This window comes from Pseudomonas delhiensis (genome assembly GCF_900187975.1).
GTDB classification, from domain to species: domain Bacteria; phylum Pseudomonadota; class Gammaproteobacteria; order Pseudomonadales; family Pseudomonadaceae; genus Pseudomonas; species Pseudomonas delhiensis.
Genome location: NZ_FZPC01000027.1, coordinates 1 through 104,530, shown reverse-complemented (window position 1 = coordinate 104,530; position 104,530 = coordinate 1). Strand labels below are relative to the sequence as shown.

Annotated in this window: 90 protein-coding genes and 1 pseudogene; 51 read left to right on the top strand and 40 right to left on the bottom strand. The window is 70.4% G+C overall.

Translation table 11 applies throughout. The features are described from left to right. Positions 1 to 175, top strand: a 175-nt coding sequence (locus CHC02_RS30015; protein ID WP_141137696.1) for a methyl-accepting chemotaxis protein, incomplete at its 5' end; no start/stop codon positions are given. A 289-nt stretch (positions 176 to 464) separates the two neighbouring features. Here the strand turns inward: CHC02_RS30015 and CHC02_RS23095 are convergent. Then, positions 465 to 1,169: a glutathione binding-like protein gene (locus tag CHC02_RS23095; RefSeq protein ID WP_089393747.1), complete on the bottom strand. Its 705-nt coding sequence runs from the start codon at positions 1,167 to 1,169 to the stop codon at positions 465 to 467. 95 nt (positions 1,170 to 1,264) lie between these two features. Beyond that, the gene (locus CHC02_RS23090) at positions 1,265 to 2,650 is read right to left on the bottom strand and encodes an NAD-dependent succinate-semialdehyde dehydrogenase (protein WP_089393746.1); all 1,386 of its coding nucleotides are present in this window, start codon (positions 2,648 to 2,650) and stop codon (positions 1,265 to 1,267) included. Between the two features lie 158 nt (positions 2,651 to 2,808). On the opposite strand from CHC02_RS23090, the gene ptrR reads away from it, so the two are divergent. Next, entirely contained in the window at positions 2,809 to 3,681 is an 873-nt protein-coding gene (gene ptrR / locus CHC02_RS23085; protein WP_089393745.1) for a putrescine utilization regulator PtrR, read from the top strand. Positions 3,682 to 4,083: 402 nt separating this feature from the next. On the opposite strand, the gene CHC02_RS23080 is transcribed toward ptrR, so the two are convergent. The 8 genes from CHC02_RS23080 to CHC02_RS23045 all read right to left on the bottom strand — a co-directional run bounded on the left by CHC02_RS23080 (position 4,084) and on the right by CHC02_RS23045 (position 12,276). After that, on the bottom strand, positions 4,084 to 5,613 hold the full coding sequence (locus tag CHC02_RS23080; protein ID WP_089393744.1) for a nucleobase:cation symporter-2 family protein: 1,530 nt from the start codon (positions 5,611 to 5,613) through the stop codon (positions 4,084 to 4,086). A 414-nt stretch (positions 5,614 to 6,027) separates the two neighbouring features. Continuing rightward, positions 6,028 to 6,975 carry a phospholipase D family protein gene (locus tag CHC02_RS23075; RefSeq protein WP_089393743.1) on the bottom strand — a complete coding sequence of 316 codons (948 nt, stop codon included), beginning with the start codon at positions 6,973 to 6,975 and terminating at the stop codon, positions 6,028 to 6,030. A 198-nt stretch (positions 6,976 to 7,173) separates the two neighbouring features. Continuing rightward, a complete protein-coding gene (locus CHC02_RS23070) occupies positions 7,174 to 7,698 on the bottom strand; it encodes a cytochrome c family protein (protein ID WP_089393742.1) in 525 nt (174 codons plus the stop codon). Between the two features lie 15 nt (positions 7,699 to 7,713). Beyond that, on the bottom strand, positions 7,714 to 8,235 hold the full coding sequence (locus tag CHC02_RS23065) for a methylamine dehydrogenase light chain (RefSeq protein ID WP_089393741.1): 522 nt from the start codon (positions 8,233 to 8,235) through the stop codon (positions 7,714 to 7,716). A gap of 19 nt (positions 8,236 to 8,254) precedes the next feature. Beyond that, on the bottom strand, positions 8,255 to 8,893 hold the full coding sequence (mauD, locus tag CHC02_RS23060; RefSeq protein ID WP_089393740.1) for a methylamine dehydrogenase accessory protein MauD: 639 nt from the start codon (positions 8,891 to 8,893) through the stop codon (positions 8,255 to 8,257). 3 nt (positions 8,894 to 8,896) lie between these two features. After that, the gene (locus CHC02_RS23055; protein ID WP_089393751.1) at positions 8,897 to 9,436 is read right to left on the bottom strand and encodes a MauE/DoxX family redox-associated membrane protein; all 540 of its coding nucleotides are present in this window, start codon (positions 9,434 to 9,436) and stop codon (positions 8,897 to 8,899) included. A gap of 13 nt (positions 9,437 to 9,449) precedes the next feature. Beyond that, on the bottom strand, positions 9,450 to 10,598 hold the full coding sequence (locus tag CHC02_RS23050; RefSeq protein ID WP_089393739.1) for an amine dehydrogenase large subunit: 1,149 nt from the start codon (positions 10,596 to 10,598) through the stop codon (positions 9,450 to 9,452). A 187-nt stretch (positions 10,599 to 10,785) separates the two neighbouring features. Next, a complete protein-coding gene (locus tag CHC02_RS23045) occupies positions 10,786 to 12,276 on the bottom strand; it encodes an ATP-binding protein (protein WP_089393738.1) in 1,491 nt (496 codons plus the stop codon). Positions 12,277 to 12,506: 230 nt separating this feature from the next. Between CHC02_RS23045 and CHC02_RS23040 the strand changes: the two genes are divergently transcribed. From CHC02_RS23040 to CHC02_RS23005, 8 genes are all read left to right on the top strand, one after another. After that, a complete protein-coding gene (locus tag CHC02_RS23040; RefSeq protein ID WP_089393737.1) occupies positions 12,507 to 13,661 on the top strand; it encodes an acyl-CoA dehydrogenase family protein in 1,155 nt (384 codons plus the stop codon). 22 nt (positions 13,662 to 13,683) lie between these two features. Then, the gene (locus CHC02_RS23035) at positions 13,684 to 14,055 is read left to right on the top strand and encodes a hypothetical protein (RefSeq protein ID WP_089393736.1); all 372 of its coding nucleotides are present in this window, start codon (positions 13,684 to 13,686) and stop codon (positions 14,053 to 14,055) included. 3 nt (positions 14,056 to 14,058) lie between these two features. After that, the gene (locus CHC02_RS23030; protein WP_089393735.1) at positions 14,059 to 14,565 is read left to right on the top strand and encodes a nuclear transport factor 2 family protein; all 507 of its coding nucleotides are present in this window, start codon (positions 14,059 to 14,061) and stop codon (positions 14,563 to 14,565) included. Then, the gene (locus CHC02_RS23025; protein WP_089393734.1) at positions 14,562 to 15,707 is read left to right on the top strand and encodes an amidase; all 1,146 of its coding nucleotides are present in this window, start codon (positions 14,562 to 14,564) and stop codon (positions 15,705 to 15,707) included. Before CHC02_RS23030 ends, CHC02_RS23025 begins: the two co-directional genes overlap by 4 nt. Positions 15,708 to 15,717: 10 nt before the next feature. Continuing rightward, complete coding sequence (locus CHC02_RS23020; RefSeq protein WP_089393733.1) at positions 15,718 to 17,001, top strand: aromatic ring-hydroxylating oxygenase subunit alpha; 1,284 nt, start codon at positions 15,718 to 15,720, stop codon at positions 16,999 to 17,001. Beyond that, positions 16,998 to 17,495, top strand: coding sequence for an aromatic-ring-hydroxylating dioxygenase subunit beta (locus CHC02_RS23015; RefSeq protein WP_089393732.1), 498 nt, complete (start codon positions 16,998 to 17,000; stop codon positions 17,493 to 17,495). The genes CHC02_RS23020 and CHC02_RS23015 overlap by 4 nt, the downstream gene beginning before the upstream one ends. Before the next feature lie 10 nt (positions 17,496 to 17,505). After that, on the top strand, positions 17,506 to 18,246 hold the full coding sequence (locus CHC02_RS23010) for an SDR family NAD(P)-dependent oxidoreductase (protein WP_089393731.1): 741 nt from the start codon (positions 17,506 to 17,508) through the stop codon (positions 18,244 to 18,246). 168 nt (positions 18,247 to 18,414) lie between these two features. Further along, on the top strand, positions 18,415 to 19,368 hold the full coding sequence (locus CHC02_RS23005; protein WP_089393730.1) for a PDR/VanB family oxidoreductase: 954 nt from the start codon (positions 18,415 to 18,417) through the stop codon (positions 19,366 to 19,368). A gap of 424 nt (positions 19,369 to 19,792) precedes the next feature. Here the strand turns inward: CHC02_RS23005 and CHC02_RS23000 are convergent, their stop codons facing one another. Further along, a complete protein-coding gene (locus CHC02_RS23000) occupies positions 19,793 to 20,407 on the bottom strand; it encodes a response regulator transcription factor (protein WP_089393729.1) in 615 nt (204 codons plus the stop codon). A gap of 238 nt (positions 20,408 to 20,645) precedes the next feature. On the opposite strand from CHC02_RS23000, the gene hpaC reads away from it, so the two are divergent. The 6 genes from hpaC to CHC02_RS22970 all read left to right on the top strand — a co-directional run bounded on the left by hpaC (position 20,646) and on the right by CHC02_RS22970 (position 27,343). Further along, positions 20,646 to 21,158: a 4-hydroxyphenylacetate 3-monooxygenase, reductase component gene (gene hpaC, locus CHC02_RS22995; protein WP_089393728.1), complete on the top strand. Its 513-nt coding sequence runs from the start codon at positions 20,646 to 20,648 to the stop codon at positions 21,156 to 21,158. A 141-nt stretch (positions 21,159 to 21,299) separates the two neighbouring features. Next, a complete protein-coding gene (locus tag CHC02_RS22990; protein ID WP_089393727.1) occupies positions 21,300 to 22,298 on the top strand; it encodes an LLM class flavin-dependent oxidoreductase in 999 nt (332 codons plus the stop codon). Positions 22,299 to 22,563: 265 nt separating this feature from the next. Then, positions 22,564 to 24,225, top strand: coding sequence for an acyl-CoA synthetase (locus CHC02_RS22985; RefSeq protein WP_089393726.1), 1,662 nt, complete (start codon positions 22,564 to 22,566; stop codon positions 24,223 to 24,225). Between the two features lie 14 nt (positions 24,226 to 24,239). Continuing rightward, positions 24,240 to 25,010: a 3-hydroxyacyl-CoA dehydrogenase gene (locus CHC02_RS22980; RefSeq protein ID WP_089393725.1), complete on the top strand. Its 771-nt coding sequence runs from the start codon at positions 24,240 to 24,242 to the stop codon at positions 25,008 to 25,010. A gap of 13 nt (positions 25,011 to 25,023) precedes the next feature. Then, positions 25,024 to 26,205 (top strand): acetyl-CoA C-acyltransferase, encoded by a 1,182-nt coding sequence (locus CHC02_RS22975; protein ID WP_089393724.1) that lies wholly within the window; start codon positions 25,024 to 25,026, stop codon positions 26,203 to 26,205. A 10-nt stretch (positions 26,206 to 26,215) separates the two neighbouring features. Further along, entirely contained in the window at positions 26,216 to 27,343 is a 1,128-nt protein-coding gene (locus CHC02_RS22970) for an acyl-CoA dehydrogenase family protein (protein ID WP_089393723.1), read from the top strand. 311 nt (positions 27,344 to 27,654) lie between these two features. Here the strand turns inward: CHC02_RS22970 and CHC02_RS22965 are convergent, their stop codons facing one another. After that, positions 27,655 to 28,617 (bottom strand): GlxA family transcriptional regulator, encoded by a 963-nt coding sequence (locus CHC02_RS22965; protein WP_089393722.1) that lies wholly within the window; start codon positions 28,615 to 28,617, stop codon positions 27,655 to 27,657. Between the two features lie 273 nt (positions 28,618 to 28,890). Here CHC02_RS22965 and CHC02_RS22960 point away from each other — a divergent pair, with 273 nt between their 5' ends. Continuing rightward, the gene (locus CHC02_RS22960; RefSeq protein ID WP_089393721.1) at positions 28,891 to 29,139 is read left to right on the top strand and encodes a DUF2790 domain-containing protein; all 249 of its coding nucleotides are present in this window, start codon (positions 28,891 to 28,893) and stop codon (positions 29,137 to 29,139) included. Between the two features lie 54 nt (positions 29,140 to 29,193). On the opposite strand, the gene CHC02_RS22955 is transcribed toward CHC02_RS22960, so the two are convergent. Further along, a complete protein-coding gene (locus CHC02_RS22955; RefSeq protein ID WP_089393720.1) occupies positions 29,194 to 30,120 on the bottom strand; it encodes a LysR family transcriptional regulator in 927 nt (308 codons plus the stop codon). A 125-nt stretch (positions 30,121 to 30,245) separates the two neighbouring features. On the opposite strand from CHC02_RS22955, the gene CHC02_RS22950 reads away from it, so the two are divergent. From CHC02_RS22950 to CHC02_RS22935, 4 genes are all read left to right on the top strand, one after another. Further along, entirely contained in the window at positions 30,246 to 30,944 is a 699-nt protein-coding gene (locus CHC02_RS22950; protein ID WP_089393719.1) for a CoA transferase subunit A, read from the top strand. A gap of 26 nt (positions 30,945 to 30,970) precedes the next feature. Then, positions 30,971 to 31,627: a CoA transferase subunit B gene (locus CHC02_RS22945; RefSeq protein WP_089393718.1), complete on the top strand. Its 657-nt coding sequence runs from the start codon at positions 30,971 to 30,973 to the stop codon at positions 31,625 to 31,627. A gap of 80 nt (positions 31,628 to 31,707) precedes the next feature. Continuing rightward, a complete protein-coding gene (locus CHC02_RS22940; RefSeq protein ID WP_089393717.1) occupies positions 31,708 to 32,889 on the top strand; it encodes an acetyl-CoA C-acetyltransferase in 1,182 nt (393 codons plus the stop codon). A gap of 97 nt (positions 32,890 to 32,986) precedes the next feature. Further along, positions 32,987 to 34,411, top strand: coding sequence for a short-chain fatty acid transporter (locus CHC02_RS22935; RefSeq protein ID WP_089393716.1), 1,425 nt, complete (start codon positions 32,987 to 32,989; stop codon positions 34,409 to 34,411). A gap of 58 nt (positions 34,412 to 34,469) precedes the next feature. Here CHC02_RS22935 and CHC02_RS22930 read toward each other — a convergent pair whose 3' ends face one another. Next, the gene (locus CHC02_RS22930) at positions 34,470 to 34,910 is read right to left on the bottom strand and encodes a type VI secretion system amidase immunity protein Tai4 (RefSeq protein WP_089393715.1); all 441 of its coding nucleotides are present in this window, start codon (positions 34,908 to 34,910) and stop codon (positions 34,470 to 34,472) included. Positions 34,911 to 35,684: 774 nt separating this feature from the next. Beyond that, positions 35,685 to 36,893 carry an NAD(P)/FAD-dependent oxidoreductase gene (locus CHC02_RS22920; protein ID WP_089393714.1) on the bottom strand — a complete coding sequence of 403 codons (1,209 nt, stop codon included), beginning with the start codon at positions 36,891 to 36,893 and terminating at the stop codon, positions 35,685 to 35,687. A gap of 254 nt (positions 36,894 to 37,147) precedes the next feature. On the opposite strand from CHC02_RS22920, the gene CHC02_RS22915 reads away from it, so the two are divergent. Beyond that, positions 37,148 to 37,936, top strand: coding sequence for an SDR family NAD(P)-dependent oxidoreductase (locus CHC02_RS22915; RefSeq protein ID WP_089393713.1), 789 nt, complete (start codon positions 37,148 to 37,150; stop codon positions 37,934 to 37,936). Between the two features lie 19 nt (positions 37,937 to 37,955). Here the strand turns inward: CHC02_RS22915 and pdxR are convergent, their stop codons facing one another. Beyond that, entirely contained in the window at positions 37,956 to 39,389 is a 1,434-nt protein-coding gene (gene pdxR / locus CHC02_RS22910; protein WP_089393712.1) for a MocR-like pyridoxine biosynthesis transcription factor PdxR, read from the bottom strand. 153 nt (positions 39,390 to 39,542) lie between these two features. Here pdxR and CHC02_RS22905 point away from each other — a divergent pair, with 153 nt between their 5' ends. Next, complete coding sequence (locus tag CHC02_RS22905) at positions 39,543 to 39,983, top strand: carboxymuconolactone decarboxylase family protein (protein ID WP_089393711.1); 441 nt, start codon at positions 39,543 to 39,545, stop codon at positions 39,981 to 39,983. Here the strand turns inward: CHC02_RS22905 and CHC02_RS30270 are convergent. Then, on the bottom strand, positions 39,980 to 40,147 hold the full coding sequence (locus tag CHC02_RS30270; RefSeq protein ID WP_167364771.1) for a hypothetical protein: 168 nt from the start codon (positions 40,145 to 40,147) through the stop codon (positions 39,980 to 39,982). The genes CHC02_RS22905 and CHC02_RS30270 overlap by 4 nt on opposite strands. A 199-nt stretch (positions 40,148 to 40,346) precedes the next feature. Further along, positions 40,347 to 40,775 carry an organic hydroperoxide resistance protein gene (locus CHC02_RS22900; protein ID WP_089393710.1) on the bottom strand — a complete coding sequence of 143 codons (429 nt, stop codon included), beginning with the start codon at positions 40,773 to 40,775 and terminating at the stop codon, positions 40,347 to 40,349. Between the two features lie 138 nt (positions 40,776 to 40,913). Between CHC02_RS22900 and CHC02_RS22895 the strand changes: the two genes are divergently transcribed. Beyond that, on the top strand, positions 40,914 to 41,501 hold the full coding sequence (locus CHC02_RS22895; RefSeq protein ID WP_089393709.1) for a CGNR zinc finger domain-containing protein: 588 nt from the start codon (positions 40,914 to 40,916) through the stop codon (positions 41,499 to 41,501). 3 nt (positions 41,502 to 41,504) lie between these two features. On the opposite strand, the gene CHC02_RS22890 is transcribed toward CHC02_RS22895, so the two are convergent. Next, entirely contained in the window at positions 41,505 to 42,653 is a 1,149-nt protein-coding gene (locus tag CHC02_RS22890) for a YbfB/YjiJ family MFS transporter (protein ID WP_089393708.1), read from the bottom strand. Next, positions 42,650 to 43,528, bottom strand: coding sequence for a LysR family transcriptional regulator (locus CHC02_RS22885; RefSeq protein WP_089393707.1), 879 nt, complete (start codon positions 43,526 to 43,528; stop codon positions 42,650 to 42,652). Before CHC02_RS22885 ends, CHC02_RS22890 begins: the two co-directional genes overlap by 4 nt. Before the next feature lie 89 nt (positions 43,529 to 43,617). Here CHC02_RS22885 and CHC02_RS22880 point away from each other — a divergent pair, with 89 nt between their 5' ends. Then, entirely contained in the window at positions 43,618 to 44,667 is a 1,050-nt protein-coding gene (locus CHC02_RS22880; RefSeq protein ID WP_089393706.1) for an NAD(P)H-dependent flavin oxidoreductase, read from the top strand. 154 nt (positions 44,668 to 44,821) lie between these two features. On the opposite strand, the gene CHC02_RS22875 is transcribed toward CHC02_RS22880, so the two are convergent. Continuing rightward, a complete protein-coding gene (locus CHC02_RS22875; RefSeq protein WP_089393705.1) occupies positions 44,822 to 45,721 on the bottom strand; it encodes a DMT family transporter in 900 nt (299 codons plus the stop codon). A 94-nt stretch (positions 45,722 to 45,815) separates the two neighbouring features. Here CHC02_RS22875 and CHC02_RS22870 point away from each other — a divergent pair, with 94 nt between their 5' ends. After that, entirely contained in the window at positions 45,816 to 46,607 is a 792-nt protein-coding gene (locus CHC02_RS22870; RefSeq protein ID WP_089393704.1) for an AraC family transcriptional regulator, read from the top strand. A gap of 157 nt (positions 46,608 to 46,764) precedes the next feature. Here the strand turns inward: CHC02_RS22870 and CHC02_RS22865 are convergent, their stop codons facing one another. Beyond that, a complete protein-coding gene (locus CHC02_RS22865) occupies positions 46,765 to 48,111 on the bottom strand; it encodes an aryl-sulfate sulfotransferase (RefSeq protein ID WP_089393703.1) in 1,347 nt (448 codons plus the stop codon). A 17-nt stretch (positions 48,112 to 48,128) separates the two neighbouring features. Then, positions 48,129 to 50,483 (bottom strand): TonB-dependent receptor, encoded by a 2,355-nt coding sequence (locus tag CHC02_RS22860; protein ID WP_089393702.1) that lies wholly within the window; start codon positions 50,481 to 50,483, stop codon positions 48,129 to 48,131. Between the two features lie 180 nt (positions 50,484 to 50,663). On the opposite strand from CHC02_RS22860, the gene CHC02_RS22855 reads away from it, so the two are divergent. Both CHC02_RS22855 and CHC02_RS22850 read left to right on the top strand, forming a co-directional pair. Next, a complete protein-coding gene (locus tag CHC02_RS22855) occupies positions 50,664 to 51,569 on the top strand; it encodes a LysR family transcriptional regulator (RefSeq protein WP_089393701.1) in 906 nt (301 codons plus the stop codon). A 256-nt stretch (positions 51,570 to 51,825) separates the two neighbouring features. Then, on the top strand, positions 51,826 to 53,442 hold the full coding sequence (locus tag CHC02_RS22850; RefSeq protein WP_089393700.1) for an alkaline phosphatase family protein: 1,617 nt from the start codon (positions 51,826 to 51,828) through the stop codon (positions 53,440 to 53,442). A 4-nt stretch (positions 53,443 to 53,446) separates the two neighbouring features. Here CHC02_RS22850 and CHC02_RS22845 read toward each other — a convergent pair whose 3' ends face one another. The 8 genes from CHC02_RS22845 to CHC02_RS22810 form a co-directional block, all read right to left on the bottom strand. Beyond that, positions 53,447 to 53,725: a gamma-butyrobetaine hydroxylase-like domain-containing protein gene (locus CHC02_RS22845; RefSeq protein WP_089393699.1), complete on the bottom strand. Its 279-nt coding sequence runs from the start codon at positions 53,723 to 53,725 to the stop codon at positions 53,447 to 53,449. Beyond that, entirely contained in the window at positions 53,722 to 54,687 is a 966-nt protein-coding gene (locus CHC02_RS22840) for a HEAT repeat domain-containing protein (protein ID WP_089393698.1), read from the bottom strand. The genes CHC02_RS22845 and CHC02_RS22840 overlap by 4 nt, the downstream gene beginning before the upstream one ends. After that, positions 54,684 to 55,544, bottom strand: coding sequence for an ABC transporter ATP-binding protein (locus CHC02_RS22835; RefSeq protein ID WP_089393697.1), 861 nt, complete (start codon positions 55,542 to 55,544; stop codon positions 54,684 to 54,686). Before CHC02_RS22835 ends, CHC02_RS22840 begins: the two co-directional genes overlap by 4 nt. Next, positions 55,541 to 56,329: an ABC transporter permease gene (locus tag CHC02_RS22830; RefSeq protein WP_089393696.1), complete on the bottom strand. Its 789-nt coding sequence runs from the start codon at positions 56,327 to 56,329 to the stop codon at positions 55,541 to 55,543. The genes CHC02_RS22835 and CHC02_RS22830 overlap by 4 nt, the downstream gene beginning before the upstream one ends. Positions 56,330 to 56,377: 48 nt before the next feature. After that, positions 56,378 to 57,784, bottom strand: coding sequence for an ABC transporter substrate-binding protein (locus tag CHC02_RS22825; protein WP_089393695.1), 1,407 nt, complete (start codon positions 57,782 to 57,784; stop codon positions 56,378 to 56,380). 273 nt (positions 57,785 to 58,057) lie between these two features. Next, positions 58,058 to 58,303: a 4Fe-4S dicluster domain-containing protein gene (locus tag CHC02_RS22820; RefSeq protein ID WP_089393694.1), complete on the bottom strand. Its 246-nt coding sequence runs from the start codon at positions 58,301 to 58,303 to the stop codon at positions 58,058 to 58,060. Positions 58,304 to 58,454: 151 nt separating this feature from the next. Continuing rightward, complete coding sequence (locus CHC02_RS22815) at positions 58,455 to 60,197, bottom strand: fumarate reductase/succinate dehydrogenase flavoprotein subunit (RefSeq protein ID WP_089393693.1); 1,743 nt, start codon at positions 60,195 to 60,197, stop codon at positions 58,455 to 58,457. Further along, complete coding sequence (locus CHC02_RS22810) at positions 60,194 to 60,943, bottom strand: GntR family transcriptional regulator (protein ID WP_089393692.1); 750 nt, start codon at positions 60,941 to 60,943, stop codon at positions 60,194 to 60,196. The genes CHC02_RS22815 and CHC02_RS22810 overlap by 4 nt, the downstream gene beginning before the upstream one ends. A gap of 1,012 nt (positions 60,944 to 61,955) precedes the next feature. Here CHC02_RS22810 and CHC02_RS22805 point away from each other — a divergent pair. Then, the gene (locus CHC02_RS22805; protein WP_089393691.1) at positions 61,956 to 62,915 is read left to right on the top strand and encodes an alpha/beta fold hydrolase; all 960 of its coding nucleotides are present in this window, start codon (positions 61,956 to 61,958) and stop codon (positions 62,913 to 62,915) included. Here the strand turns inward: CHC02_RS22805 and CHC02_RS22800 are convergent, their stop codons facing one another. The 7 genes from CHC02_RS22800 to CHC02_RS22770 all read right to left on the bottom strand — a co-directional run bounded on the left by CHC02_RS22800 (position 62,916) and on the right by CHC02_RS22770 (position 71,283). Beyond that, complete coding sequence (locus tag CHC02_RS22800; protein WP_089393690.1) at positions 62,916 to 64,130, bottom strand: MFS transporter; 1,215 nt, start codon at positions 64,128 to 64,130, stop codon at positions 62,916 to 62,918. A 28-nt stretch (positions 64,131 to 64,158) separates the two neighbouring features. Then, entirely contained in the window at positions 64,159 to 64,923 is a 765-nt protein-coding gene (locus CHC02_RS22795; RefSeq protein ID WP_089393750.1) for an ABC transporter ATP-binding protein, read from the bottom strand. 26 nt (positions 64,924 to 64,949) lie between these two features. Next, a complete protein-coding gene (locus CHC02_RS22790; protein WP_089393689.1) occupies positions 64,950 to 66,008 on the bottom strand; it encodes a FecCD family ABC transporter permease in 1,059 nt (352 codons plus the stop codon). Next, on the bottom strand, positions 66,005 to 67,123 hold the full coding sequence (locus CHC02_RS22785; RefSeq protein WP_089393688.1) for an ABC transporter substrate-binding protein: 1,119 nt from the start codon (positions 67,121 to 67,123) through the stop codon (positions 66,005 to 66,007). The genes CHC02_RS22790 and CHC02_RS22785 overlap by 4 nt, the downstream gene beginning before the upstream one ends. Next, positions 67,116 to 68,009 carry a PepSY-associated TM helix domain-containing protein gene (locus CHC02_RS22780; RefSeq protein WP_089393687.1) on the bottom strand — a complete coding sequence of 298 codons (894 nt, stop codon included), beginning with the start codon at positions 68,007 to 68,009 and terminating at the stop codon, positions 67,116 to 67,118. The genes CHC02_RS22785 and CHC02_RS22780 overlap by 8 nt, the downstream gene beginning before the upstream one ends. A 7-nt stretch (positions 68,010 to 68,016) precedes the next feature. Then, on the bottom strand, positions 68,017 to 70,239 hold the full coding sequence (locus tag CHC02_RS22775) for a TonB-dependent siderophore receptor (RefSeq protein WP_244160872.1): 2,223 nt from the start codon (positions 70,237 to 70,239) through the stop codon (positions 68,017 to 68,019). A 144-nt stretch (positions 70,240 to 70,383) separates the two neighbouring features. Next, positions 70,384 to 71,283 (bottom strand): helix-turn-helix domain-containing protein, encoded by a 900-nt coding sequence (locus CHC02_RS22770; RefSeq protein WP_089393685.1) that lies wholly within the window; start codon positions 71,281 to 71,283, stop codon positions 70,384 to 70,386. A gap of 385 nt (positions 71,284 to 71,668) precedes the next feature. On the opposite strand from CHC02_RS22770, the gene CHC02_RS22765 reads away from it, so the two are divergent. Genes CHC02_RS22765 through CHC02_RS22725 form a run of 9 tightly spaced genes read left to right on the top strand, consistent with a single transcriptional unit; the run spans position 71,669 to position 89,322 of the window. Continuing rightward, positions 71,669 to 73,312 (top strand): (2,3-dihydroxybenzoyl)adenylate synthase, encoded by a 1,644-nt coding sequence (locus tag CHC02_RS22765; protein ID WP_089393684.1) that lies wholly within the window; start codon positions 71,669 to 71,671, stop codon positions 73,310 to 73,312. Beyond that, positions 73,305 to 75,035: an ABC transporter ATP-binding protein gene (locus tag CHC02_RS22760; protein WP_089393683.1), complete on the top strand. Its 1,731-nt coding sequence runs from the start codon at positions 73,305 to 73,307 to the stop codon at positions 75,033 to 75,035. Before CHC02_RS22765 ends, CHC02_RS22760 begins: the two co-directional genes overlap by 8 nt. Beyond that, positions 75,032 to 76,792 carry an ATP-binding cassette domain-containing protein gene (locus CHC02_RS22755; RefSeq protein ID WP_089393682.1) on the top strand — a complete coding sequence of 587 codons (1,761 nt, stop codon included), beginning with the start codon at positions 75,032 to 75,034 and terminating at the stop codon, positions 76,790 to 76,792. Before CHC02_RS22760 ends, CHC02_RS22755 begins: the two co-directional genes overlap by 4 nt. Continuing rightward, complete coding sequence (locus CHC02_RS22750) at positions 76,782 to 80,273, top strand: non-ribosomal peptide synthetase (RefSeq protein WP_089393681.1); 3,492 nt, start codon at positions 76,782 to 76,784, stop codon at positions 80,271 to 80,273. Before CHC02_RS22755 ends, CHC02_RS22750 begins: the two co-directional genes overlap by 11 nt. Beyond that, positions 80,270 to 85,684 (top strand): non-ribosomal peptide synthetase, encoded by a 5,415-nt coding sequence (locus tag CHC02_RS22745; RefSeq protein ID WP_089393680.1) that lies wholly within the window; start codon positions 80,270 to 80,272, stop codon positions 85,682 to 85,684. The genes CHC02_RS22750 and CHC02_RS22745 overlap by 4 nt, the downstream gene beginning before the upstream one ends. After that, positions 85,681 to 86,796: a saccharopine dehydrogenase NADP-binding domain-containing protein gene (locus CHC02_RS22740; protein ID WP_244160873.1), complete on the top strand. Its 1,116-nt coding sequence runs from the start codon at positions 85,681 to 85,683 to the stop codon at positions 86,794 to 86,796. Before CHC02_RS22745 ends, CHC02_RS22740 begins: the two co-directional genes overlap by 4 nt. Continuing rightward, positions 86,793 to 87,566: a thioesterase II family protein gene (locus tag CHC02_RS22735; RefSeq protein WP_089393679.1), complete on the top strand. Its 774-nt coding sequence runs from the start codon at positions 86,793 to 86,795 to the stop codon at positions 87,564 to 87,566. The genes CHC02_RS22740 and CHC02_RS22735 overlap by 4 nt, the downstream gene beginning before the upstream one ends. 23 nt (positions 87,567 to 87,589) lie before the next feature. Beyond that, a complete protein-coding gene (locus tag CHC02_RS22730; protein WP_089393678.1) occupies positions 87,590 to 87,910 on the top strand; it encodes an isochorismate lyase in 321 nt (106 codons plus the stop codon). Beyond that, entirely contained in the window at positions 87,907 to 89,322 is a 1,416-nt protein-coding gene (locus tag CHC02_RS22725; protein WP_089393677.1) for an isochorismate synthase, read from the top strand. The genes CHC02_RS22730 and CHC02_RS22725 overlap by 4 nt, the downstream gene beginning before the upstream one ends. Here the strand turns inward: CHC02_RS22725 and CHC02_RS22720 are convergent. Further along, positions 89,304 to 90,221: an AraC family transcriptional regulator gene (locus tag CHC02_RS22720; protein ID WP_089393676.1), complete on the bottom strand. Its 918-nt coding sequence runs from the start codon at positions 90,219 to 90,221 to the stop codon at positions 89,304 to 89,306. The two genes, CHC02_RS22725 and CHC02_RS22720, sit on opposite strands and share 19 nt — an antisense overlap. 105 nt (positions 90,222 to 90,326) lie before the next feature. On the opposite strand from CHC02_RS22720, the gene CHC02_RS22715 reads away from it, so the two are divergent. The 7 genes from CHC02_RS22715 to CHC02_RS22685 all read left to right on the top strand — a co-directional run bounded on the left by CHC02_RS22715 (position 90,327) and on the right by CHC02_RS22685 (position 97,126). Continuing rightward, positions 90,327 to 90,881 carry a carboxymuconolactone decarboxylase family protein gene (locus CHC02_RS22715; protein WP_089393675.1) on the top strand — a complete coding sequence of 185 codons (555 nt, stop codon included), beginning with the start codon at positions 90,327 to 90,329 and terminating at the stop codon, positions 90,879 to 90,881. 54 nt (positions 90,882 to 90,935) lie between these two features. Further along, a complete protein-coding gene (locus CHC02_RS22710; protein WP_089393674.1) occupies positions 90,936 to 92,000 on the top strand; it encodes an acyl-CoA dehydrogenase family protein in 1,065 nt (354 codons plus the stop codon). Further along, complete coding sequence (locus tag CHC02_RS22705; RefSeq protein WP_089393673.1) at positions 91,997 to 92,833, top strand: ABC transporter ATP-binding protein; 837 nt, start codon at positions 91,997 to 91,999, stop codon at positions 92,831 to 92,833. Before CHC02_RS22710 ends, CHC02_RS22705 begins: the two co-directional genes overlap by 4 nt. Beyond that, positions 92,799 to 93,998 (top strand): ABC transporter substrate-binding protein, encoded by a 1,200-nt coding sequence (locus CHC02_RS22700; RefSeq protein WP_089393672.1) that lies wholly within the window; start codon positions 92,799 to 92,801, stop codon positions 93,996 to 93,998. The genes CHC02_RS22705 and CHC02_RS22700 overlap by 35 nt, the downstream gene beginning before the upstream one ends. Positions 93,999 to 94,009: 11 nt before the next feature. Further along, complete coding sequence (locus CHC02_RS22695; protein WP_089393748.1) at positions 94,010 to 94,756, top strand: ABC transporter permease; 747 nt, start codon at positions 94,010 to 94,012, stop codon at positions 94,754 to 94,756. Between the two features lie 81 nt (positions 94,757 to 94,837). After that, positions 94,838 to 95,755, top strand: coding sequence for a ketopantoate reductase family protein (locus tag CHC02_RS22690; RefSeq protein ID WP_089393671.1), 918 nt, complete (start codon positions 94,838 to 94,840; stop codon positions 95,753 to 95,755). A gap of 240 nt (positions 95,756 to 95,995) precedes the next feature. After that, on the top strand, positions 95,996 to 97,126 hold the full coding sequence (locus CHC02_RS22685) for an MFS transporter (protein ID WP_089393670.1): 1,131 nt from the start codon (positions 95,996 to 95,998) through the stop codon (positions 97,124 to 97,126). Positions 97,127 to 97,446: 320 nt separating this feature from the next. Here the strand turns inward: CHC02_RS22685 and CHC02_RS22680 are convergent, their stop codons facing one another. Continuing rightward, positions 97,447 to 98,250, bottom strand: coding sequence for a DNA-binding transcriptional regulator (locus CHC02_RS22680; protein WP_089393669.1), 804 nt, complete (start codon positions 98,248 to 98,250; stop codon positions 97,447 to 97,449). Positions 98,251 to 98,634: 384 nt separating this feature from the next. On the opposite strand from CHC02_RS22680, the gene CHC02_RS22675 reads away from it, so the two are divergent. The 6 genes and pseudogenes from CHC02_RS22675 to mhpE all read left to right on the top strand — a co-directional run. Continuing rightward, a complete protein-coding gene (locus CHC02_RS22675) occupies positions 98,635 to 100,299 on the top strand; it encodes a bifunctional 3-(3-hydroxy-phenyl)propionate/3-hydroxycinnamic acid hydroxylase (RefSeq protein WP_089393668.1) in 1,665 nt (554 codons plus the stop codon). A 1-nt stretch (position 100,300) separates the two neighbouring features. Continuing rightward, complete coding sequence (gene mhpB / locus CHC02_RS22670; RefSeq protein WP_089393667.1) at positions 100,301 to 101,245, top strand: 3-carboxyethylcatechol 2,3-dioxygenase; 945 nt, start codon at positions 100,301 to 100,303, stop codon at positions 101,243 to 101,245. Positions 101,246 to 101,261: 16 nt separating this feature from the next. Continuing rightward, entirely contained in the window at positions 101,262 to 102,122 is an 861-nt protein-coding gene (locus tag CHC02_RS22665; RefSeq protein WP_089393666.1) for an alpha/beta fold hydrolase, read from the top strand. 14 nt (positions 102,123 to 102,136) lie between these two features. After that, positions 102,137 to 102,931 carry a 2-keto-4-pentenoate hydratase gene (gene mhpD, locus CHC02_RS22660; protein ID WP_089393665.1) on the top strand — a complete coding sequence of 265 codons (795 nt, stop codon included), beginning with the start codon at positions 102,137 to 102,139 and terminating at the stop codon, positions 102,929 to 102,931. 14 nt (positions 102,932 to 102,945) lie between these two features. Continuing rightward, entirely contained in the window at positions 102,946 to 103,875 is a 930-nt protein-coding gene (locus CHC02_RS22655) for an acetaldehyde dehydrogenase (acetylating) (RefSeq protein ID WP_089393664.1), read from the top strand. Beyond that, a pseudogene (gene mhpE / locus CHC02_RS22650) lies at positions 103,872 to 104,530 on the top strand (4-hydroxy-2-oxovalerate aldolase); the annotation flags it as partial. The gene CHC02_RS22655 and the pseudogene mhpE, both read left to right, overlap by 4 nt.

Sequence of the window (104,530 nt, the reverse complement as noted above, 5' to 3'; positions counted from 1 at the left end):
CAGCGCCGCCGAGGAACAGAGCGCGGTGGCCGAGGAGATCAACCGCAACGTGGCGGGCATCCGCGACGTGACCGAGTCGCTGTCCGGCCAGGCCCGGGAATCGGCGCAGATCAGCCAGTCGCTGAACGACCTGGCGAATCACCAGCAGGGGTTGATGGGGCAGTTCCGCGTGTAACCGTAGAAGGCGCTTCCCTGTAGGAGCGAGCCCGATTCACAGTGGCCCGCGCCACCAGCGTGGCCGATGACAATCGCGGACGGAGTCCGCTCCTACGACCGTGCATCCCTGGAAACGTAGGAGCAACTGTCTTCTGGGCTCCCTCGTTCGCGGGGGTGACTGGATCAAAATTCGCGTCTCCCATGTCGCCCCATTGTAGGAGCGGGCCCTGCCCGCGATTCGCGCGTAGGGCGCGCTCCTACAGGGGAATGGCATGGCTCGGCCCGCGTAGGAGCGACTCTGTCCGCGATCAGCCCTTGCTCACACTGGCGGCGGTCTGCCCGAAGAGGATCTTCTTGCTTTCCTCGGTCACCGACGGCCGCGAGGAGAACGGCTGGCCTTTCTCATACGCGCGCACCGTCGCCGGTCGGGCGGCTATGCCTTCGAACCAGCGCTTGAGGTGCGGGAACTCGTCCAGGTCCTGCTGCTGGCGCTGCCACGGCACCACCCAGGGGTAGCTGGCCATGTCGGCGATGCTGTATTCCTCACCGCCCAGGTAGGGCACCTTCGCCAGGCGCTTGTCCATCACGCCGTACAGGCGGTTGGTCTCGTTGATGTAGCGCTGCATGGCGTAGGGCAGCTTTTCCGGCGCGTATTGCACGAAGTGGTGGTTCTGCCCGGCCATCGGGCCCAGGCCGCCGACCTGCCAGAACAGCCATTCCAGCACCGTCTTGCGCCCGCGCACGTCGCCGGGCATGAAGCGGCCGGTCTTCTCGGCGAGGTAGACGAGGATGGCGCCGGACTCGAACACGCTGATCGGCTCGCCGCCGTCCGCCGGGGCGGTGTCGATGATGGCGGGCATGCGGTTGTTCGGCGAGAAGGCGAGGAACTCCGGCTTGAACTGGTCGCCGGCGCTGATATCGACGGGGTGGATGCGGTAGTCGAGCCCCGTTTCTTCGAGGAACAGGGTGATCTTGTGGCCGTTGGGGGTGGGCCAGTAGTACAGCTCGATCATGGGACCTCCTGAAGTGGGACGCCCCGGCACGGTGCCGGGGCGTACAACGCCCGCGCCCAGGAGAGCGGCGCGGGCCAAAGGCCAAGACTATAGCTTTACTTGCGGTCGATCCAGACGGTCTGCGGGTTGAGGAACTCGCGCAGGCCGAAGTGCGACAGCTCGCGGCCGAAACCGCTCTTCTTCACGCCGCCGATCGGCACGCGCGGGTCGGAGGCGGAGAAGCCGTTGATGAACACGCCGCCGCTGACCAGGCGCCGGGCCATCTGCTGGGCCTTGGCCTTGTCGGCGCTCCAGATGGCGCCGGACAGGCCGAACTCGCTGTCGTTGGCCAGTTCCAGGGCGTGCTCGGCATCGCGGGCGACTATCACCGAGGCCACCGGGCCGAAGATTTCCTTGACGAAGGCGGTGTTGCCCGGCTTCACGTCGGCCAGCACGGTGGGCGCGTAGTAGTTGCCTTCGCCTTCCAGCTTGTGGCCGCCCAGCAGCAGGCTGGCGCCGTCGGCGATGGCCTGCTGCACCTGGCCGTCCAGTTCGTCGCGCAGGTCGAAGCGGGCCATGGGGCCGACGAAGGTGTCGTCCGCCAGCGGGTCGCCGATCTTCAGCGCCTTGACCGCGGCCAGCAGCTTCTCGGTGAAGGCCGGGGCGACGGATTCCTCGACGATCATGCGCTTGGCGGCGATGCACACCTGGCCGCAGTTGCCGAAGCGGCTGGCCACGGCGGCCTTCACCGCGGCGTCCAGGTCGGCGTCGGCCAGCACGATGAAGGCGTCGGAACCGCCCAGCTCCAGCACGCACTTCTTCAGCGCGGCGCCGGCCTGGGAGGCGATGGCCGCGCCGGCGCCGACGCTGCCGGTCACGGCGATGGAGGCGATACGCTCGTCGGCGATGGCCTTGGAGACCAGCGGCGGCTCGACGTTCAGCACCTCGAACACGCCTTCCGGCAGGCCGGCATCACGCCAGGCCTTCTGCAACTGGTAGGCGCAGCCCATGACGTTCGGCGCGTGCTTGAGCACGTAGGTGTTGCCGCCGAGGATGATGCTCACCGCGCCACGCATGACCTGCCAGGTGGGGAAGTTCCACGGCATCACGGCCAGCACCGGGCCCAGCGGCAGGTAGGAGATGTACGCGCCCTCGATGCTGGTCTTCTCGTCTTCCAGCATGGCCGGGCCGTGTTCGGCGTACCAGTCGCAGAGGTTGGCGCACTTGTTGATCTCGCCACGCGCCTGGGTGACCGGCATGCCCATTTCCCGGGCTTCCATGCGGGCCATGGGCTCGACGTTGGCGCGCAGCACCTCGGCCATCCTGCGCAGCACGGCGACGCGCTCGGCCACCGGGGTATCGCGCCACTGGCGGAAGGCGGCGTCGGTGCGGGCCAGCGCGGTTTCCAGCTGGGCGGCGTCCTCGAAGGGGTAGCGGGCCAGTTCCTGGCCGGTGGCGGGGCTGCGCGAGATGGCAGCGGGGATGGCGGCGATCTGGTTCATGGAAGGTCCTTGCACGGCAGGTGGGGCTTGCCGCCGTTGGTCGGCGGCGTGGGTCGTTGGGCCGGCGCCACTGGCGCCGGCATGGCGGAGAAATTAAGGTGGCGTACCTTTCATGACAAATGAATAATTCAGAAAGAACCATTCTTTCGGAGAGAAACATGGACCTGACCCAGCTGGAGTTCTTCCGCGCCGTCGCCCAGGACGGCAGCATCACCGCCGCCGCGGGCCGCCTGCACCGTGTGCCGTCGAACCTGACCACGCGCATCAAGCAGCTGGAAGGCGAGCTGGGCGCCGAACTGTTCATCCGCGAGAAGTCGCGCCTGCGCCTGTCGCCCACCGGGCGCAGCTTCCTCGACTACGCCGAGCGCATCCTCGACCTGGTGGAAGAAGCCCGCCAGGTGGCCAGCGGCGCCGAGCCCCACGGCAGCTTCTCCCTGGGCTCCATGGAAAGCACCGCGGCGGTGCGCATCCCCGAGCTGCTGGCGCGCTACCACCAGCGCTACCCCAAGGTGCAGCTGGACCTTTCCACCGGCCCTTCGGGGGAGATGATCGACGGCGTGCTGGCCGGCCGCTTCATCGCCGCCTTCGCCGACGGCCCGGCCAACCACCCGCAGCTGGACGGCCGCCCGGTGTTCCAGGAGGAACTGGTGCTGATGAGCGCCCAGGGCCACCCGCCGGTGCGCGACGCCCGCGACGTGGCGGGGGAGACGGTGTTCGCCTTCCGCGACAGCTGCTCCTACCGCAAGCGCCTGGAAGGCTGGTTCGCCGAGCAGCGGGTGGTGCCGGGCAAGATCATGGAGATGGAGTCCTACCACGGCATGCTCGCCTGCATAGCCGCGGGGGGCGGGGTGGCGATCATCCCCAGGGCGATGTTCGACAGCCTGGCGGGTGGGCGCAACGTGACCATCCACCGCCTGGCCCCCGGCCACGCCGAAGCCACCACCTGGCTGTTCTGGCGCCGCGGCACCGACACCCCGGCGCTGCGGGCCTTCATCGGCTTGCTGGAGCCGGAAAGGCGGGATGCGGCGTAGGGGTATAACCCAGAAAACAACGTAGGAGCAACTGTCTTACAGGCTCTACCGAAGTGCTCTTCGTAGGAGCGAGCTTGCTCGCGAACCGCATGGCACCGCGTTTGTTCGCGAGCAAGCTCGCTCCTACGAGAAGCCATGCTCGCCTGCAACGTAGGAGGACCTTGTCCGCGATAGCCGGAACCACCGGCGCGATTCGCGGATGAGATCCGCTCCTACGCCGCCCCACCCACGCCATTCCCCTGTAGGAGCGCGCCCTGCGCGCGAAATCGCAGGCAGGGCCTGCTCCTACAGGAGGTTGCCGATGGGCACGGCATATATCCCGTAGGAGTGGATTTCATCCGCGATAGGCGTAAAACGCCAGCCCCCTAATGAAAACGGCCCCTCGCGGGGCCGTTCTGGTCGTCAGTGGACCACAGCCTTCACCGTCCTCGGCGGCGCGTGCTCGGCGTGTTCGTTCTCCTCGTCGATCACCGGCACCTCGTTGCCGTCCTTGTCGAACAGCTTGCCGTCGAGGAAGTAGTCGCCCTCGTTCAGCGCCGCGATGTCGCGGTAGCGCAGGGTGCGTTCCTCGGCGGCGACGAACACCGACTGCTGGTCGGAGTTGCCGGTCTTGAAGTGGTTGAACAGCAGGTTCAGCGCGATGGCCATGATGGCCGAGGAGCTGATGCCGGAGTGGAAGATGGTTTCCACCCAGCCCGGGAAGTTGTGGTAGAAGTTCGGCGCCGCGATCGGCAGCATGCCGAAGCCCAGGGCGGTGGCGACTATCACCAGGTTCATGTTGTTGTGGTAGTCCACCTTCGACAGGGTGCGGATGCCGCTGGCCGCCACGGTGCCGAACAGCACCAGGCCGGCGCCGCCGAGCACCGCCGGGGGCACCGCGGCCACCACCCGGCCGACCACCGGCAGCAGGCCGAGGGTCACCAGGATCAGCCCGCCGGTGGCCACCACGTAGCGGCTCTTCACGCCGGTCACCGCCACCAGGCCGACGTTCTGGGCGAAGGCGCTCTGGGTGAAGGAGCCGAAGATCGGCGCCAGGATGCTCGACAGCATGTCGGCGCGCAGGCCGTTGCCCAGGCGCTTGGAGTCCACCCTGGTGCCGATGATCTCGCCCACGGCGAGGATGTCCGCCGAGGTTTCCACCAGGGTCACCAGGATCACGATGCACATGGAGATGATCGCCGCCACGTGGAAGGTCGGCATGCCGAAGTGGAAGATTTCCGGCATGGCCAGCATCGGGCCTTCGGCCACCCTGGAGAAGTCGGTCATGCCCGCGGCGTAGGCGATGCCGGTACCGATCACCATGGCCAGCAGGATCGACAGGCGCGAGATGGCGGCGCTGCCCAGCTTGCTCAGCAGCAGCACTATCACCAGGGTCACGGCGGCCAGGCCGATGTTGGCGGTGCTGCCGAACTCGGCGGCCTTGGGGTTGCCGCCCATGGCCCAGCGCGCGGCCACCGGCATCAGCGTCAGGCCGATGGTGGTGATGACCACGCCGGTGACCAGCGGCGGGAAGAACTTGGTGATGCGCGAGAACACCGGGGTGATCAGCAGGCCGATGGCCGAGGCCGCCATCACCGCCCCCAGCACGGCCGGGATGCCGCCGCCCTCGTAGCCGGTGGTGAGGATGGCGAGCATGGTCGCCACCCCGGCGAAGGACACGCCCTGCACCAGCGGCAGCTGGCTGCCGAAGAAGGGCAGGCCGAGGGTCTGCAGCAAGGTGGCCAGGCCGCCGGCGAACAGCGACGCGGCGATCAGGGTGCCGATCTCGGCGGGCGACAGGCCGGCGGCCTGGCCGAGGATCAGCGGCACGGCGACGATGCCGCCATACATGGTCAGAACGTGTTGCAGGCCGTACGCCAGGTTGGCGCCGACACCGAGGTTCTCGTCTTCCGGGCGGGTGCTGGAAGACGCTACAGCTGAACGGTCATTCATGGCTGGAGGACTCGCTTGTTTTTGTTGTGCCGAGCAATGTAGACACGGTTGTGCGTGTTTGGCTACTACCTTGTATACAAAATCTTGCTCGACGCTCTGAACTATTTGATTCGAAAGAAAAAATAATCTTCCGTGAAATGCGCAGGCGGCTGCCTGCACGCCGCCCGGAGCGAAGCAAGAACCTGGCCATGTCGTCAGGAATTTTGGATGCAAGGGTGTCGCTGGTCGGCACGGCCCGCGTGGCGCTAGGGCCCGACCATCGGGGCGGCCATGGAGCGAAGTGGCCAGAGGGAGGAAGTGCACGGAAGTCGGGCGCCGCGGCCTCAAGATGGTGCTGTCCAGCGGGCGCCCAAATGAAAAACGCCGCGACGGGGAACCGTTCGCGGCGTTTTCGCAGTGGCCGGGGGAGGGGCTTCAGATCATGAAGCGCAGGATGTCCGCCCGGTTCATCTCGGTGCGGCCTTCCTCGTACCAGCGCGGGATGACGTCCTTCAGGCCTTCCTTGGTGTCGTCCAGGTTGAACGGCGCCGGGTAGCGCTTCTTGCGGTAGGAATAGATGTAGTAGGTGCCGTCGCGGTAGAGGATGCGGTCGAAGGTGTAGAAGGCGATGTGCGAGCCGTTGCAGCGCGCGGTCAGCACCACGTCGCCTTCCTCGTAGGGCAGGGCGCCCTCGGCGCATTCGTAGGTGAAGAACTCGCGTACGTCGTCCCAGTCCACGCCGCTGCTGGCGCGCAGGAAGCCCTCGGCGGTGGTCTCGGAGTCCTCGGAGTGGTCGCTGTACCAGATGAACAGCGGGATGCTCTGGTTGGACTCCTCGCCCAGCCAGCTCTCGCCGTCCAGGTACTGCGCGGTGCGCGCCAGGCCCGCCTGCATGCGGCGGTGGTTCCAGCGGTAGGTTTCCAGGGCCTCGTCGAAGGCCTCGCTGTCGCTGGCCGGCAGCACGCCCTCGGTGGCCTTCAGCGCCTCGACGCGGGCCAGGTGCTGCTGGTAGAGCGCGGCGTCCTGGATGACCACGGCGTTGTCGCGGGACAGGCCGACGCCCAGTTCGGTGAAGTTGGCGCTGCCGAGGATGACCACGTCCGGTTCAATCAGGTAGAGCTTCCAGTGGATGCTCTTCTGGTAGCGGAAGTCGACGGACAGCGCCAGGTCGTCGCCGCCCTCGCCGATGCAGTACTCGATGAAGTCCGGGGAGGTGAAGGAGTTGATGGTCCCGACCACTATGTCCAGACGGTTGCCGTTGGCGCGCAGGCTTTCCACCAGGGGTTCGGTGCCGGCGGCGAAGGCGGTGACGACCGTGATCTTCTTGTCGCGCTGTTGGCCGAGGTAGCCCGCGAGGTCGTTCCGATTATCGAGGATCTGCATAGGTTCTCCAGCAGCATGGGTTCCGCAAATGTAGGCATTGTCGCACGCCGGTGGGGGAGGTTTCACGCTTGGCGCGAAAAGGCTTGCGGTAGAGCAGGGGGCTTGGTTTTTCGTAGGAGCGAGCTTGCTCGCTCCTACGAAAAACCAACCAAAAAAAGCCCGCCATACGGCGGGCCGAAGCGGAACCAAAGGCGTCTTTCAGTCGCCCATGCCGTCGTCGATGGCGATGCCCTGCCTGCGCATCGCGGCGATCAGCTGGGCGCGGGTTCCCGGGAGGTTGAGCATGGTTTCGTGGCGAATCCCCGCTACTTCCTCCGCGGTGTACGGCTTGTAGTCCGCCGGCATGCTCTTGCCGGCCATGCCGTCCTCGCGCAGCAGCCAGTTGAGCATGTCCGCCAGTTGCGCATCGCTCAGCGCCGACATGGACATGCCCGGCACCCGCACCAGGAACTGGCGGCCGCCGTCCACCTTGAGGAAGTTGCCGACGAAGCCGAGCATCCTCGGCACGTCGTTGGACTTCGAGCCGGCGCCGTCGGACAGGTGGCAGCCGGCGCACTGCAACTGGTAGTTGGTGGCGTTGCTGTAGCCGGCCTGGGCGATCGGCGTCTGCTCCGCCTCGTTGCCCGGCGCGTGCTTCTGGTGCGGGTCGGGAATGCTGCGTGCCTGGGCCATGGGCATGGCCAGCAGGCACGACAGCCCGAGGGTCAGCAGCGAGCGTTTCATGGCTGACCCCGAGCCCTACACGGCCACGCCGCGGATGACCGAGACGGTGCAGTGGTAGATGTGCGACTTGGCCGCCAGGCACCAGTTCACGTCGTTGTTGTTGAACGGACGGTAGGCCGGTTCCTCGCTGTCGTTGCGGGTGCAGGCGCACTGGTTGCAGCTGTGCTTACCGCAGCAGTCGTTATAGGAAATGATGTAGTTCTTGCCGTCGGCCGGGTTGTGGCAGGTGCCGACCCAGGCCACCTGGGACACCTCGGTGCCCGGCGGGCAGCTGGACACGGTGCCGCCGCAGCAGGAGCAGAGGAAGCCGTCGATGGAGCAGTAGCGCCAGTAGTCGCAGCTGTTGGGGTCGCCAGGGTCGCCGGCCATCGGCTTGTCGGCGGCCAGGGCCTTGCCGGTGCGGTCGATGGGCAGCAGCACCGGCAGCGCGGCGCCGGCCACCAGCAGCGAACCCATGCGCGAGAGCAGCTTGCGCCGCGAGGTGGTGTCGGCGACGCGGCGGGAGGAGCGCTCGAAGAGCTGGTCGAGGAATTTCATCGGTTATCCCTTTTTATTGTCAGTGGGCGCTGTGCGAGTGCGCATGGCCAGGCTCGTGGCTGTGAACCTGAGGCTGCTGCGCCTGCAGGTACTGCTGCAGGGTGGCGCTGCCCAGGTGCTCGGCCTCGAACAGGCTGTCCAGGTGCTCGCGGGAGTTGACCAGGCCCTTGGCGCGCAGGATGCCGGCCTTGTCGATCAGCGCCGCGTAGGGCAGCTTGCCGATCTGGTAGGTCATGCCCACTTCCGGGCCGACCACGTAGGTGGCGCCTTCGAGCTTGTGCTCGGCGATCAGCGCCTGCTGCGCGGCGGGCTCGCCGTCGCTGACGTAGACCACGTCCAGGCGGTGCGCCTGTTCCTTGGCGATGGACTTGATCGCCGGCAGCAGCGACTTGCAGATCGGGCAGGTGGGCGAGAGGAAGAACAGCAGCTGGGCCTTCTCGCCGGCGTAGCCGAAGTTCACCGGGCGGCCGTGGCGGTCGGCGGCGGTGACCTGCGGGGCCGGTTCATTCACGGCGACGCCCTTGTCGACCATCAGCGCGCCGGCCGGGGCGATGCGCCCGTGCAGCACGCCGATCTGGCGCACCAGGCCCATGACGACGAAGGCCAGTGCCAGCAGCAGGCACCAGAGCAGGATGTTGGAAACGATCATGGCTTCCATGGTTCACCTTCCAATGAGTTTGAGCAGACGGGGGCCGTTGGCCAGCAGGCCGTCGGCGGCGACGTAGAGGAGCAGGGCGACGGCGCTGGCGGCCAGCGTCACGAAGCCGTCGAACAGGCCCAGGTCGCGGGCCTGCGGGTGCAGGCTGGCGAGCAGGGCCAGGGCGATGAGCACGGCGTTGCGCGCCAGCAGCACCGGGCGCAGCGGCTGGGCCTGGTCGGGCCCGGCGCAGCCGCAGTCGATGTCGCGGCGGCCGCGCCACAGGTTGATGCCGATGGCCGCGGCGTACAGCGCCAGCAGCGCGGCGGCGGCCAGGGCCGCCAGCGAACGGCTGGCCGGCACCAGCAGGGCGAAGGCGACGCCGCCCTCGACCAGCGGCAGCGCGCGGGCGGCGGGCTTGAGCAGGGCCTGCGGCAGCAGCCGGTAGTCCTCCAGCTGCCGGGTGAAGCGCCCCGGCGCGCGCCACTTGTGGCTGGCGGCGCTGGCCAGGATCACCGCCACCGAGACGGCGGCGGCGATCACGTAGATGGGATCGGGTTGCATGGTCATGCCTCTGTCAGTGGGTCAGGACCTGGGTGGCGGTCTTGGCGATCTTCTCCACGGTGCCGGTGTGCTTGCCGGCCTTCAGGTCGAAGATCTCCAGGCCGCCCTCGACGTTGGCGCCGTACAGCAGCGGGGCGTCGTCGCTGGTGGCGGTCATGCTCCAGACCGGGGCTGGGGCGTTGAGGGTGCCGATCTTCTTCTGCGTCTTCAGATCGTAGACCCAGATGTCGGTGCTCGGGTCTTCCCACTTCATCGGTTCGTGCTTGTCGTGCATCAGCACGTACAGGCGGTTCAGCTTCGGCGCCAGGGCCAGTTCCTGCCAGCCGCCGGGGGCCCAGCCGGCCTTGCGCTCGGCGTCGGTGACCAGCGACCAGGTCGGCAGCACCCTGGGCTGCTTGCCCGAGAAGTCGATGGTGTGGATCACGCCTTCGGTGGTGGTGAAGTAGTAGGTCTCGCCATCGTTGATGGCGCGTTCCACCAGCTTCTCCTTGTTCGGGTCGAAGAACGGGGTGCGGCTGCGCGCGGTTTCCTTGCCGTCCTCGCCGAGGGTCACCAGCTGCACGCTGCCGTCGCCGCACAGCGAGGCGAAGGCGCGCTTGCCCACCGGGTAGTTGAGCACGCAGCCGGGGATGGCGATCTCGGCGGTCACCGCCTTGGCCTGGGTGTCGACCACGGTCACCGAGGTGGACGGGGTGAAGTTGTAGACGTAGGCGAAGCGGTCGTCGCCGCTGACCGCCAGGCCGTAGCGCTGGGTCAGGGATTCGGAGCGCTTGCTGGGGATCACCACTTCCCAGGTGGGGGCCAGGGTGGAGGTGTCCCAGGCGGTCAGCACGTCGGTGCGGGTGCCGCGGGTGCCGCGCGAATAGTACAGGTCGGCGGTGTACAGGGTGCGCTGGTCGTGGCTGAGGGTCGAAGGCGCGGCGAAGCCGGTGCTGACCATGCCGAGCATCTTCTTCTGCGCCGGGTCCACCACGGTCACGCGGCCGGTCACGAAGCTGTCGAATTCCACGTCGACGACGTAGGCGCGGTGCGGATCCGGCGGGAACGGCAGGGTCGTCTGGCCGACGGTCTCCGGCGGCAGGTCGGCGAATGCGCCGCCGACGGCGGCCAGCGAGACGCCTAGCGCCAGCGTGGTACGAGCAAGGATCCTGGTTATTCGCATGGGGGGTGGCTCCCTCGATTTTATTGGATGGTCGGCCCGCGGATCGGTGTGGGCAGAAGACTGCAGCCCTAGTCTGCCCCGCGCTGCCCGGTGCTGCCTTGTTCTGCGTGCCAAGCCCTTGTGTGTCCCTGACAGGGCTTGCGCCGGCGTGCCAGGGCAAGGATCGACGCGGTTCGGGCGCCGCGCCTCACCGTTGGTCGGCGGGCGCGGCCAGTGGCAGCGAGACGCAGAACATGGCCCCGCTGGGCTCGACGTTCTGCGCCCAGATGTCGCCGCGGTGGCGCGAGACGATGTTCCTGCACAGCGCCAGGCCGATGCCGTTGCCGCTGACCTTGGAGCTGAAGAAGCCGTCGAACAGCCGCTCCCGGGCGCCGGCGTCGATGCCGCGGCCGCGGTCCTCGACGCAGAGCAGGGCGCTGCCGCCCTGGCGCCGGGTATGGATGCGCAGCACGCGGCGCTCGGCGGGTAGCTCGGCCATCTCCTCGATGGCGTTGAAGGCCAGGTTGAGGATCACCTGGCCGATCAGCACCTTCTCGCAGCTCACCGGCAGCGCCTCGGCGCAGGGCGCCAGTTCCAGGCGCACGCCGGCCGGCTGGCCCTTGAGGTCGATGAAGTAGCGGGCGTCGGCCAGCAGCTCGTTGAGGTCGACGCACTGCTCGGCCTGCTCCAGGCGCACCACGTACTCGCGCACGCTCTTGATGATCTCCGAGGCGTGCTCGATCTGCCGCACCGCGCTGTCCAGGCCCCAGGCCACGTTCGGCTCGACCTCGCCCTGCTGGCCCAGGCGGATCACCGAGCCCTCGATGAAGTTGCGCGTGGCCGCCAGCGGCTGGCTCAGCTCGTGGGCGATGGCCACGGCCATCTCGCCCATGGCGTTGTAGCGCGCCAGGTACTCCAGCTTCTGCTCGCTCTGCCGCCGGGCTTCCTCGGCGCGCACCTGTTCGCTGACGTCGCGGAACAGCAGCAGGTGGCCGCAGAGGTCGTCCTCGATCTCGATGTAGCGGCAGGTGGCGTGGTGCCAGCGCCAGTCGCCGTCGCCGCGGCGCAGGTGGTAGGCGACGCTGTAGGGCTCGCGGCTGGGCGGCGTGCGGCCCAGGTGCTGGAGCAGGCGCTGGCGGGACTTCTCGTCGCAGGCGTCGAGGAAGTTGCGCGCCAGGCTCCGGCGGTCCGCGGCGCCGAGCAGGGCCAGGGCGGAATCGCTGATGAAGCGGATGTCGCCGTCCGGGCCGAGCACCGCCACGCCTTCGGCCAGGTCCTGCATGAAGGCCTTGAGGCGGCTCTCGGTGCGCTTGAGGTCGCGCCTGACCTTCTCCTCCTTGGAGATGTCGCGGAACTGCACCATCAGCACGTCGCGCTCGGCCAGGTGGACCAGGGTGGCAGTCGCCTCGGAGAGGATGTCCACGCCCTGCTTGGAGCGGTAGCACCACTCGATGGCGCGCTGCCCGGTGCGCGCCGCGCCTTCCAGCCAGCGCAGGCCGATGGCGCGGCGGTACTTGGGCGCCGGGTTGGTCATGTCCGGGGCCTTCAGCGGCACCAGTTCCTCCAGGCTGAAGCCCAGGGCCCGCAGCGCGGCGCTGTTGGCCCAGAGGATCTCCTTGGTCTGGGCGTCGTGCAGCAGGATGCACAGCGGCATGGCCTCGATGAGGGCGTGGAAGTCGGTTTCGGCGGGCTGGAACATGGCGGCGGCTCTTCAGGGGCGCGTCCCCGGACGCGGGGCACGGCTTTTTATAGCGCGCAGCCTAGCGCGTCGGCGCTAGGAAACAACCCGGCGGGCACTAGGGGATTCCTTTAGTTCGCGGGCGGCACGCCCCAATAGAGGCCCGCTCGGCGCGCTCCCTACACTGGGCCCCATCGACGGCCGCCGGCTCCCACCGGACGGCCGGCCCACAAGAACACAGGGAGACGCCCATGCCGCGTTCAGCCGCCGCCGCCACAGATTCGCCCCTCGCCAGCCGTGCCGACCTGTTCGAGCAGGTGCTCGGCGAGGTCCGCCAGCGCCGCGACGAGTTCGATGCCCGTTCCCACGTGCCGCGCGACATGATCGAGCGCTTCATCGAGGCCGGCATCTACCGCTCCGCCACCCCGCGCTGCTTCGGCGGCGACGCCCTGCCGCCGGCCGACTTCCTGCGCCTGATCGAGCGCATCGCCGAGGCCGACGGCTCCGCCGGCTGGGTGGCCAGCTTCGGCAGCGCCAGCACCTACCTCGCCGCCTTGCCCCGCGAGACACTCGCCGAGCTATACGCCGACGGCCCGGACCTGGTGTTCGCCGGCGGCCTGTTCCCCATCCAGCCGGCCGAGCAGGTGGCGGGCGGCTGGCGCGTCAGCGGCACCTGGAAGTTCGCCAGCGGCTGCAAGGGCGCCGACGTGCTCGGCGTCGGCATCGGCCTCGGCGGCCCCGGCGGCAAGCCGCGCACTGCGCTGCTGCGGGCCCGCGACGTGGAGATCGTGGAGAACTGGGAAGTCGTCGGCCTGAAGGGCACCGGCAGCCACGACCTGCGCCTGGACAAGGTCTTCGTGCCCGACGCCTGGACCTTCATCCGCGGCGGCCAGAGCAGCATCGACGAGCCGCTGTACCGCTACCCGACCATCGCCTACGCCGCCCAGGTGCTGGCAGTGGTCAACCTGGGCCTGGCCCGCGCCGCCCTCGACGAGATCGCCCGCATGGCCTCCGGCAGCGGCGTGACCGGCGCGCCGAAGCTGGCCGACCGCGCCTACGTGCGCATCGAGCTGGGCAAGGCCGAGGCGCAGCTGCACGCCGCGCGGGGCTTCTTCTACGACGCCACCGGGCAGGTGTGGGAGTCCATCCTCGCCGGCAACCCGGTGACCCCGGAGCAGGTCAGCCTGCTGCGCCTGTCCGCCGTGCACGTCTCCCGCGCCGGCGCCGAGGTGGTGCAGCGCGCCTACGCCCTGGCCGGCACCACCGCCATCTACCTGCGCCACCCGCTGCAGCGCTACCTGCGCGACGCCATGGTAGTGACCCAGCACGCTTTCCTCAGCGACGGCATGTACGACGGCGCAGGCTCCGTGCTGCTCGATGTGCCGCCGTTCCCCGGCTACCTCTGATCGACCACAAGGACAAGAAACCATGACCCGACCCACCGCCGAACCCATGCGCGTGCTGTTCTGCATCGGCATCACGCAGAACTTCTTCGACCTGCCCACCGGCGAAGGCATCAGCGTCTGGAAGGGCTTCAGCCAGATGCTGGGCGAACTGGGCGCGCTGCCGGGGATGAACGTCCTCGGCGTGCTCGACGACGACCGCCTGATGGTCGGCGCCTCCAGCACCGCGCCCTGGACCGTGTACATCATGGCCGACGTCGACTGCCACCAGACCGTGGTCGACGCCTGCAACCTGTTCCGCACCGTGCAGGTCGGCCAGTACAGCCTGTGGAAGTACGCCCGGATCGAGGCCCGCGTCGGCCGCCCGCTGACCATTCCCGAAGCGGCGCGGAGCTGAGCCATGGGCCAGGCCCTGGAGCTGTTGCAAGCGCGCCTGGAACGCCTCGAAGGCGAAGCCGCGGTGCGTCGCCTGATGGCCCGCTACATGGACCTCTGCGACGTGCCGCGCGGCAGCCTGGCGTTGCAGCATGAGCTGGCCGAGCTGTTCAGCGAGGACGCCGTCTGGGAAGGCCTGGGCGCGCGCGCCGAGCAGAGCTTCGGCCGCCATGAGGGTCGCGCGGCGGTGGCGGCGTTCGTCGCCGGCTACCTGCCGCCGGCCGAGCACTTCGCACTCAACCTGCACTTCCTCGGCAGTGAGTCGATCGAGGTCGGGGAGGGCGGCGAGACCGCGCGCGGCCAGTGGCTGATGCAGCAGCTGTCGACCTACGTCGACGGCCGCAGCGAGCTGTTCGGCACCCGCCTGCAGCTGGACTTCCGCCGCCTCGGCGACACCTGGCAGATCACCCATTTCCGCACCCGGCGGCTGCTGGCCATGCCGCTGGGCGCGCTCGCGGAGGGCGAGGCATGAGCATCTTCGTCAGCGAATTCCAACTGGGCAGCGCCGGCAAGCGCGTCGCCATCAAGGACACCATCGACATCGCCGGCCATCCGACGCGTTGCGGCAGCCGCGCATTGGCCGACAGCGCGCCCGCGCAGCGCCACGCCGAAGTGGTGCAGCGGGTGCTGGACGCCGGCTGGCGCATCGTCGGCAAGACCAACCTGCACGAGCTGGCCTTCGGCGTCACCGGGATCAACGACTGGAGCGGCACGCCGCTCAACCCGCAGGCGCCGGACCGCGTGCCCGGCGGCTCGTCCAGCGGCTCGGCCGCCGCCGTCGGCGCGGGGCTGGCGGACATCGCACTGGGTACCGACACCGGCGGCTCGGTGCGGGTGCCGGCGGCCTGCTGCGGCGTGGCCGGGCTCAAGCCCAGCTTCGGCCGCGTCAGCCGCGCCGGCGTGCACCCGGAGCACAGCAGCCTGGATTGCGTGGGCCCCTTCGCCGCGAACATGGCCGAGCTGGTCGCCGCCATGCAGGTGATCTGCCCCGGCTTCGGCGCCGTGAACCCGCCGGGCGCCAACGCCCGCGTGGCCTTCCTCGAAGTGCCGGCCGACCCACACATCCAGGCCTGCCTGGGCGCCGCCGCCGACCGCGCCGGCTGGCGCCGGGCGAGCCTGTACCTGGGCGAGTTCGAGGCGGCCTTCGAGGCAGGCCTTATGGTCATCAACCACGAGAACTGGGCCGCTCTCGGCCAGCTCACCGGCAAGGGCCTGCTGGGCGCCGACGTCGAGCAGCGCCTGCTCGCCGCCGGGCGCACCAGCGCCGCGCAACTGGCCGAGGCCGAAGGCGTGCGTACGAGTTTCACGCGCGCCATCGACGCCGCCCTGGACGACTACGAAGTGCTGCTGCTGCCGACCCTGGCCAGCCTGCCGCCGCTGCTGTCCGAGGCGCGCAGCGGCAGGAGCGTGGCCGCGCTGACCGCCCTGGTCCGCCCGTTCAACCTCAGCGGCCACCCGGCGCTGAGCGTGCCGGTGGAGCTGGAGCACGGCGGGCTCAAGGTCGGCTTGCAGGTCATCGGCCGCAAGGGCGACGACGAACGCGTCTGCGCCTTCGGCGCGCAGCTGGAACAGGCATTGGCCGCCGAGCGGCCGACGAACAAGAAAATCGCATGAGGAGACACCCATGAGCGCCCCCGAACACCGGCTGATCGCCAAGACGGGCAGCCCCGAGCAACTGGTCCAGAGCGACCGCGTCGACGTTTCGCTGTACCACGACCCGGCGCTGTTCGAGGCCGAGCTGGAAAAGATCTTCTACCGCACCTGGGTGTGGGTCGCCCACGTCAGCGAAGTGCGCAACCCCGGCGACTTCAAGACCACCATGATCGGCCGCCGGCCGGTGATCGTGGTGCGCGACAAGAAGGGCGCGATCAACGTCCTGGAGAACCGCTGCCGCCACCGCGGCGCCACGGTCTGCGAGAAGCACAAGGGCAACGCCACCGGCTTCACCTGCCCGTACCACAGCTGGTCCTACGGCCTGGACGGCAAGCTGCGCGCGCTGCCGTACCCGGACGGCTACGAGGACATCCTCGACAAGGCCGAGCTGCCGCTGACCAGCCTGCGGGTGGAAAGCTACGCCGGCATGATCTTCGCCAGCTACGACGCCGACATCGAGCCGCTGGAAGACTTCCTCGGCGGGGCGAAGCACTGGATGGACCTGTTCATGAAGCAGGGCGCGGGCTTCCCGATCAAGGTCCAGGGCGAACACAAGTTCACCTTCAGGGGCAACTGGAAGATCCAGCTGGAGAACACCACCGACGGCTACCACTTCCCCATCGTGCACAAGTCGTGGATGTCCTCGGTGGACGACGAGACCAGCGAGATGCTCTCGTTCATGACCGACCCGCAGGCGGTGACCCACGCCCTGGGCAACGGCCACAGCGTGATGGTGATGGTGCCCGAGCACGTCGACCTCGACCACGACGACGGCACCGAGCAGCTGCAGGAACGCTTCGCCCACGTCACCGAGGAGCTGTCCAGGACCATGGAGCCTGCACAGGTGCGCCGCATCGTCCGCTCGCTGCACGGCGCCGGCTTCAACCTCAACCTGTTCCCCAACGTGGCCATGTCCATGTCGTTCTTCCGCGTGCTGCGCCCGGTGTCGGTCACCGAGACGGAAATCCGTCACGTCGCCCTGGGCATGGACGGCGGCCCGGAGATCGCCAACCGCGAACGCCTGCGCATCCACGAGCACTTCCAGGGCCCGTTCGGCTTCGGCAGCCCGGACGACGCGGAAGCCTGGGACCGCGTGCAGCGCGGCTCCTACGCCGGCCCCGAGGCGCCGATCCTGGTCAACCGCGGGCTGAACCGCGAGGTGTTGGCCGAGAACGGCGACAAGGTTTCCCACGCCACCGACGAAGGCGGCATGCGCGAGGCCTACCAAATGTGGAAGAGGATGATGAGCCAATGAGCAACGACACCCTGAACGGCTTCTCCGGCCCGCTGGCCAAGGCCATCGAATTCATCTGGCGCGAGGCCGAGCTGCTCGACCGCAAGGACTACGCGCAGTGGAGCGCGCTGTGGAGCGAGGAGGGCATCTACGTGGTGCCCATCGACGCCGAGGGCGACGACTTCGCCGCCAGCCTCAACTACGCCTTCGACGACGCGCGCATGCGCGCCCTGCGCATCGAGCGCCTGAGCGCCGGCTTCTCGCCCTCGGCGGTGGATGCGGCCAGGACGGTGCGCACGGTGTCGCGCTTCCGCCTGGTGGAAGCGGCCGGCGACCTCGTCGAAGTGCATTCGGCGCAGATCCTCTACGCCTACAAGCGCGGCGTGCACACCCCCTTCGTCGCCGACCTGGAGCACCGCATCCGCTTCGCCGCCGAAGGCCCGCGCCTGGAGCGTAAGGTGGTGCGCCTGATCAACGCCCAGGACGCCCTGGGCGCCATCGGCTTCCTGCTCTGAGGACCCCGCCATGACCCGTACCGCACTCGTCACCGGGGCCTCCCGCGGCCTCGGCGAATGCATCGCCCGGCGCCTGCACGGCGCCGGCTACCGCGTGGCCCTGGCCGACGTGCGCCTGGGCGACGCCCAGCGCCTGGCCGATGAGCTCGACCCCAGTGGCGCAAGCGCCCTGGCGGTGGAGCTGGACGTGCGCGAGAAAGCCGACTTCGAACGCGCCCGCGACCTGCTGCAGGCCAAGTGGGGCGGCTGCGACATCCTGGTGAACAACGCCGGGGTGTCCAGGGTCGCCGCGCTGATGGAGATCACCCCGGAGGAGTTCGACGCCTCCCTGGCGGTGAACCTGCGCGGCACCTTCGTCGCCTGCCAGGTGTTCGGCGCGCACTTCGCCGGCCGCGGCTTCGGCCGCATCGTCAACATCGCCTCGCTGGCCGGGCAGAACGGCGGCACCGCCACCGGTGGGCACTACGCCGCGGCCAAGGGCGGGGTGGCGACTCTGACCAAGGTCTTCGCCCGCGAACTGGCGCCGGCCGGCGTCACCGTCAACAGCATCTCCCCCGGCCCGCTGGACCTGCCGGTGGTGCGCGAGACGGTGGCCCCGGAGCGCCTGGAACAGATCCTCAAGACCATCCCGGTGGGCCGCCTGGGCGACCCGGACTACGTGGCCGACAGCGTGCTGCTGCTGGTAGCCGACAACGCCGCCTCGGTGACCGGCGCCTGCTGGGACATCAACGGCGGCCTGTTCATGCGTTGAGAAAGACGGCGGATAACGCGGAGCGTTATTCGCCCTACGCAGGAGTTCCAACACGCACCGTACAACCTCCTCTCCCTTCAGGGAGAGGGCTGGGGAGAGGGAGCCGAGGTACGAGTGAGCACCTCGGCCTACCCCACACCCCGAATCCACGCCTTGCAGGTAACAACAATGATGAAGGTAAGAATCGAAAGGATCGTCGACGAAGCCCTGGACATCCGTTCCTTCCGCCTCGTGCGCGCCGACGGCCAGCCGTTCGACGCCTACGAGCCGGGCGCCCACGTCGACGTCACCGGCCCCACCGGGGTGACCCGCCAGTATTCCCTGTGCAGCCCGCCGGAAGACCGCGCCGCCTACCTGGTGGCGGTGAAGAAGGAAGCCGCCTCCCGCGGCGGCTCCGCGGCATTGCACGAGCAGGTGGAAGAGGGCATGGAGCTGGAGATGGGCGCCCCGCGCAACCTGTTCCGCCTGGCCGCCGAAGCCCGCGAGCACGTGATGTTCGCCGCCGGCATCGGCGTGACGCCGCTGCTGAGCATGGCCTACAAGCTCAACGCCAGGGGCGAACCCTACGTGCTGCACTATTTCGCCCGCTCGCCGGAGCATGCGGCGTTCGTCGAACTGCTGTCCGGCCCTGTGTTCGCCGGCAAGGTGGAATTCCACTACGGCGTGGAGCCGGCCGACCTCGAAGCCGAACTGGCCGCCTGCCTGGCACGCGCGCCGGCGGCGGCCCACGTCTATACCTGCGGCCCGGCGCCGTTCATGAACAAGGTGGTGGAGGTCGCCAGGCACAGCCGCGGCGAAGACGCCATCCACCTGGAGCACTTTCAGGCCGACCCGGCCGCCAACGCGGCCCCGGCCGGCAGCTTCGAGGTGGAGCTGGCCAGCAGCGGCGTGGTCCTGCAGGTGCCGGCCGACGCCAGCCTGGTGGACGTGCTCCAGGCCCACGGCTGCGACATCGACACCGAATGCCGCGAAGGCATCTGCGGCACCTGCATCGTGGAAGTGCTGGAAGGCGAGCCGGAGCATCGGGACAACTGCCTGTCGAGCAAGGAGAAGGCCTCGAACAGGCAGATTTGCGCCTGCGTCTCGCGGGCCAGGTCGGCGCGGTTGGTGCTGGACCTCTGAACCAGACGGCGGATAACGCTTCGCGTTATTCGCCCTACGCCGAGCCCGGCCGTTGCGTAGGGCGTATGACCGTTCGCGGTTATACGCCGATACACCCAGGCGCCACGTCACTTCGTGGCCAACCCCGAAGCGCTCTTTGGCCAAGGCCAAGCGGCGGATAACGCTTCGCGTTATTCGCCCTACGCCGAGCCCGGCCGTTGCGTAGGGCGTATAACCGTTCGCGGTTATACGCCGATACACCCAGGCGTCACGCCACTTCGTGGCCAACCCCGAAGCGCTCTTTGGCCAAGGCCAAGCGGCGGATAACGCTTCGCGTTATTCGCCCTACGCCGAGCCCGGCCGTTGCGTAGGGCGTATAACCGTTCGCGGTTATACGCCGATACACCAGGCGCCACGCCACCTCGTGGCCAACCCCGAAGCGCCCCTACGGCACCCCCAGGTCCAACACCTCCCGCACCAGCAGCGCAATGCTGGAAACCCCCATCTTCTCCTTGATCTTGGTGCGGTGCACATCCACCGTCTTCACGCTGATGTTCAGCTCGCGGGCGATCACCTTGCTGGCCTTGCCGTCGATCACCATGCCCAGCACCTCGCGCTCGCGCCCGGTCAGCAGGTCCAGGCGCTGCTGCAGCTGACGCTTCTGCTCGGCGCCGGCGTGCACCTGCACCGCGGCCTTGAGCGCGGCCTGGATGCGTTCGAGCATCTGCTGCGGGTTGTAGGGTTTCTCGACGAAGTCCAGGGCGCCGTTCTTCATGGCCTGCACCGACATGGGGATGTCGCCGTGGGCCGAGACGAAGATGATCGGCAAGGCCGCGCCGCGCTCGTTGAGCATGCTCTGCAGCTGGAAGCCGCTGGTCTCCGGCATGCGCACGTCGAGCACGAGGCAGGCGGGGGTGGTGGCGTCGTAGTGGGCGAGGAATTCCTCGGCGCCGGCGAAGCACTGCGCCTGGATGCTGACCGACTCCAGGAGCCAGGCCAGCGAGGTGCGCAGGTCCTTGTCGTCGTCGACGATGTACACAACGGGTTTGCGGGTATCCATCAGGGCACTGCCACGGTTCTTCTTATTAGGTCTGGCTCGCAGTCTTCGCTGCGGCACGCACGGGCGGGCGCGCGGGCGCCCAGGGGCCAGCATACCCAGGCGGGGCGGCGCTGGCGATAAAGAAACCCCCTAGTCGACTAAAGGCCAGCCACCGCCGCCATGGGATTCGCCTGGATACCGCGCCTGGCCGCGCGGCCGTAGATTGGCAAGCATCGACAACCGGCCACAAGGGCGTGCCATGAACAACCTGAGCCAGACCCAGATCGACTTCCGCAACGCCATGGCGCGGCTGCCCGCCGCGGTGAACATCATCACCAGCGACGGCCCCGGCGGGCGCTGCGGCATCACCGCCAGCGCGGTCTGCTCGGTCACCGACTCGCCGCCCACGCTGCTGGTGTGCATCAACCGCGGCAGCGCCAGCCACGAGCCCTTCCGCGCCAACGGCCACCTGTGCGTCAACGTGCTGCGCGGCGAACAGGAAGAGCTGGCCCGGCACTTCGCCGGCATGACCCGGGTGCCCATGGAGGAACGCTTCGCCTCGGCCCTCTGGGAGGACGGCGTGGCCGGCGTGCCGGTGCTGCGCGACGCCCTGGTCACCCTGGAAGGGCGCATCAGCGAGTGCAAGGAAGTCGGCTCGCACTCGGTATTGTTCGTCGAGCTGGAGCGCGCCGCGGTGCGCGAGCAGGGCGACAGCCTGGTGTACTTCAACCGCCTGTTCCACCGCCTGGACGGCGTCTCGGCGGCGGCCTGAGGGCCGGGGCGGGGCGCCTCCATCACTGCGCGGCATGAGTACTATCGACGCCGACGCGTGGTCATGCGCCGGGCATGCCGTTAGAGTCCGGCTCAAAGCCACGCCCGCACGGCAGCCGTGCGGGCCCAGACTGGAGCCTCCATGAAGTCCCTGTCCGAAACTGCCTTCTCCATGCTCGACCTGGTCCCCATCCGCGACCAGGGCACCGTCGCCGAGGCGCTGAACAACGCCGTCGAGGTGGCCCGCCACGTCGAGCGCCTCGGCTTCACCCGCTACTGGCTGGCCGAGCACCACAACATGGACGGCATCGCCAGCTCGGCCACCGCCGTGCTGATCGGCCACATCGCCGGCAAGACCGCGCGCATCCGCGTCGGCTCCGGCGGGGTGATGCTGCCCAACCACCCGCCGCTGGTGATCGCCGAGCAGTTCGGCACCCTCGCCAGCCTCTACCCGGGGCGCATCGACCTGGGCCTGGGCCGCGCCCCCGGCGCCGACCAGGCGACCCTGCGCGCCCTGCGCCGCGACCGCCTGCTGGGCGACGGCGAGGACTTCCCGGAACAGGTCGCCGAGCTGGAAATGCTCCTCGGCCCGCGCCGCCCGCAGCAGAACCTGCTGGCCATCCCCGGCGAGGGCACGCGGGTGCCGATCTGGCTGCTCGGCTCCAGCCTGTTCAGCGCCCGCCTGGCGGCGGAAAAGGGCCTGCCCTACGCCTTCGCCTCGCACTTCGCGCCGCGCTACCTGCACGACGCCCTGCGCATCTACCGGCAGAACTTCAGGCCCTCGGCCATCCTCGAGCAGCCCTACGCCATGATCGGCGTGCCGCTGATCGCCGCGCCCACCGACGAGGAAGCCGAGTACCTGGCCACCACCGCCTTCCAGCGAGTGCTGGCGCTGATCCGCGGCGAAAGCCTGAAGCAGAAGCCGCCGGTGGAGCGCATGGCCGGCCTGTGGCTGCCCCACGAGCAGGAAGCGGTGGGCAACTTCTTCGGCCTGGCGGTGATCGGCGGCCCGGAGAAGGTGCGCAGCCGCCTGGAGATACTGCTGGAGCAGACCGGCGCCGACGAGATCATCTTCACCAGCGATATCTACGACCACGCCCTGCGCCTGCGTTCGCTGGAGATCGTCGCCGGGCTGCGTTGAGCCCCCCGGCACCGCGGGTGGGCGTGGTGTAGGGCGTATAACGCTCCGCGTTATACGCCGCTTGACCGTGGGCCCGGGCGGCTCCGGGGGTGACCTTGGCGTTGGGTTGGGGCTCCGGTGAAACGGCGTATAACCGCACGGTGTGACCTGGCGTGTCTCGCTGTCCAATCCGCTCATCCACATAGGTCCCTTTCGACATTGCCGCGGCAACCGGCCGGCGCGAACATCCCGGTACTCCCTACAAGAACAAGCCAGGAGTTCCGCGATGCGCCCTTATGCTGCCGCCGTTGCCGAGTTCGATTACGCGGCCACCGCCCGAGACACCCTTGCCGGTAGCCTCGATGCCCTCAACGCCTGTGTCGAATGCTGCGACCGCCACGCCCGGGCCGGTGGCGTCGCCCTGTACTGGGAGGGCCGCAACGGCGAACGCGCCGAGTACAGCTTCGCCCAGTTGCAGGCACTGTCCGCGCGGTTCGCCAACCTGCTGCACGACCTGGGCGTGCGCCCCGGCGACCGGGTTTCCGGCATGCTGCCGCGCACCCCCGAGCTGCTGGTCACCATCCTCGGCACCTGGCGCCTGGGCGCGGTCTACCAGCCGCTGTTCACCGCCTTCGGGCCCAAGGCCATCGAGCACCGCCTGGGCATCGCCGGCAGCCGCGTGCTGGTCACCGACGCCGGCAACCGCGCCAAGGTGGACGAGGTGCCCAACGCCCCGCAGGTGATCACCCTCAGCGGCGGCCAGGCGGTCCCGGCCGGCGACCTGGACTTCTGGGGCGCCCTGGAAGGCCGCGCCGAGCAGTTCGAGCCGGTCATGCGCAGCGGCGAAGATCCGTTCATGCTGATGTTCACCTCCGGCACCACCGGCCTGGCCAAGCCCCTGGCGGTGCCGCTCAAGGCCATCCTGGCGTTCACCGGCTACCTGCGCGACGCCGTCGACCTGCGCCCCGAGGACCGCTTCTGGAACCTGGCCGACCCGGGCTGGGCCTACGGCCTCTACTACGCCGTCACCGGCCCGCTGGCCCTGGGCCACGCCACCACCTTCTACGAGGGCGCCTTCAGCGTCGAAAGCACCTGCCGGATCATCCGCCAGTTCGGCATCACCAACCTGGCCGGCTCGCCCACCGCCTACCGCATGCTCAAGGCCTCCGGCGAGGAAGTGGCGCGCGAGATCAAGGGCTGCCTGCGCGCCGTGAGCAGCGCCGGCGAGGCGCTGACCCCGGAGGTGATCCGCTGGTTCGCCGAGGGCCTCGGGGTGACCATCCACGACCACTACGGGCAGACCGAACTGGGCATGGTCCTGGCCAACCATCACGCGCTGCAGCACCCGGTGCACCTGGGGGCGGCCGGCTACGCCATCCCCGGCCACCGGGTGGTGGTGCTGGGCGACAACGGCGAGGAACTGCCCGCCGGCCAGCCCGGCATCCTGGCCATGGACCGCACGCGCTCGCCGCTGATGTGGTTCGCCGGCTACCAGGGCATGGAGACCAAGGCCTTCGTCGGCGACTACTATCTCAGTGGCGACACCGTGGAGCTGAACGCCGACGGCAGCATCAGCTTCGTCGGCCGCTCGGACGACCTCATCACCACCTCCGGCTACCGCGTCGGCCCCTTCGACGTGGAGAGCGCGCTGATCGAGCACCCGGCGGTGATGGAAGCGGCGGTGATCGGCAAGCCCGACCCCGAGCGCACCGAGGTGGTCAAGGCCTACGTGGTGCTGGGCCCGCACCACCAGCCCAGCCCAGAACTGGCCGAGGAACTGCAGCAGTACGTGCGCAAGCGCCTTTCGGCCCACAGCTACCCGCGGGAGGTGGAGTTCATCGCCGAACTGCCGAAGACCCCCAGCGGCAAGATCCAGCGCTTCCTCCTGCGCAACCAGGAGATCGCCCGGCAACGCGAGGCGGCCGAACGCGCGGCCGCGCAGAACTGATTCGGAGAGATTCCATGCACATCCAGGACAAGGTATTCCTCATCACCGGCGGCGGCTCCGGGCTCGGCGCGGCCACCGCGAAGACCCTGGTGGAGTCCGGCGGCCGCGTGCTGCTGGCCGACGTCAACGCCGACGCCGCGGCCGCGCGCGTCGAGGAACTGGGCTCGGCCAACGCGCGCTTCATCCGCACCGACGTCACCCGCGAGGCCGACGGCCGCGCCGCCGTGGAGGCCGCCCTGGCCAACTTCGGCGCGCTGCACGGGTTGGCCAACTGCGCCGGCATCGCGCCCGCCGAGAAGGTCCTCGGGCGCAACGGCCCGCATGGCCTGGACAGCTTCGCCCGTGCCGTCAACATCAACCTGGTCGGCAGCTTCAACATGCTGCGCCTGGCCGCCGAGGCCATGGCCCGCAATGAACCTGATGCTGGCGGCGAGCGCGGCGTCATCATCAACACCGCCTCGGTGGCGGCCTTCGACGGACAGATCGGCCAGGCCGCCTACGCGGCGTCCAAGGCCGGGGTGGTCGGCATGACTCTGCCTGTGGCCCGCGAACTGGCGCGCCACGGCATCCGCGTGATGACCATCGCCCCCGGCATCTTCGAGACGCCGATGATGGCCGGCATGCCCCAGGAAGTCCGCGATTCCCTCGGCGCCAGCGTGCCGTTCCCGCCGCGCCTGGGCCGCCCCGACGAGTTCGCCGCGCTGGTGCGGCATATCGTCGAGAACAGCATGCTCAACGGCGAAGTGATCCGCCTCGACGGCGCCATCCGCATGGCCGCCAAGTGACAGGAGTACAGAAATGAACGATCCCATCGTCATCGTCAGCGCCGTCCGCACCCCCATGGGCGGCTTCCTCGGCGACTTCAAGGACACCAGCGCCGCCACCCTCGGCGCCGCCGCCGTGCGCGCCGCCATCGAGCGCGCGAAGCTGGGCGCCGACCAGGTCGACGAGGCCATCCTCGGCTGCGTGCTCTCCGCCGGCCAGGGCCAGGCCCCGGCGCGCCAGGCGGTGCTGGGCGCCGGCCTCGATCGCGGCACGCCGTGCACCACCATCAATAAAATGTGCGGCTCGGGCATGAAGGCCGTGATGCAGGGCCATGACGCGTTGCTGGCCGGCAGCGCCAGCGTGGTGCTGGCCGGCGGCATGGAAAGCATGTCCAACGCCCCCTACCTGCTGGAGCGTGCCCGCGGCGGCTACCGCATGGGCCACGGCAAGGTGCTCGACCACATGTTCCTCGACGGCCTCGAGGACGCCTACGACAAGGGCCGGCTGATGGGCACCTTCGCCGAGGACTGCGCGCAGAGCTACGGCTTCACCCGCGAGCAGCAGGACGAGTACGCCATCGCCTCGCTGACCCGCGCCCAGCAGGCCATGCGCGACGGGCGCTTCGCCGCCGAGATCGTCCCGCTGACGGTCAAGGCCGGCAAGGAAACCCGCGAGGTCAGCCAGGACGAACAGCCGCCGAAGGCCCGCCCGGACAAGATCCCGACGCTGAAGCCGGCGTTCCGCGAGGGCGGCACCGTCACCGCGGCCAACTCCAGCTCCATCTCCGACGGCGCCGCGGCACTGGTGCTGATGCGCCTGTCCGAGGCCGAGAAGCGTGGCCTGGCCCCGTTGGCGGCGATCCGCGGGCACTCGTCCTACGCTGCCGCGCCGAACCTGTTCCCCACCGCGCCGGTGGGCGCCATCCAGCGCCTGCTGCAGCGCAGCGGCTGGGGCCTGGGCGAGGTGGACCTGTTCGAGGTCAACGAAGCCTTCGCCGTGGTGGCCATGGCCGCCATGCGCGAGCTGGACATCCCCCACGCCAAGCTCAACGTCCACGGCGGCGCCTGCGCCCTGGGCCACCCCATCGGCGCCTCGGCGGCGCGCATCCTGGTGACGCTGCTCTCGGCGCTGCAGCAGTACGACCTGAAGCGCGGCATCGCCTCGGTGTGCATCGGCGGCGGCGAAGCCACCGCCATCGCGGTCGAGCGCCTGTAAGGAGCCCAGCATGATTCCCAGCGAAGAAGAACTGCAGATCCGCGACGTCGCCCGCCAGTTCGCCCAGGAGCGGCTGAAACCCTTCGCCGCCGAGTGGGACCGCGAGCACCGCTTCCCCGCCGAGGCGCTGAAGGAAATGGCCGACCTCGGCTTCCTCGGCATGCTGGTGGCGGAAGAGTGGGGCGGCGCCCAGACCGGGCACCTGGCCTACGCCATGGCCCTGGAGGAGATCGCCGCCGGCGACGGCGCCTGCTCCACCATCATGAGCGTGCACAACTCGGTGGGCTGCATGCCCATCGCCAAGTTCGGCAGCGAGGAGCAGAAGCGCCAGTTCCTGGTGCCCCTGGCCCGTGGCGAGATGATCGGCGCCTTCGCCCTCACCGAGCCCCAGGCCGGCTCCGACGCCAGCTTCCTGAAGACCCGCGCGCGCCGCGACGGCGACCACTACGTGCTGAACGGCAGCAAGCAGTTCATCACCTCCGGCAGCCACGCCGGGCTGGTGATCGTCTTCGCGGTGACCGACGCGGCGGCGGGCAAGAAGGGCATCAGCGCCTTCATCGTGCCCACCGACACCCCCGGCTACCGCGTGGTGCGGGTGGAGGACAAGCTCGGCCAGCACGCCTCGGACACCTGCCAGATCGCCTTCGACGACCTGCGCATCCCGGCCGCCTACCGGCTGGGCGAGGAAGGGCAGGGCTACGGCATCGCCCTGGCCAACCTGGAGGGCGGGCGCATCGGCATCGCCAGCCAGGCGGTGGGCATGGCCCGCGCCGCCTTCGAGTGCGCCCGCGACTACGCCCACGAGCGGCAGACCTTCGGCAAGCCGATCATCGAGCACCAGGCGGTGGCCTTCCGCTTGAGCGACATGGCCACCGAGATAGCCGTGGCGCGGCAGATGGTCCACCACGCCGCCAGCCTGCGCGAAGCCGGCCTGCCGTGCCTGACCGAGGCCTCCATGGCCAAGCTGTTCGCCTCGGAAATGGCCGAGCGGGTGTGCTCGGCGGCGATCCAGACGCTGGGGGGGTATGGCTATCTGCAGGACTTCCCGGTGGAGCGCATCTACCGCGACGTGCGCGTGTGCCAGATCTATGAGGGCACCAGTGATGTGCAGCGGTTGGTGATCGCTCGGAGCCTGTAAAGCGCTCTTGTAGGAGCGAGCTTGCTCGCGAATGGTGGTAGCCCCGAAGAGCGCCCTCTCCCTAACCCTCGGCTGCGCGCCCCGCCCTGAAGGGAGAGGGGACCGTTGGGCAGGGTCGGATGTCATGGCGTTAGCCGGCAACCGCGGTGATATCAGGCTGAAACCATCACTTCTCTCGGCACGGACTAGCCCCCTCTCCCTTCAGGGAGAGGGCTGGGGAGAGGGGACGGAGCCAAGCCCAGACACCTGCGTTGCCGACGAACTCCATTCGCGAGCAAGCTCGCTCCTACGAACCCACGGACCCACAAACCCTACCCATCCCCCCGAAACCGCCCCCGATACTCCGTCGGCGTCACCCCCAGCTTCTGCACGAACACCAGCCGCATCCGCGCCGCGCTGCCGAAGCCGCAGCGCCAGGCCACCACCTTCAGCGGCAGCCCGCTGCCCTCCAGCAGCCCCCGCGCCGCGTCCAGCCGGGCGCGCTGGACGAACTCCGCCGGGGTGATGCCGGCCTCGCGGACGAACACCCGGGCGAAGGTGCGCTCGCTCATGGTCGCCACCGCCGCCAGCTCCGCTACCGACAGCGCGTCCGTGAGGTGGGCCTGCACGTGCCGCTGCACGCGGGCGATGGGCGAGTCGTCGGCGGCCGGCGCCTGCAGGTAGGGGCTGAACTGCGACTGCCCGCCCTGGCGCTGGGCCACCACCAGCAGGCGCTTGGCCACGCTCAGCGCCACCGCCGGGCCATGGTCCTCGGCCACCAGCGCCAGGGCCAGGTCGATGCCCGCGGTGACGCCGGCGGAAGTCACCAGCGCGCCGTCGCGCACGTGGATGCTGTCGGGCTCCACCCGTGCCCGGGGGAACAGCCGGGCAAGGTGCGCCGCATCGCTCCAGTGGGTGGTGGCGCGCTTGTCATCCAGCAGGCCGGCATGGCCGAGCAGGAAGGCGCCGGTGCAGATCGAGCCGTAGCGCGGCGTCTCGGCGCAGGCCCGGCGCAGCCAGGCGAGGAGGGCGGTGGACGGTTCTTCCGCGGGCAATCGCGGGCCGCCGGGCACCAGCAGGATGTCGAAGCCGCCGACGGCGCTGTCCAGCTCGTGCTGTGCGCCCAGCAGTTGGCCGTTGGAGGCGGGGATGGGAAAGGCATGCTCGGCCAGCGTCAGCACCTGGTAGCCGCTGCCCGGCGCCACGTAGGCATTGGTTTCGGCGAAGACGTCCAGCGGGCCGGCGACGTCCAGCGCCTGCACGCCGGGGAACAGCAGCATGGCCACGCGTTTCATGGGGCACTCCTGGCGACGAACGGACTTGCCATTGTGGCCGCGTGGCGGAGTGGCTGCAAAGCGCCAAAACGAGCGAATCCTGCCGTTGGCGCCGCGCTTTATGCCCTCGGATGGTCCGATGCGCGGCCAGCGCGACTTGGCAAGCCTCTATTGTTACGCGTTGCGCACTAATCCCTTGTCGGATTGCCTCTGTGTCCGGAACGGCCGTTCAACTAAATTTGTATACACGGCTAGGCCAAATGGCCAGTACGCCGGAAACCGGAGAATCCCACCATGAAACGCACCCTGTTCAGCCTGTTCGCCATCCCCCTGATGGGCGCCGCCCTGGCCGCCAACGCCGCCGACGCCGCGCCCGTGGTCTACCAGTACGGCATGAAGCTCGACGTGGCCAAGGTGATCAGCATCGAGCAAGCCAACGACCGTTGCGAAGTCGCCCCGGCGAAGATGACCTACGCCGACTCCAAGGGCCAGGTCCACGTGCTCGAGTACCTGCGCCAGACCGAGATGTGCAGCGACATCTGACGATGCCAGCGCAACGGGCGGTGTCCCTGCGCCGCCCGCGCCGCGCGCCCCTGCTCAATCCGCTTTGCCTTCCCCGCACCCTTCCTGCTGCAACCTCGGCCAGTCGGCTATCTGCAAGAGCACGTCGCTCAGCGCCTGGGCGGCGCTGGAAAGCTTGTGCTCGGCCAGGCTGAACAGGCCCACGCGCCTTTCCACCGTGGGCTCGTAGAGGTCCACGCAGCGCGCCCCCAGTTCCTCCATCTGCTGCACGCACAGGCGCGGCACCGCGCTCACCCCCAGGCCCTGGGCGACCATGCGCCCCACCGTGACCAGCTGGTGGCTCTCGAAGGCCACCGCCAGCCTGCCGTGGCTGGCCGCCACGCTGTCTTCCAGCAGCAGGCGCACCGCCGAGGGCCGCTGCAGGGTGATGAAGGGCTGCTGCAGCAACTGCGCCCAGGTCAGCCGGCGTAGCCCGGCCAGCGGCGAGCCGGCCGGCAGCACGGCGACGAAGCGGTCGCTGTAGAAGGCCTGGAAGCTCAGGCCGTCGAGGCTGTCCGGCTCGAAGGCGATGCCCAGCTCGACGCGGCGGTTGCGCACCATCTCCAGCACCTGTTCGTTGATCACGTCGTGCACCGCCACGTTGACCTTCGGGTAGTGCTGGCGGAAGGCCATGAGCGCCCCCGGCAGCAGGTTGCCGGCGAAGGAGGGCATGGCGGCGATGGAGACCTTGCCCAGCTGCAGGGTGAAGTGCTGGCGCAGCAGTTCCTCGGCATTGTCCCAGTCGGCCAGCAGGCGCCGGGCGATGGGCAGCAGGGTCTCGCCCTCGGGGGTGAGGGCGACGCTGCGGGTGGTGCGCACCAGCAACTGCCCGCCGAGGGATTCCTCCAGGTTCTTGATCGCCAGGCTCAGCGCAGGTTGCGACAGGTGCAGGCGCTCGCCGGCCTGGGCGAAGCTCAGGCTCTGGGCCACGGCGAGGAAGGCGCGCAGTTGCTTGACGGTCATTGATAAGCAAAGCCGAATAATCGATTGGAAAAACAAACTTAACAAATCAGTTCCCAGCGGTGAAGCTGCAGACGCTCTCCGACCGGCCGGTCGGAAACCCTAACTACAAGAGAGGCAGCAGCGACATGGCAGGACTCGACAAGCGGGTTGGCAGTTACGCGGAGGCCCTGGCCGGGCTCACCGACGGCATGACGGTACTGGCGGGCGGCTTCGGCCTGTGCGGCATTCCCGAGAACCTCATCGCGCAGATCCGCCGCCTGGGCGTGAAGGGCCTGACGGTGGTGTCGAACAACTGCGGCGTCGACGGCTTCGGCCTCGGCGTGCTGCTGGAAGACCGGCAGATCCGCAAGATGATCGCCTCCTACGTGGGCGAGAACGAACTCTTCGAGCGCCAGCTGCTGTCCGGCGAGCTGGAGGTGGAACTCACCCCGCAAGGCACCCTGGCCGAGAAACTGCGCGCCGGCGGCGCCGGCATCCCGGCCTTCTTCACCGCCACCGGCTACGGCACCCCGGTCGCCGAGGGCAAGGAAGTCCGCGAGTTCAACGGCCGGCCGCACATCCTGGAACAGGCCATCACCGGCGACTTCGCCATCGTCAAGGGCTGGAAGGCCGACCACTACGGCAACGTCATCTACCGCCACACCGCGCAGAACTTCAACCCGGTGGTGGCCACCGCGGGGCGCATCACCGTGGTCGAGGTGGAGGAGATCGTCGAACCGGGCGAACTGGACCCGAGCCAGATCCACACCCCCGGCATCTACGTCGACCGCATCATCCAGGGAACCTTCGAGAAGCGCATCGAGAAGCGCACCGTGCGTTCCTGAGCCCACCGGACAAGAGAGACAAGACCATGGCACTGACCCGCGAACAGATGGCCCAGCGCGTCGCGCGCGAACTCAAGGACGGCTACTACGTCAACCTCGGCATCGGCATCCCGACCCTGGTGGCCAACTACGTGCCCGAGGGCATGAAAGTGATGCTGCAGTCGGAGAACGGCCTGCTCGGCATGGGTGCCTTCCCCACCGAGGAAACCCTCGACGCCGACATGATCAACGCCGGCAAGCAGACCGTGACCGCCGTGAAGGGCGCGTCGATCTTCTCCTCCGCCGAGTCCTTCGCGATGATCCGAGGCGGCCACGTCGACCTCACCGTGCTCGGCGCCTTCGAGGTGGACGTGCAGGGCAACATCGCCTCCTGGATGATCCCCGGCAAGCTGGTCAAGGGCATGGGCGGCGCCATGGACCTGGTGGCCGGCGCCGACAACATCATCGTCACCATGACCCACGCCTCCAAGGACGGCGAGTCCAAGCTGCTGGACCGCTGCAGCCTGCCGCTGACCGGCGCCGGCTGCATCCGCAAGGTGCTCACCGACCTGGCCTACCTGGAGATCGAGGACGGCGCCTTCGTCCTGCGCGAGACCGCGCCGGGGGTGAGCGTCGCCGAGATCGCCGAGAAGACCGCCGGGCGGCTGATCGTGCCGGACGACGTGAAAGAGATGACCTTCTGAATCCCTCTGTAGGAGCGGGCCCTGCCCGCGAATCGCGCGCAGGGCGCGCTCCTACAACCAGCCGTCAGGGAGAGTGAGACATGCAAGACGTAGTGATAGTCGCCGCCACCCGCACCGCCATCGGCAGCTTCCAGGGCAGCCTGGCGAACATCCCCGCCCACGAGCTGGGCGCCATCGTCATCCGCGAGCTGCTGCAGTGCAGCGGCGTCCAGCCCGAGCAGGTGGACGAGGTCATCCTCGGCCAGGTGCTCACCGCCGGCGCCGGGCAGAACCCGGCGCGCCAGGCCGCCATCGCCGCCGGGCTGCCCCACGAGGTGCCCGCGCTGACGCTGAACAAGGTCTGCGGCTCCGGCCTCAAGGCCCTGCACCTGGCGGCCCAGGCCATCCGCTGCGGCGACGCCGAGGTGGTCATCGCCGGCGGCCAGGAGAACATGAGCCTGTCGCCCTACGTGTTGCCCAAGGCTCGCACCGGCCTGCGCATGGGCCATGCGCAACTGGTCGACAGCATGATCGTCGACGGCCTGTGGGACGCCTTCAACGACTACCACATGGGCATCACCGCCGAGAACCTGGCGGACAGGTACGGCATCGGCCGCGAGGAACAGGACGCCTTCGCCGCCGCCTCGCAGCAGAAGGCCGTGGCCGCCATCGAGGCCGGGCGCTTCCGCGACGAGATCGTCCCGGTGAGCATCCCGCAGCGCAAGGGCGAGGCGCTGAGCTTCGACACCGACGAGCAGCCGCGCGCCGGCACCACCGCCGAGGCCCTGGCCAAGCTCAAGCCGGCGTTCAGGAAGGACGGCTCCGTCACCGCCGGCAACGCCTCCAGCCTCAACGACGGCGCCGCCGCCGTGCTGCTGATGAGCGCCGCCAAGGCCAAGGCGCTGGGCCTGCCGGTGCTGGCGCGCATCGCTGCCTACGCCAGCGCCGGCGTCGACCCGGCGATCATGGGCATCGGCCCGGTCTCCGCCACCCGCCGTTGCCTGGACAAGGCCGGCTGGCAGCTGGGCGAGCTGGACCTGGTCGAGGCCAACGAAGCCTTCGCCGCGCAATCCCTGGCGGTGGGCAAGGAACTGGGCTGGGACGCCGCCAAGGTCAACGTCAACGGCGGCGCCATCGCCCTCGGCCACCCCATCGGTGCCTCGGGCTGCCGCGTGCTGGTCAGCCTGCTGCACGAAATGCTCCGCCGCGATGCGAAGAAGGGCCTCGCCACCCTCTGCATCGGCGGTGGCCAGGGCGTGGCCCTGGCCCTGGCCCGCGACTGACCGAGCCCCGCGTGCCTGCGTGACGGACGCCCCGGACGAACTCCGGGGCGTTCGGCGTTACAAAGAAAAATAACTCCAATAAATCGAGGTAGGAAAAATGAACGCGAAACTGCAACTGCAGGAAAGCCGTTCCGCGCGCTTCGCCATGGCCTGCTCGGCCTGGGCCGAGCGCTGGTTCCCCGACTCCTGGGTATTCGCCACCCTGGCGGTGCTGATCGTGGCCGTGGCCACCCTGGCCATGGGCGCGGCCCCCGGCGAGACCGCCAAGGCCTTCGGCGACGGCTTCTGGAGCCTGATCCCCTTCACCATGCAGATGGCCTTCGTGGTCATCGGCGGCTACGTGGTGGCCAGTTCCGGCCCGGCCTCGCGGCTGATCGCGCTGCTGGCGCGGGTGCCGAAGAACGGCCGCTCGGCGGTGGCCTGGGTGGCCGTGGTGTCGATGCTCGCCTCGCTGCTCAACTGGGGCCTGAGCCTGGTCTTCGGCGGCCTGCTGGTGCGCGCCCTGGCCCGCCGCACGGACCTGAAGATGGACTACCGCGCCGCCGGCGCCGCCGCCTACCTGGGCCTGGGCGCCGTCTGGGCGCTGGGCCTGTCGTCCTCCGCCGCGCAGCTGCAGGCCAACCCCGGCAGCCTGCCGCCGTCGATCCTCGCCATCACCGGGGTGATCCCCTTCACCGAGACCATCTTCCTCTGGCAGTCCGGCCTGATGCTGCTGGCGCTGGTGGTGGTGTCCGTGGTGATCGCCTACATGACCGCGCCGAGCGAGTCCAACGCCCGTGACGCCCAGGACTGCGGCGTCGACGTCAGCTTCACCCCGCCGCAGATGAGCAAGCCCAGCCGCCCCGGCGAATGGCTGGAGCACAGCCCGCTGCTGATCCTGCTGCTGGTGGCCCTGGCGGCCGGCTGGCTGTACCACGAGTTCGCCACCAAGCCGGCGATCCTCGCCATTTCCGGGCTGAACACCTACAACCTGCTGTTCCTGATGGTCGGCGCGCTGCTGCACTGGCGCCCGCGCAACTTCCTCGACGCCGTGGCCCGCGCGGTGCCGACCACCACCGGGGTGCTGATCCAGTTCCCGCTGTACGGCTCCATCGCCGCCATCATGACCACGGTGAAAGGCGCCGACGGCGCCACGGTGGCGCACCACATCTCCACCTTCTTCGTGCAGATCGCCTCCCACGACACCTACGCGCTGCTGATGGGCGTGTACTCCGCGGTGCTGGGCTTCTTCATCCCCTCCGGCGGCGGCAAGTGGATCATCGAGGCGCCCTACGTGATGCAGGTGGCCACCGAGCTGCAATACCACCTGGGCTGGGCGGTGCAGATCTACAACGCCGCCGAGGCGCTGCCGAACCTGATCAACCCCTTCTACATGCTGCCGCTGCTCGGCGTGCTGGGCCTGAAGGCCCGCGACCTGATCGGCTTCTCCTTCGTCCAGCTGCTGGTGCACATCCCCCTGGTGCTGTTCCTGCTCTGGGCGCTGGGGACCACCCTGCAGTACCTGCCGCCGGTCATGCCGTAACCACGCAGACGGCCGCCGCTGGCAGAGGCCCGGGCACCTGGCGGTGCCCGGGCCTTTTTCAGGGGCGCGGGTTGTCCTGGCGGTAGCTGTGCCCGGGGTCGAGCACGAATTTGTCGACCTGCGCCTGGAGTTCCTTGCTGTGGTACAGGTCCAGGCACTTCAGCAGGTCGAAGCGCACGCCCTTGACCTCGGATTCGGCGAGGGGGTTGCGATAGTCGCGGGCCAGGTAGCTCTCGACCAGCGCCTTCACGGCGTCCGGAGCGTTCTCCATGTCGTAGTAGGTCCAATCGCGCAATGCGCTGACGCTGCTGCCGGCGTCCACGGCGGCAGAACCGTCCGCCTTGTAGGCATTGGCGATACAGGTGGCCAGGACCATGTCCTTGTAGTTCTGCGCATAGGTCCGCGCGGCCGCCTGCGGGCCTTCCGCGGCATAGGCCGCAACGGGAAGCAGGCTGGACGCCAGCAGGGCGAGGCAACACGTGGTCAGGCTCTTGCTCATGGCAGGCTCCAGAAGTTCGCCCTGTCGGCCCGGTAATTCACGCCCGGCTCGTTGAAGTAGCAGTGGTCGTAGCATTGCGTGCATGGTTCATCCTTGAATGGCGTCGAGCGCTGGCTGGATCGTTGCGTTTCGGCAGACGATGGTCCGGGAAGTTCCTCGCCGTACGGATAGCCCCCAGGTTTGCGACATGGGAACGGCGTGAGTGGGGCCGCGTAGGAGCGGATCTTATCCGCGATCCGCGCCGGTGGTCCCGGCAATCGCGGACGGAGTCCGCTCCTACAAGGTGGAGGAGGAACGCCGTCGTAGGATGGGTTGAGCGGAGTGTTCTGCCGGGAGACATGGAGCGATACCCATCACCATGGCCGCATGGGTTTCGCCAAGGCTCAACCCATCCTACGAAGAGCCCTCGGCGCAGCCTGCGAGACAGTTGCGCCCGAGCGTAGGGCGAATAACCGTTCGCGGTTATCCGCCGTTGGCCCGGGCACCGTTGCGACGGCCAACCTGTAGGAGCGGGCCCTGCCCGCGATTCGCGCGCAGGGCGCGCTCCTACAGGGAATGGTGTGGGGGGGCGGCGTAGGATCTCATCCGCGAATCGCGCCGGAACCTCCGGCTATCGCGGACAAGGTCCGCTCCTACGCTGTTTTCTGGGTTCCCGTAGGATGGGTGGAACGAAGCGATACCCATCGCCATGGCCGGAAGCGCAGTCCAGGCCCGACCATGGCGCCGGTGAATGGCATGGGTGTAGCGGCGTATAACCGCGAACGGTCATACGCCCTACGCCACCACCACCCGTTGCGGGTCGGCGGCTTCCAGGGCGGCCTTGCGGCTGGGCTGGGGCGGGTAGATCCATTCGGTGTTGATCCGGCGCTTGAGGGCCTTGGCCTCGGCGCCCTGCAGCTTGACCTGGCGTTCCCAGCCCTCGGTGTAGACCGCGCCCCAAGGGCCCAGGTCGAGGCAGGTGACGTAGACCGGCTGGCCGTAGGCCTGGGTGGGCAGGCCGAGCAGGTCGGCGGCGACGTTGTGGCCGGCGCTGCGGCCCATGTTCATCGCGTGCTGGCAGGACATCAGGGCGTGGTTGCCCGCATCGTCCACCTGGGCCAGGGCCACGTCGCCGGCGGCGAACACGCCGTCCGCGCCCTTGACCCGCAGGTCGCGCGCCACGTGCAGGCGGCCCAGGGCGTCGCGTTCGCCGGGGACCTGCTCGGTCAGCGGGCTGGCGCGCATGCCGGCGGTCCAGATCACCGTCCTGGCCTCGATGCGCTCGCCGGTGGCGGTGGTCAGGCCGTTGGCATCGATGGCCTCGACCGCGGCGCCGAGGAAGCGCACCACGCCCAGCTCGTCCAGGGCCTGCTCGATCACCGGGCGCGGGCCGGAGCCCAGGTCGGGGCCGACCACGTGGCTGCGCTCGACCATCACCACGCGCACCTCGGTGTCGTCGCCGAGCACGCGGCGCACCCGCGCGGGCAGCTCGCAGGCGATCTCGATGCCGGTGAAGCCGCCGCCGGCCACCACCACGGTGTTGCGCGCGTCGCTCGGCGGCAGGTCGGCCAGGCGCGCCAGGTGCACGTCCAGGGCGCTGGCCTCGTCGGTCTGGTCGATGCTGAAGGCGTGCTCGGCCAGGCCCGCAATGGCCGGGCGGAACAGGCGGCTGCCGGTGGTCAGCACCAGGCGGTCGTAGGCGAGGGTGAAGCGTTCGCCGTGGGCGTCGACGGCCTCGACGCTGCGGTCGCCGGTGTGGATGCGCTCGACGCTGCCCTGCAGGTAGCGCACCCCGGCGGCCTCGAACAGCGGCAGCAGCGGCGTGGTCATGCCGGCCGGCGCCGCCTCGTGCAGGCGCGGGCGCAGGTGCAGCACGGGCTCGGGGGAAATCAGCGCGATTTCCACTTCGGCGCTGCGGCCGTGCTGGTCGAGGACGCGGGCGGCGGCCAGCGCGGCCCACATGCCGGCGAAGCCGGAACCGATGACGAGGATGCGTTGTTGCATGGCGGGACTCCTGGGAAGGGAAATTTCGTGAAGGGGATACTAGGCGTTCGGCGGACGGGGAATAACGGACAATCCGGGCGAAAACCGGCAGTCCAATCCTGCGAGTGCTTGGACGTGGCTGCCGACAGCGCCTAGGCTGCTTTGGGCCCACTCACCACATCGTCGCCCAGCCCTTGTTCGCCGACCCCCGCAGCGGAATCCGTTCGCGAGCAAGCTCGCTCCTAAGAAAACCGAAAACAACCGAGAGCAGCGCCATGAACTTCAACCTGCAAGACAAGCTCGCCCTGGTCAGCGGCTCCACCCGCGGCATCGGTTTCGCCATCGTCCAGGGCCTGGCCCGCGAGGGCGCGCGGGTCATCCTCAACGGCCGCACCCAGGCCTCCGTGGACGACGCCCTGGCCAGGCTGCGCGAGCGGCAGCCCGACGCCCGCGTCGAAGGCTTCGCCGGCAACCTGTCGCAACCTGCCGCCATCGCCGAACTGGTGGGCCGCTATCCGCAGGTGGACGTGCTGGTGAACAACCTGGGCATCTTCGATCCCAAGCCCTTCGCGGAAATCCCCGACGCGGACTGGGAGCGCTTCCTGCAGGTCAACCTGCTGTCCGGCGTGCGCCTGAGCCGCGCCTACCTGCCGGGCATGAAGCAGCGCAACTGGGGGCGGGTGGTGTTCATCAGCAGCGAGAGCGGCGTGCAGATCCCGGTGGAGATGATCCACTACGGTGTCACCAAGACCGCCCAGCTCGGCCTGTCCCGCGGCCTGGCCGAGGACTGCGCGGGCACCGGCGTGACGGTCAACGCGGTGTTGCCGGGGCCGACCCATTCCGAGGGCGTCGACGAGTTCGTCGGCAAGCTGTCCGGCGGCAAGCCCTTCGCCGAGTTCGAGGCGGAGTTCTTCCGCAGCGCGCGGCCCAGTTCGCTGCTCAAGCGCTTCACCACGCCCGAGGAGGTGGCCAACCTGGTGGTCTACGTCTGCTCCGAGGCGTCCTCGGCGACCAACGGCGCGGCCCTGCGCGCCGACGGCGGGGTAGTGCGCTCGGCCTTCTGAGGCACGTGGCTGCGCGGCTTCAGGCGATCTGCCGGAGCAGGTCGCGCAGCTTGTCCAGCGCCGGGTCGATGTCCAGCGTCTCGATGGCGCCGAAGCCCATCAGCAGGCCCTGGCGCACTTCCTCCCGGTGGTAGAAGCCGTCCAGCGGGTAGATGCCCACTTCCAGCTTGCGCGCCAGCTCCACCAGCAGCGGCAGCTTCACCGGCACCCGGAACAGCAGCGCCAGGTGGAAGCCGGCGTTGGACGGCACCGCCTGCAGCCAGGGCGCCAGGTCGCCCTCGACCCGCGCCAGGATGCGTTCGCGGCGGCTGGCGTAGATGCCGTGGCAACGGCGGATGTGCTTGAGCAGGCAGCCGTCGCCGATGAACTTCGCCAGCGCCCACTGTGCCAGGGTCGAACTGTGCCAGTCGTTCAGCTGGCGGGCGCGCAGCAGCGCCGGGCGCAGGCCCGGCGGCACCACCAGGTAGCCCAGGCGCAGCTCCGGCAGCAGCGTCTTGGAGAAGGTCCCGACGTAGGCCACCAGGCCCTGGCGGTCGAGGCTGTGCAGCGTTTCGTGGGGGCGGCCCGCGTAGCGGAACTCGCTGTCGTAGTCGTCTTCGATGATCACCGCGCCCAGCTCGGCGGCGCGCGCCAGCAGGGCCTGGCGGCGCGCCTCGCCCATGGGCATGCCCAGCGGGAACTGGTGCGCCGGGGTGCAGTAGATCAGCTGGGTGCCATCGGGAATGCGCTCCACGCACAGGCCCTCGGCGTCTACCGGCACGCTGGCGATCTCCGCGCCCTGCATGGCGAACTGCAGGCGCGCCGGCGGGTAGCCGGGGTCCTCCATGGCCACCCGGGTGCCGGGGCGCACCAGCACCCGGGCCAGCAGGTCGAGGGCCTGCTGGGCGCCGTTGCAGACGATGATGTCCTCGTCGCGGCACTGCACGCCGCGGCTGTAGGCGATGTGCCGGGCGATGGCGTCGCGCAGGCTGGGCAGGCCCTCGGGTTGCGAGTAGATCGCCCGCGGGCCCTGCATCTGCCGCAGGGCGAAGTGCACGCAGCGGCGCCAGTCCTCGTGGGGGAAGCTGGCGAGGCTGCTGGCCCCGCCGAGGAAATCGGCGCGCAGGGTGGCGCCGGCGTGGGGATGGACGATGCGCGTCTGCAGCGCCTGCCAGGTGTCGATGGCGTCCTGGGCGGCGTAGCGGATGGCCTGCGGGCGCCGCTCGTGGCGCGGCGCCCGGGCGTTGACGAAGGTGCCGCTGCCGACGCGGCCGACCAGCAGGCCCTCGTAGGTGAGCTGGGCGTAGATGTCCGACACCGTCTTGCGCGACAGGCCCAGTTGCTCGGCCAGCAGGCGGCTGGGCGGCAGCCGCGCGCCGGCGGCCAGGCGCCCGCTGTCGATGGCCTCGCGCAGCTGCGCGTAGAGTTGCCCGCCAAGGTCCTTCTGGCCCTGGATGACGATGTGCAACTCCATGAATGCCTCTCCGCGCCCGCTCTGTATTGGCGCAAGAGTAGCCAGCGGCTGGCGTGGGTGCGAAGTTGCGCAGGTGTTTTTCGTCCGATTGGCCACCCTGGCACAGCCACGCGCCCGGCAGAATAGCCTTCATCCACTTCCGAGGAATCCGCCATGGAACCACGCCTGGACTACTACACGGCCTCGCCGGAGGCGCTCAAGGCGATCCTGGCGCTGGAGGCGGCGACCTTCGACCTGTCCATCGAGAAGCCCTTGCTGGAGCTGGTCAAGGTGCGCGTCTCGCAGGTCAACAACTGCGCGTTCTGCGCCGACATGCACGCCCTGGAGGCGCGGCGCAACGGCGAGTCCGAGCGGCGCCTGTACGCGGTGGCGGTGTGGCGCGACTCGCCCTTCTTCAGCGACCGCGAACGGGCCGCGCTGGCCTGGTGCGAGTCGGTGACGCTGCTGTCGCAGTCCAACGTGCCCGACGAGGTCTACCAGCAACTGCGCAGCCAGTTCGACGAGCGCGAGGCGGTGGACCTGACCGTGGCCATTTCCGCCATCAACTGCTGGAACCGCCTGGCGGTGAGCTTCCGCCAGCTGCCGGCGCTCTAGCGCCGCCGGGGTTGCCGCGGCAGGCTGCCGGGCAGGGCGTAGTAACGGGCCCGCGCGGCCGGGCTGGCGCGCCAGCGGCGCTCGGCGGCGAGGTCGTCGGCCCAGCGGTCCAGGTCCTTTTCGGCGGGGTGCGGGAAAAGCCGCTGCAGCAGTCGGGCGAACATGGCGGGTCACCTATGTAACTCTTTAAGTGTATTTGTACGGTTACTCAAGGCTGTATTCTGCGCCCACCTTGTAACCTGTCAATAACTATTTAAAGAGTTACTATGCCATTCGTCCGGGCAGACGCGGCCCGGCATCCGGATAGGCCTTGGCGGGGAAGGGGAAAGGCGGCTGCGGCGGGCGCCGCAGCCGGGGCGGGGCTCAGTCGAGGATGGTCAGGGTGACGTCGATGTTGCCGCGGGTGGCGTTGGAGTAGGGGCAGACGATGTGCGCGCGGTCCACCAGGGTCTGCGCCTGGTCGCGCGGCAGGCCGGGCAGGGAGATGCGCAGTTCCACCTCGATGGCGAAGCCGGTGGGCACCGGGCCGATGCCGACCACGCCTTCGATGGACGGGTCCTTGGGTATCGCCAGCTTGTCGCGGGCGGCGACGAACTTCATGGCGCCGAGGAAGCACGCCGAGTAGCCGGCGGCGAACAACTGCTCCGGGTTGGTGCCGCGCTCGCCGTTGCCGCCCAGTTCCTTGGGCGTGGTCAGCTCCACGTCGAGCACGCCGTCGGAGGAAATGGCGCGGCCCTCGCGGCCACCGGTGGCTTCGGCGTAGGCGCGGTACAGCACGTTGTCGATGGACATGGCAGGGCTCCTGATCAGGGGAAGGGGACTGAACAGTCTTGGCCAGGCTGGCGCGGCCCGCCAGTCGCCCGATGCTGTAACTTGAAAACGCCTGGACGAGGGTTACCATGGGCGTCGACACCCGACCCCGGAGCGAGCATGCGCGAAACCACTCCCCAGCCGCCCTACATCCTCGCCGACCACCCGGTGCTGGACTTGCTCAACAGCCTGAGTCGCGCCGATGCCGCGGCCCTGTCGGTCTCCGATGCCTGGCACAGCGACGCCGACGTGCAGCACTGGCTGCGCCTGCTGGGCCTGCCGGCGGAGGGCGCGGACTTCGCCGAGGGTGAGCTGCTGGCCGCCGCCATCGAGCTGCGCGAGACCCTGCGCGAGCTGGTGGGCAAGCGCAAGCGTGGCGAGCCGGCCGACCCGGCGCGCTTCAACGCCTTCCTGCGCAAGGTCGCCAGCTACCCGCAGCTGGATTGGGACGGGCAGGGCGCGCACCTGCGCCACCAGGCCGTGAAGCCCGGCGCCGAATGGCTGCTGGCGCCGCTGGCGGAGCAGGGCGCGCAGTTGCTTGCCGAAGGGGATTTCGAGCTGGTCCGCGTGTGCGAGCACCCGGACTGCACCCTGTGGTTCTACGACCGCACCAAGTCGCACCGCCGGCGCTGGTGCAGCATGGCCCTGTGCGGCAATCGCCACAAGGTCGCCGAGCACCGCAAGCGCCAGCGCCAGGGCGACGCCTGAGGCTCAGCGCGGGCAGCTTGCGGCGGCCCGCGCCGGCTGCCAGGTGCAGGCGGCCCCCAGCAGCAGGGCGGCGCCGGCCGCCAGCAGCGCCGGGCCGAAGCTGCCGCCCAGTTGGTAGAGCGCGCTGGAGGCCAGCGGCCCGACGATCTGCCCCACGCCGTACACCGCGGTCATGGCCGCCAGCATGTTGAAGCGCACCTTCGCCGCCGCCAGGCGCGCGGCGGGCAGGGCGATGGTCGGCGTGCCCATGAAGGTGCCGCCCACCAGCAGGGCACTGGCCAGGTAGGCCGGAGCGCTGTGCTGCAGCACCGGCAGAATCACCCCCAGCGCCTGGGCCAGCAGGTTCGCCGCCAGCGCCCGGCGCGTGCCCAGGCGCAGGTGCAGCCAGTGCCAGAAGAAGCACGACGGCGCCGCCGCCAGGCCGAACACCGCCCAGGCCTGCAGCGGCGACAGCGCGCCGCCGCGCATCAGCAGCGGCAGGTAGGTGGCGGTGATGATGTAGCCGAAGCCGGCCAGGCCGTAGATCAGCAGCAGGCTCGCCGCCGGCATGGGCGCGAACGCCGGTGCCGGCGCCGGGGCGTGGACCGTGCCGGCGGCCGCCGGGCGGCCCAGCGCCGGCCAGGCCAGCAGGGCGAGGACGGCCCCGGCGCCGGCCAGCAGCAGCCAGATCGCCGGGCTGCCCAGGCCCGCGCCATGGCCGCCGGCGATCAGCTCGGCGGAAATCAGGATGCCCACGCCCACGCCGGAGAACATCAGCGGCGCGCCGCGGTGCTGCTGCATCACGTGCAGCAGCCACACCGAGGCGCCCACCAGGGCCACGGCGCTGAGCACCCCGGCCAGCAGGCGCACGGCGATGGCGAACCAGGCCGGCGCCGGCACCGCCATGGCCGCCAGCCCCAGCAGGGTGCCCAGCAGCGCGACCCGGCACAGCAGCGGCGCCAGGCGTTCCGGGCTGCGCGCCAGGGCCAGCGCTCCGAGCAGGTAGCCGGCGTAGTTGGCCGAGGCCGCCAGCGAGCCGCCATTCACGCTCAGCACGCCTTCGCCGACCATCAGCGGGTAGAGCCCGGTGAAGGCGAAGCGGCCGAAGCCCATGCCGATGGCCAGGATGAGCGCGGCGCTCAGCGCCAGCGCCAGTTCCCTGCGCGGGCTCATGAGGCGGCCCCCAGGCTTTCGCGGAAGCGTGCGAAGGCGCCGGTGGCATAGCCTTCGCGCCAGACCAGCAGGGTGTCCACGGTCATCAGCGGCAGCAGTTGCACCGCCGGGGGCTCGCGCTGCAGGTCGAGCAGCGAGCGCGGCAGGATGCCGACGCAGGAACCGGCGGCGACGCAGGCGAGGATGGCATGGTAGGAACCCACCTCCTGCACCTGCACGCGCGGCCCCTCGGCGTTCAGCCAGTCCTCGGCGATCTGCCGGTAGGTACAGCCGCGGGCGAAGCCGGCCAGGCTGCGCACCTTCACATCGCCGGGCCCGCGCACCGGCGGGTGGCAGCCGGGCAGGGCCAGCAGCAGTTCCTCGCGGAACACCGCCTCGCCCAGCAGGCCGCGCTCCAGGGCCGCCTCGAAGCCGGGTTCGGCGCGCAGGGCATCGGGGTGGGCGATGAGCGCGCAGTCCAGGCGCCGCGACAGCACGCCATCCACCAGCGCCTGGCTGGTGCCGGTGCCGACTTCCAGCCGCACCTGCGGGCAGGCCTTGTGGAAGTTCGCCAGCGGCCCGGGCAGGCGGCTGGCGGCGGTGCTTTCCATGCTGCCCAGGCGCAGGCTGCCGCTGGCCTCCCGCGGGTGCAGCGACTGCCGCGCCTCGGCGGCCAGGGCCAGGAGCTGCCCGGCATAGGCGAGGAAGTCGCGGCCCTGGTCGGTCAGCGCCATGCGCTTGCCGTCGCGCAGGAACAGCGCCACGCCCAGGTCTTCCTCCAACTGGCGGATGCGCGTGGTGACGTTCGATTGCACTCGCTGCAGGCGCGCGGCGGCGCGGGTCACGCTCTGCTCCTCGGCGACGCAGCGGAAGATTTCCAGGCTGGAAAGGTCCATCGGTGATCTCTGCTTGAGAATGTATTGCGCAAAATATTCTCTGTATGAGATTTTAAGTCAACCATCGATCACCCCAAGAGATCATCGCCATGTCCCTTCGCGAACTGCTCGGCGTCGACCACCCCATCATCCAGGCGCCCATGGTTGGCGTTTCCACCCCGGCGCTGGCCGCCGCGGTGTCCAACGCCGGCGCCCTGGGCTCCATCGGCCTGGGCGCCAGCACCCCGGCCCAGGCCCGCGAGCTGATCGCCCAGGTCCGCGCGCTGAGCGCAAGGCCGGTGAACTACAACTTCTTCTGCCATCGCCCGGGCCGCGCCGACGAGGCCCGCGAGGCGGCATGGCTGGAGCACCTGCGGCCGCTGTTCGAGGAACTGGGCGGCGAGCCGCCGGCGGCGCTGCGGGAGATCTACCGCAGCTTCGTCGACGACCCGCAGATGCTGGAGGTGCTGCTGGAAGAGCGGCCGGCGGTGGTCAGCTTCCACTTCGGCCTGCCCGCGCAGGGCTGGATCGACCGGCTGAAGGCCGCCGGCATCGTCCTGCTGGGCTGCGCCACCCACCTGGCGGAGGCCCGCGCCATCGAGGCCGCAGGGCTGCATGCGGTGGTCGCCCAGGGCTACGAGGCGGGCGGGCACCGCGGCATCTTCGACCGCGAACACGATGACCGCATCGGCACCCTGGCGCTGGTCGGCAGCCTGGTGCCGGCGCTGAATATCCCGGTGATCGCCGCCGGCGGCATCATGGACGGCCGCGGCATCCGCGCCGCCTTCGACCTGGGGGCCCAGGCGGTGCAGATGGGCACGGCCTTCGTCGCCTGCCCGGAATCCTCGGCCAACGCCGCCTACCGCGCGGCGCTGCGCAGCGAGCGGGCCTGGCACACCGAAGTCACGGCAGCAATTTCCGGGCGCCCGGCGCGTGGCCTGCCCAACCGCCTGTTCAGCGACCTGCAGCGCGCCGACGCCCCGGCGCTGCCGGACTACCCCATGGTCTACGACGCCACCAAGGCGCTGGTCGCCGCGGCCCAGGCCGCGGGCAACGGCGACTTCGCCGTGCAATGGGCCGGCCAGGGCGCGCCCCTGGCGCGGGAATTGCCGGCGGCGGAGCTGGTGGCCAGGCTGGTCGAGGAGTTGAATCGGGCGTAGGGCGTATAACGCCTACGGCGTTATCCGCCGTTTGACCTTGGCCGACCGTCTGCTCGGTGTCGACCTGGACATGGGCCCTGGAAATGCCCAGCCGAGCCCCGATGCAGAGGATGCGTTCGGTGTAGCGGCGTATAACCGCGAACGGTTATACGCCCTACGCTCCCTGTCGGTCCGCGGTCAGGCTGGGCGCCGGTCGTGGCCGCCAGCACTCGGCGAGGAGCACCCCGGCCAGGGTCAGGGCGCCGCCATACAGGTGGTGCACGCCCAGGCGCTCGTCGAGGATCACCGCGGCGATGGCCGCGGTCACCAGCGGCAGCAGGTTGAAGAACAGCGCCATGCGGTTCGGGCCCATCTCCTGCACGCCGCGCATCCACGCCAGGGGCGCGACTATGGAGGCCAGCAGGCCGGCGTAGGCCACCAGCGGCAGGTTGCCGGCGTCCAGGCCGTGGTGCGGCGAGAGCAGGTACATCGGCAGCATCGCCAGCACCGCCACCAGCACCTGCAGGTACAGCAGCTGCAACCCCGGCAGGCGCACCTGCCATTTCTTCAGCAGCACGCCGTACAGGCCGTAGGCGAGGGTGGCCACCAGCATCATGCCGTCGCCCAGGCCGATGCCCTGGTGCAGCAGGCTGCCCAGTTCGCCATGGGCGATCACCAGCAGCACGCCCAGCAGCGACAGCAGCGAGCCGAGCACGCCGCCGGCATTGAGCCGCTGGCCGAGCAGGGCGCAGGCCAGGCCCATGGACATCAGCGGCATCAGCGCGAGGATGATGCCCATGTTGGTGGCGCTGGTCAGCGCCGCGGCGTAGTAGGCCAGGCTCTGGTACACGGCCATGCCCAGCAGGCCCAGCACGACGATCTTCGGCAGCAGCGGCGCTATCTCGGCGCGCCGCGCCAGCAGCGGGCGCAGCACGAAGGGCGTGAGCAGCACGGCCACCACCAGCCAGCGGAAGAAGCCGATCTCGGCCGGGGCGATACGGCCCACGGCGAGCTTGTTGACCACGGTGTTGCCGGCCCAGACGAGCACGGCGAAGAGCGGGAAGAAATAAGTCATTGCAGCGGACATCTCTGAAGGACGGGCGCCATTGTCCCGCCGTCCGGATTGGCGCTTATACTTCGTTCCGGACAACTCGCCGCGCCATCCGGACATGCCCACGAAGAAATACATCCCCCTGCCGCTGCCGGACCACCAGGCCCTGCCGGCGCCCTTGTACTTCCGCTACGACGAGTTCGGCGCCGACACCCATTCGGCGCCCCACAGCCACCCCTGGGGCCAGCTCAACTACGCCTCCCACGGGGTGATGCAGCTGGACGTCGGCGGCCAGCGCTTCCTCTCGCCGCCGCAGTACGCGGTGTGGGTGCCGCCGGGGGTGGAGCACGGCTGCTACAACCGCGAGGCCATCGTCTACCGCTCGCTGTACGTCAGCGCCGAGCTGTCCCGCCAGTTGCCGGCCTCGCCCTGCACGCTGCAGATCGGCGACATCCTCAAGGCCATCCTCAACGACTTCGCCGCGCGCGGGGTGAACATCCCCGAGAGCGCGGCCGACCGACGCCTGGCCCAGGTGGTGCTGGACCAGCTGAAGGCCTCGCCCTGCCGCGAGGACTACCTGCCGTTCGCCCAGAGCGCGCAACTGGGCGAGCTGCTCGCCGCGCTGCAGGCCGAGCCCGGCGACAACCGCGCCCTGGCCGACTGGGCCAGGCAGGTGCACAGCACCGAGCGCACCCTGGCGCGCATGTGCCAGCGCGAGCTGGGCATGAGCTTCGGCGAATGGCGCCAGCGCCTGCGCTTCCTCGCCGCCATCGAGGCGCTGGAGGCCGGGCGCGGGGTGCAGGAGATCGCCTTCGACCTGGGCTACAGCAGCGCCTCGGCGTTCATCGCCATGTTCCGCCGCCAGGCCGGCACCACGCCGGAGCAGTACCGCCTGTCGAGCCGGGGTTGAAGGCAGGGCCTGCCTTGTAAGCCGGGGGTGATGGGTATCGCTTCGCTCAACGCCATCCTACGGGATGTTCCGTGACGCCACAGGATTCCCCTTGTAGGAGCGGGCCCTGCCCGCGAATCGCGCGCAGGGCGCGCTCCTGCAGGTGGCGATGGGCGGCTCAGCGCGCCGCGGCGACGGCCGGCGCGCCCGGCACCGCGGCCTGCACGGCCTTTTCCTCGCGCGGCGTGCCTTCGGGCACCCAGCTGTAGTCCACAGGCAGGGCGCGGTACACCCAGTTGCTTACCGCATCGCCCAGCGGCGCCTTGCCGAAGTAGGGGCTGACGTATTCCCAGACGATCTCGCCCGCCGGGGTGACCTGGAAGAAGCGGCCGTTCTGCCCCTCGTCGATCAGCGTGTTGCCGTTGGGCAGGCGCCGGGCGCTGCTGATGAACGAGCTGAAGAAGGCCCAGCCCGGCTGCTTCGAGCTTTCCGCGGTGTACTGCCAGACGATCTCATTCTTCAGCGGGTCGATCTCCAGCACCCGCGAGCCGGAGATCACCCCGCGCTGCACCGAGGGGTAGCCGGCGTCGCCCTGGTTGTCGAACACCAGCAGGTGGCCGGCGCCCGGCAGGCCCTCGGGGATGAGATGGGCGTCGTGCTGGCCGCTGATCTGGTCCACCGGGCGCGGCAGCTTCTGCGCGTTGCGCGGGTCGATCGGCGGCAGGTTCGGGCCCAGGCGCCAGGCCACCTTGCCGCTGGCCTTGTCGATGATGGCGATGAAGTTGGCGTTGCGCGAATCGAACAGCAGGTTGTCCGGGGCGAAGCGCTTGTCGCCGGCGGCGTACCAGCGGTTCGGGCCCAGCGGCGCGAGGTTGTTGATGTGCAGGTAGTCGGGGTTCTTGGTGCCGTGCACCAGCTTGAGCTGCTCGGCGCTGAAGCCGAACTCGTGCAGGTGCTCGGAGGCGGTCCAGCTCCAGGCCACCTTGCCTTGCGGGGTGACCTCGTAGATCACGTCGTCGATCACCTCCGGCACCTCGAAGCCCTTCACCGCATGCACGCGGTTGGCCAGCACAAGGGTGTTGCCGTTGGGCAGCCGGCGCAGGTCGTGGTGCTGGCGGGCGGCGCCGCCGGGGGCCTGGTCGCCCCATTGCCAGACGGTCTTGCCGGCCCAGTCCAGCTCGCCCACGGCCTGGTTGTGCAGGCCGTTGCCGGCCGAGGACAGCTTGCCGGGGTCGGCCAGGTCGGCGGTCTGCAGCAGCACGTGGCCGCGCTCGCCATTGGCCAGCTTCGGGTCGAGGATGGCCGAGGGGAAGCCGGGGCGGTCCCAGCGCTTCACCTCGTTGCCGTTCATGTCGATCAGGTGCGTCCGGTTGTCGGCGCCGCTGAAGATCACGTACTGGTTGAAGGCCTTCTGCGGGTCGTAGCGCGTCACCCCGGTGGGGAACACGCTGGGCGCGGCGCTGACGGCGGTGGCCAGCAGCGAGGCGGAGAAGGCGAGCAGGGCGGTGGCGCGGGTGTGCTTCATGGCAGTGTTCCTGGCGGTCAGAAGTCGTAGCGGGCGGTCACGCCCAGGGTGCGCGGGGTGCCCAGCACGCCGGCGTAACCGCCGTTGGCCGAGTTCCACAGGCTGGTGTAGTAGGTCTTGTCGAAGGCGTTCTTCAGCCACAGCGACAGGTCCCAGCGGCCGTCGCCGTAGTCGCCGCGCAGGCCCAGCGCGGTGTTGACGATGGCGTAGCTGGGGATCTGCCCGTAGTCGGAGTCGTCGATGGTGCCCACCGCCTTGGAGCGGAAGGCGTAGCTGGCGGTGACGTAGGGCTCCAGGTTGTTTTCCAGGCGCCACTTGTATTCGCCGTTGGCGTTGAAGATGTACTTGGAGGCGCCCACCACCTGGTGGCCGCTGAGGTCGCAGGAGGCCGGCGCGCCGGCCTGGAAGCCGACTTCCGGCGGGCAGGGGGCGTTCTTGTACGACAGGTAGCGCACGTCGTTGTAGGAGCCGTTGAGGTTCAGCGTCAGCCCGCGGACGGGCAGGGCGGTGGCCTCGAACTCCACCCCGCGCGAGCGCACGTCGCCGGCGTTGGTCAGGTAGGAGGTGCGGGTGGCCTCGTCGTAGGCGTTGGCCTGGTAGCCGTGGACCACGGTGGCGAACAGGTTGGCGTTGAGGATCAGGCGATGGTCGAACAGCGTGCTCTTGATCCCCAGCTCGGCGTCGTTGGCCCGCTCGCTGCCCACCAGCAGGGAGTCGGCGCCGGCGGTGGGGGCGCTGGCCACGGTCAGGTTCACCCCGCCGGACTTCTCGCCGTGGGACAGCGAGGCGTAGCCCATCAGGTTGTCCGTGAAGTGGTAGTTCAGGCTGAGCAGGCCCGAGGGCGAGAAGCTGTACACCGAAAGGTCGCCGGAATCGTAGGCGCCGGCCCGGCCGTTGCGCGCAGCCAGGGCGGCGCCGCTGACGGCGGCCCCGCCCAGTGGCGCATCGCGGCCGACCGAGGCGGATTTCTCCTCGTAGGTGCCGCGCAGGCCGGCGGTGAAGTCCAGGCGGTCGGTCAGGTGCCAGGTGCCCTGGGCGAACAGCGCATAGCTGTCGGTGTCGATGTGCCCGTCGCCCAGGCTGGTGACGTTGGCCAGCGCGCCGGTGGCGGTGCCATTCCAGATGTCCGCCTGCGGGCCGTAGAGGTTGAAGGAGTGGTTGTCCAGGTCCTGGCCGAAGTAGTAGGCGCCCAGCACGTAGTCGAAGAAGCCGCCGGTGGGCGAGGCCAGGCGCAGCTCCTGCGACCACTGCTTGTCGCGCACCGAGACGCCGGCGTTGTAGGCCGCGGCCACGTTCAGGCCGTCGTCGTTGCGCGGGGTGAAGTCCCACCAGCGGTAGGCGCTGATGGAGGTCAGGGTGAAGTCGTTGGCCAGCTTCCAGTTGGCCTCCAGCGAAGTGCCGCCCTGGAACACGGTGACGCGCTGGGCGGCGTCGAAGTTGACCTTGCGGTCGTCGCCGTACACCAGGCTGGCGCCGGCGGCGCGGGCGCGCTGCTCGTAGCGGTTGACGCCATTGATGGCCGGCCCGGTGCTGAACAGGGTGAGGATGCCGTTGCTGGAGTTCTCTTCGTTGTAGTCGCCGATCCAGCGCAGGCTGAAGTCCTCGTCGGGCTTGTACAGCAGCTGGCCGCGGAAGCCCTGGCGGGCGCCGCCGTTGAGGGTGTTGCCGTCGAAGACGTTCTTCACGTAGCCGTCGTCGCGGGTGCGGTAGGCCGAGAAGCGCCCGGCCAGCTCGTCGGTGAGCGGCCCGGAAACCGTGGCCTTGCCCTGGAAGTAGCCGTCCTCGCCGCCGGACACCTCGACGCTGCGCTCGGGGGTGAAGCTGGGCAGGCGGGTGGAGATGTTGATCACCCCGGCGGTGGTGTTCTTGCCGAACAGCGTGCCCTGGGGCCCGCGCAGCACCTCCAGCTGCTCGATGTCCAGCAGGTCGAAGGAGGCCATGCCGGGGCGGCCCAGGTAGACGTTGTCCAGGTACAGCCCGACGCTGCCTTCCAGGCCGTCGCTGGCCGGGTTGTTGCCCAGGCCGCGGATGGACACGCTGGACTGCCGCGCGTGGACGTAGGCGACGTTGGTGCTGGGCACCAGCTGCTGCAGGTCCTGCACGCGGTAGATGCGCTGGCTTTCCAGGGGCTCGCCGCCGAGCACGCTCATGGCGGTGGGCACGTCCTGGGAGTTTTCCTCGCGGCGCCGCGAGGTCACGGTGACGGTGCCCAGGGTGCTGGCTTCGCCCTGGGCCTGGGCTTGGGTGGCGGCGTCCTGCGGGGTGGCTTCCTCGGCGTGCAAGGCGCCCATGGCCAGGCTGCCGGAGGCCAGCAGGATGGACAGCGGCAACAGCCGGCGGCGGAAGCGGGGCGCGGAATCTCGGTGGTGCATGGGATGGTCCTGGAGAAGAGGTCGTGTCGCGCAGGACCGGCTCGTCGGCCTGCAATCTTTTTATTCCGTATCGATCTTTATTTATGTATTTCGATTTATTTACGGAATAAGAGATTGCCTTTATAAGAAGGCCGTCCACCTTCGGACAATTGCATTTGCCCAATATTTTTTATGTAGAAAATGCATATAGACCTTCGCCAGCTCCGCCACTTCATCGCCCTTGCCGAGCACCGCAGCTTCGTCGCCGCGGCCGACGCCGTGTGCCTGTCGCAATCGGCCTTCAGCCGCAGCATCCAGGCCCTGGAGCACAGCGCCGGCTGCCGCCTGGTGGACCGCGCGAGCAAGGAACTCAACCCCACCAAGCAGGGCCTGATCGTGCTGGAACACGCGCGCCGGCTGGTCAGCGGCGCGCACAAGCTGGCCAACGAGATCGCCCTGTTCAACGGCCTGGAGGCGGGCGAGCTGCGCTTCGGCGCGGGGCCGGCACCGGCGGCCTGGCTGGTGCCGCGGGCCATAGCCGCGTTCAACGGCCGCTACCCCAAGGCGCGGGTGGCCTTCCAGGTGGAGCACTGGCAGGTGCTGGGCAAGCGCCTGCAGGGCGAGGACTTCGAGTTCTTCGTCGCCGACACCCGTCACTTCGAGGCCAACCCCGAGTACCGCACCCTGCGCCTGAAGCCACGCAAGTGGCACTTCTGCTGCCGCCCCGGCCACCCGCTGGCCGGCCGCGGCACGGTGAGCGCGGCGGAACTGCTCAGCTACCCCATCGCCACCAACCTCAGCCCGCCGAACCTGCGCAAGGTGCTGGTGGACCTCAGCGGCCGCCCGGACTTCCGCCCGGACATCGAGTGCGAGAACGGCCATGGCCTGAACGCCGTGGTGCTGGCCTCCAACGCCATCGGCATCGCCAGCGGCCTGGGCCAGGGCGTCGGTGAGCCGCTGGTGGCGCTGACGGTGGCGGAGCTGCCGGAGGACCTGGAGGAACTGCATACGCGCTACGGCATCGTGTACCGCGCGGGCTACAGCCTGTCGCCGCTGGCCGAGGCGATGATCGGGGAGCTGCAGCGGATCGACGAGGAGACGGTGTAGGGGCAACTGTCTTGCTGCTCTTCGTAGGAGCGAGCTTGCTCGTGAACAGAGTTCACCGGGAGTTGTGGGTGCTGGGGAGAGGGAGCGGAGTAAAACCAATACGCCATAACCGCCGGTGAACTCCATTCGCGAGCAAGCTCGCTCCCACACCACGACCCCATTGCATTCCCTGCATGCAAATCTTGCTGCAAATGCGTTTGTCACCCGGCCCGGCAGCCGGCGAAATGGTGGCTCCATCCGTCATGCCGAACGCCCCATGAGCCAGCCCCAGCCCATCCGCAACGTCCTCTACATCATGTGCGACCAGCTGCGTCGCGATTACCTGTCCTGCTACGGCCACCCGCACCTGCACACGCCGAACATCGACCGCCTGGCCGCCGAGGGCGTGCGTTTCGCCCGGGCCTACACCCAGGGCACCATCTGCGGGCCCTCGCGCATGTCTTCGTACACCGGGCGCTACGTCAGCAGCCACCAGGTGAGCTGGAACGCCGTGCCGCTGCCGCTGGAGGAACTGACCCTGGGCGACTACCTGCGCCCGGCCGGCATCCGCACCGCGCTGGTGGGCAAGACCCACGCCACCGCCAACCTCGAAGGCATGCAGGCGCTGGGCGTGGACCCGCAGAGCGAGCGTGGCCTGCAACTGGCCGAGGCCGGTTTCGAGCCCTACGACCGCAACGACGGCATCTACCCCGACGGCGAACTGTTCGCCGACAAGCGTGAAAGCGCGCCCTACACCCACTACCTGCGCAACCTCGGCTATACCGGCGACAACCCCTGGCACGACTGGGCCAATGCCGCCGAGGGTGCCAACGGCGAGCTGCTCAGCGGCTGGCAGATGCGCAACGCCGGGCTGCCCACGCGCCTGCCGGAGCAGCACAGCGAGACCGTCTACACCACCGGCCGCGCCATCGACTTCATGCGCGAGCAGGGCGAGCGGCCCTGGTGCCTGCACCTGTCGTACATCAAGCCGCACTGGCCCTATATCGCACCCGCCCCCTACCATGCGCTGTACGGCCCCGAGCATGTGCAGCCGGTACTGCGCGCGGCGCCGGGCGAGGAGAGCCGGCACCCGGTGTACCAGGCCTTCCAGCAGCACCAGGAGAGCCTGAACTTCTCCCGCCCGGAGGTGCGCAACACCGTGATCCCCACCTACATGGGGCTCATCAGGCAGATCGACGACCAGCTCGGCCGGCTGTTCGACCACATGCAGGGCAGCGGCCGCTGGGACGACACCCTGATCGTCTTCACCAGCGACCATGGCGACTACCTGGGCGACCATGGCCTGGGCGAGAAGGAGTTCCTGCTGGAGCCGGCGGTGGGCGTGCCGCTGCTGGTTCGCGACCCGCGCGCCGCCGCCGATGCCACGCGGGGCACGGTGGAGCAGACGCTGGTGCAGTCCATCGACGTGCTGCCGACCCTGCTCGACGCCTTCGCCGTGCCGGGCGCGGCGCACCGCGTCGAGGGCCGCTCGCTGCTGCCGCTGCTGCATGGCCACCGGCCGGCGGACTGGCGCGAATACGCCATCGCCGAATACGACTACGCCTTCCAGGCCCCGGCCCGCGAGCGCCTGGGTCGGCCCATCGACGCCTGCCGCATGTACATGGTGCGCAGCGAGCGCTGGAAGTACCTGGCCTACGATGGCTTCCGCCCGCAGCTGTTCGACCTGCAGGCGGACCCGGGCGAACTGCGCGACCTGGGCGCCGACCCGGCCCATGCGGAGGTCCGCGAGCAGCACCAGGCCTACCTGTTCCAGTGGCTGCGCGGCCTGAAGCGGCGCACCACCATCAGCAACGAGGAGATCGACCTGCGCGGCCAGGCCTTCCGCTACGGCGAGCCGGAGGGCGGCAAGCTGGTGCGCATCGGCGAGTGGTAGCGGCTCAACCCAGCTGGCGCAGGTAGCTCCAGGGGTAGATGCCGCGCTCGTGGCCGTCGTCGAACACCAGCTGCACGCCGTAGCCCTGCGGGTTCACGGCGCTCAGCCCGACCTCGGCGCCGACCAGCGCGATGCGCCCCTGCAGGCGCGCCGCGCGGCACTGCGAGCAGGGGCAGGCGCCGCGCAGGCGGGCGAAGGCGATGCGCTGCACCTCGCCGTCGCCCCAGTCGATGCGCAGTTCGCGCCCGGCGCTGGAGCGGTGCAGGGCACGGGGCGCGTTCATGCCGGCGCGCCCAGTTGGGTGAGGGCGATGCGCACGGCCTTGCGCACTTCCGGGTCGCCGTCGGCCTGGGCCTGTTGCAGGGCGGGCAGGGCGCGGATGTCGCCGAGTTCGCCGAGGGCCAGCGCGGCTTCCTTGCGCAGGTTGCTGATGGCGTGGCCGAGCAGTGCCTGCAGCGCTTCGCGGGCGGCCTGGTAGCGCAGGTTGCCGAGGGCGCGGGCGGCGCGCAGGCGCACCTGCCAGAAGTCGTCCTGCAGCGCCTGCAGCAAGGCCTCGCCGGCTTCCTGCAGGCCCAGCTTGCCAAGGGTGCCGGCGGCTTCCTCGCGGACCTTCCAGGCCTTGTCGTTCAGCGCGGCGCGCAGGGCCGGCAGCACGCTGGCGTCGCTGGCCAGGCCGAGGGCGCCGGCGGCGGCGCGGCGCACTTCGCTGTCGGCATCGTCGCTGGCCAGGGCGGCCAGGCGCGGCAGGGCCTCGATGCGCTTGAGCCAGCCGAGGATGCCCACCGCCTCGCGGCGCACGCCGGCGTCGGCATCGTCCAGCGCGGCCAGGGCCGGCGCCACGCTTTCGTCCAGGCGCAGTTCGCGCAGGGCACGCAGGGCGCTGCGGCGGACGAAGGTGTCGGCGTGGGCGGCCCAGGGCAGCAGCAGGCGCCCGGCGTCGGCGGTCTTGAGTTCGCTGAGGCTTTGCGCGGCGGCTTCGCGCACGCTTTCGTCGCTGTCGGCCAGGGCCTGGCACAGGGCCTGGACCACGTCGGGTTCCTCCCAGGCTTCCAGCAGCCGCGCGGCTTCGGCGCGCACGGCGGCGGCCGGATCAATGGCCAGGGCCTGGGCCAGCCAGGGCAGGGCCTCGGGCTCCTCCAGGTCGGCCAGGTCGATGAGCGCGATGCGGCGCACGCCGGGGTCGGCGTGCTGCAGGCGCGGTTGCAGGTCGAGGATGTCGGGGTTGTCGGTTATCAAGTCAGTCATATGGCGAATCGCGGTCTTGTCTGTTCGTTGATCGGCAGGCCCAGGGGCGTGAGGCGCGGCAGCTGGCGGCCGTCCTCGTGGCGCAGCAGTTCCAGGCAGTGGCGTTTCAGGCGGGCGAACCCGGCGCTGGTCAGCAGGTCGGCGTGGCGCGGGCGCGGGCGCGGGAAGTCCAGGCGGATTTCCTCGAGGATGCGCCCCGGGCGCGGGCTCATGACCAGGATGCGGTCGGCGAGGAACAGCGCCTCGTCGATGTCGTGGGTGATGAACAGCACGCTGGTGCGCAGGCGCGTCCAGATGTCCAGCAGCAGCGCCTGCATCATCATCCGCGTCTGCGCGTCGAGGGCGCCGAAGGGTTCGTCCATCAGCAGCAGGCGCGGCTGGTTGATCAGCACCCGGGCGATCTCCACCCGCTGCTGCATGCCGCCGGAAAGCTGCGACGGCCAGCGCTGGGCGAAGCCTTCCAGGCCGACCAGCTGGAGCATTTCCTCGGCCCGCGCGTGGCGTTCGGCGCGGGGCACGCCGCGCATCTTCAGGCCGAAGGCGACGTTGTCGCGCACCCGCCGCCAGGGCAGCAGGGTGTGGTGCTGGAACACCATGCCGCGCTGCGGCGAGGGGCCGCTCACCGGCTGGCCGTCGACTTCCAGGCTGCCGCCGCTGGGGCGCAGGTGCCCGGCCAGGGCGCCGAGCAGGGTGGACTTGCCGCAGCCGGAGGGGCCGAGCACGCAGACGAATTCTCCGGGCTCGATGCTGAAACCGAGGGAGTGCACCGCCTCGAAGGCGTCGCGGCCGCTGCCCAGGTGGATCGACAGGTTCTCCACCCGCACGTGCCCGGCGGGGAGGTTCTCCGGCAGGCTCATGGCTTGCCTCCGGCCTGGCGCTGCCAGGGCGTGGCCAGGGCGCCGAACTGGCGCACCAGCAGGCTGCTGGCCATGCCGAGCACGCCGATCAGCAGCATGCCGACAACGATGTCGGGGTAGTTCTGCAAGGTGTAGGACTCCCAGGTGTAGTAGCCGATGCCCCATTGCCCGGAGATCATCTCGGCGGTCACCAGGCAGAACCAGGAGGTGCCCATGCCGATGGCAAGGCCCGTGACTATGCTCGGCAGGGCGCCGGGCAGCACCACCTCGCGCAGCAGCGCCAGGCGCCCGGCGCCGAGGCTGCGGGCCGAAGCGAGCAGGCGCGGGTCCACCGCCTCGACACCGTGGATGGTGTTGAGCAGGATCGGGAACAGCGCGCCGGTGAAGGTGATGAAGATCATCGACAGCTCGGAGCTGGGGAACATCAGGATCGCCAGCGGGATCCACGCCACCGCCGGGATCGGCCGCAGCACTTCCAGCGGCGGCAGCAGGCTGTCGCGGGCCCAGCGGCCGCGGCCAATGGCCAGGCCCAGGAGCACGCCGGCGACGGCCGCCAGCAGGTAGCCGGCCAGCACCCGCGCCAGGCTCGCGCCCAGGTGCCGGCCGAGCTTGCTGGACTGCGTCAGTTGCCAGGCCGCGTCGATCACCTCGCGCGGGCCGGGGACGTTGGCGAAGGTGACGATGCCCAGGTTCAGGTGGCGCGCGCTGGCCAGCTGCCAGAGCGCCACGCAGAGCAGCAGCGAGGCCAGGCGCAGGCTCCAGCGGGACAGGGTTGTGAGGTTCATTTTCGTGGCTCCGCAAGGGCCCGGCGCGCAGGGCGCCGGGCGTGGATGTCAGCGGCTGGCCAGCGCTTGCTGGCTGGCGCCGGCGAAGTCGCGCACCTCGCCGCCGTTGCTCTGCGCGTAGCGTTCGGCCTGTTCCTTGAGCAGGAAGGCGTCCAGCGCGCCGTCCTTGCCCTGGACGAACCAGGCCTGGCTGGCCAGCAGCTTGATGCCGTTGTCGCTGGCCTGGGCGTAGACCGCGCGGATGTCCTTGCCCTGCTGCTTGAGCTTGGCCAGCTCACCCAGGGCTTCCCGGGCCGAGGCGTAGCTGCGTACCCTGGGCTCGCCGCGCACCCAGATCTGCGCGACGTGGCGCGCATCGTCGATGGTCTTGCCGGTCAGCGCGTCCTTCGCGGTCAGCGGCTGCTGGGCGTAGTTCTTCAGCGCGGCCTCGTAGTCGGCGCCGGCGGCCTTGAAGGCGGCGCGGATGTAGCGGTCGTCGACGAACTGCTCGACGTTCAGCCCGCGGTCGGCCTTCTTCAGCAGCTTCAGGGTGTCGATGGCGGTGGCCACCGCCTGGCGGTACTCCGGCTTCCAGGTCAGGTCGCGGGTCTGCAGGCCGAGCGGGCCGTGGAACAGGTAGTTCACCTCGGCGGGGATGCCGGCGACCTTCTCGATCAGTTCGCTGTACTTCTCCGGTTCCGCGGCCAGCAGCTGGTTGGCCTCGTAGGTGGCGCGCAGGTAGGCCTCGACGATCTCCGGGTACTTCTGCGCGTAGTCCGCCTCCACCAGCGCGCCGTGGAAGGTCGGCGCCTTGGCCTGGGAGCCGTCGTAGATCTTGCGGGCGATGCCGCGGCTCTCGAACAGCTCGGCGAAGGGCACGAAGTCGGCGTGGGCGGCGATCTTCCCGGCCTGCAGGGCGGAGCCGGCGACTTCCGGCGGCTGCGCGATGATGGTCACGTCCTTGTCCGGGTCCCAGCCCTGGGCGGCGATGGCGCGCAGCAGCAGGCCGTGGGCGGTGGAGGCGAAGGGCACGGAAATGGTCTGGCCCTTGAGTTCGGCCAGCGACTGCACCCTGGACGAGGCCGGCACTACGATGCCGTTGCCGCTGCCCTCGATGCTGCCGGAAAGCACGCTGATGAACAGGCTGCGCTTGCCGGCCGCCTCATGAGCCACGCCGTTGAGCGAGCCGGGGAAGTCGGCCATGGCGCCGAAGTCCAGCTTGTCGGCGACCATCTCGTTGGTCAGCGGGGCGCCGCTGGTGAAGTTCTTCCACTGGATGTCGTACTGCGCGTCCTTGTACTTGCCGTCGTGGGGCAGGTACTTGGGCAGCAGGTTCAGCTCGCGGACCAGCAGGCCGCCGGCGGCGCAGTTGATGGTGGTGTCCTGGGTGCCGATGGCGACGCGGATGGTCTCGGCATGTGCCGAAAGGCTGGCGATGGCCAGCGCGAGGCCGGCCAGGGTGGTGCGCAAGGTCATGGGTGTTCCCCTCGAATCATGAGTGTTGGAATCGTCTCCGCCGCCGGTGTGCGGTGGGAAACGAGGGGCGGTGCATCAGGCGTCCGGTGGCGTGTCCGGTTGTCGTTGTGGGTGTAGGAGCGCGCCCTGCGCGCGAATCGCGGGCAGGGCCCGCTCCTACAGGAAGCTGTCGTAGCCAAGGCACTGGGCTCCCGCGTTCGCGGGAGTGACGGATAAGGTTCGGTGTTTGAACCGTCATCCCCGCGAACGCGGGGAACCAGCGACTTCAGCAGCTCAACGCAGCAGGTAGGGGATTTCCACCTTCACCGCGCCGGTCGGGCAGTCCTTCTCGCAGGGCATGCAGTACCAGCATTCGTCGAAGGCCATGTAGGCCTTCCGGGTGGCCGGGTTGATCGCCAGCAGGTCCATCGGGCAGACCTCGACGCAGACGGTGCAGCCCTTGTCGGCGATGCACTTGTCCTCGTCCACGGTCACCGGGGCGCTGGAGCGGAAGAAGATTTCCTGGGGCTGGTGGGGCATGGCACGGCTACCTCGTGGTTCGGTTGTGCCCGCTCTCATGGCGGCGGGCTCGGTGTTTCGTAGGGCGCATAACGCCCCGGGCGTTATCCGCCGTCGTTGTCGGGCACCGGTATTCCGGCCGGCGGCGGATAACCGCGAACGGTTATTCGCCCTACGCGGCGTCGCTCCTGACGCGCAACCGCTCGTAGGCCTTCTGCTCCACGTCGTCGAGGGCGATCAGGTACGGCTCCACCGGCTTCTTGAAACTGGTCATGGCACCGCTCTCGTCCTTCTTCAGGTGCGTGTGGCAGAACCATTCGGCGTCGTTGCGCTGCGGGTAGTCCACGCGGTGGTGGTACAGGCCCCAGCGGCTCTCGGTGCGGAACAGCGAGGCGCGCGCGGCCATCTCGGCGCAGTCGCGGATCACGCTGACTTCCATGGCGCGCATCAGCTCGTGGGCGTTGTTCGCCTTCAGCTGCTCCAGGTCGTGGCCGATCTCGGCGAAGCGCTGCAGGCCGATCTCCATCTTCTTCGTCACCTTCGGCGGCTGCAGGTAGTCGTTGACCATGCGCCGCAGCTTGTACTCCACCTGCGCCGGCGGCAGGCCGTGCTCGCGCCCGAGCGGGGCGAAGACGCGTTCGCGCTCGCGCTCCACCTGGGCGCGGTCGACTGCGCTGAAGTCGCGCTCGGCCACGTACTGCGCGGCGTTCCGCCCGGCGAACCAGCCATAGGTGAAGGCGCCGAGCATGTAGTTGTGCGGCACCGCGGCCATGTCGCCGGCGGCGTACAGGCCCTGGACGCTGGTCTCGGCCTTCTCGTTGACCCACACGCCCGAGGCCGAGTGGCCGGAACAGAAGCCGATCTCGGAGATGTGCATCTCCACCATCTGGCTGCGGTAGTCGGTGCCGCGGTTGGCGTGGAACTGGCCGCGGCTGGGGCGCTCGTTGCCGTGGAGGATTTCCTCGATGGTCTGGATGGTTTCCTCGGCCAGGTGGTCCAGCTTGAGGAACACCGGGCCGTTGCCGCCCTCCAGCTCCTGGTGGAACTCCCACATCATCTGCCCGCTCCAGTAGTCGCACTCGATGAAGCGCTCGCCCTTGGCGTTGGCGGTGTAGCCGCCCAGCGGGCCGGTGACGTAGGCGCAGGCCGGGCCGTTGTAGTCCTTGATCAGCGGGTTGATCTGGAAGCATTCCAGGTTCGCCAGCTCCGCCCCGGCGTGGTAGGCCATGGCGTAGCCGTCGCCGGCGTTGGTCGGGTTCTCGTAGGTGCCCATCAGGTAGCCGGAGGCGGGCAGGCCCAGGCGCCCGGCGGCGCCGCAGGCGAGGATCACCGCCTTGGCGCGGATCACCTGGAACTGCGCCGTGCGGCAGTCGAAGCCGAGCACGCCGTTGACCGCGCCCTCGGCGTCGGTGAGCAGGCGGGTGGCCACCAGGCGGTTGGTGATCTCCACCCGCGCGCGCTTGAGCTGGCGGTAGAGCACCTTCTTGATGTCGTGGCCCTCGGGCATCGGCAGCACGTAGGCGCCCATGTGGTGGACCTTCTTCACCGCGTAGTCGCCGACCTCGTCCTTCTCGAACTTCACGCCCCAGCGGTCGAGCTGCTCGATGGTCTCGAAGCTGTGGGTGGCATAGGCGTAGACGGCGGCCTGGTTGACGATGCCGTCGTTGGCCACGGTGATTTCCTTGGTGTACTGCTCGGGCGTGGCGTGGCCGGGGATGACGGCATTGTTCAGGCCGTCCATGCCCATGCTGATGGCGCCGCTGCGCTTGACGTTGGCCTTGTCCACCAGCAGCACGCGCAGCTCGCGGTTGGCTTCCTTGGCCTTGATCGCCGCCATGGGACCGGCGGTGCCGCCGCCGATGACGACGATGTCGTAGGCGCTTTCCTTGTCTTCGGGAAGGTCGATGTGGCTCATGCTCGGGGGCCCTTGTGGCGGTCGATGCGCAGGCGGTACTGGAAGGCGTCGCCGCGGTAGTAGAGGTGTTCATAGTCCAGCGGCTGGCCGTCGGCGGTGTGGGTGAGGCGCTCGATGCGCATCACCGGCGAGCCTTCCTCCACCTCCAGGGCGGCGGCCAGCTCGGCGTCGGCGAGGATGGCGTCGATGGCCAGGTCGGCGTGGCCCAGGGGCTGCGCGCAGTCGTTCTCGAGGATGAGGAAGATGTCGCGGGTCACCAGGTCGGCCTTCTCCAGGCGGCGGCCGAGGGCCTCGGGCAGGTAGGTGACCTCCAGCGACACCAGCTCGCGGTTGACCAGGCGCGCACGCTTGATCTGCGCGACCGTGTCGCCCTCGGCCACCTGCAGGCGCGCGGCCACCTGGGCGTCGGCCGGCACGAAGCGGAAGCTGCGCAGGCGGTTGATCACCTCGTAGCCGCGCTGGCCCATGGACTCGGCCAGGCCCTGCAGGGTGCTGACGTTCTGGAACGCCTTGGGCTTGGCTACGAAGGTGCCCTTGCCGTGGATCTTGAAGATCAGCCCTTCCTTCTGCAGGTCGCCCAGGGCCTGGCGCACGGTGATGCGGCTGACGGCGTACGCCTTGCCCAGCTCGGCCTCGGAGGGCATGCGGCTGAGGGGCGGGTAGGTGCCGTCGAGGATGCGCGTGCGCAGCAGTTCCTTGAGCTGGCTGTACAGGGGGATGGGGGAGAGGGGGAGCAGTTCGGTCATGGCTATGACTTGTTATGACGAGTTGTGGGGCGACTATAGGGGAATAAGAATCCGGGTGGGAAAGATCGGATTTGCATATGGATATGCGCGGACATGGGGGGAGTCCGCTCCTACGAGGGGAGAATGCCATGCCTTCCTGCCGCCTGTAGGAGCGGGCCCTGCCCGCGAATCGCGCGCAGGGCGCGCTCCTACATGTGAATGGCATGGGTGGGGTGGGCGATACCCATCACCATGGCTACGGTTGAGTACGGTCGTAGGAGCCACTGTCTATTGGCTTCCAGCGTTCGCGGGAACCCCGCAAAACATGGGGGCTTGGTGTAGCGCGCCGCTCCGAGTGCGTTGATGTCTCTTGTTTCGCCCCCTCGGGCGAGTCCCTTTTGTCAGTCGCCACAAAAGGAACCAAAAAGGCTTGCCCCGCATACGGGCCCGATAAAGCCGGGCTACCCTCACGAATTCCCCCGCCACGGAGGCCCGCCCCGAGGGTACGTCCCTGTAGCCCATCGGGGCTCTCGCGACATCCATGTCGCATGACCTCCTGAGCGCCGGTTTCGCTCGGCCTCCTGAAGGGGCGTTCCGGTGCGCTTGGATGTTTCTCTGGAAATCCAAAATCAAGAGCGACACGGCTCTTCGTAGGATCGAGGGGGACGCCTAGTTCTTGCTCGCGAACCCCGTAGTCACTGGGTTATTCCCCTTCGGGCCAGCGCAAGCGCTGTTCGCGATGGAGCCGCGTCCCGCGTTCGCGGGAATGACGGGGTGGGGTTAGGTGTTTTCAGGATGACTCAGGATTCTCTCCCCGCTCAGGACAGCCCCCTCTCCCGCTTTGCGGGAGAGGGTTGGGGAGAGGGCGCTTTTGAACCCAACGCCTACGTCACCTGGAAACACGATTGTAGGAGCGGACTCCGTCCGCGATCATCCATCCCACGATTCCCATGCCCAACCATTCGCCAGGCGAATACGAATGACGCCATGCGCCACCCTTGCTAGCGTCCCGACAAAAGCCCGGAGACTCGCCATGCAGCCCCTCGAACGACGCACCCTGCCGGTCAACGGCATCCACCTGTGCGTGCACATCGCCGGCCCGGAGGCGGGCCGCCCGGTCTGGCTGCTGCACGGCTTCCCCGAGTGCTGGCACTCCTGGCGCGCCCAGATACCGGCCCTGGTGCGGGCCGGCTATCGCGTGCACGTGCCGGAGATGCGCGGCTACGGCCGCAGCGACGCGCCCGAGCCGATCGAGGCCTATGACCTGCAGAGCCTCTGCGGCGACATCCTCGGCGCCATGGACGCCCTCGGCCAGGCCCGCGCGGCGGTGGTTGGCCACGACTGGGGCGCCCTGGTGGCCTGGCACCTGGCCCTGTTCGCGCCGCAGCGGGTAGAGGCCCTGGCCACGCTGTCGGTGCCCTATGCCGGGCGGCCGAAGCGGCCGGCCACGCAGATACTGCGCGAGGTCTTCGCCGGGCGCTTCAACTACATCCTCTACTTCCAGCAGCCGGGCCTGGCCGAGGCCGAGCTGGACGCCGATATCGAGCGCAGCCTGCGCCTGTTCTTCCGCGACGCCGGCGAGGGCGACCCCTTCCTCCAGGACAAGCCCGCCGACGCGCGGCTGTTCGACGGCCTGCCGACGCCGCGGGCGCTGCCGGCCTGGTGCAGCGAGGCGGACCTGGCGCACTACATCGAGACCTTCGCCAGCCGCGGTTTCCGCGGGGCGCTCAACTGGTACCGCAACTTCGAGCGCAACTGGCGCTTCAGCGAGCCCCTGGCCGGCCAACTGGTCAAGCCGCCGACGCTGTTCCTGGTGGGCGACCGCGACCCGGTGGCGAGCCTGGAGGCCTATACCCTGAAGCGCATGCCCGAGGTGGTGCCGGCCCTGGAGCAGCACCGCCTGCAAGGCTGCGGCCACTGGATCCAGAACGAGCGCCCGGCCGAGGTGAATGCCTTGCTGCTGGACTTCCTCGGCCGTCACTACCCGGCCTGATCAGGCCGCCGCGGCGGGCGCCCGCGCGCCTTCCGGCCAGGCCGCCACCAGCACCAGCAGGGCGCCGACCAGCAGGTATGGCAGGCGCGGCTCCAGGCCGTAGAGCAGGCTGCCGGCCAGCGGGCCGAGCACCACCCCAAGGCCCTGGGCGGCGCCCATGGAGCCGGCGGTGGAGCCTTGCTCGTCGGCATTCACCGCATTGGCCGCCAGCGCCGAGAAGGCCGGGAACACCCAGCCCATGCCCGCCGCGGCGACGAAGAAGGCCAGCCACAGCTGCCAGGCCTGCAGCGCCAGGCAGGTGCCGGCGAAGCCGATGCCGGCCACCAGCGCGCCGACGCGGATCAGCCGCTGCGGCGCCCAGTCCAGGCGGCGCACCAGCAGCTGCGCGAGGATCAGTGCCACGCCCACGGTGGTCAGCGCCACCCCGGCGGCCTGGGCCGCTTCGCCCGGCGCCAGGCCCAGGCGGTCGAGGGCGAAGAAGCCCACGGTGATCTGTGCCACCGCCACGCAGAACATGGCGACGAAGGCCACCAGCATCGGCCGGCGCAGGCGCGCATCGCCGAGGCGGATGCTCTGCGCCACGCGTTGCAGGTGGTGCTCCTGGCGCTGCAGGCGGGCGTAGAGCACGCCAAAGCCCAGCAACGGCAGCACGCTCATGGCGTACAGCGGCAGGCTCAGGCTGTGCCGGGCGAGCAGGGCGGCGATGGCCGGGCCCAGCACCATGCCTACGGCATTGGCCGCGCCCAGGCTGGCCAGGGCGGCGGCGCGCTGCCGCGGCGGGTAGTTGTCGGCGATCAGCGCCTGCCCGGCGGCTGGCAGCGCAGCATAGAAGGCGCCCACCGCACCACGCCCGAGCAGCAGGCCGAGGAACGACAGCGCGGCGACGGGCTGCAGGCGCAGCGCGGTATCGACGAAGACCGCCAGCAGCACGTAGGACAAAGTCACCCCGGCGCTGCCCAGCAGCAGGACGCGCCGCCGCCCCACACGGTCGCTGGCATTGCCCCAGGGCCGCGCCAGCAGCAGCCAGAGCACGCCGGACACGGTGACCGCGGCCCCGGCCTGCCAGGCCTGCAGGCCGAGCACCCGGGCGATGGGGCCGACCAGCGAGACGAAGGCCATCATCGCCATGGTCCCGGCCATGGTGGAGAACAGCAACGGGCGAAGGTCGAAGGACGTCTCGGCGGTGGCGGGGACGGCGTCGGGGGTTTCGGACATGGGGGCTCCTGGGTAGTGGGAAGTGGGTTCAAGGGCGCAGGCGCCCCTCGACCAGCAGCAGGCCGCGCTCGCGCACCCGCTCGACGCTGCCGCGCACACCGTACACCTCGCGCAGCAGGCGTGCGTCTATCACCTCGGCGGGCGCTCCGGCGGCGGCCAACCCGCCCTGGTGCAGGACCAGCACCCGGTCGGCGCAGGCCAGGGCCAGGTTGATGTCGTGCACCACCATCAGGCTGATCAGCCCGCGCGTCCGGGTGGCCTCGACTATCGCTTCGGCCACCTGGCACTGATGGTACAGGTCCAGGGCGCTGGTGGGCTCGTCCAGCAACAACACCCGAGGGCGCCGCACCAGGGCCTGGGCCAGGCCGACCAGTTGGCGCTGGCCGCCGGACAGGGCGTCGATGGGGCGGTCGGCGAGCGTCGTTAGGTCCAGCGCCGCCAGCGCCTGCTCGATGCCGCGCAGGGTTTCCGCGTCGGGGTGCCCGCCGTCCAGCAGCGACAGGCTGCGCCCGGCCATGGCCGCCGCCAGCACCGCTTCGAAGGCGCACAGGCGGGTGCGCTCCGGCAGGCTCTGCGGCAGGTAGACCACCTGCCGCGCGCGCTCGGCCAGGGGCAGGCGGCCGAGGTCGGCATTGTCCAGCAGTACCCGCCCGGCGATTGGCTGCAGGCCGGCGATGCCGCGTAGCAGTGTGGACTTGCCGGCGCCGTTGGGGCCGATGAGGGCGGTCAGGCTGCCCGGCTGCAACGCCGGCAGGTCCAGCTCGCGAAGAATGCGCCGGGCGCCGTAGCCCATGCTCAGCCGTTCGATGTGCAGGCCGTTCACCGGATACCTCCACGCTGGCGCAGGACGATGGCCATGAAGAAGGGAATGCCCACCAGGGCCGTGACTATGCCCACCGGCACCAGCACGCCCGGCACCAGGGTCTTGCTGGCCAGCGACGACAGCGACAGGATCAGCGCGCCGGCCAGGGCACTGGCGGGGATGAACAGGCGGTGGTCCTCGCCCACCAGCAGCCGCGCGATGTGCGGCGCCACCAGGCCGATGAAGCCGATGGTGCCGACGAAGGACACCGCCAGCGCCGCCAGCAGGCTGATGCGCAGCAGGCTGAAGAGGCGCAGGCGGCCGACGTCCACGCCGAAGCTGCGGGCGCGCTCCTCGCCCAGGCTCAGGGCGGTCAGCGCCCAGCTCTGGCGCAGGGCGAAGGGCAGGCACAGCAGCAGCGCCAGGGCCATGGCCGCGAGCTTCGCCCAACTGGCCCGGGCCAGGCTGCCGAGGCTCCAGAACACCAGTTGCTGCAGGCTGTCCTGGCTGGCGACGAACTGCAGCAGCGCCACCAGGGCATTGAAGGCGAACACCAGGGCGATGCCGAACAGCACCAGGCTCTCCACGCCGAACCCGCGCCAGCGCGCCAGGGCATAGAGCAGCGCCACCGAGGCGAGGGCGAAGACGAAGGCGTTGGCCGAGATCAGGTACTGCGCCGGTACGCCCGGAATGCCCAGTTGCAGCACGATGGCCAGGGCCGCGCCGAACGAGGCCGCCGCCGACACGCCGAGGGTGAAGGGACTGGCCAGCGGGTTGTCGAGCACTGTCTGCATCTCCGCGCCGGCCAGCGCCAGGCTGGCGCCGACCAGCACCGCCATGAGCGCATAGGGCAGGCGCACCGACCAGACGATCACCGCTTCCACCCTGGGCACCGCGTCGGGGCTCCAGAGAATCTGCAGCAGGCGCGACAACTCCAGCGCCGAGGGGCCGCTGGCGACGTCCAGGGCCAGGCTGGCGAGCAGCGCCAGGCCCAGGCCCAGCAGCGCCAGGCGGCGGCGGGCGAAGCGCCGCCGGTAGCCGGCCGCGGCGCCTTCGTGGGAAAGCGACAGGCTCATGGCTGCAGGCTGACGGTGAACACGCCGCCGGCCGGGATCGGCATGAAGCGCCGGTACAGCTCCTCGCGGGTGCGCTCGGGGTCGAGGTCGGCGAACAGTTCCGGGTGCAGCCACTTGGCCAGGGCCTGGGCGGCGACCAGGTGTTCCGGCGAGTCGTAGAAGATGTGCCACATGGCGTGCACGTGGCCCTCGCGCACCGCGCGCAACTCGTTCAGCGGCGGGCGCCTGGCGATCTGCGCCAGGCTGTCGCGGGCCTGTTCGGAGGTGGCGGTATAGCCGAGGGTGACGCCGCCGCGGCCGGCGCCGAATACCCCGGTGGCCACGTACTGCTCGGGGTCGCTGGCGAGGATGTATTCCGGGTTGAGGGTGCCGATGGCGCCGGGGATGCGCCCGGCGCCGATGTTCTGCCCGCCGGCCAGCTCGATCAGTTCGCCGAAGTTGCCGCGTCCGGGCGAGCCGCAGCAGTCCTGCAGGCCGGCGAGCATGTCGATGAACAGCTTCGGGCGCTCGAGCTCGCCGCGCGCCTCGGCCGCGGCCAGGGGCTGGCGCACGGCGTCGATGGCCTGCTGGTAGAAGGCGATGAACGCCTCGGCGCGCTGCTGCCGGCCCAGGGCTTCGCCGAGCAGGCGGATGCTCGGCACGGTGTTGAGCAGCGGATGCTCGCTGAAGTCGACGAACAGCACCGCCACCCCGGCCGCCTCCAGCTGGCCCACGGCCTCGCTGCCGGGGCCCGGGCCGTGGCCGCCGCTGAGCGCCAGCAGCACCAGGTCCGGGTGCACGGCCAGGGCCTTCTCGACGCTGAAGGTATCGGCCGAGGTGCCGCCCACCAGCGGCACCTGGTCCGCCTGCGGGAAGCGCGCGCGGTAGGCCGCGTAGCCCTGCACGTCGAGGCCGCGGAAGTCGCCCTGCCAGCCGGCTATGCGGGCGAAGGGGTCCGCACCCTCGAGTAGCGACAGCGAGTAGATCATGCGGCCTTCGCCAAGCAGCACGCGCTTGACCTGGGCCGGCACCTCGACCTTGCGTCCGGCGAGGTCGGTGAGGGTGGCCGCCAGGGCCGGCGCGCACAGGAGCAACAGCAGCAGGCCACGGCAGGCCTGTTTCAGGAGGCTAATCATGGGATGGGTTTCCTTGCGTGGAGGGAAGGGCCTGGCGCGCCGGGCGGCGGCGCCACCACAGCAGCAGGCCGGTGAGGTACAGCACGGGCAGGGCGAGCCCGGCGAGGAAGGCGACGGCCATGCCCGCGATGCCGAGGCCCAGCCGCCCGTGCAGGGCCGAAAGCAGCGGCTTGGCTGGCGCAGCGCCGGCGAGCCCGGGCGGCAGCGCCAGCCAGGCACCGGTAAGGGCGATCAGCAGCAGCGGCAGGTACAGCCAGGCGGCGCAGAGGTTGTGCCATTCCCGCAGCCTCCGCGTGCCCCGGCTGCCACGCCGCAGGCTGGCCGCCGCCCACCAGTTGCGCCGCCCCGGCCACCACAGGTACAGGCCGCTGAGCAACGACAGGCAGAGCACGCCGCCACACAGCACCAGCAGCGGCGAGCCGACCGCAGGTGGCAGCAGCAGGCTGCGGTGCAGCGCGACCCCCTTGGCCAGCCACAGGTCGTCGAAGACGAAGAAGGCCCGCGGCTCGCCGTCGTAAGGGTCGAGCATGGCCACCGCGGTGCCCGGGCGGTCGACCAGGGTGCCGAAGACCAGGGCGTTGTCGCTGGTCAGGAAACCCTGGCGCGGCGCCGCGCTGCCCAGCACGCGGGCGAAGCGCGGGTAGGCCCGCCGCGCCCGCTCGCGCAATGCCGCGTCGTCAAGGGCAGTGGCGCTGGCGGCGTGGGGCTTGGCGCTGAGCGCGGCCGCGCCCAGCTCCCAGCGCAGGATGGGGCCGCGCAGCTCCAGCATCGCACCGCTGGCGCCCAGCAGCGCCAGCGGCAGGCCGAACAGCAGCGCCAGCCAGCGGTGCAGGGCCAGCCAGGCACGCCGCCGGCCGGCCCTGGTCGATACCCGCGGATCTGCCATCGGCGGCCTACCAGCGGTAGCTCAGGCTGGCGATCAGGCTGCGGTCCTCGCCGACGGTGCAACTGCTCGTGCTGCAGCCGTTGTAGTAGTGCTTGTCGGTGAGGTTGCTGGCATTGAGCGATAGGCGCAGCCCATCGGCCTCGCGGAACAGCCGACCCAGTTCGTAGTGCACCGCGGCGTCGAGCAACGTGTAGGAGGGCACCGTGATGGTATTGGCCGCGTCCGCCTCGGTGCGCCCGAGGTAGCGCACCCCGGCGCCGAAGCCCAGGCCCGCCAGGGGGCCGTCGGGCTGGGTGTAGTCCAGCCACAGCGAGGCCATCTTGCGTGGCGTGTTGGTCGGCCGGTGGCCCTTTTCCACGGGGTTGTTGCTTCTGGTCACCTCGGCGTCGTTGTAGGTGGCGCTGCCGATCAGGTCCAGGCCGCGGGCCAGGCTGGCCTTGCCTTCCAGTTCCAGGCCACGCACCCGCACCTCGCCGGTCTGCACCTGGTTGAGGTTGTTGTCGGGGTCGGTGGTCAGCACGTTCTCCTGGGTCAGTTCGTAGGCCGCCAGGGTGATGAAGCTGTCGTAGCCCTTGGGCTGGTACTTCACGCCCACTTCCGACTGCTTGGCGGTCAGCGGCTTGTAGGCGTTGCCGTAGAAGTCGGTCCCCAGATAGGGATTGAACGAGGTGGAGTAGCTGACGTAGGGCGCCAGGCCGTTATCGGCCAGGTAGACCAGGCCGGCGCGGTAGGTGAACTTCTCGTCGCGCTGCTTGCTGCCGCTGTCCGCCAGGCGGTTGTCGGTGCGTGCGCTGGAGCTGTCCTGGCGGCCGCCGAGGCTGAGCACCCAGCGGTCGTCGAAGGTGAACTGCTGCTGGGCGTAGACGCCGACCTGGTCGGCGCGTTGCTGGGTCTGCGCCATGGGCTGGTCGGCGGGGCCGAAACCCTGGCCGTACACCGGGTTGAAGATGTCGATGGACGCAGCCTTGCCGGCGCGCAGGTAGTAGTCCTCGCGGGTGCGCCGGTAGTCCAGGCCCAGCAGCGAGGTCATCTGGGTGTCGCCGATGTTCCAGCGTGCCTGGGCGTTGTTGTCCAGGGCGTAGACGTCGCCGATGATGCGGAAGCGGTAGGCGCTGCGCATCAGGGTGCGCTGGTCGGCGGCCAGGCCCATGCCGCTGGCGGTGTTGGTGAGCAGGTTGACATGGCTGTAGCGGGCGCTGGAGTGCAGGCTCCAGACGTCGTTCAGGCGGTGGTCCAGCAGGTAGCCGAGGGCGTACTGGGTGCGGTGGTTGTCCAGCCCCGGCTCGTCGAGGAACTGGTTGTGCTTGATCTTGCCGTTGGGGTTGGGCAGCAGGCTGCCGCGCAGCGGCACGAACACCCGCGGGGCGCCGAACTCGTCCTCGGCGTACTCGGCCAGCACGGTCAGGTCGGTGTCCTCGTTGGGGCGCCAGGTGAAGGCCGGGGCGACGAAGGTCTTGCGGTCGACGATGTGGTCGGTCTGGGTGTCGCTGTCGCGGCCCAGGCCGGTGAGCCGGTAGAGGAACTTGCCTTCGTCGTCCAGCGGGCCGCTGAAGTCGAACTGGCCCTGGCGTCGGTCGTGGTTGCCGCCGATCACCTCCACCTCATGGAAAGGCTGGTCCAGCGGGCGCTTGCTCACCTGGTTGACCACCCCGCCCGGGGCGTTCTGCCCGTAGAGCACCGAGGCCGGACCCTTGAGCACCTCGACGCGCTCCAGGCCGTAGGGCTCGACCTTCGGCCAGGCCTGGCTGGTGGTGCCGCGCAGGCCGTCGCGCAGCATGCCGGTGCTGGAAACGTCGAAGCCGCGGATCTTGATCGAGTCGAAGCGCTGCGAGGCGGCGCCGGTGGTGTCCTGCACGCCGGCGGTGTAGCGCAGTGCCTCGGCCACCGACTGCGCCTTCTGTTCGTCCATCTCCTTGCGCGTGACCACCGACAGCGCCTGCGGCACCTCGCGGATCGGCGTATCGGTCTTGGTGCCGCTGAGGCTGCGCCGGGCCACCACGCCGGGCACCGGACCCACGGGGTTCTCGCCGCTGCCGAGGACGGTGCTGCTGTCCAGCGAGAGCACGTCCTGTTCCGGGCGCTCGTCGCCCTCGGCCAGGGCCTGGCCCGGCAGGCTCGCCAGGCCGACGCCCAGGGCCAGGGCGTGGATCGCCCCGGCCAGGCGCAGGCCGCGGGGGAGGAGGTGGGAGGGTAGGTTTCGGGGGCCGAACTGCCGGGGGCCGGTTGCCATGATTCGCTCCATGCTGAGAGGGGTTCAAAAATGCGAATGCGAACTTATCTCAACAAGCATCCGTGGCACCGGGGGAAAACATTGGATTGCGCGACCATTTCTTTCGATTGGGAAAAACGGCGGAACCCCTGCCGCCTGGAGCGTTCAGCGCAGCTCGCGGGGCGACACCCCGAAGCGCTTGCGGAAGGCGATGGAGAAGTGCGCCGGGCTGTAGCCGACGCGGTAGGCAGCGCTGGACACGTTGCTCTCGCCGCTGGCCAGCAGGCGATAGGCCTCGCTCAGGCGGACCTCCTGCAGGTAGGCGTAGACGCTGCTGCCGAACAGCTGGCGGAAGCCCTCGGTGAGCTTGCGTGCGTTGAGCCCCACCTGGCGCGCCAGCGCGGCCAGCGAGGGGGAATGCTGCAGGTCGCGGCACAGCAGTTCGCGGGCGGCCTGCACCCGCTCCAGGTCGGCGGAGTTCAGGCGCGTCCCGGCGCTGGCCGGCCCCTGGTCGGCCAGCAGGTCCTCCAGGCCCAGGGCGGTCAGTTCCAGTGCCTTGCCGCCCAGGTAGAAGGCCCGCGACGGCCCGTGCAGCGGGCAGGTGACGATCTGCCGCGCCAGGGCCAGCAGCGAGCGCGAGGCGGGCCGGCAGAACAGCACCGGGCCGTCGTCGTGGCGCTGCCGGAACAGGCGGTCGGGCTCCAGGCCGACGCTGCGGATCGCCGGGAAGTCCAGTTGCACCGTGGCATAGCGTACCGGCACGCCGCTGGCGAACAGGTGGTCGCCACAGAACTCGCCCTGGTTGGCCACCGCGCACAGGGTGGGGCCGCGGATCTCCACCGGGGGCTGGCCCTCGATGCGGCAGTCGAGGCGGCCGCTGAGCACCAGGATCAGCTTCAGGCCCTTCCATAGCGGCTCCTGCATCCAGGCCTGGCTCTGCATCACCACGGTGCCGGCGGACAGGGTGATGTCCGCCGCCCCGCCCGCCAGGGCGGCGCCGCAACCGGGCACGCTGAGGGTGAAGTCGTTGGGCACGCTGCGCAGCGTAGCCTTGCTGCTGGACATCCTTCTCTCCTTGCCTGGCGGATGGAGGCCCCAGGCTAGCACGGCAAAGTCGATCAATGAATGAGAATTATTATTGTTTGTGCCGGGCCAGGCTGTCATGTACCGACCCGTGGGCCTTGCGCGTGCCCTGACGGCAGGCGTGGGTTCCACGATCCAAAGAAAAAGGCGCGGGATCGAAGGTGGTGGTCCTTGCCGCTGCCGGATCTCCGGGATATTGATAATCACTCGCAACAATCGGAGAGGGACCTCCCCCGCAGCATTGCCCGGGTGCGCCCGGCGCACCGAGGCGGCACGCCTTGCCGCCATCCATACCCCGCAGACGCCTGTACGGCCTTCCCCGCAAGGTCGCAGGCCCGCTCATGCCCGCAACCAGCGAGGAAGCAAGATGACCACCCGCGACGACCGCATCGACTGCCCCGATTGGCCCGAGGCCTATGTCCAGCGCTACCGGGACGCCGGCTACTGGCGCGAGGAAACCTTCTCCGGCCTGCTGCGCCAAGCCGCCCGGCGCTTCGCCGAGCGCGAGGCACTGGTGGAAGGGGAACGGCGCCTGAGCTACCGCGAGCTGGACGCGCGGGTCGAGCGCCTGGCCGCCGGCCTGCACGGCCTGGGCCTGCGCGCCGGTGACAACGTGCTGCTGCAATTGCCAAACGGCATCGCCTTCGTCGAGGCCTGCTTCGCCCTGTACCGCCTTGGCGCGCGGCCGATCTTCGCCCTGCCGGCGCACCGCGAGCTGGAGCTTTCCAGCTTCTGCAGTTTCGCCGAGGCCCGCGCCTATATCTGCATCGATCGCGCCGGCGACTTCGATTTCCGCGCCCTGGCGCGGCGGCTCCAGGCGGAGCAGAAGCAACTGCGCCACGTGCTGGTGGCCGGTGAGGCGCAGGAGTTCGTCGCCCTGGCCGACCTCTACCAGGCCGAGCCCCTGGCGTTGCCCGGGCCGACGCCGGACGCGGTGGCCTGCTTCCAGCTGTCCGGTGGCTCCACCGGGGTGCCCAAGCTGATTCCGCGGCGGCACCGGGAGTATCTCTACAACCTGCGCGCCAGCGCCGAGGTATGCGGCCTGGGGCCGGACAGCACCTACCTGGCGGCGCTGCCCATGGCGCACAATTTCCCCATGTGTTGCCCGGGTTTCATGGGCACCCTGTACAGCGGCGGGCGGGTGGTGACCGCGGCGCAGCCGACGCCGGAATGCTGCTTCCCGCTGGTCGAGGCCGAGGGCGTGACCCATACCGCCCTGGTGCCGCCGCTGGCCCTGGTCTGGATGGAGGCGGCCGAGGTCCGCGGGCGCGGCCTGCCCGGCCTGCTCCTGCAGGTGGGCGGTGCGCGGCTGAGCGAGGCGGCGGCGCGGCGCGTCGGGCCGACCCTGGGCTGTCGGCTGCAGCAGGTGTTCGGCATGGCCGAGGGGCTGATCTGCTACACCCGCCCGGACGACGACGCCGAGCACCTGCTGCGCACCCAGGGCCGGCCGTTGTCGCCGGCGGACGAGGTGCGCGTGGTGGACGAGCAGGGCAACGACCTGCCGCCCGGGCGGGTGGGCCTGCTGCTGACCCGCGGCCCCTACACCATCCGCGGCTACTACCGGAACCCCGGGCAGGACGCCGAGTGCTTCACGGCCGACGGCTTCTACCGCTCCGGTGACCGGGTGGCGCTGACTGCCGACGGCTACCTGGTGGTGGAAGGGCGCGACAAGGACCTGATCAACCGTGGCGGCGAGAAGATCGCCGCGGAGGAGGTGGAGAACCTGCTGCTGGCCCACCCCGCGGTGCTGGATGCGGCGCTGGTGGCGATGCCCGACGGCTTCCTCGGCGAACGCAGTTGCGCGTTCGTAATCCGCCGCTCGCCGGTTGCCGCCGGCGAACTCAAGGCCTACCTGCGCGCCTGCGGGCTGGCCGCGTTCAAGCTGCCGGACCGCTTCGAGTTCATCGAGGCCTTCCCCCAGACCGGTGTCGGCAAGGTCAACCGGCGGCACCTGCGCGAGGCCCTCCAGCAACACTACTTCACCCCGCGGGAGGCGTGCGCGCGTGGCTGAGGCGGGCTTCCCACTGGCGGTACTGCTGCGCCCGGTGCGCGGCCGCCTGCTGCTGGCGGTGACATTGCAGGCGTTGTCGGCTCTGGCCGGCATCCTGCCTTTCGTCGCCCTGGCCGAACTGGCGCCGGCGCTGCTGGCCGGCCGCCTCGACGACGCCCGGGCGCCGCTCCTGGCCCTGGCCGGCGCCGCCGCGCTGCTGCTGCGCCTGCTGGGCCTGAGTTGCGCACTGCATATGACCCACCTGGCCGACAGCGACCTGCAGCTGCACCTGCGCCGCCGCCTGGCCGCCCACCTCGGGCGCCTGCCCCTGGGCTGGCATGCCGGGCGCAACCTGGCGCGGCTGAACCGGGTGCTGGTGGACGACGTCGGCGCCCTGCATCACCTGGTGGCGCACCTGCCCAACAACCTCGCCGCGGCGGTGGTGGCGCCGGCAGCCTGCCTGGCCTACCTGGTGCTGCAGGACTGGCGCATGACCCTGGTGGTGCTGCTGCCGCCGCTGCTGGCGCTCTGGCGCCTCGCCGCGCTGCGCTCGGCCGCCTACCGCGCCGACCGCCAGGCCCTGGGGGCGGCCATCGGCGGCCTGTCCCAGGCGACCCTGGGGTTCGTCCAGGGTATCGCCATGGTCAAGTCCTTCGGCCGTTCCAGCCAGGTGCAGGGCGCCTTCTTCGTCGCCGTGGAGGACTTCGCCCGCTTCTTCGCCGCCTGGGTCGGGCGCTGGGCCGGGCTGGGCGCCAGCGTCGAGGTGCTGCTCTCGCCGCTGCTGATGATCGCCCTGGTGCTGCTGGCCGGCAGCGGCCTGGTGCTGACCGGCGAACTGCAACCGGTGCAACTGCTGCCCTTCGCCTTGCTCGGCCCGGCCCTGGCTGCGCCCGTGGCGGCGCTGGGGCACGGCGGCGACGCCATCGTCCAGGGCCGCGAGGCCGCGAGGCGCATCGGCGAGCTGCTGGCCACCGCGCCGCTGCCGCAGCCGGCATCGCCGCGCCAGCCGCAGGGCGCCGAAGTGCGCTTCGAAGCGGTGAGCCTCAGGCACGCCGATGGCGGCCTGGCCCTGGATGGCATCGACCTGGTGCTGGCGCCGGGCACCCTGACCGCCCTGGTGGGCGAATCCGGCGCCGGCAAGTCGACCCTGGCGAGCCTGTTGCCGCGCTTCGCCGACGTCAGCGCCGGCGCCATCCGCATCGGCGGCGTGGACCTGCGCGAGATGGACAACGCCACCCTGTACCGGCAGGTCGCCTTCGTCTTCCAGGAGGTCCGCCTGCTGCGCGCCAGCGTGCTGGACAACCTGCGCCTGGCGACGCCCGAGGCCACGCTCGACGAAGTCAGGGCCGCGGCGCGGGCCGCGCAGATCGACGCGCGTATCGAGCAGTTGCCCCAGGGCTACGCCACGGTGCTGGACGGCACCCAGGCGCTGTCCGGTGGCGAGCGGCAGCGCCTGGCCATCGCCCGCGCGCTGCTGGCCGATGCCCCCATCCTGGTACTGGACGAGGCCACCGCGGCGGCCGACCCGCAATCCGAGGCGGCGATCCAGCAGGCCCTGTCGGTGCTCGCCGCCGGGCGTACGGTACTGGTGATCGCGCACCGCCTGGCCAGCCTGCGCGATGCCGATCGGATCGTCGTGCTCGACGGTGGCCGGGTGCTGGAAATGGGGCGCCACGAAGCGCTGTTGCAGCAGGGCGGCGCCTACGCCCGGCTGTGGGCGGCGGAGCAGGGGGGCGGCGCATGATCGTCGAACTGCTGCGTTGCCTGGAGCCTGCCCAGGCCCGCCGCCTGCGCCTGGCGGTGCTGGCCATGGTCGCCGCGGCCAGCGCCCAGGGGGTTGCCCTGGGCCTGCTGCCGCTGGCCTTCGCCGAACTGTTCGGCGGCGCACCGGCATGGCACTGGCCGCTGGCCTTCGCCGTGCTGGCCATGGCTTGCCTGTGGCTGCGCCGCCATGCCCAGCTGCTTGGCTATCGCGCCGGCGCGCAAGCCGCCCGCGGGCTGAACCGGCGTCTTGGCCAGCAGCTGGCGCGGATACCCCTGGAGTGGTTCGTCGAGCGCCGCGGCGCCGAGCTCAACCGCCTGGTGACCTACAACGTGCTGCAGGTGATGAGCGTGCCGGCGCACCTGTTGCAGCCGCTGCTCAATGCGCTGCTGACACCGCTCGCGCTGCTGGCCGTGCTGGCTTTGCAGATGCCGCAACTGGCCCTGGCGGGGCTGGCGGCGGCACTGCCGCTGTGGCTGTTCTACCGCTGGGGCGTGCGCTGGGGCGGCGAGGCCGAGGAGGGCTGCGAGCGGGCGAGCACCGAGGCCGCGGCGCGGGTCCTGGAGTTCGTCCGCCAGCAGGCGCTGCTGCGGGTCAGCGGGCGTACCGAGGCCGGCTTCGAACTGCTCGAAAGGGCCCTCGACGAACAGCGCCGCGCCCAGCGCCGAGCCCACTGGCGCACCTTCCCGGCGGCGCTGGGCCTGGCCGGCTCGCTGCAGGCGCTGTACACGCTGTTGCTGCTGGGCGGGCTGCGTGCGGTGCTCGGCGGGCACCTGGCGGCCACGGAGTTCCTCGCCCTGGGGCTGCTGGCGACCTGCCTGGTGGAACCCATGGGCACCCTGGTCAACCTGGGCGCCACCTTGCGCCAGACCCGCCATGGCCTGCGCCAGCTACGCCAGGTACTGCAGGTGGCGCCGCTGCCCGAGCCCGCCCGGCCGCGGCTTCCGGCCGACCACCGCCTGCAGGCGCGCGGCCTGGGCCTGGTGCGCCAGGGTCGCCGGGTGCTCTGCGGCATCGACTTCGACCTGGCGCCCGGCTCGCTCAACCTGCTGGTGGGCGCCTCGGGGGCCGGCAAGTCGAGCCTGCTGCGTCTGCTGGCGCGCTGTGCCGACCCGGACGAAGGCCAGGTGCTGCTGGGGGGCGTCGACCTGCGCGAGATCGCTGCCGCCGAGCGCGACCGCAGCCTGGCGTTGCTGCCCCAGGACTGCGCCCCGTTGCCCGGCAGCCTGCTGGACAACCTGCGCCTGGGCGACCCCGCGGCCAGCGACGCGACGCTGCTGTCGATGGCCCGCGCCTGCGGCCTGGAAAGCCTCGCCAGGCGCCTGGCCGAAGGCTGGCGCAGCCCCCTGGGCGAGGCCGGGAACGGCCTGTCCGGTGGCGAACGGCAACGCCTGGCCCTGGCCCGGCTGCTGCTCAAGGGCGCCCCCGTGCTGCTGCTGGACGAACCCACCGCAGCCCTGGACCCGGCCAGCGAGGCGCGCATCAACCGCCTGCTGCTCGGCCTCGCCGGCCGCCACACGCTGCTGCTGGCCACCCACCGGCCGAGCCTGGCCGAACAGGCCGCGCAGATCCTCGTGCTCGACCAGGGCCGACTGGTGCAGCGCGGCACCCACCGTCAGCTTCTGGCCCAGCCGGGCCGTTACCGAGAGCTGTTCCACGAGCGCGAAGCGGTCAACCGCTGGCGCCTGCGTGGCCCCATCCACCCCGCTTCCGCAAGGACTGCCCAGCATGAACGATAACCCAGCACTGGCATGCGCTCATTCACCCCGGGCGCACCCCGGCGACGACCTCGCCGGCACCGATCCACACAGCCTGCGCGACTGGCTCGCGCCGGCCCTGGGTTGCGACGCCGCGGCCATCGACGCGCAACTGTCGCTGATCGACCAGGGCCTGGATTCCATCAACCTCATGCGCCTGCCCACGCTACTGGCCCGCCATGGCGTGCGGGTCGGCTTCGCCGAGCTGATGGAGCGACCGACCCTGGAGGCCTGGCTGCGCCTGTTCGCCGAGTGCGCCGGCGCGGTGGCCGCGGCGGAGCCGGCCACGCCCGCGGTCGGCGACGGCTTCGAACTGACGCCCCTGCAGCAGGCATACTGGCTGGGCCGCGACGAGCAGCGCAGCCTCGGCGGGGTGGCCTGTCAGCTGTACCAGGAACTGGACGGCGGCGAACTCGACCCGCCGCGCCTGGAAAGCGCCGTGCGCGCGCTCTGCCAGCGACACGCCATGCTGCGCGCGCAGTTCCTGGCCGACGGCCGCCAGCGCATCCGCAGCGAGCCGGCCTGGGCCGGCCTGCGCGTGCACGACCTGCGCCGCCTCGCCGGGGCCGAACGCGAAGCGCGCCTGGCGCAACTGCGCGAGGCACTGTCGCAGCGCTGCCTGGACGTCGCCGCCGGGCAGGTCTTCGACCTGCAACTGAGCCTGCTGTCGGATGGGCGCAGCCGGCTGCACCTGAACCTCGACCTGCTGGTCGCCGACGTGCTCAGCTTCGCCATCCTGCTACGCGACCTGGCGGCCTTCTACCGTGGCGAGGGCGGAACGCTGCCGGCGTTGGGCATGGATTTCCCGACCTACCTGGCCGCCCAGCGCGAATTGCGCCTGCCGCAACTGGCGAGCGCCCGCGACTACTGGCGCACCCGCCTGGACAGCCTGCCCGGCCCGCCGCAGCTACCCCTGGCCGAGGCCCCTGAGCGTCTTGGCCGGCCGCGTTTCCGCCGCCTCCAGCTGCTGCTCGAGAGGCCGCGCCTGGCGCGCCTGGAAGCCCGCGCCCGGGCACATGGCCTGACGCTCGCCAGCGTGCTGGCCTGCGCCTACGCCCAGGTCCTGGCGCGCTGGAGCGCCAGCCAGCGCTTCGTCCTCAACCTGCCGTTGTTCGATCGCCAGCCGCTGGATGCCGGCGTGGCGCACATGGTCGCGGACTTCTCCAACTTGGTGCTGCTGGAGGTGGACCTTTCCCGCGCGGGCAGCTTCGCCGAGCAGGCCGCCGCCCTGCAGGCGCAACTGCACCGGGACCTGGGCCACGCGGCCTGGTCGGGCATGGAGGTGCTGCGCGAGCTGGCCCAGCGCCAGAACGGCGAAGGCCTGGGCGCCCCCGTGGTGTTCGCCTGCAACCTCGGCGAGCCGCTGGTGGACGCGCGTTGCCGCGAAACCCTCGGCCGTCCCGGCTGGGCGCTGTCGCAGACGCCCCAGGTCTGGCTCGACCACCAGACCTACCCGCTGGAGGAGGGCCTGTTGCTGAACTGGGATGCGGTCGACGGGCTGTTTCCCGACGGCCTGCTGGAAGCCATGTTCGCCGCCTATGAGCGCCTGATAGAGGGCTTGCCCGAGCAGGACTGGGGCCAACCCGTGTCGCTGGAACTGCCTGCGGCGCAAGTGCAGGTGCGCTACCAGGTCAACGACACCCGCGCGGACCTGGAGCCCGGCGTGCTGCACCAGGGCTTCTTCGCCCAGGCGCGGAACAACCCCCATAACCTGGCCCTGGTGGCCCACGACGAGCAGGAACGCCAGTACAGCTACGCCGAACTGGCCGAAGCCGCCCTGCGCCTGGCCGCAGCGCTGCGTGAATGGGGCGTGGCGGCCGGCGACGGCGTGGCTATCACGCTGCCCAAGGGGGCGGGCCAGGTGATCGCCGTGCTGGGCGTGCTTGCCGCCGGCGCGTGCTACGTCCCGGTGGGGATCGAACAGCCGCCGGCGCGGCGCGCGGCCATCCTGCGCCAGGCCGGCGTGCGCCTGGTGCTGACCGACGCCGAGCGGGCCGGGCAGGGCACCTGGCCGGCCGCCACGGTGGTGCGCGAGCTGGCCGACAGCCAGGTCTTCGAACCCCTGGCCAAGCCCCTGCCGGTGGAGCCGTCGGCCACCGCCTACGTGATCTTCACTTCCGGCAGCAGCGGCGAGCCCAAGGGCGTCGAGGTCGCCCACGGCGCCGCGCTGAACACCCTGGATGCCCTGCGCCGGCGCTACCGGCTGACGGCCGGCGACCGCCTGCTCGGCGTCTCGGCCCTGGACTTCGACCTCTCGGTGTTCGACCTCTTCGCCGTGCTCGGCGTCGGCGGCACCCTGGTGCTTCCGGACGAGGCCCTGCGCAAGGAGCCCACGCACTGGCTGCAGCTGCTGCGCCGGCACGGCGTCACCCTGTGGAACTCGGTGCCGGCATTGCTCGACATGCTGCTGCTGCGCAACCGTGGCGGCCTCGGGCTGGGCGGCCTGCGCCTGGCCCTGGTCTCCGGCGACTGGATCGGCCTGGACCTGCCGCCGCGCCTGCGCCAGGTCAGCCCCGGCTGCCGCTTCGTGGCCCTGGGCGGGGCCACCGAGGCGGCGGTCTGGTCGAATGTCCAGGAAGTCGCGGAGGTGCCGCCGCAGTGGCGTTCGATCCCCTACGGGCGGCCGCTGGAAAACCAGCGCTACCGGGTGGTCGACGGCCTCGGCCGGGATTGCCCGGACTGGGTCGCCGGCGAGCTGTGGATCGGCGGCGCCGGCGTCGCCCTGGGCTATCGCGGGCAACCGGCGCTGACCCTCCAGCGCTTCGTCGAGCACGACGGTGAACGCTGGTACCGCACCGGCGACCTGGGCCGCTACTGGCCCGACGGCACCCTGGAGTTCCTCGGCCGCGTCGACCAGCAGGTGAAGCTGCGCGGCCACCGCGTCGAACTCGCCGAGGTCGAGGCCGCCCTCGAACGCCATCCGGCACTGGCGCGTGCCGTGGCCCTGGTGCTGCCCGGCGCACGGGCCAGCCTGGTCGCCGCGGTGGTGCCCGCTGGCGGCCGCGAGACGCCGCAGGAAGCGCAGTTGCGTGACTGGGCCGGTGACTGGTTGCCTGCGCACATGCTGCCCGAGCGCATCCTCGCGCTGCCGCGGCTGCCCCTGAGCGGCAACGGCAAGGTGGACCGCAAGGCCCTGGCCTGGCTGCTGCAGGAGCAGTTGCAGGGCAGCGCCCCGGCGGCGGAAGAGGAGCCGCTCGGCGAACTGGAGGCCGAGGTCGCCCGCCACTGGCGCGCGCTCCTGGAGGTGCCGTGGGTCGGCCGCCACCAGGGCTTCTTCGCCCTCGGCGGCAACAGCCTGCTGGCCACCCGGCTGATCGAGCGCCTGGCCAGCGGATTCGGCGTGGAACTGACGCTCAAGGACTTCTTCGGCGCCGCCAGCGTCGCCACCCAGGCCGCCCTGGTGGCGGCCCGGCAGGCGCAGCGGCAGGCGTCCGCCAACCCGTTGCAGGAGGGGGCACTATGAACATCCATGAACTGCGCAATGAACTGGACGCGCTGGGCGTCGAGCTGTGGGAAGAGAACGGCCTGCTGCGCTACCGGGCGCCGGCCGGGGCCCTGGACGAGGCTCTGCTGCAACGCCTGCGCGAGGCCCGCGACGAACTGCTGGGCAAGCTGGCGACGGAGCGCGAGCAGGCCCTGCAGGGCGACCCGGTGGAGCAGGGGGAGCCCTTCCCGCTGACCGACGTGCAGGCCGCCTATCTGCTCGGCCGCAGCACGGCCTTCGCCCATGGCGGGGTCGCCTGCCACGGCTACCTGGAGTTCTCCTTCCCCGGCCTGGAGGTGGCGCGCCTGGAGCGGGCCTGGAACCAGCTGATTGAGCGCCATCCCATGCTCCGCGCGGTGGTCAGCGCCGAGGGCCACCAGCGTATCCTGGCCGAGGTGCCGTACTACCGGCTGCAGGAGCACCTGCGGGATGCCGAGGGCCAGCGGCTGGCCGAGCTGCGCGAGCGCATGGAGCTGCGCCGCGCCGGCCCCGAGTGCTGGCCGCTGGTGGAACTGTGCGTCAGCCGCGGCGCCGACGGCGACCGCCTGCACCTGTCGGTGGATCTGCTGGTGTGCGACTACCAGAGCGTGCGCCTGCTGCTCGGCGAGCTGCACCGGCTGTACCACGGCCAGCCCCTGGCGGAGCCGGCGCGGATCAGCTTCCGCGACTACGTGCTGGCCGAGCGTCGGCTGCGCGAGGGGCCGCGCTACGGTCGCGACCGCGATTACTGGCTGGCCCGCATCGACGGCCTGCCCGGCGCGCCCGAGCTGCCCCTGGCCGACGCGCAGCCGGGGGCGCGCTTCCGCCGCCTGGCTTTGCAGGTGGACGAGCGCGATTACCGGGCCCTCGGCCTCAACGCCGCCGGCGCCGGCATCGGGGTGTCCGCCGCGGTGCTCGCCGCCTATGCGGAAACCCTGGGGCGCTGGAGCCGGCGCGGCGACTTCTGCCTGAGCCTGACGCTGCTCAACCGCCTGGCGCTGCACCCGCAGGTGGAACGCCTGGTGGGGGACTTCAGCTCGGTGGAGGTGCTGCAGGTGGACACCCGCCAGGGCGGCAGCTTCGCCGAGCGCGCCGCGCAACTGCAGGCGCGCCTGTGGGAGGACATGGACCACCGGCTGTTCTCCGGCATCGAGGTGCTGCGCGAACTGGCGCGTCGCCGGGGCCGCGATGCCGCGCTGCTGCCCTACGCCTTCACCAGCACCCTGGGCGCCGGCGGCGAGGCCGGCCGCGGCCCCTTCATGCCCGGCGCCGAGCTGGTCCATGGCATCAGCCAGACGCCCCAGGTGCTGATCGACTGCCAGGTTTCCGAGCGCGATGGCGGTCTGTGGCTGAACTGGGACTACCGCGAAGGCGCCTTTGCCGAACCCGTGCTGCGCGCCATGTTCGATGCCTTCTGCGCCCTGTTGCTGCGCCTGGCGCGCGAACCCTCGGCCTGGGCGCTGGACGACTGCCTGGAGCTACCCGCCACCCAGCGCCTGGCCCGCGAGCTGGCCAACCAGACCGATGCGCCGCTGCCCGAGGGCCTGTTGCACGAGCCGGTGTTCGCCCGGGCGCGCCTGGCGCCCCGACACCCGGCCCTGGCGCAGGGCGATCGGCGGCTGGACTTCGCCGAGCTGGTCGCGCGCGCCGAGGCGGTGGCCGCCGCCTTGCTCGACGCCGGCTGCCAGCCCGGCGAGCGGGTCGCGGTGTGCATGGACAAGGGCATCGAGCAGGTGGTCGCCGTGCTCGGCATCCTGCGCGCCGGCGCCGCCTACCTGCCGCTGGACACCAGCCAGCCCGAAGCGCGCCGCGAACTGATCCTGGAGAACGCCGGGGTGTGGCGGGTGGCCACCCACTCGGCGCTGGAGGGGCACCTGGCCTGGCCGGCGCGGATCGTCCAGACGCTCGCCGTGGACCGCCTGCAGCCGTATGCCGGTGCGCCATTGCCGGCCGCTGCGGCGCGGCCGGACGAGCTGGCGTACGTGATCTACACCTCCGGCTCCACCGGCACGCCCAAGGGGGTGATGATCAGCCACCGGGCGGCGCTGAACACCCTGGCGGACATCAACGAGCGCTTCCAGGTCGATGCCGACGACCGCATCCTCGGCCTGGCCAGCCTGGGCTTCGACCTGTCGGTCTACGACATCTTCGGGGCGCTGGCCGCCGGCGCCACGCTGGTGCTGCCGGATGCCCGGTGGCGCAACGACCCCTCCCACTGGGCGGCCTGCGCCCGCGAGCAGGGCGTGACCCTATGGAACTCGGTGCCGGCGCAACTGCAGATGCTCCTGCACTATCTGCGCTCGGAACCCGGGGCGGCCCCGCAGCGCTTGCGCCTGGCGCTGCTCTCCGGCGACTGGATTCCGCTCAACCTGGCGGCGGAGAGCGCCGCGTCGCTGCCGCGCCTGCGCCTGGTGGGCCTGGGCGGCGCCACCGAGGCGGCGATCTGGTCGATCATCCAGCCACTGGACGAGGTGCCGCCGCACTGGCGCAGCGTTCCCTACGGCCGGCCGCTGGCCAACCAGCGCTTCCATGTGCTCGACGAGCGCCTGCGCGACCGCCCGGACGGCGTGGCCGGCGAACTCTACATCGCCGGCGACGGCCTGGCCCTGGGCTACCTGGGCGATGCGCAGAAGACCGCGGAGCGTTTCATCCGCCACCCCGTCAGCGGCGAGCGGCTGTACCGCACCGGCGACCTGGGGCGCTACCTGGCAGACGGCAGCATCGAGTTCCTCGGCCGCGAGGACTTCCAGGTGAAGGTGCGCGGCCACCGCATCGAACTGGCCGAGGTGGAGAGCGCACTGCTCGAGCACCCGGGCGTGCAATCCGCGGTGGTCGTGGCCCAGGGCGAGGATGCCCTGGAGCGGCGCCTGGTGGCCTTCCTCCGTGCGGAGCCCGTGGCGCCCGCGCCCTGGCCCGAGGGCCTGGCCGAGCAGGCGCGGGCGGCGGGGCAGGGCGTCAGCGGCGGCCTGGACCCGGGCGAGATCCGCGAGATGTCGGAGCAGGTCGAGCGCGCCGCGCTGCTGGCCATGGCCGCCGCGCTGGAACGGCCGGGGCTGTTCGACGACAGCGCACGGGGGCATTCGCTGGACGACATCTACCGGGCCTGTGAAGTGGCGCCGCGCAACCAGCGGCTGATCCGGCGTTGGTTGCGAGCCCTGGTGGAGGAGGGGCTGCTGGCCTTCGACGAGGCACGTGGCGGCTACCACGGGCTGCAGGCGCCGGACGCCGGGTTGCGCCAGGCCTGGGCGCGCATCGGCGAACTGGAGCCCCGGGTGGGCTGGGGCGCCGAGGTGCTGCGCTACCTGCGCGAGAGCCAGGAGCGCTTGCCCGAGCTGATGAGCGACCGCTTCGACCCGCTGCACCTGCTGTTCCCCGAAGGGCGCACCGAGGTGGCCGACGGCGCCTACCGGCGCAACCTCATCAGCCAGTACCTGAACCGCGCGGTGTGCGCCGCGCTGCGCCGCATCGCCGCCGACTTCGACGCCGAACGGCCGCTGCGCCTTCTGGAGATAGGCGCCGGCGTCGGCGGCACCAGCTGCGACCTGATCCCGGCGCTGGCGGGGCTGCCGGTGGACTACCAGTTCACCGACCTCTCGCAGTATTTCCTCAACGAGGCCCGCGAACGCTTCGCCGACTATCCCTGGGTGCGCTACGGCCTGTTCGACCTCAACCAGGAGCCCTGGCGCCAGGGCGTTGCCGACAACTCGCTGGACGTGATCCTCTGCGCCAACGTGCTGCACAACGCCCGCGATGCCGGCCGGGTGCTGGCGCGCCTGCGGCGGATGCTGGCGCCCGGTGGCTGGCTGGTGTTCATCGAGGCCACCCGCGACACCTACCAGATCATGGCGTCCATGGAGTTCAAGGAGGGCCTCACCGAGTTCGAGGACCTGCGCCGCGAGCTGGACACCACCTTCCTGCGCCGCGAGCAATGGCAGGCCCTGCTGGCCGAGGCCGGGGCCGAGGCGCCGCTATGCCTGCCGGAGGCCGGGGAGGCCATGTCCTGCATCGGCCAGCACCTGTTCATCGCCCGCTTCAAGGCCGACCGCCAGCGCCTGGAGCCCGTCGCCCTGCGCACCCACCTGGCGCGGCGCCTGCCGGAGTACATGCTGCCGGCGGAAATGCTGGTGCTCGACGAGCTGCCCCTGACCGCCAACGGCAAGGTCGACCGGCAGGCCCTGGCCACGCTGCGCGCCCAGGGCGCCGAACGCTCGACCGCCACCGGCGAGCCGCCGCGGGACGAACTGGAGCGGGCCATCGCCGAGGTCTGGCGGGAAACCCTGCGGGTGCCGGCGGTGGGGCGCGAGCAGGGCTTCTTCGAACTGGGCGGCGACTCGCTGCTGGTGGCCCAGGTGGTCGGCCGCCTGCGCGAGCGCCTGCCGCAGCTGCGCAGCGTGCAGTGGGACCAGTTGCTACGCCAATTGATCAACCAGCCGACGGTGGCGGCGCTGGCCGACTTCGTCCGCGCCAGCGATGCGGCGCGGCCGGGTTCGCCCCTGGTGTCGATTCGCGAACAGGGGGAAGGCCACAAGCGCATCTTCGTCCACGATGGCAGCGGCACCCTGGCGCCCTACCGTGCGCTGTTCGCTGCCCTGGAAGGCGGCGCCGACGGCCTGGTGCTGGCCGACGTGGCCGCCTACCTGGCGCTGGCGCCGGAGCAGGCCATCCGCCGCCTGGCCGAAAGCTACGCCGCCACCCTGGAAGCCGCCGGATACCGTAGCCTGAGCATCGTCGGCTATTGCCTGGGCGGCCTGCTGGCCAGCGAGCTGGCGGCCTGCCTGAAGGCGCGGGGCGTGGCGGTCGAGGCGCTGACGGTGATCAGCAGTTACCGCGTGCCTTTCCTGATCGAAGACGACCTGTTGGCCGAATACGTGTTCGCCCGGGTCATGCAGGCCGACCCCCGCGAGCTGGGCTACCCGATGGACGAGGTCGGCCTGGAGCAGGCCATCGCCGAGGCCCTGCGGCGCACCCCGGGGCGGGTGACGCGGGGCGTATGGCAGGAACTGGAGGAGCGCCCGCAGACCCGCGACGCCCTGGCGGCCATGCGCAGGCTGGCGGCATGTTCGCCCGAGCAGCGCCTGCAGGCCATCGCCCGCGCCATGCGCCACGCCGGCTCGCAGTTCAGCGACCTGGCCTGGCTCGGCGAGCAACTGCGCGTGTTGCGCCACAGCCTGGCGGCGGTGGCGCTGCACCAGGCCACGCCCTACGACGGCGACATGCTGTTCGTCCGCCAGACCGGCGAAGTCCAGGTGCTGCCGGGCATGCACCGCGACATGAGCGCCTACTGGAGCGGGCTGTGCCTGGGCCGCCTGCAGGTGGTCGACGTGCCCGGCGACCACTTCAGCTGCATGCAGGCGCCCCACGTCCAGGCGGTGGCGCGGGCCTGCGGCCAACGGCAGGAGGCACTGGCATGAATGGCGACCCCATAGGCCTGCTGGGCGCCAGCGGCAGCGTCGGCCGTGAAGTCGTCCGCCTGCTGCGGTTGCGGCACCCGTTGCGCATCGGCGGGCGCGACCTGCGGGTGTTGCAGCGCCTGGCCGCCGAACAGGACGATGTGCAGGCGCATGCCCTGGACCTGAACGACGAGGGCGCGCTGCGTGGCTTCGTCGACGGCTGCCGCCTGGTGCTCAACTGCGCGGGCCCGAGTTACCGGGTGCTCGACCGGGTGGCGCGGGTGGCCCTGGCGGCAGGCGCCGACTACCTGGACGTCGGGGGTGACGACCCGCTCTGGCAGCGCCTCGCTGGCCGGGTTCCCGAAGGCCGCCGGGCGCTGCTCTCGGCCGGCATGCTGCCGGGGCTGTCCGGGCTGCTGCCGCGCTACCTGGCCGCCGGCCTGCAGCGGATCGACGAGATGCGCTGCTATGCCGGTGGCCTGGGGGTGTTTTCCGCCAGCGCTGCCGAAGACTTCCTGCTCAGCCTCGACCCCGCCCATGGCTTCGGCCGGGCCCGGCAGGCCTGGCGCGATGGCCGCGCGATCGCCTGGAACGGCGCGCCCGCCGAGGCGCTGCGGCGACCCTGGCTCGGCAACCGGGAGTTGCTGGCCATGCCCTACCTGGGCGCGGAGGGCCGGCGGCTGTTCGCCGCGCTGGACGTGGCCAGCGGCTGCGCCTTCAACCTGTTCGAGGACGGCCAGCTGCTGGCCTGCCTGCGGCGTATCCAGGGCCGCGGCGGGCCGGGGGAGGACAGCTCCGGAGCGATCGCCGGGCTGGTCGCCGCCAGCCGCCTGGATGCCGCCGGACGCACGCCCTACCAGGTGCTGGCCGTGGAGCTGCGAGGGCGCAGTGGCGAGGGTGACGTGCAGCGCAGCGCCTGGTTGCGCGGTGGTGACGGCTCGCGCCTGACGGCCGCGACGGCGGCCTTTGCAGTGGAGTGCCTGGAGCGCTTGCCGGCGGGGCTGCACTTCGCCGCCGAGGTGCTGCCGCCGGGCGAGTGCCTGGAACGGCTGCGGGCCTGGCTGCCCGAACTGCGGCTGGGCCAGGGCGAGGCCGCCGCGGGGGCCTGCCCGGTGGAGGAGGGCGCGCTATGAGACAGGTAACGGAAAGTCCCTGGCTGCGCCGTTTCCCCGGGCTGCCGAACCCCGGCTTCCGCCTGCTGTGCCTGCCCCATGCCGGCGGTGGCGCGAGCTTCTTCCGCGATTGGCGCAGGCACCTGGAGCCGGACGTGGAGCTGCTGGCCGCCCGGTACCCGGGGCGCGAGGAGCGCCACGGCGAGGCGATGGCAACCAGCCTGGAGGCCATGGCCGCATGCATAGCCGATGCCTGCGCCGGCCTCGACGAGTGCCCGCTGGCCCTGTTCGGCCACAGCATGGGCGCGGCCCTGGCGTACGAGACCGCCCTGGCCCTGCAGGCGCGCGGCCGGGCGCCCCTGCACCTGTTCGTCTCCGCCCACCCGCCGCCCCATCGCCAGCGCGGCGGCAGCCTGCACCTGCAGACGGACGCGGCGTTGCTGGCGGACGTGTGCCGACAGTCCGATGGCGCGCCCTCGGCGCTGGACGATCCGGCCGTGCGCGAGCTGTTCCTGCCGGCGCTGCGGGCCGACTACCGGCTGATCGAGCGCTACCGGCGCGAGCGTGTCGAGCCACTGGACTGCCCGGTCTCGCTGTTGCTGGGTGAGGACGACGGGGAAGTGAACGACGGCGAGGCCCTGGCCTGGGCCGCCGCCAGCCGTTGCGGGCTGGACGTGCGGCGTTTCGCCGGTGGCCATTTCTACCTGCGCGCGCAGCGCCGCGCCGTGCTCGAACACATAGGCGGCTGGCTTGCCAGCTACCGCGAGCCGGCCTGGCAACTGTGGCCCTGAACCCATCGCAAGGAGCGAACGCAATGAAGACCCCGGAACAATGCGCCAGCCTCGACGACGTGCGCCTGGGTATCGACAGCCTGGACCGCGAGATCATCGCCGCCCTCGGCCGGCGCCTGGCCTACGTCAAGGCGGCGGCCCGCTTCAAGCCGGACGAGGCGAGCATAGCCGCGCCGCAGCGGGTCGCCGCGATGCTGCCCGAACGCCGCGCCTGGGCCCGCGCCGCCGGACTGGACCCGGCGTTCGTCGGCCCGCTGTATGCCCAGATTATCCAGTGGAACATCGACCAGCAGGTACGCCACTGGCGCCGTCGGAACGGCCTGGAGGAGGACGGGCAGGCATGAACGCGGATACCTTCGACGAACTGCGCGCGGCCTTCGCGGCGGCCGCGCGCCAGGCCCGCGAGCAGGGGCAGCCGGTACTGGCGGTCGGCACCACGGCCTGTGCGGAACTCGACGCCCTGCGGCTGTTCGCCGCCAACCGCCAGGTGTTCGGCCAGAGCCTGCTGTGGCGGGTCGAAGCGGGCAGCGAAGCCATGGCCGGCTTCGGTTGTACCCAGGAAGTCAGCCCGCCTGCGGCCGGGCGCTTCGCCGCCAGCGCCGACATCTGGCGCGAGCTGTTGGCCCGCATGGCCTGGCGCGGGCCGTGCCCGCCGCGCCTGTGCGGTGGCTTCGCCTTCGACGCCCAGGCGCCGACGGCGCCGCACTGGCGCGCCTTCGCCGCCACCTCGCTGGTGTTGCCGCGCATCCTCTACCTGCGCCGGGCAGGGCGCGCCTTCCTGTCCTTCAGCCGCTGGCTGGAGCCGAATGCCGACGTCGATGCCGCGGTCCGTGAGCTACGCGCCGAATGGAGCACCTTGCTAGCCCGCTACCTCCACCGGCCGCGCTGTCCCGCCCTGGCGCAAGCCCCGGTGGCGCGCGAGACGCTGGACGCCCATGACTGGCAGGCGCGGGTGGCGGCGGCGGTGGCGCATATCGCCCAGGGTGGGCTGCGCAAGGTGGTGCTGGCTCGCGAAGTATGCCTGCAGGCGGTGGGCGGCTTCCCCTGTGGCCAGGTGCTGGAGCGCCTGGCCCAGGCCGGCCCCACGGCCTGCCTGTTCGCCTTCGACCGTGGCGGCGCCTGCTTCCTCGGGGCGACCCCGGAGCGCCTGCTGCGGGTCGCCGGGGGCGAACTGGACACCGTGGCGCTGGCCGGCACCCTGGCGCGCGGGGCGACGCCCCAGGAAGACGCGCGCCTGGGCACCGCGCTGCTGAACAGCGCCAAGGACCGCCACGAGCATGCACTGGTCGTCGAGTGCCTGTGCGAAGCCCTGGCGCCCTACTGCGAACGGCTGGACATCGAGGCGTTGCCGCGCCTGCATCGCCTGGCGCGGGTGCAGCACCTGCTGACCCCCGTGCGTGGGCGGCTGCGTGCGGGGGTGGAGATCCTCGACCTGGTGGCGGCGCTGCACCCCACCCCGGCGGTGGGCGGCCTGCCGCGCGAGGCGGCACTGGACTACATCCGCGGCCACGAGGGCATGGACCGTGGCTGGTACGCCGCGCCGGTGGGCTGGCTGGATGCCACGGGCGACGCCGAGTTCTGCGTGGCGCTGCGCTCGGCCCTGCTGCGGGGCGACAGGGCGCACCTGTTCGCGGGCTGCGGGATAGTCGCCGCCTCGGAGCCGCAGGCCGAGTACCGGGAAACCTGCCTGAAGCTGCGTACCATGCAGGACGCCCTGGCCCCGCCAGTGGAGGCCCCTCAGCGGCGGCTGCCCTGATCGCGGCTGCGCCGGTACGCCCCCGGCTGCTGCCCGGTGCTCTTGTGGAAGGCGCGGGTGAAGGCCGCCACCGACTGGTAGCCGACCGCCGCGGCCACCTCGGCCACGCTCCGGTCGGCCTTGAGCAGGCGGCAGGCCTGGCCCATGCGCAGGGCCAGCAGCACCTGGCCGGGGGACTGCCCGCAGGTTTCGGCGAAGCGCTTGAAGAAGGCCGAGCGCGACAGCCCGGCGCAGGCCGCCATGTCCTCCAGGGTCCAGGGCAGTTGCGGCTGCTCGATCATCCTTTCCAGCAGGCCGGCGAACTGCGGCTGCCGGGCCAGGGCCACCAGGCCGCCGAGGCCGGGATTGTCCAGCACCTGCTGGCGCAGCACGTAGAGGAACAGCAGGTGGCTCAGGCGCTCCAGCAGTTGCTGCGAAGGCGCCGGCTGGCGCGCGCATTCCTCCAGGATGAGCCCGAACAGGCTGCGTGCGGCGCGTTGCGAGGGCTCGTCGGCGCGCAGCACCAGGTAGGCGGGCAGGGCGTCGATGATCAGCGCGGAGAGCCCCGAGTGGAAATGGAAGAAGCCGCAGACCAGCCCGACGCCGTCCTCGGCCTGCAGCTCCAGGGCGGTCATGGCCTGGCGCGGCTGGCAGGCGGCGGCCTCGGCGCTGGCGGCGTCGGACAGCCGGTAGGCCAGGTCGCGCAGCAGGAAGACGGCATCGCCGCCGTCCAGGCGCACCGGCGCCTCGCCCTCCAGGTGCAGCCAGCAGTGGCCCTGCACCACCAGGTGGAAGCTGGCCCTGGCCAGGCCCTGGGTGGACGCGTGCCAGCCGCCGCAGTAGCGGCCCACGTGGAACAGGCTGGCGTCCAGTTCCAGGCTGTCTAATAACCAATCGACAAGGGGGCTCGACGAAATCATCTAATGAAAAGACTCAGGAGCAAGTGATAGCGACTTTAGAATATTGAACGGTTTTCTTATTACCAACAGACTTTTTCGACACCTACCGTACACGGAGTCGAACCCATGTCCCGCCTGCCCATCCAGACCCTCGACAGCGCCCCGGAAGCGGCCCGGCCGTTCCTTGAGAACGCGCTGAAGAACTCCGGCTTCATTCCCAACCTGCTCGGCGTGCTGGCCAACGCCCCGGCTGCGCTGGAGACCTACGTCACCGTCTCCGGCCTCAACGCCAAGGCCGAGCTGGGCCTGGCCGAGCGCGAGGTGGTCCAGCTGATCGCCGCCACCACCCACGGCTGCGACTTCTGCGTGGCCGGGCACACCGCGGTGGCGGCCAACAAGGCCAGGCTCCCCGAGGAAGTGATAGCCGCCCTGCGCGAACAACGCGAACTGCCGGACGCGCGCCTGGAGGCCTTGGCCGCCTTCGCCCGCGAGGCTATCGCCAGCCGCGGCGCGGTCGGCGACGCCGGCCTTGCGGCCTTCCGCGCCGCCGGCTTCAGCGACGGCAACGCCCTGGAGGTGCTGCTGGGCATCAGCCTGGCGACCCTGTGCAACTTCGCCAACGTGCTGGCGCAGACGCCGCTCAACCCCGAACTGGGCAAGTACCGCTGGGAAAAGGCCTGAGTTTCCCATGACCGGGCGGCCGCCCCGCAGCCGCCCGCCAAAAGGAGAGCGACCATGCTCGATCCGACCCTGAGCCGCTGGCTCGATGCCCAGGCCGAGGCCCTCGACCTCGGCCAGGCCGACCCGCAGTCGGTGCTGCCGCAACTGGCCGGCGCCGGGCTGTTCGGCATAGGCGTGCCCGAGGCGCGCGGCGGCGCCGGCGGCAGCCTGCTCGACGCGGTGGAGGCCATCGCCGCGGTGGCCGGCCATTCGCTGACCGCCGCCTTCGTCTTCTGGGGCCAGCGCGCCTTCATCGAATACCTGCTGCAGAGCCCCAACCGCGAGCTGGGCGAGCGCCTGCTCGGCGAGCTGCTGGACGGCCGCCTGGCCGGGGCCACCGGGCTGTCCAACGCGATGAAGTTCCTTTCCGGCATCGAGAGCCTGCAGGTGAAGGCCAGCCCCGCCGCCGACGATGGCTGGAGCCTGGATGGCCGCCTGCCCTGGGTGACCAACCTGCGCAAGGGCCACTTCGTGGTGGCCGCGGCCATCGAGCGCGAGGGCGCGGCGCCGCTGGTGGCGGCCATTCCCTCGGGCAGCGCCGGCCTGAGCCGCTCCGACGACCTGCGGCTGCTCGGCCTGCAGTCGAGCAACACCGCCGCCCTGGACTTCAGCGCGGTGCAGCTGCCCCGCGAGTGGCTGCTGCACGACGACGCCCGGCGCTACCTGCCGCAGGTGCGCCCGGCCTTCCTCGGCCTGCAGTGCGCCATGACCATCGGCCTCACGCGCCGCGCGCTGGAGGCGGTGCGCGAGCACCTGGGCGGCAGCCGTTCGGTGCTGCGCGAGGAGGAGGAACGCCTGCGCGGCGAGCTGCAAGCCCTGGTCGAGCGCCTGCGCGCCGGCCTTGCCAGCGGCGAGTTCGGCAGCGAACCGGCGCGCCTGTTCCGCATCCGCATCGGCCTGGCCGAAGGCGCCGCGGCGGCGGTGCAGCTGGAGCTGCAGGCCAGCGGCGGCAAGGCCTACCTCAGCCAGCACGGCGCGGCCTTCGCCCGGCGCTGGCGCGAATCGGCCTTCGTGCCCATCGTCACGCCCAGCCTGGTGCAACTGCGCGCCGAGCTGCAGCGCCAGGAGGCGCGGGCATGAGCGAGGTGTTGCTGCAGGCCGCCGGCGTCGCCCTCGGCTACCCCGAGGGCAAGGCCTGGCGCAGCGTGCTGGAAGGCTTCGAGCTGAGCCTGGCGCCGGGGGAGGTGGTGTCCATCCTCGGCCCCAGCGGCGTCGGCAAGTCCAGCCTGCTGCGGGTGCTGGCCGGGCTGCAGAAGCCGGCGGCGGGCAGCGTGCATCTGCTCGGCGAGGCCATCGACGGCCCGCACCCGCGGGTCGCCGTGGCCTTCCAGGACCCGAGCCTGCTGCCCTGGCTGAGCCTGGAGAAGAACGTCGCCTTCGGCCTCGACTTCGCCCGCCAGCCGAAGCTGGACAAGGCCAGCCTGCACCAGCGCGTCGACCAGGCGATCGCCGACGTCGGCCTGCAGCACGCGCGGCACCTGGCGCCGGCGCAACTTTCCGGCGGCATGGCGCAGCGCACCGCGCTGGCCCGCTGCCTGGCGCGGCAGCCCCAGGTGCTGCTGCTGGACGAACCCTTCGGCGCGCTGGACGAAGTGACCCGCGCCGACATGCAGCAACTGCTGCTGCGGGTGATCGGCGAGCGGCGCACCGCCGCGGTGCTGATCACCCACGACATCGACGAGGCCCTGCTGCTCTCCGAACGCATCCTGCTACTGGGCGACACCCCGGCGCGGACGTTGGGCGAATGGCGCATCGACCTGCCGCACCCGCGTGCGGAGCTGGTCGAGGAACTGGGCGCGCTGCGGGTCGAGATCCTCAGAACCCTACGGCGGGCGAGCCGACCCCACGCGAACCCCACGACTGCGCCGGAGGCTGCCCATGTGCCTGGACGATCCCACTCATTCTCGACGTGACATTCTGAAACTCGGTGCGCTGCTCACCGCGGCCGGCGCACTGCCGCTGCTGACCAGCCTGCGCGCCCGCGCCGCCAGCGAACCGGACGCCCCGGTGCGCATCGGCTACCTGCCGATCACCGACGCCACGCCGCTGCTGGTGGCCCACGCCAACGGCCTGTTCGAGGCCGAGGGCATCAAGGCCGAGCGCCCGGTGCTGCTGCGCAGCTGGGCACAGGTGATCGAGGCGTTCATCTCCGGCCAGGTCAACGTCATCCACCTGCTCTCGCCGATGACCGTCTGGGCCCGCTACGGCAGCAAGGTGCCGGCAAGGGTGGTGGCCTGGAACCACGTCGGCGGCTCCGGCCTGACCGTGGCGCCGGACATCGGCGAGGTGAAGCAACTGGGCGGGCGCAGCCTGGCCATCCCGTTCTGGTACTCGATCCACAACGTGGTGCTGCAGCAACTGCTGCGCGACAACGGCCTGGTGGCGGTGAGCAAGCCGGCCAACGCCCCGCTCGCCGCCAACGAGGTCAACCTGGTGGTGCTGCCGCCCTCGGACATGCCGCCGGCCCTGGCCAGCAGGCGCATCGCCGGCTACATAGTCGCCGAGCCGTTCAACGCCCTGGCCGAGAACCTCAAGGTCGGGCGCATCCAGCGATTCACCGGCGACGTCTGGCGCAACCACGCCTGCTGCGTGGTGTTCATGCACGAGCACGACCTGAACGGCCGCCCGGAGTGGTCGCAGAAGGTGGTCAACGCCATCGTCAAGGCGCAGCTGTGGACCCGCGACAACCGTGCCGAGGCGGCCAGGCTGCTGTCCAGGGACGGCGCCAACCGCTACACCCCGCACGCGCCGGAAGTGCTCGGGCGGGTCCTGGCCCCGGCGCCGAGCGAGCGTGAGAAATACCTGGCCGACGGCGCCATCCGCCATGCCGACTGGCACGAGGAGCGCATCGACTTCCAGCCATATCCCTTCCCCAGCTACACCGAGGAACTGGTGAAACGCCTGAAGGACACCCTGATCCAGGGCGACAAGGGCTTCCTCGCCGCGCTGGACCCGGCGCAGACCGCCAGGGACCTGGTGGACGACCGCTTCGTGCGCAACGCCCTGGCCCAGGTCGGTGGCCTGGCCGCCTTCGGCATCCCCGACAGCTTCGAGCGCAGCGAGGAGATCACCACGTGAGCCCTGCCGTACTGTCCGGCCGCCGCCACTGGCTGCTGGGCCTGGCCGGGTTGCTGGCGCTGCTCGGCCTGTGGTGGTCCGGCGTGCGCCTGTTCGGCGGCGACGGCCTGGGGCAGTTGTTCGCGCCCGGGGCCACCTTCGCCAGCCTGGACGAGCTGCTGGGCCGCGCGGAACTGTACGAGCACGTGCTGGTCAGCCTCAGGCGCGTGCTGCTGGGGCTGTTGCTGGCGCTGGCGGTGGGCGTGCCCCTGGGCCTGCTGGTGGGCGCCTCGCGGCACCTGGAGGCGGCGACCACGCCGGCCTTCCAGTTCCTGCGGATGATCTCGCCGCTGTCGTGGATGCCCATCGCGGTGATGCTGATGGGCGTGGGCGACCAGCCGATCTACTTCCTGCTGGCCTTCGCCGCGGTCTGGCCGATCCTGCTCAACACCGCCGCCGGCGTGCGCCAGCTCGACCCGCGCTGGCTGCAGCTGTCGCGCAGCCTCAGCGCCACGCCCTGGGAGACCCTGCGCAAGGTGATCCTGCCCGGCGTGCTCGGCCACGTGCTGACCGGCGTGCGCCTGGCCATCGGCATCCTCTGGATCGTCCTGGTGCCCTGCGAGATGCTCGGCGTCAGCGCCGGGCTGGGCTACTACATCCTCGACACCCGCGACCGCCTGGCCTACTCGGAGCTGATGGCCATGGTCCTGCTGATCGGCGCCCTGGGCTTCGCCCTCGACGCCCTGGCGCGCAGCCTGTACCGCCGGCGCCTGGGCTAGCCAGTGCATTTTGCCGGCGCTGCGTCTATATACAGGCAATGGGCCGGCGCCAGTGCGCCGGGCAGCCGAGGAGGGCGGGCCATGCGCATTCTGGTAGTCGGGGCGGGTTCCACGGGCGGTTTCTTCGGGGCGTGCCTGGCCCGGGCCGGGCGCGACGTGACCTTCCTTGTGCGCGCCGGGCGGGCGCACCAGCTGCAGCAGGAAGGCCTGCAGGTGCTCAGCCCCCACGGCGACTTCGCGCTGACGCCGCAACTGGTCGGCGCCGAGCAGCTGGACGGGCCCTACGACCTCATTCTGCTGACGGTGAAGGCCTACGCCCTGGAATCGGCGCTGCGCGACATCGCCCCGGCGGTGGGGCCGGGCAGCATGATCCTGCCGGTGCTCAACGGCATGCACCAGGTCGACGCCATCGTCGATCACTTCGGCCGCGGGCCGCTGCTGGGCGGCGTCTGCAAGATCGCCAGCACCCTGGACGAGCGCGGCCGCATCGTCCAGTACGGCACCCTCAACGAACTGTCCTACGGCGAGATGGACGGCGCCCGCAGCGAGCGCATTCTGCGCCTGGACTCGCTGCTGCAGGATGCCGGCTTCGACGCCCGCCTGAGCGCCGACATCCACCGCGAGATGTGGGAGAAATGGGTGCTGCTGGCGTCCCTGGGCGGCATCACCTGCCTGATGCGCGGCAACATCGGCTCGGTGGTCGCCGCGCCCCAGGGCGAGGCCTTCGTCAACCGCCTGCTGGACGAGGTGGTGGCGGTGGTCCGTGCGGTGGGCCTGGAGCCGCGCGAAGCCTTCCTCGCCGAGGCGCGCCGGCAACTCACCCTGCACGGCTCGCCGCAGACCTCGTCGATGTACCGCGACCTGGTCGGCGGCCGCCCGGTGGAGGCCGAGCAGATCATCGGCGACCTGCTCGGCCGCGGCCAGGCAGCTGGCCTGGACCTGCCGCTGCTGCAGGCGGCCTTCGTGCACCTGGCGGTGTACGAGCAGGGGATGGGCTGAGCACCGCGCCGTAGGGCAATAACCATTCACGGTTATCCGCCGCCTGCGCCAGTGCCGATCTTCGGGCCTGGCGATGCCGTGCGGCCGCGGATCGGCGGATAACGCCGGAGGCGTTATGCGCCCTACGGTTTGCCGCCGGCTATTTCCCCGCCCCCTGCCGGCCGGGCCTGGCACTTCCCGCTCGGCAGGCGGGCGCACATCGGGTAAGGTGCGCGCTTGCCTTGTCGTCCGGGAGGGACCATGTCGTCAGACCTGGCGCAGCCACGCCTGCGCCGCGCCGATAACGATTCCCGCCGCGCCGCGCAGGTGCTCGGCCTGTGCCTGCCCGGCGACGTGGTGCTCTACCTGCTGTTGCCGATGTACGCCGCCGACTTCGGCGTCAGCCTGGCCCAGGCGGGCATCCTGCTGGCGGCCAACCGCCTGGTGCGCATCGTCGGCTACGGCTGGGTGGTGCGCTTCTACGCCCGCCACGGCGACCGCGCCATCTGCAGCCTGGCGGCGCTGGCCTCGGCGCTGTGCGCGCTGGGTTATGCAACGCTCTCCGGCGTCGCCGCGTTGCTGGTGCTGCGCCTGATGTGGGGCCTGAGCTACGCCAGCTTCAACCTCAGCACCCAGACCCTGGCCACCGCCGAGGCCCAGGGCGCCGCGCGCCGCGCCGGGCGCTCGCGGGCGACCATCTCCATCGGGCCGATGCTGGCCCTGCCGCTGGCGGCGCTGATGGCCCAGGCCTGGGGGCCGCGCAGCGTGTTCTTCGTGCTCTTCGCCAGCGCGCTGCTGGGCCTGTGGCGCGCCCGCTCGCTGCCCAGCCAGGGCCACGACCTGCCGACCCCGACCGGGCGCCGCCTGCGCCTGCCGGACAGCATCGCCACCTGGTCCTTCGTCGAGGGCGTGACCCTCGACGGCCTGTTCATCTTCGGCCTGTCGCTCTACGCGGAAAGCCACCTGGGCGGCACCGGCGTGCTGGTGGCGGGCATCCTGATGGCGGTGCGCTACCTCAGCGAGATGCTCTTCAGCCCCTTCGGCGGGCGCCTGGCCGACCATTTCGGCGCGCTGCGCATGCTGGTGACGCTGTCCCTGGCGACCTCGCTGGCGCTGCTGATCTTCGGCAGCCACTGGCTGTTCGTCGGCGCCTTCCTGGTCTTGCTGCTGCGCGCCCTGCAGCTGCCGCTGGTGATGACCCTGGTGGCCCAGCGCAACCCGCAGAACCGCATCCAGGCCCTGGCCGGCAACGCCGTCTGGCGCGACATAGGCGCGGGCCTGGGGCCCATGCTGGCCGGCGTGCTGCTGCCGGTGGTGCCGGCGTTCTGGGCCTACGCCGGGGCCGCGGCGGTGCTGGCGCTGAGCGCGCTGGGGTGTGCCTGGCGGCGCTGAGCGGACCTCAATCTACGCACGCGCCCGACCGTAGGGCGCATAACCGTTCGCGGTTATCCGCCGCCATCCGTGCCACCGGGGCGTCCGGCGTGGTCGGTGAACCCAATCGCGGACGGAGTCCGCTCCTACGGTTAGCGCCGCGCCCCTTGCAGGAGCGCGCCCTGCGCGCGATCGCGGGCAGGGCCCGCTCCTACAGGTTGACGTCGAGCTTCCCGCGCTCACGGAGCCATCCGTAGGCGTTATGCGCCCTACGGGGAGCCCGGGAGCTTCGCGGTTCCGCACCACACCAACTGGACAGAGGTCCGCGAGCAACCCCGCTCCTAAGCCAACGCATCACCCTCCAGCATCCGCTCGCTGATCTTCGCCGCCGTGCGCCGCAATGCCGGCAGATACCGCTCGGCCGCCTGCTCGATGCTCATCGCCTTGGCCACGTAGACCAGGTTCAGGCAGCCGATCAGGCGTTCGCCGGTGTGTAGCGGAATGGCGATGGAGGCGATCTTCTCCTCCTGGTTCCAGGCCATGAAGTTCTCGCCATAGCCGCGGTGGCGGATCTTGCGCAGCAGGTTGTCCAGCGCCAGCGGATCGCGCGCCAGGCGATACTCGGGTTCATCGCGGCGGGCCAGCAGGGCGAGGATCTGCTCGCGCTCGGCGTCTTCGCAGAAGGCCAGGTAGGCCAGGCCGGTGGCGGTCTGCAGCAGCGGCAGGCGGCGGCCGACCATGGAGCGGTGGAAGGACAGGCGGCTGAAGCGGTGGGTGGTCTCGCGCACCACCATGGCGTCCACGTCCAGGGTACAGATGTCGGTCGGCCACACCACCTCCTGCAGCAGGTCCGCCAGCAACGGCGCGGCGAGGGCGGAGATCCACTGCTCGTCGCGGAAGCCCTCGCTCAGCTCGCGCACCTTCATGCTCAGGCGGAAGCTGTCGTCGGATTCGCTGCGGCGCACGTAGCCCTCGTCCTGCAGGGTTTCCAGCAGGCGCCGCACGGTGGTGCGGTGCAGGCCGGTGAGTTCGGCCAGGCGCGTCGGGCTGGCGCCGCCGTCGAGGCGGTTCAGGGCGTTCAGCAGGGCCAGGCCGCGGCTCAGGCCGCGCACCGTCTTGTAGTCCGAATCCCGGTCTTTATTCATTAAAATTCTTTTAAAACAATGATGTGCACTAGGTGCACAGGGAGACTGTTTTTCATTGTAGGACAGAATTGGCCGTTCCTATACTCGCCGCAACAACGATAAACGCCCTTCCAGGGGATAGAGCCATGAGCCATGCGTACCTGCCTGCATCCGCTTCCGAGCGGCCGCGCCTGACGGCCGCCTTCCGGACCTCGCCGAGCCTCGCGCCGGTGGCGTCCTTCCCGTCCGCTCCCGCGTCTTCGTCCAGAGGCGTGGCGAGCATCCGCTAGAACCGAACCACCCGAACAGCCCCAGCGACCACCTTGCGCCCCGTGCGTGGGGACGGCCCCGGCTTGCCCGAGATTCTTCCGGGGCCGGTCGCCGGGCAGTGCCGAGGACACGACAATGACCACCAATAGTCCCGTTCACAGCCCCGACTACACCGCCGACGTGGTGGTGCTCGGCGCCGGCCCCGTGGGCCTGGCCATCGCCAACTACCTCGGCCAGGTCGGGGTACAGGTGCTGCAGATCGAGAAGCTCGACCAGCTGATCGACTACCCGCGCGCCATCGGCATCGACGACGAGTCGCTGCGTACCGTGCAGGCCATCGGCCTGGTCGACGAGGTGCTGCCGCACACCACGCCCTGGCACGCGATGCGCTTCCTGACCCCCGGGGGCCGCTGCTTCGCCGACATCCAGCCGATGACCGACGAGTTCGGCTGGTCGCGGCGCAACGCCTTCATCCAGCCGCAGGTGGACGCCGTGCTCCACCGCGGCTTGGCGCGCTTCGCCAACGTGAAGACGCTGTTCTCCCGCGATCTGGTGGAGTTCCAGCAGGACGAGGAGGGCGTCAGCCTGCGCCTGAACGCCCCGCAGGACCGCATGGAAACCGTGCGCGCCCGCTACCTGGTGGCCTGCGACGGCGGCAACAGCCTGGTGCGGCGCACCCTGGGCGTGTCCTTCGAAGGCAAGACCGCGCCCAACCAGTGGATCGTCATCGACGTCGCCAACGACCCGCTGGGCACCCCCAACGTCTACCTCTGCTGCGACCCGGTGCGGCCCTACGTCTCCGCCGCGCTGCCCCACGGCGTGCGCCGCTTCGAGTTCATGGTGATGCCCGGCGAGACCGAGGAAGAGCTGGGCAAGCCGGAAAACCTGCGCCAGCTGCTGGCCAAGGTGCTGCCCGACCCGGACCGCGTCGAGCTGATCCGCAGGCGCGTCTACACCCACAACGCGCGCCTGGCCGGGCAGTTCCGCGTCAAGCGCGTGCTGCTCGCCGGCGACGCCGCGCACATCATGCCGGTGTGGCAGGGCCAGGGTTACAACAGCGGCATGCGCGACGCCAGCAACCTGGCCTGGAAGCTGGCCCTGGTGGTCAAGGGCCTGGCCGGCGAGGCGCTGCTGGACACCTACGAACAGGAACGCCGCGACCACGCCAAGGCGATGATCGACCTCTCGGTGCTCGCCGGACACGTGCTGGCGCCGCCCAGGCGCTGGCAGGGTGCGCTGCGCGACGGCATCTCCTGGCTGCTCAACTACCTGCCGCCGGTGAAGCGCTACTTCCTGGAGATGCGCTTCAAGCCGATGCCGCGGTACGCCAAGGGCGCGCTGGTGGCGGAGCAGGGCGGCAAGGCCTCGCCGGTGGGGCGCATGTTCATCCAGCCGAAGGTGCGTACCGAGGCCGGCGACACTGTGCTGCTGGACGATGTGATCGGCAGCAGCTTCGCCATCATCGCCTGGGGCAGCGACCCGCTCTGGGGGCTCTCCAGCGCCCAGGTCGAGGCCTGGCGCGCGCTGGGCACGCGCTTCATCCAGGTGTTGCCGGACGTACAGCTCAAGGCCGGATGCAAGGTGCCCGAAGGCGTGATCCGCGTCGGCGACAGCAGTGGCCGCCTGAAGGAGTGGTTCGGCCGCTACCCGGCCTCCATCGTGCTGCTGCGCCCGGACCGCTTCGTCGCCGGGGTGGCCATCCCGCAGACCCTCGGCCAGGTCGGCGACCAGCTGCTGCGCGCGCTGGCCGCCATCCCCCAGGCCCGGCAGCAGGCGCCGCTGGCGTCCAGGGTAGCCTGAGATGAGCGCCTACCTGCATTGCCTGTCGCACACCCCGCTGGTGGGCTACGTCGACCCGGCCGCCGAGGTGCTGGCCGAGGTGGACGAGGTGATCGCCGCCGCCCGCGCGCGCATCGCCGCCTTCGACCCGCAGCTGGTGTTCCTGTTCGCCCCGGACCACTACAACGGCTTCTTCTATGACGTGATGCCGTCCTTCTGCATCGGCATGGCCGCCCACGCCATCGGCGACTTCCACAGCCTGGCCGGGCCGCTGGACGTGCCCCGCGCAACCGCCGAGGCCTGCGCCGCGGCGGTGCTGGAGGCGGGGGTGGATGCCGCGGTGTCCTACCGCATGCAGGTCGACCACGGCTTCGCCCAGCCTCTGGAGCTGTTGCTCGGCGGCCTAGCCGAGAAGCCGGCGATCCCGGTGTTCATCAACGGCGTGGCGGTGCCGCTACCGGGCTTCCAGCGCGCCCGGCTGCTCGGCGAGGCCATCGGCCGTTTCGCCCGCTCCACTGGCAAACGCGTGCTGTTCCTCGGTTCCGGCGGGCTGTCGCACCAGCCGCCGGTGCCGGAGCTGGCCAGGGTCGACGCGCGCATGGCCGACCGCCTGATGGGCAGCGGCCGCGATTTGCCGGCGGACGAGCGCCAGGCCCGCCAGCAGCGGGTGATCAGCGCCGCCGAGGGCTTCGTCGCCGACCCGAATTCGCTGCACCCACTGAACCCCGAGTGGGACAACCACTTCCTCGACCTGCTGGAGCAGCGGCGCTTCGCCGAGCTGGATGGCCTGGGCAACGCCGCGCTGTCGGCCCTGGCCGGCAAGTCCACCCACGAGGTGAAGACCTGGGTGGCCGCCTTCGCCGCCTTGTCCGCCTTCGGCCCCTACCAGGCCCGCGAGCGCTACTACCGGCCGATCCCCGAATGGATCGCCGGCTTCGGCTCGCTGTCCGCCCACTCCCTTACCTGACCCGGAGGACCTGCCCATGACCATCGACATCAGCGAAGCCGCCAGCAGCCGCTTCGCCCGCATCCGCGAAGGCGACCTGGACCTGCAGCTGCACTACAACGACCTGGGCGAGGGCGCCGAGACCGTGGTGATGCTCCACGGCTCCGGCCCTGGCGCCAGTGGCTGGGCCAACTTCAGCCGCAACCTCGAGCCGCTGCTGGCCGCCGGCTACCGCGTGGTGCTGATGGACTGCCCCGGCTGGAGCAAAAGCGACCCCATCGTCTGCCGCGGCTCGCGCTCGGACCTCAACGCCACGGCGCTCAAGGGCCTGCTCGACGTGCTGGGGCTGGAGCGCGTGCACCTGCTCGGCAACTCCATGGGTGCCCACAGCGCCGTGGCCTTCGCCCTGGCCAACCCGCAGCGCGTCGGCAAGCTGGTACTCATGGGCGGCGGCACCGGCGGCGCCAGCCCCTTCGTGCCGATGCCCACCGAGGGCATCAAGCTGCTCAACGGCCTGTACCGCGAGCCGACCATCGACAACCTGAAGCGGATGATGAACGTCTTCGTCTTCGACCCCAGCGACCTCACCGAGGAACTGTTCCAGGTGCGCCTGGACAACATGCTCAGCCGCCGCGAGCACCTGGACAACTTCGTCGAAAGCCTCGCCGCCAACCCCAAGCAGTTCCCCGACTTCGGCCCGCGCCTGCACGAGATCCAGGCGAAGACCCTGATCGTCTGGGGCCGCAACGACCGCTTCGTGCCCATGGACGCCGGCCTGCGCCTGCTCGCCGGCATCCCCGATGCCACGCTGCACGTGTTCAACAATTGCGGCCACTGGGCCCAGTGGGAACACGCCGAACCCTTCAACCGCCTGGTGCTGGACTTCCTCCAGCACTGAACCCGAGGTGCCCCATGACCATCAGCCAAGAGACCCTCGAACGCCTGGCCGCCGACCTGCGCCGCGCGGAAACGCAGGGCGAGGCCATTGCCCCGTTGCGTGACACCCTCGGCGCGGAGAACGGCGAAGCCGCCTACGCCATCCAGCGCCTCAACGTCGCCCACGCCCTGGCCGCCGGCCGGCGCCTGGTCGGCCGCAAGATCGGCCTGACCAACCCCAAGGTGCAGGCCCAGCTGGGCGTGGACCAGCCGGACTTCGGCGGGCTGTTCGCCGACATGGCCTATGGCGACAACGAAACCGTACCCTTCGGGAAAGTTCTGCAACCGAAGATCGAGGCGGAGATCGCCCTGGTGCTGGAGCGCGACCTGCCCGGCGCCGACACCACCTTCGCCGACGTCATCAATGCCACCGGCTGGGTGCTGCCGGCCCTGGAAATCGTCGGCAGCCGCATCGCCGGCTGGAACATCCGCTTCGCCGACACCGTGGCCGACAACGCCTCCAGCGGCTGCTTCGTGCTCGGCGGCCCGGCCCGCCGCCTCGACGGCCTGGACCTGCGCGGCGCGGCCATGCGCATGACGCGCAACGACGAATTGGTGTCCAGCGGCAGCGGCGCCGAATGCCTGGGCCACCCGCTCAACGCGGCGGTGTGGCTGGCGCGCACCCTGGCGCGCCTGGGCGACCCGCTGAAGGCCGGCGACATCGTCCTCACCGGTGCCCTCGGGCCCATGGTGGCGGTGGCCGCGGGCGACCGCTTCGACGCCGAGATCGACGGCCTGGGCCGCGTCGGCGTGACCTTCAGCGCCGAATGAGCAGAGAGAAAACCATGAGCAAACGCAAAGTCGCCATCATCGGCTCCGGCAACATCGGCACCGACCTGATGATCAAGCTCCTGCGCAACGCGCAGCACCTGGAAATGGCCGCCATGGTCGGTATCGACCCGGCCTCCGACGGTCTGGCCCGCGCATCACGAATGGGCGTGGCCACCACCCACGAAGGCGTGGAAGGCCTGACCCGCCTGCCGATCTTCGACGAGATCGACTTCGTCTTCGATGCCACCTCCGCCGGCGCCCATGTGAAGAACGACGCGTTCCTGCGGGGCCACAAGCCCGGTCTTCGCGTGATCGACCTGACCCCGGCCGCAATCGGTCCGTATTGCGTGCCGGTGGTCAACCTGGAGCAGCACCTGCAGGCGTTGAACGTGAATATGGTGACCTGCGGTGGGCAGGCGACCATTCCGATGGTCGCGGCGGTATCGCGTGTCGCCAAGGTGCATTACGCGGAGATCATCGCTTCCATCGCCAGCAAGTCCGCCGGCCCCGGCACCCGCGCCAATATCGACGAATTCACCGAGACCACGTCGAAAGCCATCGAAGTCATCGGCGGCGCGGCCAAGGGCAAGGCGATCATCATCATGAACCCGGCCGAGCCGCCGCTGATCATGCGTGACACCGTGTACGTGCTCAGCGAATCGGTCGACCAGGCCAAGGTGGAAGCCTCGATTGAAGAGATGGCCGCCGCCGTGCAGGCCTACGTCCCCGGCTACCGCCTGAAGCAGAAGGTGCAGTTCGACGAGGCCCGCGACCTGAACATCCCCGGTCACGGCCGCTTCAGCGGGCTGAAGACCTCGGTGTTCCTCGAAGTCGAAGGCGCCGCCCACTACCTGCCGGCCTACGCCGGCAACCTCGACATCATGACCTCCGCCGCGCTGGCCACCGCCGAGCGCATGGCGCAAGCAATGGGGGCCTCGGCATGAGCCAGAAACTCTATATCTCCGACGTGACCCTGCGTGATGGCATGCATGCGATCCGCCACCAATATTCGCTGGAGGATGTGCGGGCGATTGCCAGCGCCCTCGATCTCGCCAAGGTGGATTCCATCGAAGTGGCTCATGGCGACGGCCTGCAAGGCTCCAGCTTCAACTACGGCTTCGGCGCCCACACCGATCTGGAATGGATCGAAGCGGCGGCCGATGTGGTCAAGCACGCGAAGATCGCCACGCTGCTGCTGCCGGGCATTGGCACCATCCATGATCTGAAGAGCGCCTACAACGCCGGCGCCCGCGTGGTGCGCGTGGCGACGCATTGCACCGAGGCGGACGTCTCCAGGCAACACATCGAGTACGCCCGCGAGCTGGGCATGGATACCGTCGGCTTCCTGATGATGAGCCACATGCAGACGCCAGAAGGCCTCGCGCAGCAGGCGAAATTGATGGAGAGCTACGGCGCCACCTGCATCTACGTGGTGGATTCCGGCGGGGCGATGAACATGGACGACATCCGTGCACGCTTCCGTGCCGTGAAAAGCGTCCTGAAACCCGAGACCGAAACCGGCATCCACGCCCACCACAACCTCAGCCTCGGCGTGGCCAACTCCATCGCCGCGGTGGAGGAGGGCTGCAACCGCATCGA

Coding starts and splice junctions, on each gene's coding strand:
- CHC02_RS22885 (WP_089393707.1), bottom strand. CDS start 43,528: ATGGACCTTTCCAGCCTGGAAATCTTCCGCTGCGTCGCCGAGGAGCAG.
- CHC02_RS23070 (WP_089393742.1), bottom strand. CDS start 7,698: ATGAAACGCTCGCTGCTGACCCTCGGGCTGTCGTGCCTGCTGGCCATG.
- CHC02_RS22675 (WP_089393668.1), top strand. CDS start 98,635: ATGACCACCAATAGTCCCGTTCACAGCCCCGACTACACCGCCGACGTG.
- CHC02_RS23040 (WP_089393737.1), top strand. CDS start 12,507: ATGCCGCGTTCAGCCGCCGCCGCCACAGATTCGCCCCTCGCCAGCCGT.
- CHC02_RS22750 (WP_089393681.1), top strand. CDS start 76,782: ATGAACGATAACCCAGCACTGGCATGCGCTCATTCACCCCGGGCGCAC.
- CHC02_RS22715 (WP_089393675.1), top strand. CDS start 90,327: ATGTCCCGCCTGCCCATCCAGACCCTCGACAGCGCCCCGGAAGCGGCC.
- CHC02_RS22850 (WP_089393700.1), top strand. CDS start 51,826: ATGAGCCAGCCCCAGCCCATCCGCAACGTCCTCTACATCATGTGCGAC.
- CHC02_RS22665 (WP_089393666.1), top strand. CDS start 101,262: ATGACCATCGACATCAGCGAAGCCGCCAGCAGCCGCTTCGCCCGCATC.
- CHC02_RS23090 (WP_089393746.1), bottom strand. CDS start 2,650: ATGAACCAGATCGCCGCCATCCCCGCTGCCATCTCGCGCAGCCCCGCC.
- CHC02_RS22820 (WP_089393694.1), bottom strand. CDS start 58,303: ATGCCCCACCAGCCCCAGGAAATCTTCTTCCGCTCCAGCGCCCCGGTG.
- CHC02_RS30270 (WP_167364771.1), bottom strand. CDS start 40,147: ATGTTCGCCCGACTGCTGCAGCGGCTTTTCCCGCACCCCGCCGAAAAG.
- CHC02_RS22805 (WP_089393691.1), top strand. CDS start 61,956: ATGCAGCCCCTCGAACGACGCACCCTGCCGGTCAACGGCATCCACCTG.
- CHC02_RS23055 (WP_089393751.1), bottom strand. CDS start 9,436: ATGCAACCCGATCCCATCTACGTGATCGCCGCCGCCGTCTCGGTGGCG.
- CHC02_RS22690 (WP_089393671.1), top strand. CDS start 94,838: ATGCGCATTCTGGTAGTCGGGGCGGGTTCCACGGGCGGTTTCTTCGGG.
- CHC02_RS22770 (WP_089393685.1), bottom strand. CDS start 71,283: ATGTCCAGCAGCAAGGCTACGCTGCGCAGCGTGCCCAACGACTTCACC.
- CHC02_RS23005 (WP_089393730.1), top strand. CDS start 18,415: ATGATGAAGGTAAGAATCGAAAGGATCGTCGACGAAGCCCTGGACATC.
- CHC02_RS22700 (WP_089393672.1), top strand. CDS start 92,799: ATGTGCCTGGACGATCCCACTCATTCTCGACGTGACATTCTGAAACTC.
- CHC02_RS22740 (WP_244160873.1), top strand. CDS start 85,681: ATGAATGGCGACCCCATAGGCCTGCTGGGCGCCAGCGGCAGCGTCGGC.
- CHC02_RS23075 (WP_089393743.1), bottom strand. CDS start 6,975: ATGCAGATCCTCGATAATCGGAACGACCTCGCGGGCTACCTCGGCCAA.
- CHC02_RS23010 (WP_089393731.1), top strand. CDS start 17,506: ATGACCCGTACCGCACTCGTCACCGGGGCCTCCCGCGGCCTCGGCGAA.
- CHC02_RS23045 (WP_089393738.1), bottom strand. CDS start 12,276: ATGTTCCAGCCCGCCGAAACCGACTTCCACGCCCTCATCGAGGCCATG.
- CHC02_RS22780 (WP_089393687.1), bottom strand. CDS start 68,009: ATGGCAGATCCGCGGGTATCGACCAGGGCCGGCCGGCGGCGTGCCTGG.
- CHC02_RS22890 (WP_089393708.1), bottom strand. CDS start 42,653: ATGAGCCCGCGCAGGGAACTGGCGCTGGCGCTGAGCGCCGCGCTCATC.
- CHC02_RS22755 (WP_089393682.1), top strand. CDS start 75,032: ATGATCGTCGAACTGCTGCGTTGCCTGGAGCCTGCCCAGGCCCGCCGC.
- CHC02_RS22685 (WP_089393670.1), top strand. CDS start 95,996: ATGTCGTCAGACCTGGCGCAGCCACGCCTGCGCCGCGCCGATAACGAT.
- CHC02_RS22790 (WP_089393689.1), bottom strand. CDS start 66,008: ATGAGCCTGTCGCTTTCCCACGAAGGCGCCGCGGCCGGCTACCGGCGG.
- CHC02_RS22765 (WP_089393684.1), top strand. CDS start 71,669: ATGACCACCCGCGACGACCGCATCGACTGCCCCGATTGGCCCGAGGCC.
- CHC02_RS23050 (WP_089393739.1), bottom strand. CDS start 10,598: ATGCGAATAACCAGGATCCTTGCTCGTACCACGCTGGCGCTAGGCGTC.
- CHC02_RS22745 (WP_089393680.1), top strand. CDS start 80,270: ATGAACATCCATGAACTGCGCAATGAACTGGACGCGCTGGGCGTCGAG.
- CHC02_RS22720 (WP_089393676.1), bottom strand. CDS start 90,221: ATGATTTCGTCGAGCCCCCTTGTCGATTGGTTATTAGACAGCCTGGAA.
- CHC02_RS22785 (WP_089393688.1), bottom strand. CDS start 67,123: ATGATTAGCCTCCTGAAACAGGCCTGCCGTGGCCTGCTGCTGTTGCTC.
- CHC02_RS22880 (WP_089393706.1), top strand. CDS start 43,618: ATGTCCCTTCGCGAACTGCTCGGCGTCGACCACCCCATCATCCAGGCG.
- CHC02_RS22990 (WP_089393727.1), top strand. CDS start 21,300: ATGAAGTCCCTGTCCGAAACTGCCTTCTCCATGCTCGACCTGGTCCCC.
- CHC02_RS22955 (WP_089393720.1), bottom strand. CDS start 30,120: ATGACCGTCAAGCAACTGCGCGCCTTCCTCGCCGTGGCCCAGAGCCTG.
- mhpB (WP_089393667.1), top strand. CDS start 100,301: ATGAGCGCCTACCTGCATTGCCTGTCGCACACCCCGCTGGTGGGCTAC.
- CHC02_RS22835 (WP_089393697.1), bottom strand. CDS start 55,544: ATGAGCCTGCCGGAGAACCTCCCCGCCGGGCACGTGCGGGTGGAGAAC.
- CHC02_RS22840 (WP_089393698.1), bottom strand. CDS start 54,687: ATGACTGACTTGATAACCGACAACCCCGACATCCTCGACCTGCAACCG.
- CHC02_RS22970 (WP_089393723.1), top strand. CDS start 26,216: ATGATTCCCAGCGAAGAAGAACTGCAGATCCGCGACGTCGCCCGCCAG.
- CHC02_RS22980 (WP_089393725.1), top strand. CDS start 24,240: ATGCACATCCAGGACAAGGTATTCCTCATCACCGGCGGCGGCTCCGGG.
- CHC02_RS22965 (WP_089393722.1), bottom strand. CDS start 28,617: ATGAAACGCGTGGCCATGCTGCTGTTCCCCGGCGTGCAGGCGCTGGAC.
- CHC02_RS23065 (WP_089393741.1), bottom strand. CDS start 8,235: ATGAAATTCCTCGACCAGCTCTTCGAGCGCTCCTCCCGCCGCGTCGCC.
- CHC02_RS23025 (WP_089393734.1), top strand. CDS start 14,562: ATGAGCATCTTCGTCAGCGAATTCCAACTGGGCAGCGCCGGCAAGCGC.
- CHC02_RS22915 (WP_089393713.1), top strand. CDS start 37,148: ATGAACTTCAACCTGCAAGACAAGCTCGCCCTGGTCAGCGGCTCCACC.
- CHC02_RS23030 (WP_089393735.1), top strand. CDS start 14,059: ATGGGCCAGGCCCTGGAGCTGTTGCAAGCGCGCCTGGAACGCCTCGAA.
- CHC02_RS22825 (WP_089393695.1), bottom strand. CDS start 57,784: ATGACCTTGCGCACCACCCTGGCCGGCCTCGCGCTGGCCATCGCCAGC.
- CHC02_RS22855 (WP_089393701.1), top strand. CDS start 50,664: ATGCATATAGACCTTCGCCAGCTCCGCCACTTCATCGCCCTTGCCGAG.
- mauD (WP_089393740.1), bottom strand. CDS start 8,893: ATGGAAGCCATGATCGTTTCCAACATCCTGCTCTGGTGCCTGCTGCTG.
- CHC02_RS22710 (WP_089393674.1), top strand. CDS start 90,936: ATGCTCGATCCGACCCTGAGCCGCTGGCTCGATGCCCAGGCCGAGGCC.
- CHC02_RS22940 (WP_089393717.1), top strand. CDS start 31,708: ATGCAAGACGTAGTGATAGTCGCCGCCACCCGCACCGCCATCGGCAGC.
- CHC02_RS22800 (WP_089393690.1), bottom strand. CDS start 64,130: ATGTCCGAAACCCCCGACGCCGTCCCCGCCACCGCCGAGACGTCCTTC.
- ptrR (WP_089393745.1), top strand. CDS start 2,809: ATGGACCTGACCCAGCTGGAGTTCTTCCGCGCCGTCGCCCAGGACGGC.
- CHC02_RS22950 (WP_089393719.1), top strand. CDS start 30,246: ATGGCAGGACTCGACAAGCGGGTTGGCAGTTACGCGGAGGCCCTGGCC.
- CHC02_RS22875 (WP_089393705.1), bottom strand. CDS start 45,721: ATGACTTATTTCTTCCCGCTCTTCGCCGTGCTCGTCTGGGCCGGCAAC.
- CHC02_RS23095 (WP_089393747.1), bottom strand. CDS start 1,169: ATGATCGAGCTGTACTACTGGCCCACCCCCAACGGCCACAAGATCACC.
- CHC02_RS23000 (WP_089393729.1), bottom strand. CDS start 20,407: ATGGATACCCGCAAACCCGTTGTGTACATCGTCGACGACGACAAGGAC.
- CHC02_RS23015 (WP_089393732.1), top strand. CDS start 16,998: ATGAGCAACGACACCCTGAACGGCTTCTCCGGCCCGCTGGCCAAGGCC.
- CHC02_RS22930 (WP_089393715.1), bottom strand. CDS start 34,910: ATGAGCAAGAGCCTGACCACGTGTTGCCTCGCCCTGCTGGCGTCCAGC.
- CHC02_RS22860 (WP_089393702.1), bottom strand. CDS start 50,483: ATGCACCACCGAGATTCCGCGCCCCGCTTCCGCCGCCGGCTGTTGCCG.
- CHC02_RS22945 (WP_089393718.1), top strand. CDS start 30,971: ATGGCACTGACCCGCGAACAGATGGCCCAGCGCGTCGCGCGCGAACTC.
- CHC02_RS22895 (WP_089393709.1), top strand. CDS start 40,914: ATGCGCGAAACCACTCCCCAGCCGCCCTACATCCTCGCCGACCACCCG.
- CHC02_RS23080 (WP_089393744.1), bottom strand. CDS start 5,613: ATGAATGACCGTTCAGCTGTAGCGTCTTCCAGCACCCGCCCGGAAGAC.
- CHC02_RS22905 (WP_089393711.1), top strand. CDS start 39,543: ATGGAACCACGCCTGGACTACTACACGGCCTCGCCGGAGGCGCTCAAG.
- CHC02_RS22845 (WP_089393699.1), bottom strand. CDS start 53,725: ATGAACGCGCCCCGTGCCCTGCACCGCTCCAGCGCCGGGCGCGAACTG.
- CHC02_RS22960 (WP_089393721.1), top strand. CDS start 28,891: ATGAAACGCACCCTGTTCAGCCTGTTCGCCATCCCCCTGATGGGCGCC.
- CHC02_RS22900 (WP_089393710.1), bottom strand. CDS start 40,775: ATGTCCATCGACAACGTGCTGTACCGCGCCTACGCCGAAGCCACCGGT.
- CHC02_RS22705 (WP_089393673.1), top strand. CDS start 91,997: ATGAGCGAGGTGTTGCTGCAGGCCGCCGGCGTCGCCCTCGGCTACCCC.
- CHC02_RS22795 (WP_089393750.1), bottom strand. CDS start 64,923: ATGGGCTACGGCGCCCGGCGCATTCTTCGCGAGCTGGACCTGCCGGCG.
- hpaC (WP_089393728.1), top strand. CDS start 20,646: ATGAACAACCTGAGCCAGACCCAGATCGACTTCCGCAACGCCATGGCG.
- CHC02_RS23035 (WP_089393736.1), top strand. CDS start 13,684: ATGACCCGACCCACCGCCGAACCCATGCGCGTGCTGTTCTGCATCGGC.
- CHC02_RS22870 (WP_089393704.1), top strand. CDS start 45,816: ATGCCCACGAAGAAATACATCCCCCTGCCGCTGCCGGACCACCAGGCC.
- pdxR (WP_089393712.1), bottom strand. CDS start 39,389: ATGGAGTTGCACATCGTCATCCAGGGCCAGAAGGACCTTGGCGGGCAA.
- CHC02_RS23020 (WP_089393733.1), top strand. CDS start 15,718: ATGAGCGCCCCCGAACACCGGCTGATCGCCAAGACGGGCAGCCCCGAG.
- CHC02_RS22725 (WP_089393677.1), top strand. CDS start 87,907: ATGAACGCGGATACCTTCGACGAACTGCGCGCGGCCTTCGCGGCGGCC.
- CHC02_RS22865 (WP_089393703.1), bottom strand. CDS start 48,111: ATGAAGCACACCCGCGCCACCGCCCTGCTCGCCTTCTCCGCCTCGCTG.
- CHC02_RS22680 (WP_089393669.1), bottom strand. CDS start 98,250: ATGAATAAAGACCGGGATTCGGACTACAAGACGGTGCGCGGCCTGAGC.
- CHC02_RS22730 (WP_089393678.1), top strand. CDS start 87,590: ATGAAGACCCCGGAACAATGCGCCAGCCTCGACGACGTGCGCCTGGGT.
- CHC02_RS22935 (WP_089393716.1), top strand. CDS start 32,987: ATGAACGCGAAACTGCAACTGCAGGAAAGCCGTTCCGCGCGCTTCGCC.
- CHC02_RS22985 (WP_089393726.1), top strand. CDS start 22,564: ATGCGCCCTTATGCTGCCGCCGTTGCCGAGTTCGATTACGCGGCCACC.
- CHC02_RS22735 (WP_089393679.1), top strand. CDS start 86,793: ATGAGACAGGTAACGGAAAGTCCCTGGCTGCGCCGTTTCCCCGGGCTG.
- CHC02_RS22920 (WP_089393714.1), bottom strand. CDS start 36,893: ATGCAACAACGCATCCTCGTCATCGGTTCCGGCTTCGCCGGCATGTGG.
- CHC02_RS22830 (WP_089393696.1), bottom strand. CDS start 56,329: ATGAACCTCACAACCCTGTCCCGCTGGAGCCTGCGCCTGGCCTCGCTG.
- CHC02_RS22810 (WP_089393692.1), bottom strand. CDS start 60,943: ATGACCGAACTGCTCCCCCTCTCCCCCATCCCCCTGTACAGCCAGCTC.
- CHC02_RS22815 (WP_089393693.1), bottom strand. CDS start 60,197: ATGAGCCACATCGACCTTCCCGAAGACAAGGAAAGCGCCTACGACATC.
- CHC02_RS22775 (WP_244160872.1), bottom strand. CDS start 70,239: ATGGCAACCGGCCCCCGGCAGTTCGGCCCCCGAAACCTACCCTCCCAC.
- CHC02_RS22975 (WP_089393724.1), top strand. CDS start 25,024: ATGAACGATCCCATCGTCATCGTCAGCGCCGTCCGCACCCCCATGGGC.
- mhpD (WP_089393665.1), top strand. CDS start 102,137: ATGACCATCAGCCAAGAGACCCTCGAACGCCTGGCCGCCGACCTGCGC.
- CHC02_RS22655 (WP_089393664.1), top strand. CDS start 102,946: ATGAGCAAACGCAAAGTCGCCATCATCGGCTCCGGCAACATCGGCACC.